At 46.6% G+C, this 115,343-nt stretch carries 103 protein-coding genes and 2 pseudogenes (2 of these 105 cut by a window edge); 84 read left to right on the top strand and 21 right to left on the bottom strand.

What is annotated here, in order from left to right:
* From BP95_RS0121110 to BP95_RS0121085, 6 genes are all read left to right on the top strand, one after another.
* Positions 1–631 carry the 3' portion of an ABC transporter permease gene (locus tag BP95_RS0121110; protein WP_028533158.1) on the top strand. It extends 344 nt beyond the left edge of the window, so only the last 631 of its 975 coding nucleotides appear in the window; the start codon falls outside the window, past its left edge; its stop codon occupies positions 629–631.
* Positions 632–662: 31 nt separating this feature from the next.
* On the top strand, positions 663–1,559 hold the full coding sequence (locus BP95_RS0121105) for a carbohydrate ABC transporter permease (protein WP_028533157.1): 897 nt from the start codon (positions 663–665) through the stop codon (positions 1,557–1,559).
* Positions 1,560–1,645: 86 nt separating this feature from the next.
* Positions 1,646–3,325, top strand: a complete 1,680-nt coding sequence (locus BP95_RS0121100) for an extracellular solute-binding protein (RefSeq protein WP_028533156.1) — start codon at positions 1,646–1,648, stop codon at positions 3,323–3,325.
* A 168-nt stretch (positions 3,326–3,493) separates the two neighbouring features.
* Positions 3,494–5,074, top strand: coding sequence for a response regulator (locus tag BP95_RS0121095; protein WP_028533155.1), 1,581 nt, complete (start codon positions 3,494–3,496; stop codon positions 5,072–5,074).
* Positions 5,075–5,088: 14 nt separating this feature from the next.
* Entirely contained in the window at positions 5,089–6,846 is a 1,758-nt protein-coding gene (locus tag BP95_RS0121090) for a sensor histidine kinase (protein ID WP_028533154.1), read from the top strand.
* Positions 6,847–6,908: 62 nt separating this feature from the next.
* A complete protein-coding gene (locus tag BP95_RS0121085) occupies positions 6,909–7,517 on the top strand; it encodes a hypothetical protein (protein ID WP_028533153.1) in 609 nt (202 codons plus the stop codon).
* Positions 7,518–7,588: 71 nt separating this feature from the next.
* On the opposite strand, the gene BP95_RS0121080 is transcribed toward BP95_RS0121085, so the two are convergent.
* Positions 7,589–8,437, bottom strand: coding sequence for a DegV family protein (locus BP95_RS0121080; RefSeq protein ID WP_028533152.1), 849 nt, complete (start codon positions 8,435–8,437; stop codon positions 7,589–7,591).
* A gap of 272 nt (positions 8,438–8,709) precedes the next feature.
* Here BP95_RS0121080 and BP95_RS0121075 point away from each other — a divergent pair, with 272 nt between their 5' ends.
* Positions 8,710–9,285: a hypothetical protein gene (locus tag BP95_RS0121075; RefSeq protein ID WP_231515153.1), complete on the top strand. Its 576-nt coding sequence runs from the start codon at positions 8,710–8,712 to the stop codon at positions 9,283–9,285.
* Positions 9,286–9,314: 29 nt separating this feature from the next.
* The gene (locus BP95_RS0121070; protein ID WP_028533150.1) at positions 9,315–10,187 is read left to right on the top strand and encodes a protein phosphatase 2C domain-containing protein; all 873 of its coding nucleotides are present in this window, start codon (positions 9,315–9,317) and stop codon (positions 10,185–10,187) included.
* 61 nt (positions 10,188–10,248) lie between these two features.
* Here BP95_RS0121070 and msrA read toward each other — a convergent pair whose 3' ends face one another.
* Positions 10,249–11,235: a peptide-methionine (S)-S-oxide reductase MsrA gene (msrA, locus tag BP95_RS0121065; RefSeq protein WP_028533149.1), complete on the bottom strand. Its 987-nt coding sequence runs from the start codon at positions 11,233–11,235 to the stop codon at positions 10,249–10,251.
* 111 nt (positions 11,236–11,346) lie between these two features.
* Here msrA and BP95_RS33275 point away from each other — a divergent pair, with 111 nt between their 5' ends.
* A complete protein-coding gene (locus BP95_RS33275) occupies positions 11,347–11,484 on the top strand; it encodes a hypothetical protein (RefSeq protein WP_155987322.1) in 138 nt (45 codons plus the stop codon).
* 140 nt (positions 11,485–11,624) lie between these two features.
* Positions 11,625–12,347 carry a TerC family protein gene (locus BP95_RS0121060; RefSeq protein ID WP_021253042.1) on the top strand — a complete coding sequence of 241 codons (723 nt, stop codon included), beginning with the start codon at positions 11,625–11,627 and terminating at the stop codon, positions 12,345–12,347.
* A gap of 79 nt (positions 12,348–12,426) precedes the next feature.
* Here BP95_RS0121060 and BP95_RS0121055 read toward each other — a convergent pair whose 3' ends face one another.
* Positions 12,427–13,725: an alpha-glucosidase/alpha-galactosidase gene (locus tag BP95_RS0121055; protein WP_021253041.1), complete on the bottom strand. Its 1,299-nt coding sequence runs from the start codon at positions 13,723–13,725 to the stop codon at positions 12,427–12,429.
* A 176-nt stretch (positions 13,726–13,901) separates the two neighbouring features.
* On the opposite strand from BP95_RS0121055, the gene BP95_RS0121050 reads away from it, so the two are divergent.
* Positions 13,902–14,774: an AraC family transcriptional regulator gene (locus BP95_RS0121050; protein WP_021253040.1), complete on the top strand. Its 873-nt coding sequence runs from the start codon at positions 13,902–13,904 to the stop codon at positions 14,772–14,774.
* A 76-nt stretch (positions 14,775–14,850) separates the two neighbouring features.
* Here the strand turns inward: BP95_RS0121050 and BP95_RS33270 are convergent, their stop codons facing one another.
* From BP95_RS33270 to BP95_RS31065, 6 genes are all read right to left on the bottom strand, one after another.
* Positions 14,851–15,024 carry a hypothetical protein gene (locus BP95_RS33270; protein ID WP_155987320.1) on the bottom strand — a complete coding sequence of 58 codons (174 nt, stop codon included), beginning with the start codon at positions 15,022–15,024 and terminating at the stop codon, positions 14,851–14,853.
* Between the two features lie 540 nt (positions 15,025–15,564).
* Positions 15,565–16,965 carry a Na+/H+ antiporter NhaC gene (nhaC, locus tag BP95_RS0121040; protein WP_028533147.1) on the bottom strand — a complete coding sequence of 467 codons (1,401 nt, stop codon included), beginning with the start codon at positions 16,963–16,965 and terminating at the stop codon, positions 15,565–15,567.
* A 291-nt stretch (positions 16,966–17,256) separates the two neighbouring features.
* Positions 17,257–18,264 carry a LacI family DNA-binding transcriptional regulator gene (locus tag BP95_RS0121035; protein WP_028533146.1) on the bottom strand — a complete coding sequence of 336 codons (1,008 nt, stop codon included), beginning with the start codon at positions 18,262–18,264 and terminating at the stop codon, positions 17,257–17,259.
* A 277-nt stretch (positions 18,265–18,541) separates the two neighbouring features.
* Entirely contained in the window at positions 18,542–19,666 is a 1,125-nt protein-coding gene (locus BP95_RS0121030; protein ID WP_028533145.1) for a GNAT family N-acetyltransferase, read from the bottom strand.
* A gap of 28 nt (positions 19,667–19,694) precedes the next feature.
* On the bottom strand, positions 19,695–20,615 hold the full coding sequence (rbsK, locus tag BP95_RS0121025; RefSeq protein ID WP_021253036.1) for a ribokinase: 921 nt from the start codon (positions 20,613–20,615) through the stop codon (positions 19,695–19,697).
* Between the two features lie 123 nt (positions 20,616–20,738).
* Positions 20,739–22,001 (bottom strand): CapA family protein, encoded by a 1,263-nt coding sequence (locus BP95_RS31065; RefSeq protein ID WP_051614151.1) that lies wholly within the window; start codon positions 21,999–22,001, stop codon positions 20,739–20,741.
* Positions 22,002–22,231: 230 nt separating this feature from the next.
* Between BP95_RS31065 and BP95_RS0121015 the strand changes: the two genes are divergently transcribed.
* The 8 genes from BP95_RS0121015 to BP95_RS0120980 all read left to right on the top strand — a co-directional run bounded on the left by BP95_RS0121015 (position 22,232) and on the right by BP95_RS0120980 (position 31,196).
* The gene (locus BP95_RS0121015) at positions 22,232–22,606 is read left to right on the top strand and encodes a winged helix-turn-helix transcriptional regulator (RefSeq protein WP_028533144.1); all 375 of its coding nucleotides are present in this window, start codon (positions 22,232–22,234) and stop codon (positions 22,604–22,606) included.
* 178 nt (positions 22,607–22,784) lie between these two features.
* The gene (locus BP95_RS0121010) at positions 22,785–23,645 is read left to right on the top strand and encodes a DegV family protein (protein WP_021253033.1); all 861 of its coding nucleotides are present in this window, start codon (positions 22,785–22,787) and stop codon (positions 23,643–23,645) included.
* Positions 23,646–23,877: 232 nt separating this feature from the next.
* Positions 23,878–24,582, top strand: coding sequence for a response regulator transcription factor (locus tag BP95_RS0121005; RefSeq protein WP_021253032.1), 705 nt, complete (start codon positions 23,878–23,880; stop codon positions 24,580–24,582).
* Entirely contained in the window at positions 24,579–25,664 is a 1,086-nt protein-coding gene (locus tag BP95_RS0121000) for a sensor histidine kinase (protein ID WP_197035308.1), read from the top strand. The genes BP95_RS0121005 and BP95_RS0121000 overlap by 4 nt, the downstream gene beginning before the upstream one ends.
* 210 nt (positions 25,665–25,874) lie before the next feature.
* Positions 25,875–26,654 (top strand): ABC transporter ATP-binding protein, encoded by a 780-nt coding sequence (locus BP95_RS0120995; protein WP_021253030.1) that lies wholly within the window; start codon positions 25,875–25,877, stop codon positions 26,652–26,654.
* On the top strand, positions 26,626–28,620 hold the full coding sequence (locus BP95_RS0120990; RefSeq protein ID WP_028533142.1) for an ABC transporter permease: 1,995 nt from the start codon (positions 26,626–26,628) through the stop codon (positions 28,618–28,620). The genes BP95_RS0120995 and BP95_RS0120990 overlap by 29 nt, the downstream gene beginning before the upstream one ends.
* A gap of 153 nt (positions 28,621–28,773) precedes the next feature.
* Positions 28,774–29,514, top strand: a complete 741-nt coding sequence (locus BP95_RS0120985) for a hypothetical protein (protein ID WP_028533141.1) — start codon at positions 28,774–28,776, stop codon at positions 29,512–29,514.
* A gap of 272 nt (positions 29,515–29,786) precedes the next feature.
* Entirely contained in the window at positions 29,787–31,196 is a 1,410-nt protein-coding gene (locus tag BP95_RS0120980) for an alpha-L-fucosidase (RefSeq protein ID WP_051614150.1), read from the top strand.
* A 159-nt stretch (positions 31,197–31,355) separates the two neighbouring features.
* Here the strand turns inward: BP95_RS0120980 and BP95_RS0120975 are convergent, their stop codons facing one another.
* A complete protein-coding gene (locus BP95_RS0120975) occupies positions 31,356–32,075 on the bottom strand; it encodes a Crp/Fnr family transcriptional regulator (RefSeq protein ID WP_021253026.1) in 720 nt (239 codons plus the stop codon).
* A gap of 412 nt (positions 32,076–32,487) precedes the next feature.
* Between BP95_RS0120975 and adhE the strand changes: the two genes are divergently transcribed.
* The 15 genes from adhE to metG all read left to right on the top strand — a co-directional run bounded on the left by adhE (position 32,488) and on the right by metG (position 55,532).
* Positions 32,488–35,115 carry a bifunctional acetaldehyde-CoA/alcohol dehydrogenase gene (gene adhE / locus BP95_RS0120970; RefSeq protein WP_021253025.1) on the top strand — a complete coding sequence of 876 codons (2,628 nt, stop codon included), beginning with the start codon at positions 32,488–32,490 and terminating at the stop codon, positions 35,113–35,115.
* A gap of 501 nt (positions 35,116–35,616) precedes the next feature.
* Positions 35,617–37,884: a formate C-acetyltransferase gene (gene pflB, locus BP95_RS0120965; protein WP_028533138.1), complete on the top strand. Its 2,268-nt coding sequence runs from the start codon at positions 35,617–35,619 to the stop codon at positions 37,882–37,884.
* A 181-nt stretch (positions 37,885–38,065) separates the two neighbouring features.
* The gene (pflA, locus tag BP95_RS0120960; protein WP_021253023.1) at positions 38,066–38,797 is read left to right on the top strand and encodes a pyruvate formate-lyase-activating protein; all 732 of its coding nucleotides are present in this window, start codon (positions 38,066–38,068) and stop codon (positions 38,795–38,797) included.
* A gap of 470 nt (positions 38,798–39,267) precedes the next feature.
* Entirely contained in the window at positions 39,268–40,905 is a 1,638-nt protein-coding gene (locus BP95_RS31060; protein ID WP_231515152.1) for a DUF4855 domain-containing protein, read from the top strand.
* 299 nt (positions 40,906–41,204) lie between these two features.
* On the top strand, positions 41,205–42,569 hold the full coding sequence (locus BP95_RS0120950) for an ABC transporter substrate-binding protein (RefSeq protein ID WP_021253021.1): 1,365 nt from the start codon (positions 41,205–41,207) through the stop codon (positions 42,567–42,569).
* 128 nt (positions 42,570–42,697) lie between these two features.
* Positions 42,698–43,582 (top strand): carbohydrate ABC transporter permease, encoded by an 885-nt coding sequence (locus BP95_RS0120945; protein ID WP_021253020.1) that lies wholly within the window; start codon positions 42,698–42,700, stop codon positions 43,580–43,582.
* Positions 43,583–43,584: 2 nt separating this feature from the next.
* The gene (locus BP95_RS0120940) at positions 43,585–44,412 is read left to right on the top strand and encodes a carbohydrate ABC transporter permease (RefSeq protein ID WP_036590578.1); all 828 of its coding nucleotides are present in this window, start codon (positions 43,585–43,587) and stop codon (positions 44,410–44,412) included.
* An 88-nt stretch (positions 44,413–44,500) separates the two neighbouring features.
* A complete protein-coding gene (locus tag BP95_RS0120935) occupies positions 44,501–46,429 on the top strand; it encodes a cache domain-containing sensor histidine kinase (RefSeq protein WP_021253018.1) in 1,929 nt (642 codons plus the stop codon).
* Positions 46,426–48,027, top strand: coding sequence for a response regulator (locus tag BP95_RS0120930; protein ID WP_021253017.1), 1,602 nt, complete (start codon positions 46,426–46,428; stop codon positions 48,025–48,027). The genes BP95_RS0120935 and BP95_RS0120930 overlap by 4 nt, the downstream gene beginning before the upstream one ends.
* A gap of 58 nt (positions 48,028–48,085) precedes the next feature.
* Entirely contained in the window at positions 48,086–49,726 is a 1,641-nt protein-coding gene (gene nagZ, locus BP95_RS0120925) for a beta-N-acetylhexosaminidase (protein ID WP_028533137.1), read from the top strand.
* A 245-nt stretch (positions 49,727–49,971) separates the two neighbouring features.
* Entirely contained in the window at positions 49,972–52,074 is a 2,103-nt protein-coding gene (locus tag BP95_RS0120920) for a stalk domain-containing protein (protein ID WP_021253015.1), read from the top strand.
* Between the two features lie 199 nt (positions 52,075–52,273).
* The gene (locus BP95_RS0120915; RefSeq protein ID WP_021253014.1) at positions 52,274–52,741 is read left to right on the top strand and encodes a Fur family transcriptional regulator; all 468 of its coding nucleotides are present in this window, start codon (positions 52,274–52,276) and stop codon (positions 52,739–52,741) included.
* A 71-nt stretch (positions 52,742–52,812) separates the two neighbouring features.
* Positions 52,813–53,049, top strand: coding sequence for a membrane protein insertion efficiency factor YidD (gene yidD, locus BP95_RS0120910; protein WP_028533136.1), 237 nt, complete (start codon positions 52,813–52,815; stop codon positions 53,047–53,049).
* Between the two features lie 93 nt (positions 53,050–53,142).
* Positions 53,143–53,370 carry a hypothetical protein gene (locus BP95_RS0120905; protein ID WP_021253012.1) on the top strand — a complete coding sequence of 76 codons (228 nt, stop codon included), beginning with the start codon at positions 53,143–53,145 and terminating at the stop codon, positions 53,368–53,370.
* Positions 53,371–53,519: 149 nt separating this feature from the next.
* Positions 53,520–55,532, top strand: a complete 2,013-nt coding sequence (gene metG, locus BP95_RS0120895; protein WP_021253011.1) for a methionine--tRNA ligase — start codon at positions 53,520–53,522, stop codon at positions 55,530–55,532.
* A gap of 114 nt (positions 55,533–55,646) precedes the next feature.
* Here the strand turns inward: metG and BP95_RS0120890 are convergent, their stop codons facing one another.
* Entirely contained in the window at positions 55,647–56,459 is an 813-nt protein-coding gene (locus BP95_RS0120890) for an undecaprenyl-diphosphate phosphatase (RefSeq protein WP_021253010.1), read from the bottom strand.
* A gap of 294 nt (positions 56,460–56,753) precedes the next feature.
* On the opposite strand from BP95_RS0120890, the gene BP95_RS0120885 reads away from it, so the two are divergent.
* The 7 genes from BP95_RS0120885 to BP95_RS0120855 all read left to right on the top strand — a co-directional run bounded on the left by BP95_RS0120885 (position 56,754) and on the right by BP95_RS0120855 (position 63,987).
* Positions 56,754–57,737: a metal ABC transporter substrate-binding protein gene (locus BP95_RS0120885; RefSeq protein ID WP_021253009.1), complete on the top strand. Its 984-nt coding sequence runs from the start codon at positions 56,754–56,756 to the stop codon at positions 57,735–57,737.
* Between the two features lie 83 nt (positions 57,738–57,820).
* Positions 57,821–58,567 (top strand): metal ABC transporter ATP-binding protein, encoded by a 747-nt coding sequence (locus BP95_RS0120880; RefSeq protein WP_051249872.1) that lies wholly within the window; start codon positions 57,821–57,823, stop codon positions 58,565–58,567.
* 310 nt (positions 58,568–58,877) lie between these two features.
* Positions 58,878–59,684, top strand: coding sequence for a metal ABC transporter permease (locus BP95_RS0120875; RefSeq protein WP_021253007.1), 807 nt, complete (start codon positions 58,878–58,880; stop codon positions 59,682–59,684).
* Between the two features lie 57 nt (positions 59,685–59,741).
* Positions 59,742–60,458: a cytochrome c biogenesis CcdA family protein gene (locus BP95_RS0120870; protein ID WP_021253006.1), complete on the top strand. Its 717-nt coding sequence runs from the start codon at positions 59,742–59,744 to the stop codon at positions 60,456–60,458.
* A gap of 311 nt (positions 60,459–60,769) precedes the next feature.
* Complete coding sequence (gene mntR, locus BP95_RS0120865; protein ID WP_021253005.1) at positions 60,770–61,195, top strand: transcriptional regulator MntR; 426 nt, start codon at positions 60,770–60,772, stop codon at positions 61,193–61,195.
* 111 nt (positions 61,196–61,306) lie between these two features.
* Positions 61,307–62,905 carry a family 10 glycosylhydrolase gene (locus tag BP95_RS0120860; RefSeq protein ID WP_021253004.1) on the top strand — a complete coding sequence of 533 codons (1,599 nt, stop codon included), beginning with the start codon at positions 61,307–61,309 and terminating at the stop codon, positions 62,903–62,905.
* 104 nt (positions 62,906–63,009) lie between these two features.
* Positions 63,010–63,987: a patatin-like phospholipase family protein gene (locus tag BP95_RS0120855; RefSeq protein WP_021253003.1), complete on the top strand. Its 978-nt coding sequence runs from the start codon at positions 63,010–63,012 to the stop codon at positions 63,985–63,987.
* A 49-nt stretch (positions 63,988–64,036) separates the two neighbouring features.
* Here the strand turns inward: BP95_RS0120855 and BP95_RS0120850 are convergent, their stop codons facing one another.
* Complete coding sequence (locus BP95_RS0120850; protein ID WP_028533133.1) at positions 64,037–64,345, bottom strand: hypothetical protein; 309 nt, start codon at positions 64,343–64,345, stop codon at positions 64,037–64,039.
* Between the two features lie 38 nt (positions 64,346–64,383).
* On the bottom strand, positions 64,384–65,274 hold the full coding sequence (locus tag BP95_RS0120845; RefSeq protein ID WP_051249871.1) for a DUF1385 domain-containing protein: 891 nt from the start codon (positions 65,272–65,274) through the stop codon (positions 64,384–64,386).
* A 255-nt stretch (positions 65,275–65,529) separates the two neighbouring features.
* On the opposite strand from BP95_RS0120845, the gene BP95_RS0120840 reads away from it, so the two are divergent.
* The 5 genes from BP95_RS0120840 to BP95_RS0120820 all read left to right on the top strand — a co-directional run bounded on the left by BP95_RS0120840 (position 65,530) and on the right by BP95_RS0120820 (position 69,963).
* Positions 65,530–66,210 carry a YqhR family membrane protein gene (locus BP95_RS0120840; protein WP_021253000.1) on the top strand — a complete coding sequence of 227 codons (681 nt, stop codon included), beginning with the start codon at positions 65,530–65,532 and terminating at the stop codon, positions 66,208–66,210.
* Positions 66,211–66,326: 116 nt separating this feature from the next.
* A complete protein-coding gene (aroQ, locus tag BP95_RS0120835) occupies positions 66,327–66,791 on the top strand; it encodes a type II 3-dehydroquinate dehydratase (RefSeq protein WP_021252999.1) in 465 nt (154 codons plus the stop codon).
* Between the two features lie 33 nt (positions 66,792–66,824).
* A complete protein-coding gene (locus tag BP95_RS0120830; RefSeq protein WP_021252998.1) occupies positions 66,825–67,901 on the top strand; it encodes a M24 family metallopeptidase in 1,077 nt (358 codons plus the stop codon).
* A 101-nt stretch (positions 67,902–68,002) separates the two neighbouring features.
* Positions 68,003–68,560, top strand: a complete 558-nt coding sequence (gene efp, locus BP95_RS0120825; RefSeq protein WP_021252997.1) for an elongation factor P — start codon at positions 68,003–68,005, stop codon at positions 68,558–68,560.
* 149 nt (positions 68,561–68,709) lie between these two features.
* On the top strand, positions 68,710–69,963 hold the full coding sequence (locus tag BP95_RS0120820; protein WP_021252996.1) for an aspartate kinase: 1,254 nt from the start codon (positions 68,710–68,712) through the stop codon (positions 69,961–69,963).
* A 17-nt stretch (positions 69,964–69,980) separates the two neighbouring features.
* On the opposite strand, the gene BP95_RS0120815 is transcribed toward BP95_RS0120820, so the two are convergent.
* The 3 genes from BP95_RS0120815 to BP95_RS0120805 all read right to left on the bottom strand — a co-directional run bounded on the left by BP95_RS0120815 (position 69,981) and on the right by BP95_RS0120805 (position 72,173).
* Positions 69,981–70,442, bottom strand: a complete 462-nt coding sequence (locus tag BP95_RS0120815) for a DUF441 domain-containing protein (protein ID WP_021252995.1) — start codon at positions 70,440–70,442, stop codon at positions 69,981–69,983.
* Positions 70,443–70,571: 129 nt separating this feature from the next.
* Entirely contained in the window at positions 70,572–71,300 is a 729-nt protein-coding gene (locus BP95_RS0120810) for a 2-phosphosulfolactate phosphatase (protein ID WP_021252994.1), read from the bottom strand.
* 51 nt (positions 71,301–71,351) lie between these two features.
* Positions 71,352–72,173 (bottom strand): phosphosulfolactate synthase, encoded by an 822-nt coding sequence (locus BP95_RS0120805; protein ID WP_021252993.1) that lies wholly within the window; start codon positions 72,171–72,173, stop codon positions 71,352–71,354.
* Between the two features lie 426 nt (positions 72,174–72,599).
* Between BP95_RS0120805 and BP95_RS0120800 the strand changes: the two genes are divergently transcribed.
* The 27 genes from BP95_RS0120800 to spo0A all read left to right on the top strand — a co-directional run bounded on the left by BP95_RS0120800 (position 72,600) and on the right by spo0A (position 96,373).
* Positions 72,600–72,869 (top strand): YqhV family protein, encoded by a 270-nt coding sequence (locus BP95_RS0120800; RefSeq protein WP_021252992.1) that lies wholly within the window; start codon positions 72,600–72,602, stop codon positions 72,867–72,869.
* 140 nt (positions 72,870–73,009) lie between these two features.
* Complete coding sequence (spoIIIAA, locus tag BP95_RS0120795) at positions 73,010–74,017, top strand: stage III sporulation protein AA (protein ID WP_021252991.1); 1,008 nt, start codon at positions 73,010–73,012, stop codon at positions 74,015–74,017.
* Complete coding sequence (spoIIIAB, locus tag BP95_RS0120790; protein ID WP_231515151.1) at positions 74,001–74,534, top strand: stage III sporulation protein SpoIIIAB; 534 nt, start codon at positions 74,001–74,003, stop codon at positions 74,532–74,534. Before spoIIIAA ends, spoIIIAB begins: the two co-directional genes overlap by 17 nt.
* An 11-nt stretch (positions 74,535–74,545) precedes the next feature.
* Complete coding sequence (spoIIIAC, locus tag BP95_RS0120785; RefSeq protein WP_005546700.1) at positions 74,546–74,749, top strand: stage III sporulation protein AC; 204 nt, start codon at positions 74,546–74,548, stop codon at positions 74,747–74,749.
* 32 nt (positions 74,750–74,781) lie between these two features.
* Positions 74,782–75,171, top strand: a complete 390-nt coding sequence (gene spoIIIAD / locus BP95_RS0120780; protein WP_021252989.1) for a stage III sporulation protein AD — start codon at positions 74,782–74,784, stop codon at positions 75,169–75,171.
* A gap of 22 nt (positions 75,172–75,193) precedes the next feature.
* Positions 75,194–76,471: a stage III sporulation protein AE gene (spoIIIAE, locus tag BP95_RS0120775; RefSeq protein ID WP_021252988.1), complete on the top strand. Its 1,278-nt coding sequence runs from the start codon at positions 75,194–75,196 to the stop codon at positions 76,469–76,471.
* Positions 76,472–76,499: 28 nt separating this feature from the next.
* Entirely contained in the window at positions 76,500–77,315 is an 816-nt protein-coding gene (spoIIIAF, locus tag BP95_RS0120770; RefSeq protein WP_021252987.1) for a stage III sporulation protein AF, read from the top strand.
* Positions 77,316–77,445: 130 nt separating this feature from the next.
* On the top strand, positions 77,446–78,114 hold the full coding sequence (spoIIIAG, locus tag BP95_RS0120765; protein ID WP_021252986.1) for a stage III sporulation protein AG: 669 nt from the start codon (positions 77,446–77,448) through the stop codon (positions 78,112–78,114).
* A 46-nt stretch (positions 78,115–78,160) separates the two neighbouring features.
* Entirely contained in the window at positions 78,161–78,913 is a 753-nt protein-coding gene (locus BP95_RS0120760) for a SpoIIIAH-like family protein (protein WP_021252985.1), read from the top strand.
* 418 nt (positions 78,914–79,331) lie between these two features.
* Positions 79,332–79,832, top strand: a complete 501-nt coding sequence (gene accB / locus BP95_RS0120750) for an acetyl-CoA carboxylase biotin carboxyl carrier protein (RefSeq protein ID WP_028533131.1) — start codon at positions 79,332–79,334, stop codon at positions 79,830–79,832.
* A 48-nt stretch (positions 79,833–79,880) separates the two neighbouring features.
* A complete protein-coding gene (accC, locus tag BP95_RS0120745; protein ID WP_021252983.1) occupies positions 79,881–81,224 on the top strand; it encodes an acetyl-CoA carboxylase biotin carboxylase subunit in 1,344 nt (447 codons plus the stop codon).
* 106 nt (positions 81,225–81,330) lie between these two features.
* Entirely contained in the window at positions 81,331–81,741 is a 411-nt protein-coding gene (locus BP95_RS0120740) for an Asp23/Gls24 family envelope stress response protein (RefSeq protein WP_021252982.1), read from the top strand.
* A 67-nt stretch (positions 81,742–81,808) separates the two neighbouring features.
* Positions 81,809–82,348 (top strand): alkaline shock response membrane anchor protein AmaP, encoded by a 540-nt coding sequence (gene amaP / locus BP95_RS0120735; protein ID WP_021252981.1) that lies wholly within the window; start codon positions 81,809–81,811, stop codon positions 82,346–82,348.
* A gap of 15 nt (positions 82,349–82,363) precedes the next feature.
* On the top strand, positions 82,364–82,594 hold the full coding sequence (locus tag BP95_RS0120730; RefSeq protein ID WP_021252980.1) for a DUF2273 domain-containing protein: 231 nt from the start codon (positions 82,364–82,366) through the stop codon (positions 82,592–82,594).
* Between the two features lie 230 nt (positions 82,595–82,824).
* Positions 82,825–83,301, top strand: a complete 477-nt coding sequence (nusB, locus tag BP95_RS0120725) for a transcription antitermination factor NusB (protein ID WP_021252979.1) — start codon at positions 82,825–82,827, stop codon at positions 83,299–83,301.
* A 53-nt stretch (positions 83,302–83,354) separates the two neighbouring features.
* The gene (folD, locus tag BP95_RS0120720; RefSeq protein WP_021252978.1) at positions 83,355–84,224 is read left to right on the top strand and encodes a bifunctional methylenetetrahydrofolate dehydrogenase/methenyltetrahydrofolate cyclohydrolase FolD; all 870 of its coding nucleotides are present in this window, start codon (positions 83,355–83,357) and stop codon (positions 84,222–84,224) included.
* Between the two features lie 42 nt (positions 84,225–84,266).
* Complete coding sequence (xseA, locus tag BP95_RS0120715) at positions 84,267–85,622, top strand: exodeoxyribonuclease VII large subunit (RefSeq protein WP_021252977.1); 1,356 nt, start codon at positions 84,267–84,269, stop codon at positions 85,620–85,622.
* Between the two features lie 5 nt (positions 85,623–85,627).
* Entirely contained in the window at positions 85,628–85,888 is a 261-nt protein-coding gene (gene xseB / locus BP95_RS0120710) for an exodeoxyribonuclease VII small subunit (RefSeq protein WP_021252976.1), read from the top strand.
* Positions 85,854–86,795, top strand: a complete 942-nt coding sequence (locus tag BP95_RS0120705; protein WP_051249861.1) for a polyprenyl synthetase family protein — start codon at positions 85,854–85,856, stop codon at positions 86,793–86,795. Before xseB ends, BP95_RS0120705 begins: the two co-directional genes overlap by 35 nt.
* 750 nt (positions 86,796–87,545) lie before the next feature.
* The gene (locus tag BP95_RS0120700; protein ID WP_021252974.1) at positions 87,546–88,172 is read left to right on the top strand and encodes a hypothetical protein; all 627 of its coding nucleotides are present in this window, start codon (positions 87,546–87,548) and stop codon (positions 88,170–88,172) included.
* On the top strand, positions 88,153–90,054 hold the full coding sequence (dxs, locus tag BP95_RS0120695) for a 1-deoxy-D-xylulose-5-phosphate synthase (protein ID WP_021252973.1): 1,902 nt from the start codon (positions 88,153–88,155) through the stop codon (positions 90,052–90,054). The genes BP95_RS0120700 and dxs overlap by 20 nt, the downstream gene beginning before the upstream one ends.
* Positions 90,055–90,099: 45 nt before the next feature.
* The gene (locus tag BP95_RS0120690; protein WP_021252972.1) at positions 90,100–90,927 is read left to right on the top strand and encodes a TlyA family RNA methyltransferase; all 828 of its coding nucleotides are present in this window, start codon (positions 90,100–90,102) and stop codon (positions 90,925–90,927) included.
* 130 nt (positions 90,928–91,057) lie between these two features.
* Positions 91,058–91,513, top strand: a complete 456-nt coding sequence (locus BP95_RS0120685) for a hypothetical protein (RefSeq protein ID WP_021252971.1) — start codon at positions 91,058–91,060, stop codon at positions 91,511–91,513.
* Between the two features lie 120 nt (positions 91,514–91,633).
* Positions 91,634–92,083, top strand: a complete 450-nt coding sequence (gene ahrC, locus BP95_RS0120680) for a transcriptional regulator AhrC/ArgR (protein ID WP_005546729.1) — start codon at positions 91,634–91,636, stop codon at positions 92,081–92,083.
* A gap of 24 nt (positions 92,084–92,107) precedes the next feature.
* Positions 92,108–93,832: a DNA repair protein RecN gene (gene recN, locus BP95_RS0120675; RefSeq protein WP_021252970.1), complete on the top strand. Its 1,725-nt coding sequence runs from the start codon at positions 92,108–92,110 to the stop codon at positions 93,830–93,832.
* Between the two features lie 122 nt (positions 93,833–93,954).
* Positions 93,955–95,421, top strand: a complete 1,467-nt coding sequence (gene spoIVB, locus BP95_RS31050) for a SpoIVB peptidase (RefSeq protein ID WP_021252969.1) — start codon at positions 93,955–93,957, stop codon at positions 95,419–95,421.
* A 127-nt stretch (positions 95,422–95,548) separates the two neighbouring features.
* Complete coding sequence (gene spo0A, locus BP95_RS0120665) at positions 95,549–96,373, top strand: sporulation transcription factor Spo0A (RefSeq protein ID WP_021252968.1); 825 nt, start codon at positions 95,549–95,551, stop codon at positions 96,371–96,373.
* Between the two features lie 650 nt (positions 96,374–97,023).
* Here spo0A and BP95_RS0120660 read toward each other — a convergent pair.
* Both BP95_RS0120660 and BP95_RS32695 read right to left on the bottom strand, forming a co-directional pair.
* On the bottom strand, positions 97,024–97,206 hold the full coding sequence (locus BP95_RS0120660) for a YhjD family protein (RefSeq protein WP_021252967.1): 183 nt from the start codon (positions 97,204–97,206) through the stop codon (positions 97,024–97,026).
* 142 nt (positions 97,207–97,348) lie between these two features.
* Positions 97,349–97,528: pseudogene (locus BP95_RS32695) on the bottom strand (hypothetical protein); the annotation flags it as partial.
* A 587-nt stretch (positions 97,529–98,115) separates the two neighbouring features.
* Between BP95_RS32695 and BP95_RS0120655 the strand changes: the two are divergent.
* The 5 genes from BP95_RS0120655 (at position 98,116) to BP95_RS0120635 (ending at position 106,620) form a co-directional block, all read left to right on the top strand.
* Positions 98,116–98,802, top strand: coding sequence for a response regulator transcription factor (locus BP95_RS0120655; protein WP_021252966.1), 687 nt, complete (start codon positions 98,116–98,118; stop codon positions 98,800–98,802).
* The gene (locus BP95_RS0120650; protein ID WP_021252965.1) at positions 98,795–100,162 is read left to right on the top strand and encodes a sensor histidine kinase; all 1,368 of its coding nucleotides are present in this window, start codon (positions 98,795–98,797) and stop codon (positions 100,160–100,162) included. Before BP95_RS0120655 ends, BP95_RS0120650 begins: the two co-directional genes overlap by 8 nt.
* A gap of 213 nt (positions 100,163–100,375) precedes the next feature.
* A complete protein-coding gene (locus BP95_RS0120645) occupies positions 100,376–103,489 on the top strand; it encodes an efflux RND transporter permease subunit (protein ID WP_028533128.1) in 3,114 nt (1,037 codons plus the stop codon).
* Positions 103,486–104,748: an efflux RND transporter periplasmic adaptor subunit gene (locus BP95_RS0120640; protein ID WP_028533127.1), complete on the top strand. Its 1,263-nt coding sequence runs from the start codon at positions 103,486–103,488 to the stop codon at positions 104,746–104,748. Before BP95_RS0120645 ends, BP95_RS0120640 begins: the two co-directional genes overlap by 4 nt.
* 15 nt (positions 104,749–104,763) lie before the next feature.
* Entirely contained in the window at positions 104,764–106,620 is a 1,857-nt protein-coding gene (locus BP95_RS0120635) for a DUF4352 domain-containing protein (RefSeq protein ID WP_021252962.1), read from the top strand.
* A gap of 149 nt (positions 106,621–106,769) precedes the next feature.
* Here the strand turns inward: BP95_RS0120635 and BP95_RS0120630 are convergent, their stop codons facing one another.
* Both BP95_RS0120630 and BP95_RS34325 read right to left on the bottom strand, forming a co-directional pair.
* Positions 106,770–107,069, bottom strand: coding sequence for a hypothetical protein (locus BP95_RS0120630; protein WP_021252961.1), 300 nt, complete (start codon positions 107,067–107,069; stop codon positions 106,770–106,772).
* Between the two features lie 22 nt (positions 107,070–107,091).
* Positions 107,092–107,217 (bottom strand): hypothetical protein, encoded by a 126-nt coding sequence (locus tag BP95_RS34325; RefSeq protein ID WP_260612150.1) that lies wholly within the window; start codon positions 107,215–107,217, stop codon positions 107,092–107,094.
* A gap of 213 nt (positions 107,218–107,430) precedes the next feature.
* On the opposite strand from BP95_RS34325, the pseudogene BP95_RS0120620 reads away from it, so the two are divergent.
* A pseudogene (locus BP95_RS0120620) lies at positions 107,431–108,585 on the top strand (VanZ family protein); the annotation flags it as partial.
* A 494-nt stretch (positions 108,586–109,079) separates the two neighbouring features.
* Here the strand turns inward: BP95_RS0120620 and BP95_RS0120615 are convergent.
* A complete protein-coding gene (locus BP95_RS0120615; protein ID WP_036667322.1) occupies positions 109,080–109,415 on the bottom strand; it encodes a DUF2627 domain-containing protein in 336 nt (111 codons plus the stop codon).
* Positions 109,416–109,593: 178 nt separating this feature from the next.
* Between BP95_RS0120615 and lpdA the strand changes: the two genes are divergently transcribed.
* From lpdA to lipB, 5 genes are all read left to right on the top strand, one after another.
* Positions 109,594–111,021 carry a dihydrolipoyl dehydrogenase gene (gene lpdA, locus BP95_RS0120610; RefSeq protein ID WP_021252958.1) on the top strand — a complete coding sequence of 476 codons (1,428 nt, stop codon included), beginning with the start codon at positions 109,594–109,596 and terminating at the stop codon, positions 111,019–111,021.
* Positions 111,022–111,208: 187 nt separating this feature from the next.
* Entirely contained in the window at positions 111,209–112,240 is a 1,032-nt protein-coding gene (locus tag BP95_RS0120605; protein WP_021252957.1) for a thiamine pyrophosphate-dependent dehydrogenase E1 component subunit alpha, read from the top strand.
* Positions 112,231–113,214 carry an alpha-ketoacid dehydrogenase subunit beta gene (locus BP95_RS0120600; RefSeq protein WP_021252956.1) on the top strand — a complete coding sequence of 328 codons (984 nt, stop codon included), beginning with the start codon at positions 112,231–112,233 and terminating at the stop codon, positions 113,212–113,214. Before BP95_RS0120605 ends, BP95_RS0120600 begins: the two co-directional genes overlap by 10 nt.
* Positions 113,215–113,307: 93 nt before the next feature.
* Entirely contained in the window at positions 113,308–114,690 is a 1,383-nt protein-coding gene (locus BP95_RS0120595; RefSeq protein WP_021252955.1) for a dihydrolipoamide acetyltransferase family protein, read from the top strand.
* 41 nt (positions 114,691–114,731) lie between these two features.
* Positions 114,732–115,343: the 5' portion of a lipoyl(octanoyl) transferase LipB gene (gene lipB, locus BP95_RS0120590; protein WP_036590568.1), read on the top strand. The gene runs 105 nt beyond the window's last position; 612 of the gene's 717 nt are visible here — the first part of the coding sequence; its start codon is at positions 114,732–114,734; its stop codon lies off the right edge, out of view.

The raw sequence follows: 115,343 nt of genomic DNA, 5'->3' as shown, positions 1-115,343 counted from the left end.
AGCGCTTATGCTTAATGAAGTGCGCAAGATGGCCTTTAAACGGGTCATTCAAACCGTTACGTACTTGCCTCACTTCTTATCATGGGTAGTTATCGGATCCATGGTTACATCCTTACTGTCCGTAGACAATGGCAGCATAAATATGCTGTTAGAGAAGCTCAGGATTATCGATGAGCCGATTAACTTCATGTCATTGGCAGAATATTTCTGGTCGATTCTCGTTGCAACCAATGTATGGAAGGAAATAGGGTTTGCCTCTATTGTATATTTGGCAGCGATTGCAGGGATCGATCCTCATTTGTATGAAGCAGCATCGATAGATGGTGCGAGTCGATTCAAGCAGATGACGCTCATTACACTGCCTTGCATTATGCCAGTTGTGATCATCTTTATGATTCTTGCAATCGGCAACCTGCTCAATGCAGGCTTCGAGGACATTCTCATTCTCGCTTCGAATCCAGCCTTGAGAGAAGTATCAGACTCGCTTGATGTATATGTAGTTCGTGTCGGTATTGATAATTACAGGTACTCCTATGCAACGGCAATCGGCCTGTTCAAGGCTGTTGTCAGCGTCACGTTGCTTACATTTGCGAACTTCATTGCCAGAAAGACGGGCAATAGCTTATGGTAATGAATCATTCCATAACTAGGAGGACTGAATAATGATACGTGATAGTATAGGAGATCGCATCTTTACGGTTTTTATCTATGTAGTGTTAACCTTATTGGCCTTTTCGACCTTTTATCCATTCTGGAATTCACTTGTCATATCTTTTAATGAAGGATTGGATACGTCTAAGGGCGGCATTACTTTCTGGCCGCGCGAGTTTACATTGGAGAACTATAAAATTGTATTCGAAGATTCGCGATTAATGAATGGGTTTGTGATTGCCCTCTTGCGAACGGTCATTGGAACGGTAGCATCCATCTTAGCGACGGCCATTTTTGCATACGGGATGTCGAAGCGAGGGCTTATGGGCCGCAAGTATTATATGATTATGTGTATCGTTACCATGTATTTTGGAGGCGGTCTCATTCCGAGCTATATGCTCATTCGTGGACTTGGTTTGTTCAACTCTTTCTGGGTGTTCATTATTCCGGCACTTATTAGTGTATGGAATATGATTATATTCCGAACCTTCTTCCAAGGTTTGCCGCAAGGCTTGGAAGAGTCAGCGAAGATTGACGGCTGCGGTAACTGGGGTACATTCTTCCGTATTGTCTTCCCGTTATCTGGCCCTGTTATTGCTACCTTGTCTCTGTTCACAGCGGTTGCGCACTGGAATGAATGGTTCGTAGCCAGTATCTATATTACGAACGAGAATCTGCTTCCTATTCAGACGATACTAAGACAGATACTATTCTCCAACATTGCATCTGAACAGTTGTCCAATGTAGATACGAGTGCGCTTGTGCACATCAATGCTGCGAAGAAAATAACCTCTAAGGCATTGACGATGGCGACGATTATGGTAGCAACGCTTCCAATTGTATGTGTGTACCCGTTCTTGCAGCGTTTCTTTGTAAAAGGTGTATTGATTGGCTCGTTGAAAGAGTAGCGATTGTTTAATCTGCTGGACATTTGGATGCGTTTAGAGCAACCTTGCTTTAAACATAGATTACAAAATTGAAAGGGGAAAAAGCCGTGAAGAACAAAAAAAATCTTCTGCTGAGTGTGTTGTCTGTTTTTATGGTATTCACTCTGTTAGTAGGATGCGGCAGTGGGAAGACAAGTGCTCCACCTGAGAATGAACCTGTGAAGCAAGGCGACACGGGCAAAGAATCAAGTGAAACTCCGAAGAGTGACCTGTACGAATTGGGCAAGGAACCACTTGAAGTATCGTTCTATGGCAACTATGGTTGGTACCAGCTGCCGAAATGGGGTAAGGACCCTGCTTCTAAGTGGATACAGGACAACTTGAAAATTACGGTCAATGGAATCAGTTCAGGTGGAAACAATGCACAGAAGCTGCAAACGATGATTGCGGGCAATGAGCTTCCTGATATTATCTGGACTGACAGAGGGGCCGATATAGAACGTCTTCGTGAGGCTGGTATGCTCGTACCATTGGATGAGTATATTGACAAGTACCCGAATTTCAAGAAGTATTTGACTGAAAATCACAAAGCATTGCTCCGTTCGCCTGACGGCAAGATCTATCAGGTACCGAACTATTATACACAGCAGCCAAACGGAAACGCGGGCTATGCAATCAACAAAAAAATCTATAAAGAGCTCGGCTCTCCAAAATTGGAGACGACTGACGACTTGTATGCATACTTGCAAGCTGTTCATAAGAAGTACCCTGACGTCACTCCATTTGAAACGGGATTGGCGAAAGACGGTCACGGTATTGACCAAATCTTCTCTTCCTTTAAAGAAAACAACTTGTCCCTTACTCGTTTCTTCGCTGTACCAGATGGTGATAAAATGGTCTCCATCTATAAGGATCCAGGCTTCCGTGAATCCGTTGTATATACAGCGAAGCTGATGCGTGAGAAGTTGATGACACAAGATGCGAATACGCAGACAGAAGATCAAGTAAGAGAAAAAGCGATGAACGGCAAGTTTGCTGTTATTGCAACTTTCGATCCGATGAAGATGCTAGCTGTAGCAGATGAGGAATTGAAGAAGAAGGATCCGGAAGACGGCTATATGTTTATTAAACCGATTGTAAAACAAGGTCTGGATGCTAGCAAAATCTATCCAGGAACATATAACCAACTTGGATGGAACGTAGCTGCCATTACGACAAACGCGAAAAATCCAGAGGCCATATTCGCGATGCTTGACTGGATGACAGGACCTGAAGGCAGTATGGTACTGAACTGGGGACCTCCAGGAGCGGATGGTTATTGGGATGGATTTGAAGCTGATGGTCTGACACCGAAATTTAATAAAGATAAATACATGAATGATCCGAAAACGCTTTCTGAAATAAATGGTAAAGCTGGCGACTTGGTATGGGTGGGCAATACAATGTTCATGGATAATACGAAAAAGCAAATGTTGTCTACTGTACCAGCAGATAAGATTGATTTCAGCAACCGCTGGCAAATGGAAGTAACATGGGCTTCGCAAGGTGACTTCACGGAGTTCCTCGGCTGGGAGCCGACTCCAGATAGTGAAGAGGGGATTGCTAGACAAAGTGTTAGAGATATTTGGTTGACAGCTAGAGCAAAATCCATGTACGCGAAATCCGATGAAGAAGCACTGCAAATTCTGGATAAAGCACATGATGATTCCATGAAGGTCGGTTATCAGAAGTTCCTTGACCATGTTACAAAAGTTTGGACGGAGAATAAGAAAGCAATGGGTAAATAATCTTCGGAACGAAGGCTCGCTGTCTGCCAGCGGGTCTTCGTTCTTTTGATCAAATCTTTTATTTTGAAATCATCTGACTGTTCAAATGATAGTTGAACTTGTTATACTTTGTTTAGGGAAATGCTGGAATGAGAATTGTATGACTGCATCGTTTGGGGGGCCTCATTCATGTATAACGTGTTGTTAGTTGATGACGAGATGCTTGATCTGGAAGGTATGAAGCAATTCATTCCTTGGGAAGAGCTTGGGTTAGAAGTTGCAGCAGCGGTAAATAACGCCTTTGAGGCTTGTCATATTATTGATAGTACGCCTATCGATATTATCGTCAGTGACGTTAATATGCCGAATATGTCCGGGTTGGAGCTGGCCCGCAGGGCGATTGAGGTAAATTCCAATATCCGAATTATTTTTGTAAGCGGTCACCAAGATTTCAGTTATGTGAAACAGGCATTATCTTTGAAGGCCTACAGTTATGTACTCAAGCCGATGAATGATGATGAGCTTATCGCTGCACTCGAGAAGGTGAAGCAGGATCTTGATGATGACCGGAAGCGTCGTGATGTGGAGGAAGCCTATCAGCATATGATTCCGATGGCGAAGAATGATTTGCTGTTGCGGTTGGTTGACGGGCAGTGGAGAAGTGAGCAGCAGGATGGAATGATGAAGCTAGTTGCCTCTTATGGGCTTGACAAACTGAATTGGCCTGTCCGAGTTGCTGTTATGGAACTTGACTATATGACCTGGACGCAAGAACATACGAGCTTGTCACATGAGGTTACAATGAAGGAATTCCTGTATGCGGTCAATGAGGTTGGATTGAAGCATCATATGCCACATTGCTGCAAGTTGACGCCTCATCGGATGATGGTGCTGATTCATGATCAGTATTTAGACCCTTTCATTGATGATTTATATAAGGTGATTGAGACTCAGTTCTCCGTTACGATGACAGTTGGGGTAGGGGAACCAGTAAACGGATTGGAACAGCTCTATCTCTCGTTCCAACAGGCAACCAAAGCGGTTGATGGCAAAATGTTTATTGGCAAAGGGAGGCTTATCCGCTACGAAGCGGTAAGTTTGAAGCCCGAAATGATGGATGCGCGTACATTGGAACAACGTATGGAGGCACTATTTCACGCCTTGATGGAATATGAGCTGGTTTGTATTTACGATGAGATAGAGAGGCTGTTCGAATCTGTGAGCATGCTCCGTTCTAAGTTTACCGTACATAATCTCGCGATGTTCATCATATGGAAGCTGGATGAGCAATTGAAGACAAAGGATGAGAATCTGTTCGATATATTGGGTATGGAGCTGCATAACTTGGATATTCTTCTGCAATTTGATACGGTGAGCGATATTCGCTCCTGGCTCGTCAGGAAGACATTTGAAATATCTGAATATTTGCGCAGCAAATCTACCTCCAAGAATAATCGGCTCATTCGAGAAATGATTCAAGTGATGAAGGATAAAATGAGCGAGAACATTACACTGAAGGACGTGGCGAATCAATTCTCATTCTCACCGAACTACTTGGGGTACATGTTCAGGGAGGAGACTGGGAAATCGTTCAGTGAAGTCCTTATACAGCTTCGTATGGAGCGGGCACGCGAGCTGCTCCATGAGAGCTCCATCAAAATTTATGAAATTGCGAATCAGGTAGGCTATCGATACCTTCCCTATTTTAGCAGACAATTCAAGGAAGCATACGGCATGACCCCGATGGAATATCGCAAGCGGGAAACATGATAGGGGAGAAGTCAATGAACGAACAGCGATCGAAGTTCCGCTATTTGCCGATTGGCTACAAACTCATGCTGACTTATATGGTTTTCATCATTGTTCCTGTATTAGTCATAGGACTTGTCTCTCATTCCATGTATGATCAATCGATTCGCAAGCATACACGGAACAATATACAAGGAACACTGCTGCAGATTCGCGATAATATTGAATATAAGATGCAGGATATAATTCGCATATCTTCTATATTGTACGGCGACTATGAGCTGTATCGATATTTGCGCAGCTACGAGGAAGGCTGGGAAAATTATGATCGCATTACGAAGTATGTTATTCCTAAGATAGAAGCGGCATCTTCGGCAACTGGAATGAAGCTGTGGATTTCTGTTTTTTTTCGTAATGAATCCATAAATGAGATCCATCACAGTACATTTGGGAAAGAGAATCCTACGGATTATAACTGGCCGTATGAAATTTATCATTTGAATCGAATTACAGATAAGGATTGGTATAAGAGCTTTCCACCCGAGAAGTACAGCATCACAATGAAGTGGAGCCAAATTGAGCGTGATGCGGAGAATAGTCGAATTTCCCTGCTGCGTCGGCTTGTGGACACCAATAATCCTCTGAAGCTGCAAGAAGTTGGATTTTTGCGCATTAATGTTGCGATCTCGGAGCTGTTCGATAGTATTAATTATTCGAAGATTGGAAATGACAGCGTAATCTACCTAGTGGATGAACAGGGGAGAAGCATCTATCAGTCTGGCAAGTTGCCTGCTAATGAAGCGGATACGCAGAGCAACTATTTGACGATCCAAGAGACGGTAGGGAAGCAATCTTGGAAGCTGGTCGCTCATGTGCCTCTCTCCATCATACAGGAAGATTCGATGAAGGTTCGGTTGTTTGTTATTTTTATTTGCTTGATTTGCTTTATTGTGTTGTCATTCGCAGGAGTGTTCATATCAAGATATTTCTCGATTCGGATTACGAAGTTCGTGTCCGTGCTCAATGCTTTTCGGGAAGGCGATCTGCACAAACGAATTTCCTATCGGGGCAAAGACGAATTTTCTCAAATTGCTACCGCATTGAATAATATGGGCGAAAATGTTGAGGCGCTAATTAAGGAAGTATATTTGACGCAGCTGCAGAAGAAGGAAGCGGAATTGGAGATGCTGCAGTCGCAAATCAATCCGCATTTCCTGTATAACACGTTGTCCTCCATTAATCGGCTAGCAAAGTTCGGGGAGAATGAGAAGCTGCAGCAGATGGTATTAGGGCTGGCTAAGTTCTACCGACTTGCGCTTAACAACGGCAAGCTGATGATACCGGTACATAATGAGTTGGAGCAGGCACAGGCTTACGTAGATATTCAGAAAATTAAATACGGCGATCGGATTAATGTTATGTTCGATATTGACCCATCTGTATGGCCATATCGTACGGTAAAGCTGATTGTACAGCCATTTATTGAAAATGTATTGGAACATGCTTGGTGTGGAGATCGAATCTTCATTCGAATTGTAGCAAAGAAGGATGGGGATGACCTGCTGTTCCGGATCATCGATGATGGGGTAGGTATGACCGCTCAGCGAATCCATGATATTTTTGATGGAAGAGACCATGTGAATACAGGCTATGGAATTCGTAATGTAGATCAACGTATTAAACTGCACTACGGTGCAGAGTATGGAGTAACGATTGTGAGCGGACTTGGCATTGGCACATCTGTATCCATACGTATACCAGCTGAGGCATCAGAGCAAATAACTTCCCAATAAGCGCCAGACATCCTGTATAATAGATGATTATGAATCCATGCTCAGAAATGGAGGAAAATCAATTGAATGCTCGATCATTGGCCTTCTTGGCTGTTCGGCTCGGCGCTCTCTATTGGATCGTGACCGCCTTCTTAGAGTTGGCGAAGATTGCAGCTGCGCTGGTAAATATGATCTCCTCGATGATTCATATGGAGGTTGGAAGTGAAAATATGGTAATCACCAATTTCGTCATACTGCTCCTTCCTGTCCTTGTTCCGCTTATAGGAGGAATCATCCTATGGTGCACGGCAGGATCATTATCGAAGGCGCTAGCACCGTCTAAACTACGTGATGTGACTCTAGTGAAGACACAAGATACAGACGTATCGAGTAGCGGCGAGAAAAGTGTCCTTCCGATGCGCAGCCAGACGCATTCTGCGAACCCGGTGCTTCGCACCACCCTTCATATCGGACTAGGTATTGCTGGTATTATGCTTCTCGTGAACAGCATCCCGGAATTTATCAAGCTATTGATTATGCTCTCGAATCAAGAAGTGGCTTTATTTGCAGAGCGGGCTTGGACGGATGACAGCGCCAAGTTCATAGAAGTGATTGTACAGATGCTTCTTGGGATCTGCCTTGCTGTTGGGGCGGGTGGGATTGCTCGTTTTTTTACTCGTTCAATGCAATAAAATACGATACGTTCTCTACATAAATACAGCGGCTGAACCTTGCTCTAGTGGCGAGGTCAGCCGCTGTATATTTATTTGCGCGCGTATACGATTCCAATTGTGTTTGGTCCACAGTGGCTGGAGATGACGCAACCACAATCCGACAGGATCACATGTTTTGCGCCCGTCTTCTCTTGCAATTCGGCCTGAATCATATTGGCATCTTCAGGCGATAAGGAATGAGTGACGAATACGATATCCTTGTCCATCTCATCCACATGATCCAGCGCATTTTGCTTCAACTGCTCAAGTGCTTTCTCGCGTTTGCCGCGAATTTTATTGGCCGCAATCATTTTTCCATCGACAACTTTAATGACAGGACGAATACGAAGCAGGCTGCCGATCAAGTTCTGCAGACTGTTGCAGCGTCCGCCCTTATATAGATAATCTAATGTATCTATAATGAACTCGGTTTCCATTTTGCCGCGAACGTCCTCAACAAGCTCTACAGTTTCCTCCAGAGATGAACCAGATTCCAGTGCCATCGCTGCCTTGAGAACTTGAATCCCGATACCGGTAGACAAATTTAAGGAGTCAATGACAGTTACAGTACCTTCACCGAGCATATCCCCGGCAATAATGGCATTCTGAATGGTGGACGATAAGTGGGAAGACAACCCGATATACAGAATTTTGCGGCCTTCGTTCACAAATGGCTCAAATGCCTTTACAAAATCAGCTGGAGATGGCGAAGATGTCTTCGGCAGCTTGCCGCATGCATCTACACGCTTGTACAATTCCGGAGGGGTCATATCCACTCCATCACGATAAGCGTCGTCACCGAAAGTAACATATAAAGGGATAATGCCAATGTCATAACGTTCAAGTAGTGATTTCGGCAAATCGCATGTGCTGTCCGAAAATATTTTAATGTGATTCATTATGCTTCCTCCTGAAAGGTATGTAGCTTCTATTAGGCTATAAGGAAATGTTACTCAACTAGACATTTAACCATTATACTGCAAAAGGAATGGACTTACATAATCCGAATTGAGTGAATAGGCTGAAAAAATATTCCAAATAGGACGCGAGATTGCGTTCGCTTAAGACGTCACGTTATACTGAAGCAAGATAACAGCATGCTGAACTGTTTCATGATTGCGTACAGCTTGCTTGTGGAAGTACATACGGAAAGGACATGCAGACAACAAAGATGAACATGATGAATATGGAAGCAAAGGCATTTAGACGAATTCAATGGGGTTTGTTATTTTTTATTGATTACGCGCCGAGGGGCGTTGATCTGCTGCCGGATATCGTAGGCTTTGCCTTGGTATTTAGTGGTGTAACACAATTGATATCCGTATCTGATCGCTTTCTGCATGCGAAGCGAGTATGTATCCCGCTGATCGTTCTAGCGGTGTATGAGCTGCTGCAGCCGATGCTGTTAGGCGGAGTCAGTGCGGAAGCGAGAGCATGGATTGGAGTGTTTCGCAGTATAGCAGAGACGGGGTTGAACATTACACTAGTAACCTTCATGTGCAGTGGTTTGCGCGAATATGCACTGCGCCGTGACTGGGGCTACATCGCACATATGGCCCGTAGACGATCCATCTATTTTACAGTTGCACTCGCTTGTTCATTAAGTATGCTCGGATTCGCGTTTGCATCACCGATGGTGTTCTCCGCAATGGCGGCGCCGATGTTCTTGCTATATATTATCGTTGTGTTCATGCTAATGGGTTTGTTCGGCCAAGCTGCGAAGATGGTGCAGAAGTCAGGTAGCTGAGCGTAAGAACAATTGAAGGGGGAACAGCAGTGATTCGAATTCATTGTGATGCAGCAACGAGACAGGGGCAGGGCAGACGAAATGAAGACCGGATGATTGCACTTCCCGAACAGCAGCTATATGCGGTCATCGATGGTGTATCTGGATTAGAGCCGATTACAGATGAGGAAGGACATACGGCAGGAGAGATGGCTGCCATAAGTATTGCTCGTGGTCTGGAATCTATCACTACTGCAATAGCAGCTATGGCTTCTCCGCTTGATGTGATGCGTGCTCGACTCTTGGAAGCAAATCGGATGTTGGATGATACGATGCGCCTATACGGCATCGCTCCATACGATACAGGACGAAGGTTCGGTGCGGTTCATGCCGCTGTGTGGCTTGATGAGTATTATGCGTATTGGACGCAGACGGGCGATTGCATGATATACGCGCTATATGAATCCGGGGAGGTTCGACCTGTAACTTATGATCGAGTTGCCCCCTTCGATGAGCGTGTCTTGTCAGCGTGGATGGAGCATGAGGAGGATTGGAGGGAGCATAGGCAGCCAGAAGAGATTCGGCAGCTGCTGAGGCAGAATCGTTCCCGTGCGAATACAGAGTTCGGTTACAGCGTCCTTAATGGAGATGAGGCCGTGCAGCATCGCCTGGAATATGGAGCTCTCCCACTCCAGGGAGTTACGCATATTCTGCTTGTATCTGATGGGATTTATCCTTGGCGTGTTGATGAGGAACAGAGCAGTATGGAGCGGTGGTTCCAATACATCATTACTACTGGGATGGAGCAATGTGCCGCCGCCTTGGAGGCACGTGAACGGATGGATGCCTACTGCAATCAAATACCCCGATTCAAAATGTGCGACGACAAGAGCGGTATTTTGTTAACAATTGATCGAATCTAAATATAGGCCCAAATGAGAACGGTTAGGTCGTTCCTCATTTGGGCCTTCGTACTAGAGAATCCTAGTTGTGCGAGAAAATGGATGCGAATTCCCCATATCCTTCTTGCTCCAGCTTCTCCTTCGGAATGAACCGCAGGGCTGCAGAGTTAATGCAATAACGAAGTCCAGTTGAGGTAGGGCCATCATCGAATACATGTCCTAAATGGGAGTCGGCCAGTTTGCTCCTTACTTCCACACGAACCATGCCGTGAGAAGTGTCCAGCTTATTCTCCACATGATTGGAACGAAGCGGCTTCGAGAAGCTTGGCCAGCCGCAGCCTGCATCGAACTTGTCCAACGAACTGAAGAGCGGCTCACCAGATACGATATCCACATAGATTCCTTCTGCTTCGTGGTTCCAGTATTCATTGGAAAAAGGGGGCTCTGTGCCATTCTGCTGGGTTACCCGATACTGGATTGGCGTCAGCTTCCCTTGAAGGGCTGTACGCTCTTCATCGGAGACTCCCCAATGGTTCACGATGAAGGCATCTCTGCCCGATGCGGAGCGATAGCGCTTGTAATGGGCTGGATTCTTCTGATGATAGTTTTGATGATGCTCTTCTGCTGGGTAGAACGTGCCAGCGGGAACGATCTCAGTAGCAATTGGTTTATCGAATCTACCGCTCTGCTCCAATTCTTGCTTGGATTGCAGTGCAAGCTGATGTTGTTCCTCATTGTGATAGAAGACAGCTGTTCGATAAGACGAACCGCGATCATGGAACTGTCCGCCTTCATCTGTAGGATCAATTTGCTGCCAGAATAGCTCGAGCAGCTTCTTATAAGGGAATAGGGCAGGGTCGAATGTAATTTGGACGGCTTCGGCATGCCCGGTTGTCTCTGAGCATACTTCTTCGTATGTAGGACTGTCAGTGTGTCCTCCTGTATAGCCAGACACAATCGAATGGATGCCAGGAAGCTCTTCGAACGGCGTGACCATACACCAGAAGCAGCCACCGGCAAAGGTTGCTTTTTCAAGTGAAGGATGATGATTGGATAGTTCTTTGCTCACGATGGGGAAGCCTCCTTATGATTAAATACGTATATCTTCATCATACCCAATTGTTATCATTCGAACAACGCCAGATCTGTAATAGAGCGAGAAAATAGAGAGAAATGATGGTTGAACAATTCGATTACCGGTGTTATGATTAGTTCACTGAAAAAACGAATACTCCAAAGGGGAGTAGCTAGCACAGTAACCGTCGTCATTACGGGATACGCCACAACGCGCATCCTCGGCGCTACTGGCAACGTATAACGTTGTTTGCGAGACCTTTGCCACGATGGTTGCGTTGGTGAAGGTCTCTTTCTGATCGGAACGCCGTTACCACGATCGTGGTAGCGGCGTTCATGTTTTTTACAGTATTTATACATACTAACGTCAAGGGGGAACTATCAATGGAGCTATTTTCATTAGAGTTCTGGACCACGCTGCTGTCCATTGTCGTCATTGACTTGGTGTTAGCAGGAGATAACGCGATTGTTATCGGTTTAGCGGCTCGCAACCTACCGAAGCAAGATCAGAAGAAAGTTATCATCTTCGGTACAATCGGAGCAGTAATCATTCGAGCGCTGGCCACTTTAGGGGTTGTATGGCTGCTCAAAATTCCGTTCTTGCTCGTGATTGGCGGAGCCGTGCTCATATGGATTGCGATCAAGCTCATGGTCGAAGAAAAAGAGCATAATGTGCAGGCGGGAGGCAGCTTCTGGGCGGCAGTTCGAACGATTATTATTGCGGATGCAGCGATGGGGCTCGATAATGTGCTAGCTGTAGCGGGTGCGGCGAATGGACATGGATTGCTAGTCGTACTGGGACTTGCAATTTCCGTCCCTATTGTCGTGTGGGGAAGCACAATTGTACTGAAATTCATCGAGCGCTACCCGATCATTATTATCATCGGATCAGCGGTGCTAGCGTGGACCGCAGCAAAAATGTTCGTCGGTGAGTTCATGAAGTTCGATTCGCTAGCCGGTCTCTTCTCGAATCCATTCATCAAGTATGGATTTGAGATCGCACTGGTGATCGTTGTCGTGGCAGCTGGATTGTCCATTAAACGAAGCCAGCAGGCCAAGAAAGCAGCGCAGGCATCACAAGTGCATAAACGCGCACAAGGGGAATAATGTACGGTCATCAAGATATAGCAGTAGAAAAAGCGGTACAGTTGTCGAACAACTGTACCGCTTTTGCATGAGTTCTTCCCTATACGAACTTCGGAAGCCAATCTCCGTGAGCCTCGATCAGATCATCGCATAAGGAGACGATATCATCCAGACTAAGCTCTGCTGCCGTATGCGGATCGAGCATGGCCGCGTGGTAGATGTGCTCCTTCTTCCCTGTAATTGCAGCTTCGATCGTAAGAAGCTGAGTATTGATATTCGTGAGGTTCAACGCTGCAAGCTGTGGCGGCAGATCGCCAACATAGGTAGGCGTAACTCCGTTGCGATCAACGAAGCATGGAACCTCAACACATGCATTGCGCGGCAAATTGGTGATAAGTCCCGTATTCATAACGTTACCACCTAGTTTGAATGGTGTTCCTGTTTCCATAGCATCGAAAATATATGAGGCATATTCATGGGTACGGTGGTGTTCGATATGCTGGTTATTGACGAGCTGTTCACGCATATTTTTCCAACCTTCAATTTGGTTGATGCAGCGTCGAGGGTATTCATCAAGAGGAATGTTATACTTCTCGATCAGTTCTGGATACTGTTTCTTAATGAAGTATGGATGGTATTCAGCGTTATGCTCGGAGGATTCCGTCACGTAATAGCCGAATTTGAACATAAGTTCGTAACGTACCATGTCGGTATGCTTTGTCTTTTGTTTCTCCAAGGCAAGGCGTTTAATTTCTGGATATAAGTCCTCGCCGTTGCGAGTTACCTCGAGCAGCCACGCCATGTGATTAATGCCTGCAATCTTCGCACTTACACCTTCACTGTCGATGCCAAGATCATGGAACAGCCAAGGTACGCATACTTGAACACTATGACAGAGTCCTACTGTTTTGATCCCGCCATATGTGTTCATCACATTGGTCAACACGGCCATTGGATTTGTATAGTTCAGGAACCAAGCATCTGGGCATACTTCCTGCATATCATTGGCGAAATCAAGCATGACAGGGATCGTTCTCAGATTGCGGAAGATACCCCCAATTCCGAGCGTATCTGCAATGGTTTGGCGAAGGCCATACTTCTTCGGAATTTCGAAGTCTGTAATTGTACATGGATCGTACCCGCCAACTTGAATCGCATTCACTACATATTTAGCGCCGCGCAGTGCCTCTTTGCGGTCTGTGTAGGCAACAACTCGGAAGGTGCTGCCAGTCGTTCCAAGCATGTTGGTCAACATGCTCTCGGAATCACGAAGACGCTCGTGGTCAATATCGAACAAGGCAAGCTCAAATCCTTGCAGTGATGGAGTGAGCATGCAGTCACCTAATACGTTTTTGGCAAATACGGTGCTTCCTGCTCCGAGAAATGTAATTTTACTCATACATCTTGTCTCCTTTCGTTCCGAGCTGCTGTCATGAAATGTAAGGGAACATCGGCATGGTGTGATGCAACTTGGAAATGATTGTTGTACAATTAATGTATCTGAATCGATTAAGGCTTGGTATGGGGAAAACGAATGTGAATATGGAGGATTGTTGTCAGTTAGGAGGGAACCGGATGGGTGAACGAGCAAATCTCGCAATTAATGAAGCACCTTCCAAGGGAGAACTGTCCGTATTGTTCTGCGGCCAATCAATCACGGAACCTCTGCACCACGTAGGTCCTAGCGTTCATGATTACGGGATCGTGCATTGTGTACAGTCTGGCAGAGGGAAATTTACGATTAGAGGGGTAACCTATGAAGTTGGGGCAGGAGAGAGCTTCTTCATCTTCCCGGGGGAGCTTCATCATTATGTAGCTGATGAAGCAGATCCTTGGCAGTACCGCTGGATAGGATATCGCGGCAGCGGTGTCGAACAGCTGTTGGCGATAATCGGCATTGGGCCGCATGCACCAATTGTTCAAGGCTATCGCATACATCGAGTAGAGGCGTTGTTCCGGAATGTATATAAAGCACTTCAAATAGGAGGCAGTGCTGGGGACATGGAAGCTGAGGGCTATATGCGTGTTGTTCTTGCTGAATATGCACGTACTACTGACAAGGGTTCTGATGCGAATAACGATGATAAACGCTCCGATATCGAACGTCAGGTAGAACAAGCAGCTCGCTGGCTGTCGCTGCAGTTTGATAAATCCATATCCATAGACGAACTTGCACATACGCTAGGCTATCACCGCACCTATTTATCGAAGATGTTTCGCAAACAAATGGGGGAATCGCCTATGCAGTTTTTGCTGCGCATCCGGATGGAGCGCGCCAAAACATTGCTGATGACGACAAGGTTAACAATCGAGCAAATTGCTGCGGCTGTCGGCTACGAAGATGCTCTTTATTTCTCGAAATTGTATAAAAAATGGTATTCACACTCTCCTTCCTCACATCGAACTGAGATGCAGAGTGGAAAGCCGTCAGGGTGTCTATATTTTTGAATGCGCTTTCGTGATGGGATCCATAAAAAAGCATCCCACACAGCCTCTGCTGAATGGGATGCTTGTAGTTCGTTCGTTACATGAGAAAATAAAGTGCGGTAATGACTACCGCTGACAGGATAATAAACCATATCATATGCTTCAAATCCCGATTAAGAACCTGTATATCTGTTTTCAATGCTTGCTCTTTGCCGGAAGGCCCGCTCTCTTGCTTCATTTGTTTCTCCGTGTTCGTGTTCGTTGTGGTCATTGTTATTCTCCTCGTCTGTAAGTGATTGTTGAGTTGTACAGGCGAGGGGACGAGCCACGAACCTAGAAGTGAATTTGAGAGGCCTCAAGAATTGACTGCGCAGTAAAATCATATACGGCGTATCAAATCTGTAACTGGGCAGCCGGCTCCTCAAGAGGGCGATCGCGATATAGAGAATGAATAAGATGAACCACAAAGGCATGGAAAAATGCTTAATAGACTGAACCTGATGAATGCCTACTACAGAGCTTACATGCTCGGGATACGTAAATGCGGATTCATCAGGATGCATGAACATCGTTTCATTCGAAGCAAGAGGGGTAAGTGCTGTACATACGATAGCAAGCACACTAAGTACAAGCAATATATACCTTGGCATGCGGGCATGTATAACGCGCATCTTATCCCCTCCTTCCACTCCATGATCCATGACTAGTTAAGAAGACAGTATCATAACTGGATTGGAAGAAGCAATAGGATCTTCTGTATCCTACCGCTTAGTCATCATCTCGTTGCGACTGATGACCTGCAATGAAGTTGCTATTGTGAATTACCGAGTGTCACACGTTTTAACCCGGGCAATAGTGCAAAAGCAAATGTAACCAGTGGGGATACCCACAGGAAGAAAGCATATGGCATGTAATCCAGTACGGTAAGACCAAGAGCGCTTGTCATCATTGCACCGCTGACCCCCCAAGGAATAAGCGGATTCACTAATGTTCCGCAATCCTCCAATGTACGAGATAAGGTGAGTCGTGGAATGCCGCGCTTATCATATTCGGATTCGAACAATTGGCCCGGAATCAGAATCGACATGTATTGTTCCCCTGTAATCATGTTCACCCCGATTGAACTAAGTCCGCTTGTGACAACAAGTCCTTCCTTGGTCTTCACAGGTGCAATCAGACGATTGAACATTGTTTCAATGATGCCTGCATGCTGCAGCAATCCTCCCAGAGCGAAGGCAATCGCAATGAGCGATATTGCCCAAGTCATAGACTGAAGGCCACCTCGGTTCACGATGCGGCTTACTTCCTCCATCTGGAATGACCCTTGGAATCCTCCCTGCATCACTTCCATCCATTGTGGAACATTTACGTCTCCTTGAATGAGCGCAGTAACTAGCAGACCCGATCCAATACCGAGCAGCATCGTAATGATGATTGGCAATCGCTTAAATGCAGCGATAAGCACGACAGCAAGCGGCAGTAAAGTTAGCGGATGAATATGAAATACACTGCGGATATCCTGCTGCATCGACAGCAATTGATCCATATTGGATTGAGCGGAAGAACCGAAAAATAAAAAGGCGATGCAGGTAATAAGAAATGCGGGTACGGTCGTCTTCGTCATGTTGCGAATATGATCAGGCATACTGACACGTGCAACGGCAGATGCGAAATTCGTCGTATCGGAGAGCGGAGACATCTTATCCCCGAAGCAGGCACCAGACACGACAGCCCCTGCTACGATTGCGGGATGGACGCCCATGGAATCCGACATGCCTATCAAGGCTACGCCGAAAGTTCCGACTGTCGTCACTGAGCTGCCGACAAACATCGAGACGATAACCGTAAGCAGCAGAGCGCTAATCGTGAACCATTGAGGCTGAAACCAGGAGGTTCCATATACGAGTAGCGTAGGAACTGTCCCGCTCATCATCCATACTGCAATCAGGATTCCGATAAGAGATAGGAGCAAGGCAGGCATAACAGAAGCTTGAAGTCCCTTAATCAATGCTCGTTCTACTAGATTCCACGATTGTCCGAACAGCAAGAGCAGACAGCCTGCGGCAACAGTTGCTGTTAGCAGTGGGATGTGCGGCTGTGCACCCCAGCCAAGTATTGTAAGCAGTAAAATGGCGATGATGACCGCAAAGATGGTAACACTCTGCACGAAGCGGAGTGGCTGCTTGACTGATTGTTCATCATTCGTATTCATAGTTATTCAACTCCTTGATGGTAACGTTTTTAGTATGTAAAGATCGGATAGATGCTTTTACACTTACACGCTTTTATGCATAAAAGCAAGAGAAGCGTCAATGTTTCTATTCTAGTACGCTTGATTTACTAGGTCTACAGGTAAGAAAATACATTAGAGTCGGAGAAAGAGGCAAGGAACACGATTGGGGCAGCTTCGTGGTATTCACTGGACAAAAAAGAACGGCCTGTTCTGAACAGGGATGAAATCCCGTTCGAACAGGCCGTGAACGTGCTCGAGGTTATTATGGTTCTATAGCTGTCGTACAGATTGCCGCATGTGGACTTGGCAGGGTAAAATAATTCGGCGGGAGGCTTGATCCCGATCCTTGATTCGTTCAAGCAGCAGCTGCATTCCGGTCTCTCCAAATTGATATGCAGGCTGTGAAGCAACAGAAAAGAAAGGATTCGCTTCTTCTACCCACCCAAAATCGTCAAAGCAAGCGATCGAGATATCATCCGGAACTCGCAGTCCGACACGATTCAGCGCCGTAAAGATAGAGAGCGCAAGCATGTTGTTGGCAGCAAAGATAGCCGTAGGGCGAGATTGCGGCTCCAATTCCGTCCAATGAGATAAATCGAGCGCATCCCGATCATGTAAATAGCCCATCTGCATGCATAGTTGTTCGTCAAATGGGATGCCGGCTTCCTGCAAGGCGGCGATATAGCCTGCTTTGCGCTCCCTGGCGGTCGATACTTCTTCAGACCCGTTCAATAGGGCAATCCGTCGATGTCCATACCGGATTAATTCACTGACCATCTGTTTGGCACCGCCACGACTATCCCCGAGTACTGCATCACAATCGATCCCTGGAACCTCACGATCAAGCAGCACGAACGGGACATTTTGTCTTGTCAGCCATTCCAGATGTTCTTTGGATTGGTCTCCACTGGGCGCAAATAGGACACCATCCACCCGCATGGACAGTATCATTTGAACATAGTCTTTTTCCTTCACTAAGCTCTCATCACTATTGCCGAACATAAGACGATATCCATGCTGCATGGCGGCATCTTCCGCTCCACGGGCCATTGTTGTGAAGAATGGGTTCGTGATATCTGTAATAAGCAGAGATAATATTTTGCTCTCTTGGGTGACGAGACAGCGAGCAACCGAATTTGGTATGTACTGCATCTCTTCCATCACTTGCTTAACTTTGGTTCGGGTCTTTTCGCTGACCCTGCCTGTATTATTAATGACGCGTGATACGGTCATTGCGGAGACGTTGGCTTGTCTCGCAATATCATAAATGGTAGCCATATGAAAATGCTCCTATTATACAAATTAAAAGAAGGCTGCATCGGGATGTGGATACTTGGAAGTATAAGGGGTAATCATTTCTAGGATTCACCTTCTGATTATATCCTACTACTTTTGTTCATTGTATGCGAAAATTCAGGTTCACATCAAGAGGAAAGCTTGGGGCAAGGCGAAACAGTGTGGAACTTTGTATACTTCAAAAGTAAAAGCGCACTAATTTTAGTGCGCTTTGAAGCAGTACAACTGCGATAGAAGGAATGATGATAAGAACATTAAGTTATACGTAAAAAAGTCCGATCGTATAAGGAAGTGGTATTGTGATCTTCAATTGCTCGGCAGAAGGCCATTCAGGAGGGAGAATGTCAGTTGCCTTCGGATCGAATAGCAGGGAGAACAATTGACTCTCAGTAAGTTCAACTGACGCTGCATCTGGATACTCAAGGCGAACAGTACCGCCTTCAAGCTCCGTAACTTGAATATGCACGGCCAGCGCACCTTGATCACTCCACCAGTTCTGCATATAGCGGAATAGTCGCTCCATGCTCGGAACATACAACGTCCCTTGGTTTGGCTCCTCTTCCGAAGAATAGCCATGCAGACAAGTGCTGACTTCCGTATCCTGCCATGGTACGTACAGTTGGGAAGCAGTGATTTGCTTCTGTTTCATTACAAGCTGCAGCAAGTATACAACCTCTTCAGCGGCGCCGCCATACTCATATACACGAGGTGCAGCATCCTGCTGGTTGGCAGAAGGGAACAGGATATAGATGTATGCAGTAATGTGACCGTTGCGTTCCAGTACGTATACCTTAGGCTTCATCATGACGCAGGAAGCGAATGCACCGCCATGCTCAAGTCCGTGCATATCCCATAAGCTTAAGTCAAAAGCAGTTTCTCGTTGCTGCGCAAGTTCATACCAAGCAAAACAGTCATTCTCAGTAAGAACGCGAGCTGTAACACCCGCTTCTTCAGCAACATTTGCATCTGCGGTAACCGTATAAATCTGTGTTTGACCGAAGGGATAACAACGATTGCGAGTATAGAGCGATCGTCCTCCGGACACGAACATCATCACTCCGCCTGTAGAAGCAACATGATCTTGAACCTTGTGCAGCAGATCCGTACCGAATCCTTTGCCGCGAGCAGCCTCGGATGTGCATACCGAGCCGAGTGAGAATACAGGTAGTCGAGATCGTCCGATACGGACAACCGATGGAAGCAATCCCATATGTGCGAGCAGTTCCCCGTCCTCAAACGCACCAAATGAGTGAGCGGTAATAGGGGAGAACAAGTACGAAAAACTATGTGCCATCGACATCTGCTTTTCATTGCGAAACACGTCATCAGACAATCTGGCTGCAGCATCATAATCAAGTGCCTGCAGCATGCGAATCGTTGCCATATATTGCTTCCTCCTTATAAATGGGCTATTACTCTTGGTGCTGCGCGATCCAATGCGTCAATTGCTCTCGAGTCGGCATTCCTCCCTGCGCGCCGAATACGGTCACAGACAATGCCCCTGCGGCTGTCGCGAACGGAATTGCTTCCTCCATAGAGCGGCCTTCCGCAAGCATTACGGCCAGAGCGCCGTTGAATGTGTCACCAGCTCCCGTAGTATCAACAACGTCGACCCGGTGGCTTGGACTATGGTGAAGTTGTCCCTTGGCGTCTGACCAATAGGCTCCATCAGCCCCTTTGGTTAACACGATTTTACCTGGCATCGCTTGCAGAGCAGATTGCCAATCGAAGGCGCCTGCCTGATCCGCTTGCCCGAGAAGCTCGGCAAGCTCATACTCATTCGGCGTGAGCACAGTGACTTGGCTGAGCAATTGATGATCCAGTTCCATTGCTGGCGCTGGATTAAGGATGACAGGGATTGCTGACTCAGCCGCGATCTCGATGGCAGCTCGTACCGAAGGAAGAGGAATTTCAAGCTGCAGAACGATGATGTCCGATTGGCGAATGACATCGGCGTGTTCGCGAACTCGTTCAGCTGTTACCTGTGCATTTGCACCCGGTACAACAATAATGCGATTATCTCCATCCTTCACAATAATGGAAGCGGTTCCTGAAGATACATCACGAAGTACTTCAACAGCTTCAGTATGTATGCCTTCACGATTCAAGTTATCTAACATCATTGTGCCGAATGTGTCATTACCGACACATCCGATGAAGCTGACATCAGCCCCTAGACGTGCGCAGGCTACCGCTTGGTTGGCGCCCTTCCCTCCGTACATGGTCGCGAACGATTGACCAGTTACCGTTTCACCTTGTGCTGGCACTGTGGAGGTGACAGTTACGAGATCCATGTTCAAGCTTCCGATGATTGTTATTTTTGGCTGTGTCACATTACATCTTCCTTCCTCTTGCTTGCTGTGTATGCTGCGGCATTATGCCTTACATACAATAAGACGCGAATCCTGCGTACAGGTTCGCGTCTTATGACCGAGATGTCGGCATATCTAGCATGGTTAGCGTGTTGGCGGAGCAGTTGCGCGCCCATTTGCCTTCACTGCATCCCGTACCTGTTTGCCGTCCATTTTAACATCAAACGAGATGGATTCCAAATACTTTAATTGCTTTCGATCATAAGCCTCATCTTTCTTAATTATTTGGTCTTTATAGATGAAGTAAGGGGTGAAGTGCATTGAGATATCTCCTTGATCCAGCGTTAGATTCAACAGCCCTGTATCCGCTTTGTCTCCTCGCACATAATCTGGAAATAAGAAGTTGCCGATCGAATAAGCAATTGGTTTGCCCTTATAAAATTCGAATCCCTGCAGAACATGGACATGACTGCCGATGATGGCATCTGCACCAGCATCAATGATTTCACGTGCATAGGTACGCTGCCAAGGTTCTGGACGATGACTTTTCTCAACCCCCCAATGGAGATACACAAGCAAGTAATCACAGTCTTTACGTTCTCTTTTGATAACAGGGAGAACACTTGATTTATTATATGCTTCCGCAATTCCTGGCCGCTTCTCTCCGGCGAACCAATACGTTTGAGGGATAAATCGGGAGAAGGCGAGGATCTTAATTGTTTGACCCTTAATCTTCACCGTATGCGCCCGATACGCTTCTTCTTTATTTCTTCCGCCGCCTACATAGGGGATGTCATATTGCTCCAAGTATGATAGTGTGTCGAGAAATCCCTTCTGTTTAAAATCGAGGGTGTGATTGTTAGCGATCGTAACCAGATCAAACCCGGTATTTTTAATTCCTTGCAAGGATTCCGGATCGGACTTGAAATTATACAGTTGATTCGTATCCTTCTCGGTATGGTGTGTGATAGCTGTCTCCAGATTTACAACTGCAAAATCAGCGCTGCTGACCTCGTCCTTGACGTATTCAAATGGATAATCAGGTCCTTTTTTGCGAATGGTTTCCTTGACGGACCAATCCATGAGTGCATCTCCTGCAAAGACAATTCGGATGGGATCATGCGAAGGAGGCAACACAAATTTACTTGATTCGTCCTTTGCTGCAATGTTCTTCTTTTTTTGCTCGTGATTTGGCTCCAGTGGGGACGTAGGAGTCACACTTTCATTAGGTGGAGAAACCAAATCAGGCTGGTTCTCTACAGTGCGCATGGCCACTGTCAGCGCGAGCATGCAGCCAAGGCCGATAATTACCAGCAATCCCACCCCGGCTAATTGCTTCAGTTTGCGCGCCTTCTGCTTCTTTATGCGGGCATGCCGCTCTTTCCTGCTCTCGCGATATGAATTCAATGGAAGCCTCCTCAGCTCTGCAAGTACCCGATATTTTCGGATTAAATAAATTATGGATTGTAAGTTTTCACCATACTATTATAATGATCGTACGTACCAAAAAAGTTGCAGATTCTTTGCAAGTCCATTAAATTTTGTAATAAATGATGTCAGTCGCGTTTTCTTTTCGAATCAGCTATGGTAAAATAAATATGCTTACATTTTGTAAGTATAGAAGGAGGGATGAACGGATGCAATCAGATCAGTTGGGAATGTGTCCCCGATTCGAAGCGGCATTCTGCATTTTGGGAAAGCGTTGGAACGGGCTGCTTATTCAGGTGCTATTGAGCGGGCCGAAGCGCTTTAAGGATATTTCCGCACTCATTCCTACCATGAGCGACAAAATGTTGAGTGAACGCATGAAAGACATGGAAGCGGCAGGGATTGTAGTTCGTAATGTATATCCAGAGACGCCTGTACGCATTGAATATACGCTTACGGACAAAGGATTGGCTTTGCAGCCAGTAATGGAAGCCATAGGGCAGTGGGCGGAGCAGTGGGTGAACGAATCAATCGGATGCTGCGATGAGACCAGCTCTGCCTTACAGCATTCGGATCAAGAATAATGCGCAGTGGACAGCTCATCGGATGCCGAGCCTAACTTGACAGCAGGTTAGTGCTCGGCATTTTTGCTGTGTCCACAAGATTGCCTACTTTTTGACGTTGTAAACGTATGGACAAGCTCGTATAATTAAGCGGAATGAGCGATACTAACTTACTTTTACTTTAGGACAGGAGAATGACATGACCATTCACATCATTACGGACGGAAGTTCAGACTTGACTCCAGAGATCGTCCAGCAGTTCGGCATCCATGTAGTACCTCTATATGTACGCTTCGGACAAGAGGTGCTGACCTCTGATATGGATACCGCTCAATTCTATGGGCGTATGCGAGAGGAGGAGGATCTGCCGAAGACATCCAGTCCGTCGCCAGCTGATTTCTACCATATGTATCAATCGCTTGGCACTGATAAAGATATATTGGTCCTTTCCTTGACCTCTAGCTTAAGCAGCACTTACAATCATGCATTAATGGCAAAGACGATGTACGAGGAAGAAGGTCATCCGAACCGGATTGAAGTTATAGATACGAAGACAGCATCTGCTGGACTGGGCTTGCTTGCCGTGCGTGCGGCACAGCTGGCTGGAGCGGGGAAGACACTTGATGAGGTTGCTTATACCGTGAGCCACCAAGTGAAGCACACTCGCACGTACTTCACCTTGGATACCCTCGATAATGTCATTCGTGGCGGACGCTTGGGCAAGTTCAAGGGCACGGTCGCTTCTATGTTGAACATCAAGCTGCTCATGGAGGCAAGCGAAGAGGGTTCCATAGAGGTGATGGAGAAGATACGAGGTACACAGAAAACGCTCCGCCGACTGATTGAGAAGGTTGGGGACGCATGGAACCACGTTGACAAAGAGTGGATTGCCTTTGCACATTCCAATTGTGAAGAGCGGGCCAAGGCCTTTATGAAGGAATTGCTCGACAAATATCACTTCGATCAAGTTCTGTTCGTGAATATGGGCCCAGTCATCGGCACCTATGCAGGTGAAGGCGGGGTACTCATCACGTATCAAGAACTGCCACAGACAACGTAAATATTTCCAACGTATGAATTATTGAAGGAACACATCGATAAGCTCCCGTCTTAAGAAGCGGGAGCTTTGTTCTGTTGTGTTCATTGTATGGAGAGATTCAGCTTTACTGAATCTGCGTACATAGGCATTCAGGTGGATAGTTCGTTTCTAGATGAAAGGAAGTTTATGTTATGATGGAAACAAGAAAGCAACAAAATAGATAGAAGTATGTTCGCGAACTGGGGGTATTGTTATGTATACAATTATGATCGTGGAAGATGATGATAAGATTGCATCGATCTTGCAGTCTTCTCTTGAAAAATACAATTACAATGTAGCTCGTGCGACAAAATTCAGCCAATTAAAGGATGAAATGCTGGAAATCAATCCAGATTTAATTTTGCTAGATATCCATTTGCCGGCCTTCGATGGTTTCTATTGGTGTCGACAATTCCGCAGTGAGACGAATGTACCCATCATATTCGTCTCAGCACGTACGGGAGAAATGGATCAAGTAATGGCGATTGAAAATGGCGGCGATGACTTTATTACGAAGCCATTCCATCTCGACGTCCTTCTAGCCAAAGTAAAAGGAGTTCTGCGCCGAACCTATGGGGAATACGCAGCTAATGGTGGGGGCAATGGTGAAGAGCTGATTGTCCAAGGCTTGACACTGCACCGGGCGAAGAACACCCTTGAATGGTCAGGCAAGCGTGTGGACTTGACGAAAAATGAGGCGCTTCTCGTTGCTTGCCTTATGGAACGGATTGGCTATATCGTATCTCGAGAGACATTGCTGGAGACGTTATGGGATGATGTGGACTTCGTCGATGATAATACGCTAACCGTGAATGTTACCCGCGTTCGCAAGAAGATGGAGGAGATCGGAATTGCGAAGGCAATAGAGACAGTGCGCGGCCAAGGGTATCGCATGTCAGCTACATGGGTGAATGAATGAAGCCGGGAATGACCTTTCTCCAATATGTAAGAGACCGAACTGTAATTATCTTAACGTGCTTCTTAGCGATAGCGATTGCTTTGCTTGTTGTGTGGCTAGATCTTAGCATTGGGCAGCGATTTGCTGCGAAGGAGAGTCTCATCTATATCTTCATACTTGCTGTGTTCATTCTTATGATTGGTTTAGTCTATGACTATACGAATCAACGGCGTTGGTACAAGGAAATGTACAATGCAGAGACGAATGCAAGTGATAGTGACTTCACGCTTTGTTTGCAGCATCCAAGCACATTAGAGCAGAGACGAATGCATGCGCTTCTATCACGTCAATATCGCTCATTTATGAACGAACTGCTTACGATGCGGAAAGACCGAGAGAAGCATGTTCACTTTACGAACCAATGGGTTCATCATATGAAGACTCCGGTGTCTGTTATTCATTTGCTTACACAGCAACCAGTATATGAGCTTGATCAGTCTCAGCTTGAGTCGCTGCTGCGGAGTGTGAGTGAAGAGGCTGATCGTCTTACGAGAGGTCTGGACATGATGCTGAGCACGGCACGACTGGACAAGTTCGAGCTGGATCTTCATGTTGGGGGATTGAATCTGAAGCAGGTCATCCGGCAGGTTGTGAATGAGAATAAAAAATCACTGATTAAGCATAAAATTTTCCCGAAGATTGAAGCCGATGATGTGATTGTCGATAGTGATGAGAAATGGTTGAACTTCGTCTTAACACAGCTTGTAACGAATTCGATTAAATATATGAGGGACAAAGAGGGCTCCAAATCGTTGACGTTTAAGGTGGAGCGGGAAGGTGATTCGATACTCCTGCATGTTCAAGACGAAGGAATTGGTATTGCCCCTGAGGATTTGCCACGTGTATTTGATGCATTCTTCACCGGTCAGAATGGCCGTAAGGAAGGGGATGCAACCGGTATGGGACTCTACTTAGTTAGACAAGTTTGCGCCAAGCTGGGACACACAATCAGTATTGCATCGAAGCTGAATGAAGGCACGACAGTAACGATAAAGTTCGAGACCAGAGCCATGCACCATCAGTTGCTGGAGCGATTGCACTAAGTACATGACCCGATGAACAAGCGCTTACCCTGAAGCCCTTTTCCATGAGGAAGAGGGCTATTGTTATAGGATCAGGCGAATGTGACAACTTTGTAAGGTGGTAGAGGGGATTGAAAGCCAATTCGATGTTGGCAGGAAGAAGGGAAAGGGTATACTGTGTGTATACATGAGGATTCTGGAGCGTAAGCAAGGAGGAAGGGGCGGACACCTATGCCTGTATTAGAAGCTAAGCAATTATCCAAAGTATATGGAACACGAGGAAACATGACCTATACGGCTCTTCAAGATATCAATCTAACGATCGATGAAGGGGAATTTGTTGGGATTATGGGGCCATCAGGCAGTGGCAAGACGACACTCTTGAACATATTAGCTACGATAGACAAGCAAACTTCTGGAGATGTGTTTATTAACGGGACGGATCCGGCGAAGCTGAGCAATCGGAAGTTGGCCTATTTTCGTAGAAGAGAGCTCGGTTATGTCTTCCAAGACTTCAATCTGCTGGATACGTTAAGTATTCGGGAGAATATTATATTGCCGCTTGCTCTTGACGGCATCTCGGCTAGAGAGATTGAGCGCAGACTGCTAGAAACGGCGAGCTGGCTTGGCATTGATCATATATTGGATAAGCGTACTTATGAAATTTCAGGTGGTCAGAAGCAGCGGACGGCGATTGCACGCGCAGTCATTCATCAGCCATCTCTGCTTCTCGCGGATGAGCTGACAGGCAACTTGGATTCCAAGGCTGCGAAGGATGTTATGACTGCGCTCGAAGATTTGAATGAGCGATCGAATCGTACTATATTGATGGTCACGCATGATGCTTTTGCGGCGAGTTATTGCAAACGAATCTTATTCATTAAGGACGGCAGATTGTTCTCCGAACTGCGACGTGGTGCCAATCGACAGATTTTCTTCCAACACATCTTAGATTCGCTAAGCTTGTTAGGGGGGAACTTCGATGACATTCCGACAGCTCGCTACAAGTAATATCAAGGGGAATTGGCATCGATACAGCGCTTATTTTTTGAGCAGTGTTTTCGCGGTAATGATTTTCTTTATGTATGCGGCATTTATTTACCATCCTGACGTAGTTAATGGACAAGTGCCTGGTGGACATCGAGTTCGAGAAGTGATGATGATGTGCGAGTATTTGATCATCATCTTCTCTTTTTTCTTTACGTTATATTCGAGTTCTGCATTTTTGAAATCCAGACAACAGGAATTCGGCTTACTTACTCTGTTCGGAATGACCAAGCTGCAGTTACGAAGACTCGTATTTTATGAGAACATGATTATTTCCATCCTAGCCATTGCAGTAGGAATGGGAATCGGCGCCTTTATGACGAAGCTGTTTTTGATGGCTTTATCCCACATACTGGCTGTCGATACCCCGATTACTTTTTATATTGTTCCGAAAGCAATCCTATTAACATCGGCAGGGTACTTGATTTTGTTTACGTGTATTACCGTATATTCATTGAGAAAAGTAGGGCGCAGCCAAATTGTTGAGCTCATACGGGCGCATAAAGAGCCGAAATCACCGCCTAAATTCTCATGGGTGCTCGTCATTCTCTCTGTATTTTCGCTAGCCCTCGGATATAGTCTGGCTTATGTTACAACTATACAGTTGTTCGGCCTAACCGCGTTGCCGATATTAGGATTCACGGTGCTGGGCACCTATTTCTTTTATACGCAGTTCAGTGTAGCCATTATCCGCATACTGCAGCGAAATAAGCGCGTCTATTATCGAAGAACCAATCTGCTGAATATCTCGCAAGCAGCATTCAAGCTGAAGGACAATGCACGTGTGCTGTTCAATGTATCCATCTTGTGCGCAGTAGTGTTGACAGCAACCGCAAGCTTTTATGCGTTCGATCAGACGATGAAGCGGCAGCAGTTGAATGATATGCCGCAAAGCTACGTCATCACCTGGACGAAGGACAGACAGCAGCCGATCAAACCGGATATGATAAAGGCTTGGGGGGACAGCACAAAGAACGAGATAGAACAAGATGCTGCCTTCAGATATGTTGAAGTGTATTACATGCAAGCTGAATTGTCAGAGAATTATGGAGCAATGGTTAGTGTGTCTGATTATAATCGGATCATTGCGATGGAGGGGGGACAACCCCTATCCCTTATGAACAATGAGATGGTTCTTGTTCTTCGTGAGCCCTTGAATGTGGATGAACCAAGTGATTCGAAACTATATTTGGGATATCCTGGGCCTGTAACGATCATGATTCGTGATACGTCTACAAAGGTATCGGGGCATATTCGTGATACGTCTACAAAGGTATCCGGGCATATTCGGGAAAAGACCACAAGAAATGTAATCAATTCAGGTATCGGCGTTTACAATGTGTTAGTCGTTAGCGATAAGTTGTTTGCCCCTTTTTTCGATAAGGCGCCGGCTGACCGAGCTCGATATGGACATGCATTCAATTGGTCGGATTGGGAGTATTCCTTGGCCTTAGACAAAAAGATCCGGGAGCACGTGTCGTTTAACGAAGAGGAAGATGACAGTATCAGAATCTCAAGCAGGGTGTATGATTGGAGCAGCACGAACCAAGTGTCCTCTCTAGGGATGTTCATCGGATTGTTTATTAGTTTGTTATTTTTTATCGCGAGCGGAAGTGTCATCTACTTCAAATTGTTCACCGAACTTCAGGATGATCAGGCATACTTCAAGGGGTTAACGCGAATTGGTTTGTCGATTGCGGAGATCCGTCGTGTTGTTACGTTCCAAGTAGGACTTATCTTCTTCGCACCATGCATGGTAGGGAGCGTTCATACATTGTTCGCCTTGAAGACACTGAGCAACCTGGTTAATTCGAACATGATGGGGTATGCATTGACAGTCGTGAGCATGTTCGTTGTGATGCAGGCGCTCTTCTTCTTCGCTGCACGAAAAACCTATATGAGGAAAATATTAGAGGAAGTAGTTGTATAAATAAGGGCTAACTCTCGTATTTATGTCGAACGAGTTGTAAATCCGACGGATTTTGTTACGGGATTGATACGATTTCTTGCTCATCTTATTGCATAATAGACTAAGAAACCTGTATGTTTATAGGTAGAGAAGGCAAGAAAGTGAGTTGACGTAATGAAAAGACGATGGCTACGCATTCGCAACTACGCCGAACACTCCAAAGTTCTTGTTGTACTGATGTTGTTGATATGCATAATCACTGCTTGCTCCAAGACAACTGAGCAGGAGCAGCAGGCAGAAGAGCAAGCTAGTCCGGCTTCGAAGGTGACTGTTACAATCGAGGGCGGTTCCTATATACCAAACTTGTCAGAACGCATTGAAATTGATTGGAAGTCAGGCATGACCGTTACCGATTCCTTGAAGCAGACAGGAATTGTGAAGATCTCTGAAGAGGATGGTGCGATCATGTCCGTCGGAGATGTTGCCCTGGATACGAAGATGGGATGGGGCATCGTGGTCAATGATGAAGAGCTTAGGCAACCTGCAGCGATGGAGAAGATCGTTGGCCCCGGTGATACGGTTGTTGTGTTTGTGAAGCGAATGGATGTCAAGACGAATTCCCTGCCTACTGCAGGACTGACATTGAGTATCGACGGAGGCACTACGATCCCAGAAATGACCAATACCTATGTGGTCAGCTGGAAAGAGAATATGAATGTTAACGATCTAATTGATGAGTTTGCACAAATCTCCTTGTCAGATGACGGCAAGCAAGTGCTGCACATTGGTCAGCGAAAAATGGAAAAAACGATAGACTTTGCATTAAAGGTAAATGGGAAGAAGATGACGGTGGTCGAGGGACGGAAGCTTGTTCTGCAGCCAGATGACCAGATTGAATTTATCATCACTCCATAAAGGATGCATATCCATACAGTCCTCAATGTGAGCGCGGGACGCGCGTCACATGTTGGGGGCTTTTTTGCGTTGAGATGCATGATGTGCACGATCCTTGACAAAGACACCATTTATAGAATTTTCCGCTCGTTTATTCATTTTCCCCGTAATTTTCTTGTGTCCTTGTTTTTGTATTGCAGATTGAGAGCGGTTTCTGGTTAACTAGAAATAGATATTTTTGTTAGTACAATGGTTCTATTTCATCAATGAACAGACAGAGGAGGATAAGCGAGATGAGTGAAACCATTCAGCAACAGGCAGAACAACGTGAGGATGAGCAGATCGTTCAGCAAGGGGTACATAACTTCAGTGGGGAAGACGAATGGGTGAAGCCAGATCGCCCTGAATTGCTCGAACAGCTGGAATGGTTCAAGGATCAGAAGCTGGGCTTAATGATGCATTGGGGAACCTATTCCCAGCTCGGTATCGTAGAGTCGTGGGCGCTTAGTGATGTCGATGAAGAGTGGTCGCGAGATAGTGTGGATTGGGATTATGATGCCGAAGAGCTGAAGCAGCAATACTTCGATCTAAATAAGACATTTAATCCGCTGCGCTTCCAGCCGGAATTATGGGCGGATCTTGCTGTTGAAGGCGGCTTCAAGTATTTGATTTTTACCACGAAGCATCATGATGGTTTTTGCATGTGGGACACCAAAACAACGGACTATCGGATAACAGGTGCACAGACGCCATTCCATACCCATAAGTACGCAGATGTATGCAGGCATCTTTTTGATGCTTTCCGTGACAGAGGATTGGCGATTGCAGCCTATTTCTCTAAGGCAGACTGGCATACACCTACCTATTGGGCACCAGGGATGGAGCGAAGCAACCCAACGTGGCGGGGCCCGTCCTATAATCCGCAGGAGTATCCTGAATTGTGGGAGCAGTTCGTTCAGTTTACTCATGAACAGATCATGGAGCTGTTAACAGACTACGGACGTATCGATGTATTGTGGTTGGATGCTGGCTGGGTATGCAAGGAGAGCCGTGTATCTCAGGATATCCGTCTCGGAGAAGTCGTGGAGAAAGCTAGAGAGAAGCAGCCATGGCTGCTATCTGCCGACCGTACGGTTGGAGGGCCATATGAGAACATTATTACGCCGGAACAGACGATTCCAAGTGATGCGATGAATGTACCATGGGAAAGCTGCATTACAATGGGAACATCCTTCTCCTTCCGTTTTGAGGACAAGTACAAGACAACCCGGCAGCTTGTTCATATTCTGATGGAGGTAGTCGCCAAGGGAGGAAATCTGGCTCTAAATGTTGGGCCACAGCCGGATGGCCGGATTCCTGAAGGGGCGATTGCTCGCATCAAGGAACTTGGCGCGTGGATGGGCACCTATGGGGAAGCTGTCTATGGAACGCGCATCTGCGCTCCTTACTTTACACAGCGCTGCGCCTTTACACGTAAGGACGATACGGTATATTGTACGTATTTATATCCTTCTGAAGATACTAATGTTAACGATAACATCATTCTTCCGTATACAGACAAGGTAACGGCTATTCATTTGGTAGGGGCGGATGAGAAGCTTCAATTCCACTCTGACGAAGCAGGATTGCATGTAAAGCTGCCCGCACATGAAGTAGGGGATAAGGCACCAATTGCACATGTGTTCCGTCTAACAGCCAATTAAGTGCATTAGAAGATCAGTGAGGAAAGTACAATGGGTAGGGAGTAGAATGGAATGGACATGTTCCTTATTCATATCGGGAAACCGTTAGCAGTACCCTATCTGTAGAGGTAAACAGAAGTAAGGCCCTCATGCCATGAGCTTGCATGAGGGCGTTTTGTATTAGATGCGGCAAATTTCATTCGGGCACATTTCACAATGACATACTTCCCGCAGGTGTTCTAATTCGCGAATGACAATCATACCATTCTCATATTCAATAACATCGCGTTTGCGAAGATCGCTTAACATACGATTGACGCTCTCACGAGTAGCGCCGATCATATTCGATAGATCGGTATGTGTAATTTTTTTGTTGATCAGGAGACCGCCGTCTTCTAATTCTTCACCGTAAGTATTGGACAATCTGATGAGAGTGGAGCATAGCGCGCCTGGTTTACCATACATCATTAGATCGCGGAACTTGGTCTGAGTCAGGCGGTGATGGATCCCCATCCACTTCATGAAATCGATCGAGAAGTCGCAGTGCTGGCATATGAGAATCTCAATATCCTTCTGCTCAATAAGCAATACCTCAGCTTCTTCAAGGACTTCCGCTGTGAATGTGTGCTTTGTACTATGGAATGGATCAACTTGGCCGACTAAATCCCCAGCTTGATACATGTACAGAATTAGCTCTTTGCCTTCATCTGTAGACTTTGTGATTTTTACACGTCCGCTCTTCAGGAGGAACAGCTTATCAGATAGATCTCCTTCCCAGAAGAGATGAGAGCTGTCAGGATAGGTACGTTCTTTACCGATATTGATTAATCGTTCTACATTCTGTTCTGAGAAACAAGAGGTATTGCAGGGCTCTCCAAATTTGTCGGTGATGTTAGTCACTCTGTTCCCCTCCAATTTACATATTTCAAATTTTAGTAATTTTGACCCAAAGAATTCCATGTGACAAGTTTCACTATATGAATACGTATTACTATCATGGATGTTCCGCACGCAGTTGTCAATTTATTTACGATTAAAATTATTTACAGTTTGGTTAAATCGAGTGATTAATATCACGCCAATCAAATAAAATCGGGGAGAAATAAAAAAATAAGCAAAATCAATCAGAGTTGTGAAATTAATCACATACTAACACGCGAAAGATGGATACAATGAAAGTGTGAAATGATTCACAAACAATTGTAACCAACACGAACCTCAGAAAAGGATCGTAACAGAACAGCAGACACACCGTATAGAGAAACCCTTTCTTAGGTTCATTGCAAGGTATCCATGAATGGAGGCGGAGAGAATGGCGACAAAACAAGAAACGAAACCAACTGTAGAGAAAAAAACGGAGCAAGTCGATGTTACGAAGCACATTCAGCAACTGATTGACCGCGCGAATAAGGCGCAGGAAGCATTTATGGACATGAACCAAGAGCAGATAGACAAGATCGTACAGCAAATGGCACTCGCTGGCTTGGATAAGCATATGATGCTTGCCAAGATGGCTGTTGAAGAAACGGGCCGCGGTGTGTATGAAGATAAAATTACGAAAAACATTTTCGCAACTGAATATATCCACAACTATATCAAGTATGACAAAACGGTAGGTGTCATCGAGGACAATCCGCAGGGTGCTTATATGAAGATTGCGGAACCGGTTGGAATTGTCATGGGGATTACGCCGGTAACGAACCCAACTTCAACAACCATGTTCAAGGCGCTCATCGCGATAAAGACACGCAACCCGATTATTTTCGGCTTCCATCCATCCGCTCAGAAATGCAGTGCGGAAGCAGCTCGCATCCTGCATGAGGCAGCAGTGAAATATGGTGCTCCTGAGCATTGTATCCAATGGATTGAGTATCCGTCGATGGATGCGACTAACGGCTTGATGAACCACCCTGATGTGGCGCTAATCCTGGCGACAGGCGGTGCTGGTATGGTTCGCTCCGCTTATAGCTGCGGCAAGCCTGCCTTAGGCGTTGGCCCAGGTAACGTGCCGTGCTTCATCGAGAAGACGGCAGATCTGAATCAAGCGGTAACGGATTTGATTCTGTCCAAGACGTTCGATAATGGCATGATCTGCGCATCCGAGCAAGCCGTCATCATTGAAGAGCCGATTTACGCACAAACGAAGAAAATGATGACCACACAGGGCTGCTACTTCTTGAATAAGGAAGAGACCGGCAAGCTCCAAGCGATGGCAATGAAGACAGACACCTGTGCGGTGAATCCGAACATCGTGGGCCAATCTGCAAAGAAAATTGCTGAGATGGCCGGACTTCAAGTACCAGATACAACGAAAATACTTGTAGCTGAGCTGGATGGTGTGGGGCCGAAGTTCCCACTGTCTGCAGAGAAGCTGAGCCCCGTGCTTGCTTGCTACAAGGTGAAGACCGCAGAAGAAGGCGTTGACCGCGCGGCTGAAATTGTGGCATTTGGCGGTATGGGTCACTCTTCGGTCATCCACTCGAATGATGACGAGGTAATTCGTAAGTTCGCCGACCGTCTGCAAACAGGCCGCATTCTGGTCAACTCTCCTTCTACTCATGGCGCGATTGGAGACTTGTACAACACCAATATTCCTTCGTTGACACTTGGCTGCGGATCGTATGGCCGCAACTCAACTTCTTCGAACGTAACAGCGGTCAATTTGCTGAATATTAAACGGGTGGCGAAGCGTACAGTGAATATGCAATGGTTCAAGGTGCCAAATAAGATTTACTTCGAGAAGGGTGCAACACAGTACTTGGCGAAGATGCCGGATATTAGCCGTGTCATGATTGTTACCGACCCAATGATGGTGAAGCTGGGCTACGTGGAGAAGCTGGAATACTATTTGCGTCAACGCCGCAACCCAGTCGTCATTGAAGTGTTCTCGGATGTCGAGCCAGATCCTTCGACGAAAACAGTGGAACGTGGTACAGAAATGATGCTCAGCTTCGAGCCAGACTGCATTATCGCCTTGGGCGGCGGCTCGCCGATGGATGCAGCGAAGGGCATGTGGCTATTCTACGAACATCCAGATGCTGAATTCGATAACCTGAAGCAGAAGTTCTTAGACATCCGCAAGCGTACATTCAAGTATCCACGTCTTGGCCAGAAGGCGAAGTTCGTCGCAATTCCAACGACTTCGGGTACTGGTTCGGAAGTAACCTCGTTCGCGGTTATTACGGATAAGGAAAAAGGCAATACGAAATATCCGCTAGCTGATTATGAGCTGACGCCGGACGTAGCGATTATTGACCCAGAGTTCGTGTACAGCTTGCCGAAGACGGCAGTTGCTGATACGGGAATGGACGTTTTGACGCACGCGATTGAAGCGTATGTATCGGTAATGGCAAGCGACTATACTGATGGTCTGGCAATAAAGGCCATTCAGCTCGTGTTCGAGAACTTGGTGAAATCCCATCATGAAGCATGTCCGAAAGCGCGCGAGAAAATGCACAACGCATCGACACTTGCTGGTATGGCATTCGCGAATGCGTTCCTAGGCATCAACCACAGCTTGGCGCATAAATGGGGAGCGCAATACCATACTGCACATGGTCGCACGAATGCGATTCTCATGCCGCATGTCATTCGCTACAATGCGAAGAAACCAACGAAGTACGCTTCGTTCCCGAAATATGACCACTTCGTAGCAGATGAGCGCTACGCGGAAATTGCACGCATCCTCGGTCTTCCATGCCGCACCACGGAAGAGGGCGTGAACAGCCTTATCAACGCAATTCGGGAATTGAACCGCGAACTGGGTATTCCAGAATCGTTCCAAGCAATTGGCTTCGATGCCAAGGACTTCGAATCCAATGTTGATTACTTGGCAGACCGCGCCTTTGAAGACCAATGTACAACAGCGAATCCGAAGCTTCCACTCGTAACAGAGTTGGCTGATGTATATCGGAACGCATTCTATGGACGATTTGAATAAGTTAGAATGATACGATAGCAGGGCAGTGGGCAGCGGGGAAGATCTTCCCCGCTGTCTTTGTTGTATAATCAACTTCTGAACCATTGCTTATAATGCGGTAAACGAGTGCTAATTAAGTGCTAACCACCTGCAAAAAGCAGGGCAGCAGTGGAGATTACAACATTTTGAATTATATTATGTGAAAAAAATCATTTGTCTAGCTTATATTGTGATAAATATCACATAATTGAAAGTGTGAAAAGAGGTACAATGAAGGCGTAGCAAGGGAGGAACGAAAAAGGTTCAGAATTCGCCTCTAAAAAACTTGCTGCATAGCCTCACTCGGCATTACGAAAAGGCAGCTATCGAACGAATGCGAAAGATAAGATAACCGCCTTGCAGCCTTTTTCGTGAAAATCATCACAAGCAATGTGAAATGGGAACGAGAACATCTTGCTGGGTGTGTGCTTTCAATTCGATTACAACACATACAGAAAAACAAACATGTATGGAGGGATTACGATGTCGGTGATGGAAAAGAACATGACAGAAACAAATGAAATGAATCCTTGGCGTGGATTCAAAGCAGGCAAATGGCAAACACACGTGGATGTCCCGAACTTCTTGGACGGACACATCAAGCCTTACTTGGGCGATGAAGCATTCTTGGCAGGTCCAACGCAAAATACGAAGGATCTGTGGGATATCGTGAGCCAGCTCTCCAAAGAAGAACGTGAACGCGGTGGTGTATGGGATGTTGATGTTAACACGCCTTCAACGATCGTATCGCACAAACCGGGATACTTAGATAAAGAAAAAGAAAAAGTAGTAGGTGTACAAACGGATGCTCCGTTCCGCCGCTCGATTCAACCATTTGGCGGTATTAAGATGATGATCGATGCTTGTAAAGCATACGGCTTCGAAATGCCGGAAGATGTTATCAAAATTTTCACAGACATTCGCAAAACACACAACCAAGGCGTATTCGATGCTTATACATCCGACATGCGCATGGCGCGTAAAGCTGGTATTATCACAGGCTTGCCAGATGCTTACGGCCGCGGCCGCATCATCGGTGACTACCGCCGTGTAGCGCTGTACGGTATAGACTTCTTGATTAAACAAAAGAAAAACGATCTGAATAATCTTGAGCTGGATGCAATGGATGAAGTTACTATCCGTGACCGTGAAGAAATTTCAGAACAAATTCGCGCACTCGCTGAATTGAAAGAAATGGCTGCAATGCACGGTATGGACATTTCGAAACCAGCTGTCAACGCACAAGAGGCGTTCCAATGGGTATACTTCGGTTACTTGGCAGCCATCAAAGAACAGAACGGTGCAGCAATGTCCCTTGGTCGTGTATCCTCGTTCCTCGATGTGTATGTGGAACGCGATATTCAAGAAGGTACTTTGACAGAGCAAGAAGCTCAAGAATTGGTTGACCATTTCATTATGAAATTGCGTATCGTTAAATTCTTGCGCACACCTGCTTACAACGACCTGTTCAGCGGTGACCCAACTTGGGTAACAGAATCGATCGGTGGTATGGCTTCTGACGGTACAACACGTGTAACGAAGAACAGCTTCCGTTTCTTGCATTCCTTGTACAACTTGGGACCTGCTCCAGAGCCTAACTTAACTGTACTCTGGTCGACGAAGCTTCCTGAAGCGTTCAAGAAGTATTGTGCGAAAGTATCGATTGAAACAAGCTCCATTCAATATGAAAATGACGACCTGATGCGCCCAATCTATGGTGACGACTACGGTATCGCATGTTGCGTATCCGCAATGCGTATCGGTAAGCAAATGCAGTTCTTCGGCGCTCGCGCCAACTTGGCGAAATGCTTGCTGTACGCAATCAACGGCGGTAAAGACGAGAAGCTTGGCTTGCAAGTAGGACCTGAGCTTCCTCCAATCACAAGCGACGTATTGGACTACGACGAAGTCGTGAAACGCTTCAAGCAGATGATGGAATGGCTCGCGAAGTTGTACATGAACACACTGAACGTGATTCACTTCATGCATGATAAATATTGCTATGAGCGCATTGAGATGGCGCTGCATGATAAAGAAATCTTGCGCACAATGGCTTGCGGTATTGCCGGCTTGTCGGTAGCAGCTGACTCCCTGAGTGCAATCAAATATGCTAAGGTAACACCGATTCGCAACGAAGAAGGCATTGCCGTTGACTTCCAAATCGAAGGTGAATATCCTTGCTACGGTAACAACGATGATCGCGTAGACAGCATCGCTGTTGAACTTGTTGAATCGTTCATGAACATGATTCGCAAGCACAAAGCTTATCGCAATGCATTGCCAACACAATCGGTACTGACGATTACGTCGAACGTTGTGTACGGTAAGAAGACAGGTACAACTCCTGACGGACGTAAAGCTGGCGAACCGTTCGCTCCAGGTGCGAACCCAATGCATGGCCGCGATAAGAAGGGTGCGCTCGCATCGCTTAGTTCGGTAGCGAAGCTTCCATATGAGCACAGCTTGGATGGAATCTCGAACACATTCTCCATCGTGCCTAAGGCGCTTGGTAAAGAACTTGATGTTCGCAAATCCAACCTCGTATCGATGATGGATGGATACTTCGGCAGCAATGCGCACCATCTGAACGTTAACGTGTTCGACCGTGAACAGCTGATGGACGCGATGGAACATCCAGAGAACTACCCGCAATTGACAATTCGCGTATCGGGTTATGCAGTTAACTTCATCAAACTGACTCGCGAGCAGCAATTGGATGTAATCAACCGCACATTCCATGGTTCGATGTAAGAACCTTCTGAACGGTTGAAATCGAAGTAAGTTGAGCAATGTAAAGGATATACTCGATATTTGATAAGTAAAGGGGCGCAACTACACCACATGCCTAGTACCTTTCGGTCAATGGCAGGGAGGGAGCGCCCCTCTTGTCATGTAAGCAGGTTGTAATGGGCTGGAGAGGAAAGTGATAGAGATGATCGGACGTATTCACTCGTTAGAAACATTCGGTACCGTTGATGGACCTGGCATACGATTTATTTTATTCATGCAGGGGTGCGCGCTCAAATGCCAATATTGCCATAACCGTGATACATGGAGCTTAGGTGACGGCAAAGAAATGACACTTGAGGAAGTACTTGCTGAAATTGAACCTTACTTGCCTTATTACCGCAGCTCTGGCGGCGGTTTGACCGTATCGGGCGGGGAGCCAACGCTGCAAGCTGCATTCGTTAGAGAGCTATTCCGTGAAGTGAAGCAGCGCTGGGATCTGCATACAACCCTGGATTCGAACGGTTTCAACGAAGTAGCGAAGCTCGAAGAATTGATGAATGTTACGGATCTAGTACTGCTGGATATTAAGCATATTAACAATGAGAAACATATTGCACTTACAGGTGTGCCGAATGCACGTACGCTGGATACGGCGCGTTGGTTATCTGAGCATGGCAAGAAAATGTGGATTCGCCACGTATTCGTACCGACGATTAACGACGATGAAGAGGATTTGCTTGAACTGGGTCGTTTTATCGGTACACTGCAAGGTGTTGAGAAATTCGAAATCCTGCCGTACCATCAAATGGGCGTATACAAGTGGGAACAGCTAGGTGAGAAGTATCCGCTTGAAGGGATTCCTTCCCCGACTGCAGAAGAGGTGGAGCGTGCTTATGCGCTTATTGAGAAGGGCCGCAGGCAGACGAGCGTATAGTGTATTTCATATCTATTTATATAGGAAGAGAGATGACTTGCCTAGCAGGGAAGAGGTCATCTCTTTTTTTGTTGCAATAGAGGAAAGAGTGTTCACTTAGAACGTGCATTCAATAGTATTGTGTGTAAAATGATCGAAAAGAACTATTTCTAAAATGGAAGGAAAAAACTATAATGCGCTGTAAGGATGAAAAAAAAGGAAATCCCCCTAATCTATAATGGAAGCGCTATCATATAAAATATTTTATCGCCAAACATATATGCTGTTGAAATGCATTCTATTGTCCTCATGACTAGTAGGTGAAGAGATGCTGTTAGCTACTGGTTCAACATAGAAAAGGCATCAGGCATCATGAGGGATCAGCTTTCTTGGATGAATTTATGAATAGAGGAGGTATGATTGCAGCTTAATCATTAGATGATCCGGGCCGTATTCTTCGAAAATGAACGTATAAAGGAGGGATATTGATTATGAAGAAAAAGATGACAGCACTTGTGCTTAGCATGATGCTGGTATTGTCAATCATTCCGAACATGCCGAATGCTCAAGCGGCACCACAGCTCAGCAATCTTGCACCGAGCTCAACCTACACTTGGTCGGAAGCGCCGGAATCGAATTATCCGGATCCAGGCAACAAGCTGACTAATGGCGTTAAGGGCGCTGCGAATGTGACGGATCCAGCGTGGGTAGGGCACATTAAGAAGAAGGCGCGGGAAGTCACGTTTGACTTGGGCCAACGGAAATCGATAGCAAGTGTTAAGGCGCACTTCCTTCAAGATTGGCCGGGTTCTGCGATATTGTTCCCGTTGAGCGTATCTATATATGTGTCAGATGATAGTATTAATTGGGGAATTGTCGGGCACAAAGCAACGGAACGAGGCTGGACGAATGGCCCTCCGATTGATCAAACCTATGTATGGAATGGCAGCAAAGATGGGGTTGCAGGCGGAGGGCAAGGTGCTACGATGGCCTATGCACGCTACGTGAAGGTTGTGTTCTCGATGCATCCACGGGCATGGACATTTATAGATGAGATTGAAATTATGGGAACAGACGGCAAGGCTGATGGAGCAGTTGTCGTGAATATGAAGCCGTTCGAATTCCAGTATCCAGGCGTCGATACTGCTGGAATTCGTAATTTATCGCTTGTCTATAATGGGTATTATCCTGACGTTCCTGCGTGGACAAAAGACAGCCTGATTCCGGAAATTGGTTACGTGAATCAAGCAGGTCAAGTTCAGGATTGGTTCTTTGATGGTGTGTTGATGCTGGGTCTCCAATCTCCGGCGGGTCGTGATTTCGGAAATAATTCACTCCTGACGGATTGGCAATGGTATCTGGATAAAACATTTGGCGCTCAAGGTGACTTAAAGCAGTTGAATGAGGCAACGAAGGAAGTAGGAATCCAACTAGGGCAGCCGAACCACAAAACGAAGGTTGTCATAATGCTCCCAAATCCGGGAGAAACAACGACGAATTTCGGTGATATTGACGGAGACGGCATTACCGAGAATTTTAGTGAAGCCAGCGTGGGCATAGAGAAAGCCTTGGCGACACGCCAGAAGGCAGTCAGATGGTGGCTGCAAGAGGTACAAAACCGCTGGAATGCCAACAACTACTCCAACCTTGAACTGGTTGGCATGTACTGGGTGGATGAAGAGATTAGCTGGTCCAAGTCAGCCCCAGACTTCCTGCGGATGATGAACTCGGATGTTCATGCAAGAGGGTTGAAATCGTTCTGGATCCCGCATTCCTTGACCTATAAGAGTTTTATATGGAAGGACGCAGGCTTCGATGCAGCGACGTACCAACCGAACTACTTTTTTGAAGATTTGTCAATCGATCGTCTTGTAGATGGTATTCAAACTGCCAAACGATATGGTATGGGCGTTGAGGTCGAGTTCGACAACCGTATGTTAACGGATAATATGTTCCGCAACCGATTCAATGATTATATGAACGCAGGCTATCAATATGGATTCGCGGGGAAAGGCTTTACTGCGTATTATAAAGGAAGCGGGCCGGTTCTGCGCGATGCAGCAAACAGTACGAATCCTAGCATACGTGCGCTGTATGATAGGCTGTACAATTTCACAAGAGGGAATTAAATTAGAGGATGCAAATGCAATAGCTTATATTCAATCACCTGCTCTATAAAATTGTAATGCGTAAGCTGAATTGGGAAATACTAGACAAGCAAATCTTATAGTTGTTTCACAAATTAGCGGTCAAATCCTCAAATCGAGGTTTTGACCGCTGTTTTATTTTATCCCTCATTTGTTAGAGGATTTTATCCCCCAATAGTTAAAATGTCGTCCTTACAGGAAGGACATTGTCGAATTATAATAAAAGCGTACCAAACAACAAGAAGATACTGGCAGACAAAAACATACGGGAGGGTCCTTACATGAAAAAAGGATTGGTAATGATTCTGACGCTTCTGTTCATCGCAACGACAGCGCTTACAGGATGCGGATCGAAGACAGAGAGTGGTTCTGAGAAGCCAGCGAACCAAACAGCTGGTGAAGATAAAAAGGTTGAACCATTTGAGCTTACACTTCGTCATACGCAGCTAGGCGATTCGAAGAAAAATCGCTTCGCTATCTTGCAAGATGTTGTGAAGAAGACAGAATCCGAAGTTCCAGGTCTAACAATTAAGCTTGACGGTGTTGACTCTGAGGTTAACCGTAAAGAGAAGCTTCGTGCAGAAATGGGAAGCGGATCTCCTCCAGATATCTTTGATGCCTTCGGTAACCCAGACGTGAAATTGTACGCGGAGAATGGACTTATACTTGATGTAGCTCCGATTCTGGATGAGCTTGGATTGAAGGACAAGTTCCAATCCCTTGCACAATGGACAGTAGAAGACAAGATCTACGGTTTGCCAATCGGTGCTTCAATTGAAGGTTACTTCTATAACAAAGACTATTTCGCTGAAAAAGGAATTCAAATTCCAAAAACATTGGCTGAGCTTGAAGCAATCGCTGAAAAAGTAAAGGCTGACGGCAAAATTCCATTCGCAATTGGTTCCAAGGATGCTTGGGTGCCATTGATGACAACAAACACGTTGTGGTCCTACTTCGGCGGTGCGGACATTACTTCCGGATTTGCGAAAGGAACAACGAAGTGGAACGATCCAAAAATGGTAGAAGCATTTGCGAAACACCAAGATTGGATCAAGAAAGGCTACTTCAAAAAAGGCGAGCTTGGTCTTGACTATGCAACACAACGTACACAGTTGGTAAATGGTGAAGCAGTTATGATGTTCGATGGATCTTGGGCATCTTCCGTATTCGCTGATGCAACACAATCCGGTAAATTGCATAACAAAGCTGGTTTCTTCATGATGCCTCCAGCTAAAGAAGGCGAAGGCTACAGCGTAATGTTCGACTCGAACAACGGTTATGCATTCTCTTCCAAGATTGCTGAAGATCCACGCAAGATGGAAGCGGTAAAAGCGTTCATCAAGAACTTGTATAACGAAGACATGCAAGTACGCGGCTTGAAGGAAGATGGCGTTATCCCTGCAATGAAGGTTGACCAAGCGAAGCTGGATGAAGCTTCCCAAGGAAACGACTTGCTGCAAGCGATTATGGCTCAAATGAAAGACGTGAAATTCACATGGCCTGCATTTGACGCTCTCGTACAAGCGGATGTGAATACGGCACTCGGTCAACAGCTCCAAAAAATGATTAGCGGCGAAGCTGAACCACAAGCGGCTCTGGATGCCGTACAAAAAGTACAAGAAGAAGCGAACGCAGCATCGAAATAAGATAAATAAAAAGCAAGCTTGACCACAAGGAGCACCACCTGTCCGTATCGGGGGGTGGTGCTCATTTATCATCCTGAGCAGCAGTCAACCAGTATGATTACGATGTGGGACGGACGGAGGGAAATCATATGAATAAAGCATTAAGAAACCCCTTAACATATGTGTTATTTTTGCTTCCTACGCTCGTTTTGTTCATCGCATTCTTTATATACCCGGTAATCAATGCGATTTACTACAGCTTTACGAGTTGGAACGGAATATCGAAGGACGTTACATTTATTGGCTTTGACAACTATCTCAATGTGATGAGTAAGCCAGACTTTTGGGAATCGGTGAAGAACAATGGATACTTTATTTTGTTCTCTTTGTTAGTCCAAGTCCCGTTAATCATTTTCTTCTCACTGCTCATCTCCAATGTCAAGCGTTTGAAAGGATTGTACAAGACAGCAGTATTCATGCCGTCTGTTATGTCCACGGCCGTCATCGGTATTTTGTGGGGCTTCATTTACGATCCGGACACAGGGCTTCTTAACAAGCTGTTAGGTTTGTTCGGTATCGATCCGCTTATGTGGCTGGCAGACAAGAAAACGGCAATGATTTCGATCTTGATTACGAACGCTTGGCAGTGGACCGGTTTCTACATTGTTATGGTGTTGGCTGCAATTCTAGCGATTCCGAAAGATCTTGACGAAGCAGCGATGATTGATGGCGCAACTGGCGTTCAACGTGCGATGCGCATTACGATTCCGCTTATTATGCCGATCATCTCCGTGGTTATTATGCTATCGATCGCAGGTGCAATGAAGGCGGCAGATATCGTCATCGTTATGACCAAGGGCGGCCCGGCAGGGGCAACCGATGTTATGGCAACTTATATGATCAAGCATTCGATTACAAGCTTCAAATATGGCTATGGGAACAGCATCGCAGTCCTTATCTTCGTGTTCACGCTCATCGTTACTGTGCTTTACCAAGTACTTATTGCGCGTAGAACGGAAAGGATTGAATACTAATGATGAAACAGCTGAAAAAGGGCACCCCTCATATTTTCCTACTGTTGTATTTGGCGGTTATTCTATTCCCATTCCTGTTCGTCTTGTTCTCATCGGTAAAGACAGACAACGGAGCCATTGCAGCGAATCCATTCGGTTTGCCGACAGAATTTGCTTGGGATAACTATGTGAAAGCTTGGGTCAATGCCAAAATTAGCACTTATTTCGTAAATAGCTTGTACATTTCTCTTGCAGCATCCGTGTCTACGATTCTCATCGCGTCTCTTGCATCTTTTGCGATTACACGTATGCGCTATAAGAAGATGAGTGCAGCAGTGTTCCAGTTTATTTTGCTAGGCTTGCTCATTCCGGGCAATGCATTGCTGCTTCCGATTTACGGCATCTTGAAGAACTTGAACATGCTCGATAAGCACTGGGCCCTATATGTTCCTTACACGGCAGGGGCAATACCATTTACGATTATTATCTTGGCGGCATTTATGCGAAGTCTCCCGTCTGAGATTGAGGAAGCAGCTGTAATTGACGGCTTGAAGGCACCAGGCATTTTCTTCAAAGTCATCTTGCCGTTGACGGTACCAGCGCTCGTGACCGTATTCATTGTCAACTTCCTCGGCAACTGGAATGAATTCTTGCTCGCAAACTTCTTTATCTCAACAGACAACTTGCGTACACTTCCGGTCGGTATGGTCGGCTTCCGTGATACGTATAACACGAACTACGCGCAGATGGCGGCTGGTATCGTATACAGTGTCGTACCTGTTATGGTCATCTACGCTATCCTGCAAGAGAAAATTATTGAGGGTCTCACAGCAGGCGGGGTTAAGGGCTAATCTTTTCATAGTTTCTGCATGAAATGTAAGCTCTTACGTGTTAATATATTCATAGATGACTAGAGAGAGTAAAGGGGTAATGTGCACAATGAATTTACGATTTAAGATGTTTAGTGGATTTATTTTGCTTATCATTATCCCTTTGCTTTTACTTGGAACGATTACATTTGTGATTACATTCAATTTGCTAGAGAAGAAATATAGTGAGCAAGCGCAATTCTCGATGCGGGCCATGAGCCACAGCATCGGCTACATATTCGATGAAATCAATAAAGTATCCGACACAGGCATTGCGAATAACGTCTTCCAGAAGGCGTTGGTATCGCCTAATCCTTACGAACACGATATGGTAAGCTCAAGCGTCGTCAGATATGACGATAATGGAAAGCTGTACTTCGTGGATGAACAGGGGCGGCCAGTCGGGAAGCAAGTTGATGATACGCTAAAAGGCACGGACTATATCCGGATGAACGAACGCCAGCAAAATTTCCGCAAGCTGCTGTTCAACCATCCTGCGATTAGTTATGCCTTTTTGTACAATTTCAGCCCATATGCACAAAGAGAAGGGATTATCCCTATATTTTCCAAAGACAACTTCAAGGAAATGCCTTTTCATGAATTCAAAAAGCATCCTGTGTTTAAGAAAGTCATGGACTTGAACGGGGTTCCGTTATGGGTCGGGCCAAATGAATTTCCAGAACTGACGGGCTCCGAGCAGGTCTTTACCCAGATTCGAGTTGTGAAGGATCTATCGACGATGAGGCCAATTGGAATATCGATCATCCAGATTAAGAACTGGGATCTCGACACGTTCTTTAACAAGTTTTATACGGCTGATCAGATGGAGAATACGAAGTTCTTTATCGTCAATCGTGATGGACAGATTCTATACGACAACTCGAAGCAGCTCGCTGGCCATATGATCGCTGATTATGCTTCGAAGCCGATCAAGTTCGAAAATACATATGTAAGCTACAAGGACAAATTCGGGGAACGCGAAAGTGTGATCACGTACCACCCCATGAGTGATTACGGCTGGTATTTGATTTCCGTGCGCGACTGGAGCTCTCTCTCGAAGGAGATGGTCGTATTTCTGAAATGGGTGTCTACCATCTTATTCCTCTGCATCCTTGGAGCGCTGCTGTTCAACCTGTTGTTTACGAACCGAATAACGCGCAACATTACGCGCATCGTTCGATTTATGCGCAGGGTTGAGGATGGAGATCTGAACGCCCGTGTTGATGAAGAGGGCAGAGATGAGTTAAGGATGCTCTCGCACGGATTCAATAGTCTCATGGAGCGTGTGTCTGGCCTTATTGATCAAGTGAAGAATGAGCAGCAGCAGAAGAATAAGGCGGAAATGAGAGTGCTGGAAGCTCAAATTAAGCCGCACTTTTTATTTAATACACTTGAATCGATTAATGTGCTGGCTATTCAAAATGAAGGGCGAAAAGTTAGCCAGATGGTTTATCGCCTCGGCAATATTTTACGCATTAGCATTCAGGATAAAGAGGAGATTACGCTTCGCGAAGAACTTGAATATTTGAAGAGCTATCTTGAAATTCAAAAGTTCCGATTCGAGGAGCTGTTCAACTTCGAAATTGACGTGCCGGAGCACATCATGCACTGCAAGGTGATGAAGCTGACCCTGCAGCCGCTTGTCGAGAACTCAATCCAACACGGATTTGATGGAATTGAGCACACAGGATGGATCCGCATTACCGCATTTGAGGATGAAGATCGCATTCTCATTCGGGTAGAGGATAATGGGATGGGCATGTCGAATGAACAATTAAGAAAGTTCCAATATATGCTCTCCGATGAGCAAAAATCGGTTCTGCCGCAGGAAGAAGAGTCGTACAATACGGAACGTAGGGGACTCGGAGTTCGCAGTGTAGCAGATCGCTTGCGCATTCGATATGGTCCTGGTTATGGATTGTTCATCTGTTCCGCTTCACAGATGGGAACGATGATTCAGTGTGTGATACCGAAATACGAACAGGGTGATACGTTATGAGTGTGAAGGCATTGCTCATTGATGATGAGGTACCGATTTTGAACAACTTGAAGCTGGTCATCCCGTGGGATGAGCTGAATGTTGAATTAGTAGGCACAGCTCGCAATGGTGTGGAAGGGCTGGAAATGGTGCGGCAGCACGAGCCAGACATCATTTTGTGTGATATTCGTATGCCCGTTATGGACGGTATGGACTTTCTGCGGGAAATTCGTAAAATTGGTTGTGAAGCCGAGGTTATGATGCTGACGGGCTATCAGGAATTCGAGTATGCTCGCATCGCAATGCAGCATGGTGTTCGTGATTATGTACTGAAGCCGATTAACTACGATGAGCTGGAATTGACCGTGAAGAAGCTTGCTGATCTTGTACGCACCCGTCAACTGGAGAAGAAGCTGTCGGAAAGGCGCTGGGGGCGCATGATTAGTCTCGCTTATGAGAAGATGATGTTCGATGTTCTTATGGGATTCTCCACTGGCGCACTTGCGGCCTTCATGGTCGATGAAGAGCAGCCGATTGACAAGTTGGCTTACTCGCTGCTGCTCGTTGACTTGGATGGCTATGCGCAGCAAAGCGCCTCTTGGAGTGACAATGAGCGCAAGCTGTGGAATTTCGCAGTTCGCAACGTGCTGCAGGATGCTATAGTGGATGATTGGAATAAATATGCCGTATTGCAAATGCGTGAAGGGGAGTGGTGCGTACTTCTTCAATGCTATCGTGACCAGCATGAGGTTACTTCGGTCGATATGGCGCGCTGGGCACAGGAAATTCAGCAGGCGGTTCGAGGCCATGTGAAGATGACCGTAAGCCTTGCATGGGATAATGGGCCGATCCCTCTCATGAGCTTGGCACATACGTACAAACGCCTGCAGCGTACTCTTATTTTGCATACCGATGATGAACAGCTCGTATCTGTCGATGAAGGCTCAGTAGCAAGACAGGCGGCCTCTGTCTCACAGTGGCAGTTAGTCGAAGATATCGTGGCGGGGATGAAGCAGAATGATCGCTCTAAGGTCGATGACGGAATGCATGCCTTGCAATCCAGCCTGATGTATATGTCTGAGCAGTCCATCGTTCGTGCGGAGACGTTCCTTCATTATGTCATCATTCACTTGATTCGTGAGATGAGAGAGTGGGAACTAGTTACACCACAAGAAGAAGAAGCGGTGTGGAATAAGCTTCAGCATATGATGGGCGTCAAGGACTTAATGTGTGCGATTATGGAGTTAGTCGATCATACGAAGGAACACGCGATGAACAAGAAGTCGAGCGAGCTCCTGATGATATCAGCCAAAGACTATATTCACCGCAATTTAGGCTCAGATATCGGCGTTGAGGAAATGGCTGATTACTTAGGAATCAGCTGCAGTTATTTCAGTTTGTTGTTTAAGAATCATTTCGGGGAAACGTTTGTTGAATACGTGACGCGTCAGCGAATGGAGCTGGCGATGTCATTGCTCCGCACAACAGACAAGAGCATTACACAGATTGGTGCGCTTGTTGGATATTCAGAAAGACGGTACTTCTCCAAGGTATTCCAGAAGTACACAGGCAAGAAGCCGACGGAATATCGCGAGGATGCCGTTCAGACGGGAAAATGATAACGCTTAAATGAATCACATCAAGAATTCACGATATGAAGAGGATGGGATGAGTGAGATGAGTAAACTTCAACTGACACTTGAGCAAAAAATTGGCCAAATGGTGATGTGTGGATTCGCAACGACAGAGGTAAACGATAATATCCGTTCCTTGATTAAGGAGCACCACGTTGGAGGCATTATTTATTTCAAGCGCAACGTAGTTAACAAAGAGCAAGTAAGTGCGTTATCTCATCATTTGCAAGAGATTTCCGGTGAACAGACGAATATTCCGCTCTTCATTAGTATTGACCAAGAAGGCGGTATGGTGGCACGGATCGACTGGGAGGATATTACGCTGATCCCAGGCAATATGACAATTGGAGCCACGCGCAGTGCTGAGCATGCTTATGAGGCTGCACGTATTTGCGGAGAAGAGATGCTCCGTCTTGGCATTAACATGAACTTCGCACCGAGCTTGGATGTGAACAACAATCCGGAGAATCCTGTAATCGGAGTTCGTTCATACAGTGAACGTCCTGATCTGGTAGCTGAACTTGGAACTGCACAAATTCGCGGCCTGCAAGAGGCAAATGTGGCTGCAACAGCGAAGCATTTCCCAGGACATGGCGACACGGCTGTCGACTCTCATCACGGCCTTGCTGCTGTAACGCATGATGAGGAACGTTTGGTTGCAGTTGAGCTTGCTCCATTTGCCCGTGCGATTCAAGAGGGTGTTGATTGCATTATGACGGCGCATGTCATTTTCCCTGCATTTGAGCCGGATTCCATCCCAGCTACGTTGTCCCATAATGTGCTTACGAAGCTGCTCCGCCACCGCATGGGCTATGATGGCTTGATCGTAACAGATTGCTTGGAGATGCATGCAATTTCGAAGGAAGTTGGTGTGGCTGAAGGCGCGGTGCGCGCAGTTGAAGCCGGTGCTGATATTTTGCTAGTCAGCCATACGTATGAAGAGCAAGTTGCATCGATTCAAGCGCTGTGCGAGGCCGTTCGTACCGGTCGCATCGCTGAATCGCGCATCGATGAATCCATCGATCGTATCATTACCTTGAAAAATAAGCGTCATATGGGCGAAGAGACAGAAGTTCCAGAGGATTTCGCTTCTTATTTCGCTACGCCTGAATCTAAGGCATTGGTTGATCGTATGTTCGAGGACAGTACGACACTTGTTAAGGATGAGGCGGGTGCACTGCCGCTTGATCGCATCGCGAAAACGCTTGTGATCTGGCCTCAAGTGCGGAATCGTTCAGAGGTCGATGATCTTATCGTACAGGAATATACGTTGGCATCTGCACTGCAACCACATATGAACGATGTGGAGCTGCTCCGGATTAACAATGATCCAGACTCCGTTGAAGTGGAAGAAATTTTGGCAAGCACAGAAGGATATAGTCAGATTGTGATCCTGACTTACAATCCAGTATCGAAGCTACATCAAGGACAGGTTGATGTGGTGAATGCATTGTTAGCACGCAGCAATACACGCGTCATTGTTGCATCGACTCGTAATCCATATGATCTGAATCAATTCCCTGATGTACCTACGTACTTGTGCTGCTATGAGAACCGCCCTGCTGCGATGAAGGCGCTGGGAAATGTACTGCTCGGCTTACAGGAGCCGAAGGGCAAACTGCCGGTTACGATTTCGGAGCAATACCCATTTGGGCACAGTGCTTCTTACGCGAAACAGCAATAGAACTCATCTCGAGACCTGTACCGATCGATCGGTGCAGGTCTTTTTTTCTGGATATGAAGACAATGTAAATCACAACGATTTCAGAAAATGAAATGAAAAAATTGACTTTCATTTAATATTCCTTAAAAAAAGAATGAAAAAATAGAAACTTTTTACCCAGCAATGCGTCTATAACTATGTTCAATCGTACACATTGTATTAACATTTCGAAATATAAATGATGGATGAGGAGTAGGACATTTACTATGAAATCTTGGAAAAAGCTTTTCGTTGCCTGTGTAGCCGCAGTGCAATTGCTCACAGTAGTACCTGTGTTCGCTGCAGAGGGGACGACGAATACTGAGGTAAGTGGTACAGTCGAAACGGATAAGTCTTCAAACACAGCGGAAGACAGCAGCAATCAGGAAGAGAATCAGCAAGACAACAAGCAAGTTTCGCAGGCACGTGTTCAATCCGTTCTACCTGGGGAATATGACAAGAATGTTGTTGTCCTAATTGCAGACAGCAATAAGATCTATCAAGATGGGATTGAATACACATCTCCACAGCCGATTACGGTCAAGAAGGGCGTTTCCTATATCGCAATTCGTTCACTGATAGATCGCTTTGGATTCAAGCTGGACTTTGATAACAAGACGAAGGAAACGATCATCAAGAACGGTGACAAAGAACTTCGTTACAAAATGGGAAGTGCAGACTATCGGGTAAACGGTGTCTCTACAAAAATGAAGGGCGCTTCTTATATTTCAAATAGCGTATTCATGGTTCCAGTTACATCCGCGATGGATGCAATGGCAATTCCATATAAGTGGGAACAAGCGTCGAAGCGCATCATCATTCAGCTTAGCGCTAAGCCAATTGCGAAGTTTAAAGTTGATCAGAAAGACATTATTGCAGGAGAGACTCGTGTTACATTCACAGATCAATCCACGCATCCACGTGGCCGGCAGATTGTTGAAGTAGATTGGGACGGGAATCAAGAAATCTATGACGAGCCAGGCACATATACGATTACACTGCGCGTACGTGATGAGGATGGGGAGTGGAGTGATCCGTATTCCCAGACAATTACGGTTACAAGACCGCATACACCGCCAGTAGCAAGCTTCCGTACGGATAAAACGACATATAAAATGGGTGAACCGATTAAATATGACGATTTGAGTACGGATGAAGAAGATACGGAATTGAAACGCGAGTGGGTGAACAAGCAACCGGCATTCTTCGAGCCGGGCGAAAAGACAATTACGCTGAAAGTAAAGAACAAGTACGGCCTTACGGCTGAAGTAAGCCAAACGATCTCCGTAACGGATGAAGTGCTGTACACGTTCGATGATTTTAACAAATTGTTCACACCACAAGGGGATAAATATCAAGTAGACGCTGGGTCTATTCTTGGTTATAAGGAAATCAAACCAAAAGTGACCGAAGAACGCCGTGCATTGTACCGCGCGAACAGTCCAGAAGAAGTATTGAAAGATGGAATCCTATATCAAGATCGCGTTGCAGGCGGAGCGCGGATTTTTGCTCACCATTTGAATTCGACCAATTATAATATGAAGTTTTACATTTTGGTCACGAACGTATCCGATGATCCGGCTACCTTGACGGTGCAGCACCAAGGCTTTGCAGGGCCTAGTCCCAGTCCGCAAGATACGGGGATGAAGGCGACAGTTCGTTATTTCCAATCATTTGAGGATGGCAAAACAACGGAAACAAAGTTGAAGCCGAATGAAACGAAAATTGTAGTACCGGAATTGAGTAATCCTACATTCAAGCCGAGAGATGTGTTTACGTTATATTCGGATTTCTACGGAGATAGTACGCTTGAATATACGATCGTAGCGCTGGATGCGAAGAAGGATGTATTAAAAGAATTCGAGAATTTGCCTCAGCTGCCGATTGACGGGAAGCATATCCGCGGAACATTCGAAAATGCCGATCGGGTGTTCACGGTGGACGAAACAGTTGGTACCAAGGAAGAACGCCTGTTAATCGCAGATAACAATAGCGATAAGTACATTACCGGATCCGACATGATGACGTTTGAAGATCGTCTAAATGCGGGCAATTATGGAGTGTTGTATCGTATCCACTTGAACAAGGTCGCGCCTAACACACTTATTGCCTTCAATTCGCGCGCAGGATCATATACGGGTGCCATATTAGTAAATGGTAAGGCGGTAAATACGCCGAATCAGGGATTGCTAAAAGGTTCGAATGAAGCAAGTGTCGTCTATCGTACAGGAGATTATGAAGAAAAGGTTGAGATTTTATTCTCTCCTGCAGCAGGCAGCAGCTTGCCGGTCAATTTCATATTCATGCCACTTCCGAAGGCGAAGTCTTAACCCAATAGGAATCTTTTTGTGCATTAGGAATAACCAGAGCACTCATTTTGTATAACATTGAGCCATTTTTTTGAGAAGGACTGTCTCCGATTTTTGTAGAATAGGGGCAGTCCTTTTTCTATACTTCGGGTTTGACTTTACCGCTAGTAATAGCGCATTATAGTAGTGACGGGTTCCACATCATAGAGGAGGGACTTCGATGCTGAAGACAGAACAAATTATAGAGAAAATGGCTGATTCAGGGATGAGGATTACGGATCAGCGTCGAACCTTAGCGAAGCTGTTCGCTGACACGAATGGATATTTAACACCTAAGGATGTATACGAATTTATGGGGAAACGCTATTCCGGCTTGAGCTTCGACACGGTATACCGCAATTTGCGAATCATGTTCGATCTAGGCGTTCTTGAGCAGGTAGTGTTCGAGGATGGAGTCAAGTTCCGCGTAACTTGTGCAGATGGGCATCATCACCATCACATGATATGTTTGCAGTGTGAGAAGACGTATCCTATCCATTTCTGCCCGATGTCGCAGACCGATGTACCTGATCAATTTCAGGTCGTTCAACATAAATTCGAAGTGTTTGGATATTGCTCTACATGCACTGATAAGGATAATTCATCATCTTCTGTACCTAACCATGATGCAGGTGGAACCGGAATATGACGGAGGATGAAGGCAAGCAATGCTGCTCCTTAAGTGAGGAACACGCTGAGTGCCAAGCTGACAAGCGTCAAATTCGACGAAGTCTAGGAACAAGGGTGGCACAGGCACCAGTTCGAGCCTACCGCAAATGGATATCACCGCTCAAACCGCCTACGTGCCGCTTCTATCCGACATGTTCCACTTATGCGATGGAAGCATTGGAAGTCCATGGGCCTGTGAAGGGCACATGGCTGACGATGAAGCGAATCGCCAAGTGCCATCCATTTCACCCTGGAGGAATAGACAAGGTTCCTCCGAAGCGTCCTTGACAGAGGGACAGTTCCTGATTTATATTTGAGGGTAGTTGTTGGATGCACATAATTGGAAATCGATATCTCCGAGGAACGGATAAGTAAGCAGAGATGCCATTTCAGAGAGCCGGTATTGCTGGGAACCGGTATGGACACTCTTCCGAACATGGTCCGGGAGGAACTGATGGTGAGCGAGTGATTGAGCTGCGAGAAGCAGGCTCTACCGTAAGCTGTTGGCGCATCATTCCCGTTAACGAATGCTTGATCGGCTACATACCGGTCACAATGAAGCCGCCTGTCGATATGTATGCAGGTGGGAAATTGGGTGGTACCACGTGAGATACAGCTCTCGTCCCAAATTGGGCGGGGGCTTTTTCTGTTTATTGAAGCTTTTGTCGAAGCTTTGATTGAAACTCTAGTGAAGTGCAAGAAAGACAACATCGGATTTGCTGCATGAAGAGGCATATGCTGAGGAGGATGAACGAACAATGAGTCAACAACGCAACACATTTTACATCACAACGCCGATCTACTATCCAAGCGACAAGCTGCATATCGGTCATGCGTACACAACTGTAGCAGGGGACGCAATGGCACGCTATAAGCGTTTGCGCGGTTTTGATGTTCGCTACTTGACGGGTACAGACGAGCATGGTCAGAAGATCGAACGCAAGGCGAAGGACGCAGGGGTAACTCCACAGCAGTTCGTTGACAACATTGTAAGTGGGATTAAGGAACTGTGGAACAAGCTGGATATCACTTATGATGACTTTATTCGCACAACTGAAGACCGTCATAAGAATGTGGTTCAGACGATTTTCGACCGCTTGGTTCAGCAAGGAGACATTTACAAGGGGACGTATGAAGGCTGGTATTGTACACCGTGCGAATCGTTCTTCACAGAACGTCAGCTCGAGAATGGCAACTGCCCGGATTGCGGCCGTTCTGTGGAACTGGTTAAGGAAGAGAGTTACTTCTTCCGCATGAGCAAATATGCGGATCGACTGTTGGAATTCTATGAAGCGAACCCAGAGTTCATTCAGCCAGAATCCCGTAAAAATGAAATGATTAACAACTTCATTAAGCCAGGCTTGGAAGACCTTGCTGTATCCCGTACGTCTTTCGATTGGGGCGTGAAGGTGAAAGACGATCCGAAGCATGTTGTTTATGTATGGATCGATGCACTGTCCAACTACATTTCCGCTCTAGGATATGGCTCGGACAATGATGAATTGTACAAGAAGTACTGGCCAGCGGATGTTCATTTGGTCGGGAAAGAGATCATTCGTTTCCATACGATTTACTGGCCGATTATGCTGATGGCGCTTGATCTTCCGCTTCCGAAGAAAGTGTTCGGACACGGCTGGCTACTGATGAAGGACGGCAAAATGTCGAAGTCCAAAGGCAATGTCGTCGATCCTGTTATGCTGATTGATCGTTACGGATTGGACGCGCTTCGTTACTACTTGCTGCGCGAGGTGCCGTTCGGATCAGATGGTACGTTTACGCCGGAAGGCTTCGTAGAACGCATTAACTTCGATTTGGCGAACGATCTTGGCAACCTGTTGAACCGCACCGTTGCAATGATCGAGAAGTACTTCGACGGCGAGATTCCTGCATATGCAGGCCAAGTTACGGCTTTCGATGGTGAAATTGCAGCCTTCGCTGCGCAGACAGTGGATAAAGTGGAAGCAGCTATGGAAGATATGGAATTCTCCGTAGCTCTGACTGCCATCTGGCAGTTCATTAGCCGTACGAACAAATACATTGATGAGACACAGCCTTGGGCACTTGCGAAGGATGAATCCAAGCGTGCAGAATTGGCTTCTGTTATGGCGCATTTGGCAGAGAGCCTGCGTATTTCCTCCATTCTGCTGCAGCCGTTCTTGACACAAGCCCCAGCGAAGGTGTGGGCTCAGCTTGGTATTGAAGCGGGAACGATTACGTCTTGGGAATCTGTTCGCACATTCGGAGCCATTCCGAACGGAACCAAGGTCGTGAAGGGTGACCCGATCTTCCCTCGTCTGGAAGTAGCTGAAGAGGTGCAAATCATCGCTGAAGCAATGAACGGAGGTAAGAAGGCAGAGCCAGCAGCTGAAGAAGCACCTGCCCAAGCTAAAGCAGACAACAGTGCTGCTGCGGCTGAGACAGGGTCGGCGAAGCCGGAGGATGCCAAAGAAGAAATCGCAATTGATGATTTTGCGAAGGTAGAGCTGCGCGTTGCACAAGTCACACATTGTGAACCTGTTCCTAAAGCAGATAAGCTGTTGCGATTGGAATTGGATATGGGCTATGAACAGCGTCAGGTTGTATCTGGAATCGCTCAATATTACAAGCCAGAAGAGCTTATCGGACGCAAAGTAATCTGTGTAGCGAATCTGAAGCCAGTGAAGCTGCGGGGTGTCTTGTCCCAAGGTATGATTTTGGCTGCTTCGAAGGACGGTCAATTGACGGTTGCGACAGTCCCAGACAGCATGCCGAATGGTGCAATTGTGAAGTAACAGAGGTTTGAACGAAATAAATAGGTGGCAGGCATACGTGGATGATTAGGGTATGAATTGCCATAGAAAAAGGCCGGGATCTAAACGATTCCGGCCTTTATTTGTTGAACGTCATTAATTCACGAAGAATAGGACGAACAGTCCTGCAAATACACAATAGAGCGAGAACCATTTTAGATTGCCGCGTGCCATAATGCCCATGAACCATTTCAAAGCGAAGTAGGATGCAACGAAGGAGCATACGAAGGCAAGCAGGTATGGAATCATCATTTGCCCCAGTGTCGGGTCTTTGATCATATCCTTCCCTTCGAGAATCATACTTCCAACGCTGACCGGAATGTACAAGAAGAAGGAGAAGCGAAGGGCAGTTTCCTGCTTCCATCCCAATGCCATCGCAGCAACGATTGTTGAGCCGGAACGGCTAATGCCGGGAATGAGTGCGACCGCTTGCGCCAGACCAACGATAAACGTTTCACCGAAGGACAGATCCTTGTCCCCCTTGCGGCCACGCAAGTTGCGTATCAGCCAGAGAGCTAATGCGGTCACGAGCAGCGTTGCGCCGATAATCTTAACACCTTTGAACACATCTGCAATCGTATCCTTAAACACGACTCCGATAATCCCTGCTGGAATCGTAGCGAGAATTAAATAAATAACGAACATGAAGTCGTCTTTCGCATCCTGAGCGCGTGTGAACAGGAAGCGGAACGTATTTACGGTAAGCCGTACGATATCTTTACGATAAATGAGCAAAATAGCTAGCAAGGAGGCAAAGTTGACGAGCACCTCAAAGCCGAGGCCTTCGATATGTAATCCGAATAATCGCTCAGCAATAACCAAATGCCCGCTTGACGATACCGGTATTGGTTCAGTGAAACCCTGCACCAATCCAAGCACGGCATATTTCAGCCATTCGATCCAATCCAAATCATTCACTCCTTAATTTATTCTTTTCGATATAGTTTTGAGCCTAACGGTAGGAATAGGCACTCTATCATATTAGTATCGTCTATCAATGATGTCAAAGAGTAACATGATAGAGAGTGCCTTACAATTTTGTCACATCTGCTTCCAATGAGTATGCAGGCAGGAAATTGGAATGGCAGAAAAGTTAGGATTGACAAGGGAGAGAAGCCTTTTTATAATCTTAATAGTAATCATTACGAATTACAGAAAATTAACATGCGTAACTACATAATTTGCGCAGAAGGAGTTATTCATATGAAGCTGAGAAGTAAATATAGAAGATTGCGTCATTCCTTGTTGACCCTGTGCTGCTTCGCATTGGTGTTGGCAGGATGTACACAAGGTTCTCAATCCGGTATTGTAGAAGGGAAACTTAATGTTGTTACGAGCTTTTATCCGATTGCCTTTCTGACAGAACAAATTGGCGGCGAACATGTAAATACCATCAATCTCATTCCAACTGGGATTGAGCCACACGATTGGACACCAAAAAGCCGTGACCTGCATAACGCATCGAATGCCCAGCTGTTGCTCGTCAATGGTGCAGGCTTCGAAACATGGCTGGACGATTTTTTGAAAGGCTTGGATTCCTCGTCTAATGTGAAGACACTTGAGGTAAGCAAGGGCATTCCTCTCATTGAGGCAGATGGAAGCGAGCACGAGCATCACGAAGGAGAAGGCGATGCTTCCGAACATGCGCATGAACACGAACATGGCAGCACAGATCCGCACACGTGGGTGAGTCCAAAATCCGCATTGACGATGGCAAGCAATGTTAAGGATGCACTCGTTCAAGCCGATGGTGCGCATAAGGGTGAATATGAAGCAAATTATAAGCAGCTAAAGTCGAAAATTGAATCCGTAGATAAGTTATATACGGAGAAGCTAAGCTCGCTGAAGCAGCGTGAGATAGTGGTATCCCATCATGCATTTGGATACTTGTGCCGGGATTATGGATTGACGCAGCATGCAATTATGGGCATTACGCCTGATGCTGAACCAAGAGCGCAAGATTTGGTGAAGCTCTCGAAGCTGGTGAAGGAGAAGGGGTTAAAGTACGTATTCTTTGAGGAGCTTGTATCGGATCAATTAGCGAATACACTGGCTGGTGAAGCGGGTGTGAGCACACTTGTATTGAACCCGCTTGAAGGCTTAACGAAGCAGCAAGCAGATCAAGGGGACAATTACGTAACGCTCATGGAACGCAATTTGCAAAATCTCCTTGTCGCGCTACAATAAATGAGGAACGGATCAAAGTCCGTTACCGAGAGTTGCACGGCTGGACGGTTCGTGCAAGGAAGAGAGAGGGCACAATGAGCACAATGATGAATATGACGGACACCTGCCATAACCAGGTGATTTCAATAGAGGATGTTGGCTTCAGCTATGAAGGACAGACGGTTCTGCGCAATGTCAACTTCACTGTATATGAGCGGGATTTTGTAGGTGTTATCGGCACGAATGGCGCTGGCAAGACGACGCTCCTGCGACTGATGGTCGGTTTGCTGAAGCCCACCTCAGGGCAAATTAAGCTGTTCGGAACGCCGATCAATCGGTTCAAGGAATGGGATCGGATTGGGTATGTGCCGCAGAAGAATTCCTTTAATCCATTATTTCCAGCGACTGTGATGGAGGTCGTACAATCCGGCATGTACAATCGCCGGCGAATGTTCCGACGGCTGAAGCAGGAGGAAATCAATCAATGCCGTGATGCGATGCGTGTGATGCGGGTTGAGGACTTGGCGGATAAGCGCATCGGGCAGTTATCGGGGGGGCAGCAGCAGCGGGTATTTCTAGCGCGAGCGATGGTGAATAAGCCTGAACTGCTCATATTGGATGAGCCTACAGTTGGGATCGACACGGAAACGCAAAACGATTTCTTCAACCTGCTGCAGCATTTACATGAACATCACCATATGACCTTCATTATGGTTTCTCATGATATGGATCTTGTGAATTCATGGCTTGGCTGTGATCCGAAGGGGACATGCGGCAAGCTGAACTTCTATGTGAGGCATTCGCACAATGTGCAATGTTCAGAGCCGGATCTATCGCACGGTATACTCTAAGAGGTTGTTCAAAAAGTCCGCTTTTGATCACGAAGTAAATCATGAGGTGGACTCAACATCGAAAGTTGAATTCAGCCGGGCCTAAGCAGATGCTTACGAAGTATGTTTCCTGCGGAAACATCTCAGGTGCTCATGTACCCAAAACGTACACTCCGCTCCTCAGGCCCTAGCTTCATCCAAATGAGGCGTTTTGAAAAAACGCACATCGGAAGCATAAGCTTCGGTGCTGAAAACCGACCTTTTTGAACACGCACAATAAGAAAGACTGCTCCTTGCTTAGCATGGAATTGAATTAAAGGGGACGTTGTCATTGCTGGACATCATACAATCTGATTTTTTTATACGCGCATTGATCGGGGGATTATTAATTGGCGCCATAGGCCCGCTTATGGGAATGTTTCTTGTGCTGCGTCGGTTGTCCATGATAGGGGATACCCTCGCGCATGTGACAATCGCTGGGGTAGCACTTGGGTTTCTGCTCGGCGTGTATCCGCTGGCCATGGGGCTTGTATTCGCGCTTGTGGGTGCGATTGCGATTGAGAAGCTTCGCAAAGCTTACAAAACGTACGCTGAGCTCTCCATTGCTGTCATCATGTCAGGCGGTGTTGCGCTGGCATCGCTCTTTTTTACGCTAGGAATGAACTTTAGCGCGAATGTGAACAATTATTTGTTCGGAAGTATTTATACTCTGAATGGCACTGACTTGATCGTAGTTGGGGTTGTAACCCTTATCGTTGTCGTATTTCTGCTCCTCTTCTTCAAGGAAATGTTTTTGCTTACCTTTGATGAAGATGCAGCTGCGGTAAATGGTCTTCCGGTACGAATGCTTAATATTGCCGTCACGGTGCTGACCGCGCTCGTAATTAGTGCAGCCATCAAAATTGTAGGCGCACTTCTCGTCTCGGCCTTATTAACGATCCCAGTAGCCATTAGTCTGTTTGTAGCCAAGGGATTCAAGCAGTCAGTTATCGTATCAGTGCTTGTAGCCGAAGCTGCTGTCGTTGGCGGGCTGCTGACCGCAGGGATTTGGAATTTAGCGCCAGGGGCTACGATTGTCCTATTGCTCATTGCCGTGTTAATATTGACATTGATAGCAAGAAGAGGAATTCGGGTGTGATACAGCGCCCATCTTCTTCCTGTTAGGGCAATCGACTAATACGGGGAGGCGAAGCGGTTGGGTCATATTACGGTGTGGATAGCTTTCTGGGCGGGATTTGTATCCTTTATATCTCCATGCTGTTTGCCGTTATATCCATCTTACATTTCGATCATTACGGGGATGTCGGTGAGTCAATTAAAGGATAAGCAGAATAAGCGCGAGGTTAGATGGCGCACAATGACTCACACGTTGTTTTTCATTTTAGGGATCAGTGTTGTGTTCTATACACTTGGTCTGGGCGCTACACTGCTCGGTTCTTACTTGGCTGAATATCGAGATTTGATTCGTCAGATTTCGGCTATTTTCATTCTCATTATGGGGCTTGTGCTCATCGGTGTATTCAAGCCTCAACTCTTAATGAAGGAACGGAAGCTGGATTTTGGACAGAAGAGCGGATACTTAGGCTCCTTTTTGTTCGGGATGGGCTTCTCCGCAGGCTGGTCGCCTTGCATTGGCCCAATTTTGACTGCCATCATTTCATTAAGTGCATCTGAGCCAAGCACAGGAATGTTAATGATTACCGCCTATTGTATTGGTTTTGGTTTACCATTCTTTATTCTATCCTTCTTCATTGGCTCAACTCGATGGCTTACGAAATATTCGGGCGTCATGATGAAGGTAGGCGGGGCAATTATGATCGTGATGGGGATACTCTTGTTCACCGATCATTTGAGTCAGCTAAATATTTGGCTGCAGCAGATTACCCCAGAGTGGATGAGAAGACTGACATAACTGACAGAACCTACATAATTAAATCATATCTACCGTGACCGCTGCCGTCTAATTTCATAGATGGAGCGGTCTTTCTATGAATTTCCACAGATCGCAGCTATGGTAAATGTCGAGCAAAACAGGTCTAAGGTTGAACTTGATCTCGAAACCATGTAAACTTAAAGATACACGATTATTTCCGTATATGAATATGCATGCTTCATTTCCCGCTAAGGGAAAGTAATCTTTATTGATGTGAAATGAGGAACATATTGAAGCAGGAAGCGCTTTTGGACAAGTCGTGTAACGTGGAAGGAAATGAGGGACGCTTGATGCCTACACCAAGCATGGAAGACTATTTGGAACGTATCTATAAACTGATTGACGAGAAAGGATATGCTCGCGTATCCGATATCGCAGAAGGATTGGAAGTGCACCCTTCTTCTGTGACGAAGATGATTCAGAAGCTCGATAAGGACGATTATCTTATTTATGAGAAATATCGCGGGCTCGTGCTGACTAGCAAGGGGAAGAAGATCGGCAAGCGATTGGTGGATCGCCATCAGCTGCTCGAAGACTTCTTAACCTTGATCGGTGTAGCCGACGAGCATATTTATACAGACGTAGAAGGAATCGAGCATCACCTGAGCTGGAACTCGATTACATGCATCGAAACACTTGTTGAATACTTCCGCAGAGACCCTCAGCGCCTGCAAGCGCTTCGTGATTTGCGCAGTGAATTGGATAATGAATCGTAAAACATCTGTTTTTTGCGAAACAGATGTTTTATTTTTTGCGTCTAATAGTTGAGGGGAAATGATATTGACTCATTTTCTCGTTCAACATGGACAAGGGAGATGGAAAAAAGAATGATGAATCACGCGAAAAAAGTACTTCTCGGCACATTTGCTGCTGTTATGCTAAGTACGCTTATGCCGCAAATGGGGAATGCGGCCAGCAATGACATTCGAATATTGATGAACAATAAGCAGCTTCAAACGGATGTAGCTCCTTATTTGGTGCCAGGCAAGAATGTGACGATGCTGCCATTCCGAGCAGTAGGGGAAGCTACTGGTGCAACTGTAGGTTGGGATCAGGCGAATCGCCAGGTTGAGTTCCGGAAGGATGGACATACCATACGCTTGACGATTGGCGACAGCAATGCGGAAGTGGATGGGCAACATGTGGAGCTCGACGTATCTGCCTCCATGCGTGGTGAACGAACGATGGTTCCGCTTCGCTTCATCAGTGAAAGTGTTGGATTGAAGGTGGATTGGAATCAGCGAGAACGTATTATTACAATTGTCTCTGAGGGTGGCGAAGCAGCCTCTGAAGATGGCGAAGCGATCCATGCGGAATCGATGAGAGGAACGTGGATATCGACTGTCTACAATATTGATTGGCCGCAGGATCCGAAGAAGTCAGGCTTCAATGCGGAACGTCAGAAGCAGCAGTATACAAGCATGCTGGACAAGCTCCAAAAGGCAGGAATCAACGCTGTATTCGTACAGGTGCGCCCAACTTCAGATGCCTTCTATCCTTCGAAGCTGCTTCCTTGGTCGGAATGGCTGACAGGAACGCAAGGCAAGGATCCAGGATATGACCCATTGAAATTCATGGTAGAAGAGACACATAAGCGCGGCATGCAGTTCCATGCATGGTTTAACCCTTACCGTGTAAGTGTACAAGGAGATGTATCCAAGCTGGTTAATGGTCATCCCGCGAAGGAGCATCCAGACTGGGTTGTAAAGCACCAGAACAAGCTTATCTATAATCCAGGCGTCCCAGAAGCTCGTCAGTTTGTGCTTGATTCCATCATGGAAGTTGTCAATAACTATGATATCGATGGCGTGCATCTGGACGATTACTTCTATCCATATGGCGAAGACAAGGAATCATTTAAGGATAATGATACATATGAACGCTACAACAAGATGTTCAATAACAAGGGAGATTGGCGTAGAAATAATGTGAATGAGTTCGTTGAATCCCTGTACAAGCAGATTAAGTCGGCGAAGCCGAATGTACAATTTGGTATAAGTCCGTTCGGAGTATGGCGCAACTCCAGCGCAGATCCAACCGGATCAGCAACGAAGGCGGGACTGAGCAGCTATGACAATCTGTATGCAGATACAAGAACATGGATCAAGAATCATTGGATCGATTATATTGCACCTCAAGTGTATTGGCACATCGGCCACAAGGCTGCGTCCTACGACACGTTAGTGAATTGGTGGGTCAAAGAAACGGCAGGCACTGGGGTGGACCTATTTATTGGACACGCTGCCTATAAGCTTGCGGATGCAAATGAAACGGACTGGAACAGTGCAGATGTACTTATTAAGCAGTTGGAGTTCAATTCGCGAATTGATGCGGTAGCGGGCAGTATATTCTTCAGCGCTGCTGATCTGGTAAGAAATACGAAGCAGGTATCCGATAAACTTCAACAGTATTACGAGGAAAAATAGAAGAAAGCCATAATTCAGAAATTATACCTTTCATACATTCATATCCCCTCCTGCATGAGCATACATACAAGAAGAAGCAGTATGTGTGCGAGGAGGGGTATCCCGTGCGTATCAATGCGGTATTCGAAGGCGGGGGAGTCAAGGGGATATCGTTAGTTGGTGCAGTCCATTCAGCCGAGCAGCACGGGATGACATTCAACCGTGTCGCGGGCACGTCATCGGGTTCGATTGTAGCCTCATTTCTTGCCGCTGGCTATACTGCCGAAGAGATGGAACGGCTCATATTAGAAATGCCTTTCTCATCCTTCTTACAGCGTGCTCCAATTTTCCAGATTAAATGGATAGGGTCAGCCATGCGGCTGCTGTGGAAAAAGGGGCTATATTCAGGTGAAGCACTGGAGAAATGGGTGCATGATTGCCTGTTGAAGAAAGGGATTCGTACGTTTGGGGATTTGAAGAAGGAACAGCTAAGAATCATCGCCTCGGACATTACGAATGGGAGGTTGATGGTTCTCCCTGACGATATTGCGAACTACGGGATAGACCCAGAATCATTCCTCGTAAGCAAGGCGATACGGATGAGCACAAGCATTCCTTACTTCTTCGATCCGGTGATTTTACGAGCTCCATTTGAGGTGAAGAATGGCCGAACGAAGAAGTTTGCTGATCAATTCTCTTATATCGTGGATGGTGGGATGCTCTCTAACTTCCCGCTATGGCTGTTCGATGACGATATTGACCCGCGTACAAGTCGTCTGATTCCAACGATCGGTTTTCAAATGGTAGGAATGCAGTCTGGCCAGCCCCATCAGATTACGGGTCTCATCACGATGCTTCAGGCCATGGTATCCACCATGATCTCGGCACATGACCAGCGCTATATCGATAAGCAGAACCGCTTCCGTACGATCAAGATCCCTACACTGGGTATCGGAACAACTGACTTTGATTTAACCGTTGAGCAGAGCATGGCATTATATGAGTCAGGCGAGAAAGCGGGTAACGCCTTCTTCGAACAGTGGACGAGGGACGCTTATGAGAAGATGTATAAGGTGCTTTGTTGCGGGAAGACGAAGATATAACCAAAAAACAGCGCTTGGATGAAGGAAACTCATCTACGCGCTGTTTTCTTTATTTAGTCTGTTGTCTGTTCTCATCCTTAGCCTTGTTGCCCTCAATGACCGTAAGTTTTGCTTGGGATCGAGGTCGTATGCGCTTCTTGGCTTGAGACGCACGTGCTGCTTTCAGCTTCGCCTCCGTACGAGGTGAGACCTTCACCTTGACGCTCTTCTTCGGCCCAAATCGATAGACGAGGAATACAACGGCAATGATGGCGACGGGAATTAGAATGGATATAGGATCTCGAGTGAAGCTGCTAACGATTCCGATTCCAACCAACACAGCCATGAGGAGCATAAACCATCGCGGCAGTCGAGCCATCGTCATCATTCCCTTCTTGTCATAGTGTTGATGTAGAATTAAGATACAGCCTGTTTAGGCTGTAATTCGCGATCAAGCTCACACATGCGATTGAAGGAAGCAATCGACACTTCCACCTGATCATCTGTAGGTTCCTTCGTTGTGAGCAGTTGCAGCCACAGTCCAGGATACCCAAGCCAGCGAAGCACAGGCACATTCCGCAGGGCATTCGTTAATCGCAGGAACTCGTAGGATACGCCCATGACGACAGGAATCAACAGGAGCCTTGGATAAATGCGTTCCCATAAATTATCATATGGGATAAAGGAGTAAATAACGACTCCAACGATGACGGACAAAATAATAAAACTACTGCCGCAGCGATAATGCAGCGTGCTGAACTTCTGTACGTTCTGTACCGTTAGATCTACACCGGCTTCATATGCGGTAATTACCTTATGCTCAGCGCCATGATATTGGAACAGACGCTTGACAATAGGAGTCTTGGAAATTAGCCACAAATACCCGAGAAGGAACGCAATTTTAATGACGCCTTCAACGACAGTATGGATCACGATATTATTGAAGGCCGACCCGAAAATGAGTTCTTCAATGACAACTGGAACGGTTGTGAAAATAATTTTACTAAAGATAAGCGATAAAATTCCGACTACTGCTACCCCGACGATCATCGCAAGGTTCCATTTGGAGTCTTTGCCTGCCTCAGCAGCTTCAATTCCTTCTTCATCCTCGGCGTATTTCTCTGCAGCGTAGTTTAAGTGCTGATATCCCTTAGCACTGGCATCGAATATGCCAACAATCCCTCGGAGCAGCGGGATTCTTTTTAGCTTGGCAACCCATGCTTTATCTTTCTTTGGTACTTCGTAGAACGTAATGGATTTATCTTTGCGACGGACAGCCGTCACATTGACGTGCTTGCCGCCGAACATTACGCCTTCAATTACGGCCTGTCCACCGTAAATGGATTTCTGATCTGACAATTACTTCACCATCCCCATCTTGATTGCATTCCGCTTTGCGTGTGTACCGAAGGTGCCTCAAGTAAGAGGCACTTCACGATTTTGAAATAATAATAATTTTATTGTAGCGAATTTTGCTGGCGTTTTCCACACCATGATTGTAATCCGCCTAGGTTGGAGCATACTACATACACGTTGAGATGATCACAATTGGGAGGAATGGCAATGAATGAAAGGCAAGCAAGGGCGGAACGTAAGAAGAATCCTACTGACCCATTATCGTTTTCTGTGCAAATCGGTTTTTTTGCCGGGCTGATATGGGGCGGGATACGTTGGCTCGCTTATACTTTCCACTTTACTTCGGTGATCCCTGGGATGATTGCGGAACCTTTTTACCCGCATAAATATTTGATCACTACCCAAGGCCAGCTAGTAGGATGGGGCGCATTCATTTTATTTTCAATCGCAGCTTCCATACTATATACACTTTTCCTACGGAAAGTACCTGGTCCGTACCCTGGGATTCTATATGGGATAGTATGGTGGGTTCTATTATATGTTGCACCCGGGCCTATGCTTGGTCTCGTGCATCCAGTATGGAGGACAACATGGAACACGATATGGACAGAATCCTGTATCATGCTTGTCTGGGGATTATTCATCGGCTATACGGTAGCAACGGAGTTCAATAATGAACAGGAGCGTGAACCCGATGAGGCAGAGCGTCTCAAAATGAAGGGGGGATCGGGCTATACCAGCGGTGGAGGACAGGGATCTGGGAAGTCAGGAAATAGAGGGCCTGACCGTGTACCCAGCGACGGAGTTGTTCATTCAGCAGCAAGAAGTGATTCTGGGGAAGAGGCGCATGAATACCCAGAGCGACGCAAGCCTAAACCGATCATGTAGCTAAATGCGCGATGTCATGCGGGTTTTGCTGTATTGACGCTTCTCATTTTCTGCATCGTATGTTAAAATACGTGAGGATTCGTCTGTTGACGGTACGCTTGAGAGGTGGAATCATCATGGCTTGTTACTTGTTATTGAACGGACCGAACTTGAATATGCTCGGCATTCGCGAGCCTGGTGTCTACGGGAGCGAATCGTTGGCTGCGATTGAAGCACGGCTTACAGAGATGGCTGCATCTTGGGCCGTTTCACTGGAATGCTACCAGAGCAATCATGAAGGAGCGCTCATAGACCGTATCCATGAGGCATATGGGACATGCGACGGTATTGTCATTAATCCGGGAGCACTTACGCATTACAGCTATGCATTGCGAGATGCATTAAGTGCAGTTCGCATTCCGACAGTGGAAGTTCATATGTCCAACATACATAAGCGGGAAGAGTTCCGGCATGTGTCTGTAACCGCTCCTGTAGTGGTAGGACAAATTGCGGGATTCGGAGCATTAAGCTATGAGTTGGGATTGTCTGCACTGCATCAGTATGTATCCTCACAACGGGCAGAAGGTCAATCTCAAGGGTGACGGAACAATGCAAAGTCGGGAGATGATGAGAAGATGAGCCAATCACGTTTGACTCGTTTAAGAGAAGCAATGGGGATGAAAGGCTTGGAAGCCATGTTCATCACAAGTGCGGTGAACCGTCGTTACATGACAGGATTTACAGGTTCATCCGGCTATGTGCTGATTACGCAAGACCGCGCAGTGCTGCTGACGGATTTCCGCTATATGACACAGGCGCCGCAGCAAGCTGTTGATTATGACGTTGTTGAACACGGCGCGAAGATGACAGATACGCTGAAGCAGCTTCTGTCTGATATGCATATTAGTCGTCTAGGGTTCGAACAGGATCACGTCGCATTCGCAACTTATACAGGATATCAAGGACAGCTCGAAGGCATCGAACTTGTACCTGTATCTGGGCTGATCGAAGATCTTCGCATGATTAAGGATGAGGGAGAATTGGCGATTATGCGCGATGCTGCTCAGCTCGCGGATCGTACATTCAGCCACATTCTGAACTTCCTCAAGCCAGGCGTATCCGAGAAGGATATTGCGCTTGAGATGGAATTCTTCATGCGTAAGAATGGAGCAACATCGAGCTCCTTCGATACGATTGTTGCATCTGGCGAACGATCCGCATTGCCGCATGGTGTTGCAAGTGATCGCATCATCCAAGGCAACGAGTTCATTAAGCTTGACTTCGGTGCTTTGTACAATGGGTATTGCTCAGACATTACACGTACGGTAGTACTGGGTAAGCCGACTGACAAGCATCATGAAATTTATAACATTGTTCTTGAAGCACAGATGAATGCAATTCAACATATTCGTCCGGGGATGACTGGACGCGAGGCAGATGCCTTAACTCGTGACATCATTAAGGGTTACGGATATGGTGACCATTTCGGACACAGCACCGGTCATGGCTTGGGTATGGAAGTTCATGAAAATCCAAGATTGGCATTCGGAAGCGATACGGTGTTAACTCCCGGTATGACCGTTACGGTGGAGCCTGGTATCTATATTCCGGGATTCGGCGGTGTACGTATCGAAGACGATATTGTGATTACGGAAGACGGGATTGAAATAATAACACAATCAACGAAACAACTGCTCGTATTAGACATGTAGTGACGGGCGCAGTTCAGTAGATATCTAACCGATACACTGAGCATCGAACGTATTTCATTACGGTTAATCGGGGTTGCCATGCATGTAGGAGGGAATTTAGAGTGATTTCAGTAAACGATTTTAAAACAGGTTTGACGGTAGAAGTAGATGGAGATATCTTTACAGTCTTGGATTTCCAACACGTTAAGCCAGGTAAAGGTGCTGCGTTCGTACGCTCCAAATTGAAAAACTTGCGTAACGGCAACGTTACGGAGAAGACGTTCCGTGCAGGTGAAACAATCGGCCGTGCGCAAATCGATAACCGCGAAGTACAATACCTGTACAACAGTGGTGAAGAGTATACATTCATGGACAATGAGTCCTACGACCAATTCTCCTTGGACAAGAGCCAATTGGAATGGGAATTGAACTTCTTGAAAGATAACATGATCGTTAACATCGTAAGCTATAAAGGTGAAATCCTTGGTATCAACATGCCGAACAACGTTGAGCTTAAGGTAGTTGAGACAGAGCCAGGAGTTAAAGGCAACACGGCTCAAGGTGCAACGAAGAACGCAACAGTGGAAACTGGCTTGAACGTTCAAGTGCCACTCTTCATCAACGAAGGCGATGTACTGCTTATCGATACACGCGAAGGCAAGTACATTTCTCGTGCCTAATTATTGAATAAGATTTTTAATAAGCCCTGAGTGCCCTGTGCATTCGGGGCTTTTATAATTTAACGTACCGCATTGGTAAAATTGTGCTATAATATGCTATTAAAAGAAAGTGCAAGCATTTCTAGTTCATAGGGTGGGAGTGAGTCAGTGTGGCACTATACGTCATGAAGTTCGGAGGCAGCTCAGTAGGAGATATTGAGAGAATGAAGAGGGTTGCCAAACGAATCGTAGAAAAAAAACAAGAAGGCCACAAGTGTGTTGTTGTTGTATCAGCAATGGGAGACACGACGGACGAATTAATCGATCAATCGAAAAGCTTGAATGAGAATCCTCCTGCGCGTGAAATGGATATGCTGCTCACGACAGGCGAGCAAATCTCGGTAGCGCTGTTATCCATGGCTATCCATCAGCTTGGTCACCAGGCGATGTCTATGACCGGATGGCAGGCTGGTTTCCGAACAGACGGTACATACGGCAGGGCACGTATTGTCGACATACAGTCTGAACGGGTGAAGAATGCACTGCAGGAAGGTCAGATTGTAATTGTGGCTGGATTCCAGGGGATGTCGGAAGTCGGAGAAATAACAACATTAGGCCGTGGAGGCTCGGATACGACAGCCGTTGCGCTGGCTGCTGCTATTCAGGCGGATGTATGTGAGATTTATACGGATGTTGACGGCATATACTCTACAGATCCTCGAATCGTAAACTGTGCCCGGAAGCTGAAGGAAATATCCTATGACGAAATGCTGGAGCTGGCTCATCTAGGGGCAGCCGTACTGCACCCGCGTGCAGTAGAATACGCCAAGCACAATTCAGTGTGTCTTGTTGTTCGATCCAGCTTTAACTACAATGAGGGGACAATCGTGAAGGAGGAAGCTACAATGGAACAGGGTGTAGTCGTTAGTGGCATCGCATATGATAAGAATGTAGCGCGTATTAGCATTTTGGGCGTCGCTGATTTGCCGGGAGTATTGGCGAAGGTATTCGGAGCGCTTGCAAATGAACATATAGATGTAGATATTATTGTACAGAGCGGTGTATTAAACGGTGAGGCAGACTTCTCCTTCACGACAGCACTTGCTGATTGTGAGCGAGCAGTATCCGTTATTGAGAACATTCGCGGTGAGGTTCCATACCGTGAAGTTACATCGGAGCGAGATTTGGTGAAAATTTCGATCGTAGGGGCTGGTATGGTTAGCCATCCGGGTGTTGCTGCTAAAATGTTCGACATCATCTCCCGGACGGGAGTCAGCATTAAAATGGTGAGCACCTCTGAAATTAAAGTATCCTGTGTTGTGGCAGCTGATAACCTGCATGATATTATCCGAGCTCTTCATACAGGCTATGGCTTGGACACAATGGAGACAGCATTCGTAGGCGGTCCTCAAGACCGTAGATAATGGATGGACTGCATATTTTAGAACTTATCAATAATCCATCTGCTTATCTGCAATAATAGTGCGGTTATACCGGCAGCCATTAATGGCCCTACCGGAATGCCGCGCAGTAGAACGATCCCGATGATTGACCCAGCCACTAGGCCGACAATCATTTGCGGATCGTTTTTTAATAGCTCCAGTCCCTTGCCATTCATCGAGGTGGCAATAGCACCGCCCGCAAGTGCCATCATACCCGGCCAGGAAGATAGGGCTGACCATAGATCGTGGGTAGTGATTCGCTCTGCCGCAAAGGGAACAAGCACGGCAATGGTAAGAAATAATAACCCGAACTCCAATCCCCGACGTTCAATGGTGGGAAGATAGCGCTCTAAATGGACAAGCTTAACGATTAGCAAAATACATGCGGCAGTCGTAATAATTGGAGATCGGCTAACGAGACCTATGAGTATGAGCGTAACGAGTACAAATTCACCATTCATGTATCATGCTCCTCAAGAGAGAGTTGTTCATACCATCGTGCTGATATGCTGTAGTCATTTTCAATGTATGAACAAGCCCCTCTGCTTTAGAACATAGACCGTCTGGCGCCTTGCTCGTAATTGTGACGTTTATGATGATATAAACGGCTTCATCGTGTGGTTGTCTGTAAGAATGGGGACGAGTGAATACGTATTGACCGTTGCACAGAACTCTACATCTTTTGCGAAGCCAAGCTTGCATAGTTTCTTGCCGCCCGAACATTGTTGAAGCGCTTCTGGAATGCAATTCGCATAATACTGATAGGAGCTGTGAACGGTATATCCGACATCATTCATGGTTAGTTCGTTTGCATTACCCATACAGCGTTGCAGCTCCGCAATTATAAGTCCGGCGCATAGGCCGTCCTCGAAGGCGAATTCATCTTGTGCGCCTGAACAGAGCAATGCCACATCCTTGCGCAGTTTGCATGCAGCATGTGCGGTAGCTTGCGCATTAATGATTGCTCCGGCTAATATATAGTCTGCTTTCAATGCTTTCTGGATGGCACGCGTACCATTTGAAGTTGTTAGCACGATTCGCTTGCCTTCTATGCTGTTCGACATGTATTCATAAGGGGAGTTCCCTGCGTCGAATCCTGATATTTTTTTGCAGTAGCGTTCCCCAGCTAATACATCCTCATCTTTGGCAATTTGTTTGGCTTGGGATACCGTCTCAACGGGAATGACGCCGGAAGCACCATAATGAAGGGCAGTGATGATCGTGCTTGTTGCACGAAGTACGTCGATGACAATCACCGTGCGATGTGTCAAATCTATTGCTCGTGCCTCGTTTACGCTAAGAATGACATCGATATGCATGTTGGTTTCCCCCCCTTTTTTTTTATATTTCTGGTTACGTGTATCGAACAATTAGATCATGTATTGAGATTGAACCATGGCGCTCATTGTATCTGAACGCAGTCCTCTGCGGAGTGCTTCGAAGGCAATAATGTCATGTGGGGATACGTTGCCGATATTCGCCTGCAAACCAACCGTTCGCAAGATTTCAACCTGCTGCTCCTTGTGTGGAGCTTCCCACATCAGTCGGCTAGGCGTATGCACTGCGGAGACAATACGATTGACCAATGAGGTATCACAACTGCCGCTGCAATCATACACGCCAACCCCCACACCAGATTCTCTTCCCTCAAGTGTCATCCATTCGGCTCCGTGAGCAAGGTCTTCTGTAAAGGTCTCTACGATATCGGAGAGAACAAATGGTGTTGAATTATCCTTCTTGCCATACTCTGTACAAACAAGCAGTCCTTCCTCGCTAGCGCGGCGGATGAGCTCATTCCGCTCCTTGCGGGTTAATGTGATTGTGCCGTCCGACACCTCAACTCCCGTAAAACCAGTCACTCTCATCATATGAAAAAAAGCATCCACCATGCCTTGCGCGACAGCAATTTCTAAAAACGTACCTCCAGGAATGACAATAACATCATGACGTGCTGCGGCTTCCAGCTTGGTGCTAAGCAGAGAAAGAGGCGTAACGGCAGAGGTTCCAAACCCCAGCTTAATGACGTCGATGTGCTCGTGAGCGAGCTCCAGCATATCCGTAAATTCGCTCATTCCCATTCCTTTGTCCATGACCATCGTCATTCCCGTGGTACGCGGCTTCGCAGTACGTATTCCGCTTGGATCAATTAATCGACTCGGCCAACAGCCAACTTGGTTGTCAGTGAAGCTCATGGTTTACAATCTCCCTCATCTCATGAAGATAGTCAAACTATGAAGTCAATATATGCATACCTCACCTGACAGGTGCCTAGTTGCCTGTATGTGCGTGTTCAAAAAGGCCGGTTTTCAGCACCGAGAAAGTTGGATGAAGCCAGGGCCTGAGGAGCGGAGCGTACGTTTTGGGTACATGAGCACCGGAAGGCCCGGCTGAATTCAAGATTCGATGCCGAGTCCACTTCATGATTTACTTCGTGATCAAAAGCGGACTTTTTGAACAACCTCAATATGAGCAGCGTCTATCTGCCAGATTCTCGCAATCTACTGCTCTAAACAAGTCTTGTCCTGCATACAATGTGTCAATATGCGTATTGTACAGGCTGCGTTCACTTGGATCGCTTGATGTTTCCAATTCATGATTGTGTACAGGAGGGGAGAACGGTGACGATTGATAAGTTCGTAGCGAGTATGGCGGGACTGCGCTTTCTGTCTGGATCTCTGGAGATTGCTGTAGCCCTCATTATGTTGAAAGTAAATGATACCGAGAAGGCGCTTGCCGTTAATTCATTGCTCGCTCTTGTAGGGCCGCTCGTGCTTATTACAACGACCACAATTGGGCTGATAGGCATAGCAGACAAGTTGAACTGGACGAAGATTGCCTGGATTGTTGCTGGTGTTACGTGCTTGCTTATCGGCATTTTGAAGAAGTAGTGGACGGGGGTATAGGGATCAATCGGTACTAGTCCCACCGAGGTGCATATTTGCCGGACAAGGGTCATACATATGGGATACACAAGGTAGCACCTTATTTCCCTTAAAATAATGAGGATGACCCAAGGAGGATGGGAGAGATGAATGTATACAGCTGGTCAGCGGTGCTGCCTCCCGCGCTTCGTTCTATCTTGCTGCACTTGCCTGAACGCATCTTAGGTGAATTGGAAGAAGTGAGAATCCGACAAGAGCGCCCGCTAGAAGTCAGTGCAGCGGGGGAATTTTATTTTGTGACTAGGGAAGGCACATTGACTGATAAGCCTGATACAGCCTATCGTCCCAACCGCGAAGATAGCCTTCAATTGCTTGACTATGTAACGAATCATTCTCTGTATACGATGGAGGAAGAGCTTCGGCGTGGATTCATTACGGTAGCTGGTGGACATCGAATTGGACTAGCGGGTCGGACTGTGCTGACGCAAGGAAGGGTTAGTCATCTTCGGGATATAACGGGCTTCAACTTGCGTATTGCCCGAGAAGTAATGGGCATAGCCGACGACATTATTCCACAACTGCTTGATTTCAAGCATCGGACAATCCATAGCACACTTGTCGTATCCCCTCCACAGCATGGGAAGACAACCCTGCTGCGAGATATGGCTCGGGCTATCTCCTCTGGCTGCTGGAATCATCCACAGGCGCTCTGGAAGGCGCTTAAGGTAGGCATTGTAGATGAGCGTTCTGAAATTGCCGGTTGTACGAAGGGAGTGCCTAGTTACCATCTTGGCTATCGAACAGATGTTATAGATGGGTGCCCGAAGGCGGAAGGATTAATGATGTTTATTCGTTCTATGTCTCCCGATGTGCTTGTTGTGGATGAATTCGGCAGAGAAGAAGATTACGAAGCGATGCGAGAGGCCATACATGCTGGCGTAAGGATGATCGCATCTGTTCATGGATCGGATGCAGAGGATGTGATTCGACGTCCTGGAATGGCATCCTTGCTTGATGGAGGGGGATTTACTCGGGTTGTTACGCTGCGGAGGACAGCTAGACAGTGGCAGCGGAAGGTGTACGACGGCAAGCTGCGAGCGCTTCAGCCCAGCATCGTAGCGAATGTGCAGGGAGGAGGTGGGTACCACGTATAAATTGCTAGGAGCAGCAATTCTCGTTGCGGCTGCAGCGGGGATAGGGTGGGTACAAGCAGCTGCATATGCGGCGAGACCGAAGCAGCTTCGGCTGCTGCACCATGCACTGGCTCGATTGGAAACCGCAATAATATACGGGCACACCCCGCTATCGGCAGCATTTCACGATATTGCACAGCAAATGCCCCCTATACTGCGTGATATATTCCTCAGCGCATCACAAGCAATGGAACATTCCGCAGCACAATCATTTACGGCAAGGGAAGCTTGGGAGCAAGCGTGGGAACGATATGGCAGCAATACCTCGCTAACGAAGGATGACCTCCGAATTATTAAGGAACTTGGGTTTACGCTTGGAATTAGTGATCGAGAGGATCAGAGCAAGCATATCAAGCTTGCGATTAAGCAGCTGGAGCAAGAGGAGTGGAGCGCTCGGGAAGATCATAGCCGCTATGGAAAAATGACTCGCAGTCTTGGTGTGCTAGCTGGTTTGCTCGTTGTAATTTTGATGTATTGAGGTGCCAGATGATGAATGTAGATGTCAGCGCCATTTTTCAAATTGCCGGAATCGGTATTATCATCGCGATGATTCACACCGTGCTGAAGCAAATGGGAAAGGAAGATATGGCTCATTGGGTGACGGTCATCGGCTTTGTTGTGGTCTTGTTCATGGTCGTTCGCTTGCTGGATCACTTATTCCAAGAGATTAAAACCATCTTCTTGTTTCAATAAAATAACGGTAGGTATACAGGTCAGGTGATTTCATGGAAATCATTCAAGTTGTAGGACTCGGACTTTTAGCGACCATTCTAGTATTGGTTGTCAAAGAGCAGAAGCCGATGTTTGCGTTTATCATTTCAACCTTTGCTGGAATCGCCATTTTTCTATTCTTGATTGGGAAGATCGAAGTCGTCATTCAAGTGCTGGAGGACTTGGCCGATCGCTCGGGAATTCAGCCCATTTATTTGAAGACGATATTGAAAATGATTGGAATCGCCTACATCGCGGAGTTCGGCGCTCAAATTGTTCGGGATGCAGGACAGGATGGGATTGCATCTAAGATTGAACTTGCCGGGAAGGTGCTGATTATGGTACTGGCTATCCCGATCATAAGCGTCATTATAGAGACTGTAATGAAGCTTCTTCCTGCTTGACGTGAGGTAAGGTGGAGTGCGAATGAACCGAATTCAATTGCAAGAACGGCATTGGAACATGGTCTATAGGAAGTGGGTGTGGCTCCTGTTGCTGCTGTGCGTGTTGTTCGCTAGTGTGGGTACGGCATTCGCTGCTCCTGCGATAGAAGACAAGCAGGTGACACAGCCGCAGCAGCTGCAAGAAGAAGCGCCCGCAAGACCCGCCGCAACAGAAGCATGGATCGAGCAGCAGACGAAGCGATTACAGACGAGCGAAGTGGAGCGGTACTGGAATGATCTGCTCGTCAAGTATGGGGGCTACTTTCCTAGAGATGCCATGCCAGATTTTGTTGATTTGCTGCTTCCTGGCGGTGAGAAGCTGACAGTCAGCAATGTGTTCAAGGCTATCGGGAAATTTATGCTGCAAGAAGTGTTTATGAACGGCAAGTTAATTGTCACGATTGTCATACTCGTCGTATTCAGCATGGTGCTGGAAACGCTGCAGACCGCCTTCGAGCGCAACACAGTCAGCAAAATTGCCTACACGATTTCTTACATGGTCATCATTATTCTGGCTATTAACAGCTTCCAGATCGCAATCGGCTTCGCCAAGGAAGCAATATCAAGCATGATTAACTTTATGATGGCGATGGTGCCCTTGCTTCTAACCCTGCTGGCTTCAATGGGGAATGTTGTGACCGTTACAGTCATGCATCCGCTCATCATCTTTATGGTTCATTTGGTCGGAACACTGATCTATGTCGGTGTATTTCCGCTTCTATTCTTCTCAGCAATTCTGCATATTGTCAGTTCCATATCTGACAAATACAAGGTGACTCAACTGGCGAACTTGATGCGGAGCATCAGTGTGGGATTGCTAGGTGTTCTGTTAACGATCTTTCTGGGCGTGATCTCCGTGCAAGGCGCTACGAGCTCAGTCACTGATGGGGTATCTATTCGAACAGCCAAGTATATAACCGGCAATTTCGTTCCTGTAATTGGACGCGCATTCTCAGATGCAACGGATACCGTCATTTCGGCATCGCTGCTCGTAAAAAATGCGGTTGGGTTGTCAGGTGTCATTATTTTGCTGTTTTTATGTGCCTTCCCGGCAATCAAAATATTGACGCTTGCATTAATCTATAACGCCTCGGCAGCCATTATGCAGCCGTTAGGAGATTCCCCTGTGCTTGGGTGCCTGAAGACGATCGGCAAGAGCATGATCTATGTGTTTGCGGCTCTAGCTGCGGTCGGTCTCATGTTCTTTCTAGCAATTACGATTCTCATTACGGCAGGCAATGTGACGGTTATGATGCGCTAGGCCGCGCGGATGAAATGGAGTGAACGAAATGAGCTGGTTAAGTCAATGGATGAAAGAGATCATCATGATAATTCTACTGGCAACGTTCATTGATCTGCTTCTGCCCAATCGCTCGATGCAGCGATACGTCAAGCTAATGCTTAGCTTAATTATTTTACTAACCTTATTATCACCTGTCCTTAAGCTGTTCGACGCAAGACTGGCAGATCAATTAGCAAGCGAATGGAGCTCTACGTTGTCATCCACGTTAACCGCAGAGCGAAAACAGTCAACGAGCGTAAACGAAATCCGAAGGCAAGGAGAGTTGCTAGCCCGTGAGCAGGAAGGCAGTGCGCTGCGGCTTGCAGAAGCGGAAATTGGCAGTCAGATGAAGGAACAGCTTGCACTTGCCTTACGTCACAGTGTTCAAAATGCCAACGGTACGAAGAGGAACATCTCGGAGGAACAGGTACAAGTGGAGCAGTTGCAAGTCAAGCTTACCCGTAATGCGAAGGGGGAACCAATCATTGAACGGATAGAGCTTGCTCTTTCTGCCGGACAGGCTGCTGTGAGCGAAACCGATTCCATAGATTTCGTTAAAACTGATGGCACAGTGGAGGCTGTGAAGCCGGTTCATCAAGTACAGATTCAATCAGGCTTGATTGGACAAGAGGGCCCGGAGACGGGACAGTCTCAGCAATTCAAGGAAATCCCAGCATCAGGATACTCTGAACAGCTGGGGGAAGAGGCCGAACAGTATCGCAGCAAGGTTACGAATCAAGCGATACGATCACTGATGACCTCTTGGATTGTGAATGCGGAGCAAATCAAGGTGGAGTGGAAACGAGCTGAACCAAAGCTGTAGGACAGCCATCCTTTGGTCATGCGTTCAAGCAGGTGAAAATCATGAAAAAACAAGCATATTTTCTATACGGTAGCATATAGGTGAAATAGGACAAGTAAGACAAGTCCATTCGATAACGAAGGAGTCGATCATGTTGGCGAAATGGTTGCAGCAGATTGAAACGTGGATCGGAAAAGGCAGCAACGGTTCCAAGCGCGTCCGTTCGTTCCGCTGGCTGCTCCTGCTCGGTCTTGTCGGCGCAGCGCTCATATTGTTCGGCTCGTTCCAGCCTCAGGGAAGCGGCGGAGGGTGGTTCGGGGGCAAAGGCAGCGCAGACAAAGAGCCGCCGGCTGTCGGGGCCTTTGACTCGATGGAAACCAAGAATTCATCTGATAAGGCTTCATCGAATGTATTCGAGTCCATTGAGCAGTCATTTGAAGCACGCGTCAAAGGCATTCTGGAGGGAATTGTCGGCGTCGGACAAGTTGATGTGCTTGTCACGATTGACTCCACAGAGGAACTGATTGTTCAGCGCAACTTCAAGGACAATCAGCAGCAGACCGAAGAGACAGATTCGAACGGCGGCAAGCGGCACACTACCCAATATACGCGCGATGGTCAAATCGTGACGCTGGAATCCTCGGGAAATCAAGCTCCAATCGTGACGAAGCGCATTAAGCCGAAGGTGCGGGGAGTCATAGTCGTTGCGAAAGGGGCAGAGAATGCGACGGTGAAGAAGATGGTCGTCGATGCTGTCGAGAAAGGCTTGAATGTACCGGCTTATCGGATATCGGTCGTTCCACGCAAGATTGCTCAATAGGTAAGCTTGAACGAGAAACTGAATGAACATTAGGAGGTAATGAAGAATGAATACGAAAAGACAGACGATATGGTTAGTGTCTATGCTGAGCTTGATGGTCGTATTGTCCGCATATTATTTATTCACGGAGGACACAACAGCTCCAGCGAAGCAAACGGTAGACAATGTACGTTCAGAACAGACATTGAAAGGTGATGCAACAGAAGTTGGGCAATTGCCAGAAATCAAAGTCACTGAGGTATCTACAGGGCATGGTGCTGATCCAAGCGTCAATGGCAAAGACGCTGCATCCGAAGCTAAGGAGAACAGCAGCAAGAGTGACGGGACCAATCCTTCTGCGACAAGCACTGGCAAGGACGATGAAGCCAAGAATGCTGGAAATGAGACTAGCGCTGCTGCGAAGGAAGACCAAGAGAAGGCGATGCTGGACAAAGTTGAAGCAGAAGGTGTTATGAAGCGGAGCTCTATTGAAGAACTGCAAATGCAGCGTGCAGAGAAGTATCAGCAAGAGATGGAGAAACTCATGAGTGACCTGAACTCAACCAGCAGTGAGAAGACTGCTGCAGTCCATGACGAAATGGGCAAGCTGGAAGAGCATGAGACGAAATTATCAAACCTGGAAACGGAGCTGCAGAAGCAGTATCAGAGTGCAGTCATCACACAGGATAATGATAAATATCAAGTGCTTGTGCAGAGCAATAAGCTTGAAGCCAAAGATGCTGTTGAAATAGTAGATAAAGTCATGAAGGACTTGAATGTGACACAAGATAAGATTGTTGTAGAATATGTCAGTGAATAGCGAATGTACTCGAATCTAGCCCAGTTGCAAACTGGGCTCTTTCCATTTGGAACGATTATGTTATAATACTAACGTCTGTAGATTGTCCTTTTTTGAAGGTTGTTCAAAAAGACAGCTTATTTTTGAGAAAGCAACGGAAGGTCTCTCAGCATGGAATCTAGCATTCAATCACAAGGATTGTCGCATCGAATATGTCATTTCTTCTGCGGCAACACGGCACTCTGCTATGCATGCAGCTTAACAGCTACTTGTGCGCACTGCTGAACAGATTCGGTATTATATTCTGCATAGACAGCATGCGCTGAGCGTCCTTGCGGATCTCTGTTGCGGAATACCGCTCCCTTTTTGGACATGTATTTGCAGTATGAAACTACCTTGCTATAAGAGACTTATCAATTGTCACGAGGAGTGAAACATGTTGTTCAAGATTGGCGAAATCAAAGAACTGATCAAGCTGTTGGACCAAACTTCCGTGCAGGAATTGGAAATCGAGAACGAAGGTTATCGTCTTTCCATTCGCAAGCCCGGCAAGACTGAAGTCATTAGTGTTCAGCCAGCACCTGCACAGCCTACATATACCCCGGTTCCAACTGTACCTGCACAGCCAGCAGCTGCAGTTGAGACAGCTCCTGCACAGCCAGCAGTAGATGTTGTTGCCGACACGAAGGAGCAGGCGGGATTGCATAAGATTGTGTCTCCGATGGTAGGTACATTCTATCGTGCTTCTTCACCAGACACGCCTCCATTTGTGAATACGGGAGATAAAATTAACGAGAAATCGGTCGTATGTATTTTGGAAGCGATGAAACTGATGAATGAACTCTTAGCTGAAGTCAAAGGCGAAATTGTTGAGATTCTTGTAGAAAATGGCCAGTTGGTTGAGTTCGGCCAGCCTTTATTCTTGGTGAAGCTGGATTAGTGGATGCTATCATCCCGAACAGATGTAAAGCCAAGGAGGTTTAAAACATTGAAATTTCAGAAGATTCTAATTGCTAACCGTGGTGAAATCGCTGTTCGTATCATTCGTGCTTGCCGAGAACTTGGAATTGCAACGGTTGCAGTCTACTCGGAAGCCGATCGTGATTCACTTCATGTACGTCTTGCAGATGAAGCGTACTGTATTGGCCCTACATCTTCCAAGGACAGTTACTTGAACTTTACGAATATAATGAGTGTTGCTACATTGACAGAATGTGATGCAGTACATCCTGGCTATGGTTTTTTGGCGGAGAATGCTGACTTTGCTGATATTTGCGAGTCATGCGGCATTACATTCATTGGTCCTTCTTCCGATGCGATTGAGCGTATGGGAGACAAGGCTGTAGCGAAGCAGACGATGAAGGATGCAGGAGTTCCTGTCATTCCTGGTTCCGACGGTCTCGTTGAGAATATCGAAGAAGCTCTTATGATCGCACGCGATATCGGTTATCCTGTCATCATTAAGGCAACTGCCGGCGGCGGTGGCAAAGGGATCCGAATTGCGGATGATGAAGAGATGCTGGTCAAGCAAATTACGACAGCACAACAGGAAGCGGAGAGAGCCTTCGGTAATGCCGGCGTTTATTTGGAGAAGTATTTGACGGGCATGAAGCATGTTGAAATCCAAATTATCGCAGACAAGCATGGTAATGCAGCTTATCTAGGCGAACGTGACTGCTCCGTGCAGCGCAGACGTCAGAAGCTGGTTGAGGAAGCTCCATGTCCAGTGCTGACGCCAGATATTCGTATGAAGATGGGCGAGGCAGCTGTACGCGCAGCACTCGCTGTTGACTACTCGGGTGCAGGTACTTTGGAGTTTCTGTTCGGTCCAGACGGCAATTTCTACTTCATGGAGATGAATACTCGTATTCAGGTTGAACATCCTGTTACCGAGATGATAACTGGAATTGATCTTATCCAAGAGATGATCCATGTAGCGGAAGGCAATCCATTATCGTTCCGACAAGAGGATGTTCAGCTTAATGGATGGGCGATTGAGTGCCGTGTTAACGCAGAAGACCCTGATCGCAACTTTATGCCTTCCGCAGGGCAAATTCAATTCTATTTGCCTCCGGGAGGAGCGGGTGTACGTGTGGATAGCGCAGCATATCCAGGTTGTGTGATTTCTCCACACTATGATTCCATGATTGCGAAGCTGATCGTGTGGGCTCCTACTCGCGAACAAGCGATTGAACGTATGAAGCGTGCACTTGCGGAGTTCGCGATAGAAGGTATTCATACAACAATTCCGTTCCATCAACGGTTGCTGCGGCATCCGAAGTTCGAGCAAGGGGATTTCGATATTAAATTCCTGGAAGAGCATGAAGTCTAGAACGTCATCATGAGTAATTTGTCATAAAAATAGACAAATGCTATAGTTATGATTATGACGGACAAGAACTGCCTCTTTTCAAAAAATAATGAGGAGTGTGTAACGGATGAATCAGACGATTATTCCGGAATTTGAGCGTACTGATCTTGGCAATATTCAGATTGCTCCTGACGTGATTGCAGTGATCGCTGGTCTAGCTACTATTGAAGTAGAAGGTGTAGCGGGTATGAGCGGTGGCTTTGCAGGCGGTATTGCTGAATTACTTGGCCGTAAGAACTTGTCCAAAGGCGTTAAGGTTGAAGTTGGACAACGTGAAGCTGCAGTAGATGTGAACATCATCGTAGAATATGGTCGTCGCATTCCTGTGATTGCTGATGAGATTCAGCAGAACGTAAAGCGCTCCATTGAGATGATGACAGGTCTTCATGTTGTTGAAGTGAACGTGCATGTGCATGACGTGCATTTTAAATCGCAAGAGAAACCGGAAGAAACGGAAGTATCTACGCGAGTGAAATAATGATGGCAGTAAACCCCCTCCTGGTGGCAGGGGGTTTACTGCCATTCCATGAGGAGGGTCGTCAAGCGTGAGCAGAATTGTAGACAGACTGTTGTTGTTTGTGTATAGTTTGGTCATTGGTTCGTTATCGGTAGCAGCCATTTTAGCTGCATTAGGCTTCATTCCCGAACGGCTTGATCCAACTCAGCCTCTATGGCTGCAAACAACAGTAATAGCGGTTGCGGCCGTTATTTTATTGCTTAGCATCCGCTTCGTTTACGTTTCAATGCGTCGTGAGCGGAAGTCAATGTCATCGATTGATCAACGCACCGATATTGGTGATATTAAGATATCGATAGAAACGATCGAGAACGTGGCGTTGAAGGCAGCGTCGCGCGTCCGTGGTGTTAAGGACTTAAAGGCACGAATCCGCACCAATGAATCAGGGCTCGATATCACGATTCGCACCGTTGTGGACGGGGAGACGGCGATACCAAGCATGACGGAGGATGTTCAACGCCAGGTTCGCGATTATGTGCAGGAAATTACCGGAATACCGGTTTCTTACGTTTCGGTATACGTCGCAAATATTGTGCAGACGCAAACCTTTAAAGCGCGCGTTGAATAGGTGGTGAGCTGTCCGATGTGGAAGGAAATATGGGAGAGTCACGGCGGACGTCTACTCGGCGTCACGGCGGGCATTTTTTTTGGCATCTTGTATCTAATTGTTGGTTTTTGGGATATGCTATTTTTTGCACTTCTTGTATTCATCGGATTTGCAATCGGCAGACAGCGGGATCTGAAATTAGGCCCCTTGTTCCCGTTTCAGCGAATTGGAATGTGGATGTCTGAACGTTGGAGAAGGTTGAAGTAGTCCTATGGACGCTCCGAACGACTGCTTGACCGCCGGTTCTGGCCGACGGAAGGGAATCGGGGAGCTTCATAGGATTTTTTTCACAAATAAATCGTAAGTAGATGCATCGAAGTGCTTAAAATCGTAGTAACGGTGGCAATTGCCTTGATGAACAGTAGAGTGCATGCGCTAGTGAATTGAAGGAATACGAATTCGACATGTCGGATGCTTTACATGCAGGAGGATAAATCATGAAAAGACGCATCGCCAGAGAAATGGCTATTCAAAGTTTGTATCAGCTTGAAATGACAGAGGTAACGCCACACCAGGCTGTTGCTATGATTGTGCAAGAATCTGCACAAGACAATGAAATAGGTGTTAAGCATGAGCATGCGGAAGCCATGCATGCTCATGTATTGGAATGGGTACGAGCTACATGGGAGCATCACGTTGAGATCGACGAGCTTCTGGCACGTTATTTGAAAGGGTGGCACGTTGAGCGTTTGTCCAGAGTGGATAGACAGATCCTTCGTCTGGCTACGTACGAAATGAAATATCGCGATGATGTCCCTCCTAAAGTAGCGATCAATGAGGCCATCAATTTGGCAAAGCACTTTGGTACGGACGAGTCCGGAAAATTCGTCAATGGAGTTCTAGGGCAGATGATGCGTGATATGGACGGAGCTTCTACTGCGGAAGCTGCAAAGGAAGAAACAACAGAAGAATAGAAGTAAGTTCAGCTTGGATGACAATGTCGAGTATTCGGATGGAGGCGCAGAGAATGATAACAGCAACTTTATTGGATGGTAAGGCATTATCTCGTACAATTCGTGAGGAGATTACGGCGGAGACCGCTGGGCTGAGGGACAAGGGGATACAGCCAGGGCTGGCTGTCGTTCTCGTTGGTGAAGACGCTGCTTCGCAAGTATATGTGAACAGCAAGCATAAGACATGCTTGGAGCTGGGTTTCAATTCGGAAGTACATCGTCTTCCGGCAAATACGTCTCAGGAAGAGCTGCTGGCTCTTGTTCATCGCTTGAATGAAGAACCTTCCATTCACGGAATTCTTGTGCAGCTTCCGCTGCCGAAGCATATTGATGAGAAGGCTGTCATCGATGCAATTGCCGTTGAGAAGGATGTGGATGGATTCCATCCTGTCAGTGTCGGTAATATGGTCATCGGGGATGACTCTTTATTGCCTTGTACGCCAGCAGGCATTATGGAAATGCTGAAACGCAACCAGATTGACGTTGCTGGCAAGCACGCTGTTGTTATTGGGCGAAGCAACATTGTAGGCAAACCGATATCTCTCCTTCTTCAACGTGAGAATGCAACAGTTACGATGTGCCATTCTCGGACTATCAATATGAAGGAGATTACCAAACAGGCAGACATTTTGGTTGTTGCGATTGGTCGCGCTAACTTCGTGGATCGTTCTTATATTAAGCCAGGTGCAGTCATTATCGATGTGGGCATGAACCGCCTTGAGAACGGTAAGCTGGCTGGAGATGTTGACTTTGAGGACGTGAAGGAAATTTGCGGCCCGATTACACCTGTACCAGGCGGTGTAGGACCAATGACAATTACAATGCTCATGTTCAATACACTCAAGGCCGCCAAACGAATACATCACATTGCGCACAACGAATAGTTGTGCGCTGTCTGTCATTGGGAACGAAAGGGGGCAGACAATGTGTCCGACGATGCACGAATATTATCAATTAAAGAAGTGAACCGCTACATCCGCATGAAGATGGAAGGCGATCCAAGGCTTCAGGATGTATGGCTTCGTGGAGAGATATCGAACTTCACACATCATTCAAGCGGGCATATGTATTTCACATTGAAGGATTCTGATAGCCGTATACGTACGATTATGTTTGCTTCGCACAATCAAAAGCTGGCTTTTCGTCCGAAGGAAGGAACGAAGGTCATTGCTCGCGGCAATATTACGGTGTATGAACGGGATGGTCAATACCAGTTCTATGCGATGCATATGCAGCCTGATGGAATTGGAAGTCTGTTCATGGCCTTCGAACAGTTGAAGGAGAGATTGAACGCGGAGGGATTGTTCGGGCAGGAACGCAAGCGAAGTATCCCGCGTTATCCTGCTGCAATCGGCGTCATTACTTCGCCGACAGGTGCTGCTGTACGGGATATCCTCATTACGCTGCGCCGCCGTCAGCCCGGTGTTGCGGTATTGCTCTACCCCGTATTAGTACAAGGAACACAAGCGGCAGGATCGATTGCTCAGGCGATCGAGGCGATGAACCGCAGCGGCGAGGTGGACGTGCTGATTGTGGGCCGCGGCGGAGGATCGCTAGAAGAACTATGGGCATTCAATGAAGAAGTGGTTGCGCGAGCAATCGCTGCATCGACGATCCCGATCATCTCAGCGGTTGGACATGAGACGGACTTTACGATTTCGGACTTCGTAGCCGATCTTCGAGCTCCTACACCTACGGCAGCGGCCGAATTAGCGGTAGCAAATCGTGAAGAGCTCAGGCAGCATCTTACACATGTAAATCGCAGGCTGCAATCGGCAATGAATCGCCTCTTGAATCAAAACCAGGAACGGTTGCTTCGGGCACAGCAATCTGCCGTGTTCCGCAAGCCTGAACAGTTGATGATGAAGCATGCGGATAAGGTTGCGCGCCTACAGGAGCAGTTAACGTACCGGTTGCAGTTGATCCAAGGCCAATCTTCACAGCGATGGAAGGAACTGCGTGGTCGATTGCGTGAACAGACGCCAGTACATCAAGCGCGTGCTGCACGCAAGCGGTTGGATGGCAATCAGCATCAACTCGTTCAGTCGATGGCTGCTATCACGAAGCAGAAGCGGATGGAGGCAGCTGGGATGATTAGACAGCTGGACGCGCTTAGCCCACTTAAGATTATGTCAAGAGGGTATAGTCTTGTGTATGATGAACAGGAGGCGAAGCTGATCCGCTCGATCGAAGAAGTGCAGCCTGGAGACGTAGTGCGGGTGAAATTATCGGATGGCCAATTGGATTGTCATGTATGGTCGATGAAAGGAGAGCGTGAATAACTCTCATGGAAAATAAAGAGACTATTGAACAATTAAGCTTCGAGGCGGCGATGGATAAGTTGGAAGAGATCGTTGCCAAACTAGAAAGCGGAGACGCTCCTCTTGAACAATCAATTGAGTTGTTCCAAGAAGGAATGATGCTCTCGAAGCTTTGTTCAGAGAAGCTGGAACAAGTTGAACGCAAGATAGAGATGGTAACCGAGCAGAACGGCGAATGGAAGCGTCAGCCGTATGCAACAGAGGAGACGGGTGATTCGATTGATTAATTATCAATCGGCCGGAGTATTTGCCGATTATGTGAAGCAGCAGGCAACTCGGATTGAATCGATACTGCCGAAGATGCTGGATAGCAAGCGCAATACTCCTGAGCCGCTAACACAATCGATGCATTATTCGTTAATGGCAGGCGGCAAGCGGCTGCGGCCAGTATGTGTGTTAATGGCTTGTGATAGCTTAGGGGGCAACACACGAGCAGCGGAGCCGGTTGCATGTGCCATTGAGATGATTCATACGTACTCATTGGTACATGATGATCTGCCTGCAATGGACAATGATGATCTACGCCGTGGCAAGCCGACCAATCATAAAATCTATGGTGAGGCCATGGCAATTCTCGCTGGAGACGGTCTGTTGACGCAGGCTTTCCACTGTATTGTGCAGAGCACACGCCAGCATGGTGTTGCAGCTGAGGTATCCTTGTCTATTGTAGAGGAATTGGCAGAGTATGCAGGGATGAACGGGATGGTCGGCGGGCAGGCTGCTGACATGCTCGGTGAGCAAGGGATTACGACGTTGGATCAGCTGGAATACATCCATCTGCATAAGACAAGTGATCTTATTGTATGCTCCCTCCGCGCAGGCGGGCGGATTGGTGGCGCATCGGAACAGCAGCTGCAAGCGCTGACGACCTATGGTTATAAGCTTGGGCTCGCCTTTCAAATTCAAGATGATATTTTGGATGTCATCGGAGATGAAGCCATGCTGGGTAAGCCGAAGGGAAGCGATGAGAAAAGCGGGAAGGTTACCTATCCGTACTTCATCGGCCTTGAAGAATCGAGACAGGAAGTGGAACGCTTGACTGAGGAAGCGAAAGCTGCAATTGCGAATGCAGGGTTCCAAAAACCTGAGCTATTGGTTGGCATGGCAGATTATTTGATGAAGCGAGACCATTAATTGGCGAGTATTTAGGCACTATTTATGATATAATAGGCCTTGCGTAGAGTGGTGCAGTATTCTAGTCGGCCTACCAACGCTGAAGGCGGGCCTAAAAATTCGCTAAAGGGCACATCGATGAAGTTCCTGGTGTTGGCTTTCGACGCCCAGTCGGGGGCTGATGCTGGGAGTTAAGGTTGTGGGGCGATCCACAATGGCATGTGGGCGTTGACCCCGCTTCCGCGGAGGCCCAAGTGCGTGGTTTGACGCCCTCGAGCGTCGCATTACGGCTTGGGGTATGAACCTACATTACGAGTCGCACATTGCAATTCTTCATTCTATTATGAAGCGTGATGTACGTACCCGGCTTGTTTGTAGCGTAGCCTGCCTTGAGTGAGCCTGCGGGGATTGCGGATGTGTAGATTCGGTGGACTTCGGCCAAAGTACGCATGAATCGTATGCCGTATGAAATCTGGCTTGCAAAAGAGGCTAGGGGTTGGTTCAGGGCTGCCCGAGGAAAACTCCTAGACTGTTCACTGGCGTGAAGCTTCTTAAGGATTATAGTGTGGACTAAGTGGTAATTCAGTCTGGCGATTGGCGACAACGTCAAGGCGCTCTTAATTGGAAACGGCCTGCTCGGCGACGAGGAGGCGAGCATCTGGGAAAACCTACTGGACCTAAGCCACAGCGTTTACTTGAGAAGTTGCCACTCTTAACTTTACGTAACTGATCAGCCAGTTCTAACACATAAAGGATGGAACATCACATACAATGAAATTCTCTTTCAAACATTCCGTTCGGTGGAGCGTATTTATTTTCATCGTCACATTTGCTCTAGCTGCTATTTTTTCCGTCGTATCGACTTCGATGCTGGAGGGAGTAGGCTGGGGCATCGGGATGGTGATCGTGCTCCTACTCGTGCTCATCGGAGTGTTTTTTGATATGATGGGGTTATCTGCAGCGGCAGCGAAGGAGACACCTTTTCACGCCATGGCTTCTGAGAAGGTTGCTGGCGCGAAGCAGGCGATCGCAATCGTTCGTAACGCAGACCGATTCTCCAACTTCTGTAATGACGTGATCGGCGATATGACTGGAGTAATCAGTGGGTCGGCCACAGCAATAGTCGTTACGAACTTGTTATATTCGATGGATGCTGACTCCGCAGTAATGAAGACGGTAACGAGCGTTGTCTTCACAGGACTCGTATCAGCATTGACGGTTGGCGGGAAGGCACTCGGAAAATCCTTTGCTATTTATTACGCCACTCCGATCGTCCTGCTAATTGGGAAGTGTTTCTACGTGTTGGAGACGAAGTTCAATATTTCATTCTTCACCGTGAAACGCAGCAAATCGAAACAACGAAAGCGAGGGAAATCCCGTGCTGCTCGAACAGATTAATCAACCTAGCGACTTGAAGCAGTTGCCTAAGGAGCAACTGGAGCCGCTAGCGGCCGAAATTCGTCAATTCTTAATTGAAAAGCTGGCAGTGACCGGAGGTCATCTAGCATCTAACTTGGGGATTGTTGAGCTAACGCTTGCCCTGCATTATTACTATGACAGCCCGAAGGACAAAATGTTATACGACGTTGGCCATCAAGCCTACGTTCACAAAATATTAACAGGACGCAAGGATCAGTTCGATACATTGCGCCAATATAAAGGTTTATGCGGCTTTGTGAAGCGTGCAGAGAGCGAACACGATGTATGGGAAGCCGGACACAGCAGTACGTCTTTGTCCGCCGCAATGGGGATGGCATTGTCCCGTGACCTGCAAGGTCAGGATAATCGGGTAGTCGCAATCATTGGAGACGGTGCGCTCACAGGCGGTATGGCGCTGGAAGCATTGAACCATATCGGGCATGAAAAGCGCAAGTTGATGGTTGTGCTGAATGACAACGAAATGTCCATTGCGCCAAATGTAGGAGCATTACATAATTATTTGTGTAAAATTCGCTCTGACCGCAACTATAAAAAAGCCAAAGAAGAAGTTGAACAGCTGCTCAAAAAAATTCCGGCTATTGGCGGTAAGCTGGCTAAAACGGCAGAACGCGTGAAGGACGGACTGAAATACCTAGTCGTCTCCGGCATGCTGTTCGAAGAATTCGGCTTGAAATATTTTGGCCCTGTAGACGGTCATGATATTGATAAGCTTCTGGACATTTTCCAGCAGGCAGACCGTATCGATGGACCGGTTCTAGTCCATGTTGTAACCCGCAAAGGGAAAGGATATTCACCAGCTGAAGCCGATTCCCATAAATGGCATGGAGCAACACCTTATAAGATTGAATCCGGCCAGCCCCTTAAATCAGTGGGCACGCCGAATTACACCGATATCTTCAGTGATGTGCTCATTGAGCTCGCTGAGGAAGACGAGCGAATCGTGGCAGTAACACCTGCAATGCCAGGCGGATCAGGACTCTTGAAGTTCGAGAAGCTGTATCCGAACCGGATGATTGATGTAGGTATCGCAGAGCAGCATGCAGCAACGATGTGCGCTGCTATGGCTATGGAAGGAATGAAGCCTGTATTTGCGGTGTATTCAACCTTCCTGCAGCGAGCGTACGATCAGGTTGTACATGATATTTGCCGTCAACAAGCTAATGTCATCTTTGCAATTGACCGAGCGGGCTTCGTAGGCCCAGATGGGGAGACGCATCAAGGGGTATATGATATACCATTCTTGCGTCATATCCCGAATATGGTCATTATGATGCCGAAGGACGAGAATGAGCTTCGTCATATGATGAAGACGGCTGTTGATTATGACGCAGGCCCGATTGCCGTTCGCTATCCGCGTAATGCGGTTGTAGGGGTGCCAATGGACACCGAATTGAGCCCGATTCCAATAGGAACGTGGGAAACCGTTCGGAATGGAGATTCAGCGGCTGTTCTGGCTATCGGTCCGATGGTGCAGGTTGCAGAGGAAGCAGCAGAGTTGTTGCGAAAAGAAGGCATTCGTATTCGAGTGATTAATGCGAGATTTGTTAAGCCGCTTGATGACGAGATGCTGCATCAGCTAGGGAAGGATCGCATTCCGGTAATCGTGTTGGAAGAAAGCTCGGCAATCGGAGGTTTAGGTAGTGCTGTACTGGAATGGTATGCTAACCATGGCGTTTACGATATGAGAGTGAAGCCAATTGGGGTTCCTGATTGCTTCGTCGAACATGGTAGCATTAAGGAACAGCGGAATGAAGTTGGCTTAACACCTGAACGGGTTGTGAAAGAAGTTCATTCGATGTTATTCGCAACAGGCGGCAATAATCGGTTGACTCGGGCTTAATTATGTTCGCATTGATGAATGAATGGAATGAGACGGGAGTACAGAATGTCTATACCGAAGGAACGAATTGATGTCCTGCTCGTCGAGCAGGGGTATTATACGAGTAGAGAGAAGGCCAAGGCTGCCATTATGGCAGGCCTTGTGCTTGCAAATGCGGAACGAATTGAAAAGGCTGGCATGAAAGTACCGCGTGATGCTGCAATTACCGTGAAGGGAGCGGTTCATCCTTATGTGAGCCGCGGCGGACTTAAGCTGGAGAAGGCGATCCAGCAATTCGGATTGAACATGCAGGACGCTGTAATGCTTGATATTGGAGCATCTACTGGGGGATTTACCGATTGCGCATTGCAAAATGGTGCACAGAAGGTGTATGCGGTAGATGTCGGCTACAACCAGCTTGACTGGTCTTTGCGCAATGATGATCGGGTAATCGTCATGGAGAGAACGAATTTCCGATATACGGAGCCAGGGGATTTAGTAGGACCGATACCGGATACAGCTTCTATTGATGTTTCTTTTATTTCCTTGAAACTGATCCTACCACCACTTTCGCGATTGCTGGCTAAGCCTGGACGGGTAGTTGCACTGATTAAGCCTCAATTCGAAGCAGGGCGTGAGAAGGTTGGCAAATCGGGAATTGTTCGTGAAGCAAGCACACATGAGCAGGTGTTGAGAGAGATTCTTGATTTTGCTGCCTCGATCGGTTTCCAATTGGAAGGGTTAACGTACTCTCCAATAACGGGCGGAGAGGGCAATATTGAATTTCTAGCGTACTGGAATGTGCCTGAACTTACGGAAGAAGAAGTGCCGCATGTATCACGCGATCTGATCGCTGACATCGTGAGGGAGGCACATACTACGTTCCGATCCTAGCTGGCAATGGAACATGCTGTAGAAGAAACTCATCCGGGACAAGCATCCGTCGGATGAGTTTCTTTTGCACCATAGCACGTATCTAATCAAATCTATATGCGCATAAGCTGCGAACCAGGGGTGAATTTCGATGGGTGATCGTTGGATCATGGGATTGATCGGAATTGGTTTGGCTGTATGGATTGGATATGCAATACGACATTATATGCGAACACCTGAAGCGATGGAGAATGTGTGCTTATCCGAGAGATATCCGCAGGATGATGAGATTGTCGCATTGCTTGAGTCAGCGGGTTACGAGATCATTGGCGGCAAGTATTTTGTGCCAATTCAGATTCAGATGAACGGAGAAGAGCTAGAGTCTACGAAATTGTGGATTGATATGGTCGTCAAACGGGGCGAACAATGGTATATTGTTCGTATCGTACGCGAACGGATGCAGCTCGATTGGAGCGCCAGTGCGATTCGCAGACATTGGGGAGCTTACTTCGCGGCATATCCTGAATGTGATGGGCTGCTTGTCGTTGATATGGCAGAGCGGCGAATTCGCATGCTTCATATGGAGTTTGGGGAAGCAGAAGCTTGACCCTTGCAAGATTAGGCGTAGGTATGAAAGAATGGCAAGCGAACAATGCAATATGAAAGTTATCGCAATAAGCAAATAATAAGTCATGGAATTATGGAGTAGACAGTATGGAGGGCATGCATGAAAGGACAACGACATATTAAAATCCGAGAAATCGTAATGAATAACGATATTGAGACGCAAGACGAGCTGGTGGATTCATTGCGCAATGCAGGGTTCCATGTTACTCAAGCAACTGTATCTCGGGATATGAAAGAATTGCATCTCATTAAGGTGCCAATGGACAATGGCCGATATAAGTATTCACTCCCAATCGATCAGCGCTTCAATCCTGCACAGAAGTTAAAGCGGTCACTTCTTGATAACTTCGTCAGTGTAGACAGCGCTGAGAACTTAGTAGTCATGAAGTGTCTACCAGGTACAGCAAATGCGATCGCTGTATTGATGGACTCGATTGAATGGCCTGAAATTATGGGCACGGTATGCGGTGATGATACAATCTTGATCATTTGCCGTACCAAAGAATTGAGTCAGAGTGTTGTTGATCAAGTGATGAGTTACATTTCATAAGTGTTCTTCCGGGAGGGGTTCTTCTTGCTAGTAGCTATATCTATCCGCAATTTGGCGGTTATTGAATCGGTACAGCTGCGGTTTCACCGTGGATTTCATGTCTTAACGGGGGAAACGGGCGCGGGCAAGTCGATCATTATTGATGCGTTAGGTCTTATCGGAGGAGCAAGGGGATCAGCAGATTTTGTTCGATATGGGTGTGAACGCGCGGAAGTCGAGGCTTCGTTCGATCTTGCCATTGATCATCCGGTATGGGAGGCGCTTTCCCGCTTAGGGATTCAGGGAAGCAGTGAAGAGCTCCTCATTATTCGCAGGGAATTGACCGCGCAGGGCAAGAGCATGTGCCGGATCAATGGTCAAATGGTTACGTTGACGATGCTGCGCGAAATCGGTGAGCTGCTCATAAATATTCATGGGCAGCATGAGCACCAATCCCTACTCAAGGTTGAGCGTCACTTGGACTGGCTCGATGCTTATGGCGGGGAAGAGGTTGCTGTACTTAAGCGGAAATATCGTGATGATTACGGATGCTTCATGGCGCTGCAGCATGAATTGAATCAATTGAAGGAAACGAGTCAGCAAGCCTACCAGATGCTTGATCTGTACCGGTTCCAGATTGAGGAGCTGCGCAATGCACAGTTAAAAATTGGCGAGGATGAATCATTAACGGAAGAAAAGCGCAAACTAGCCAATGCGGAGCAGCTTATGGATCATGTAAATGTATCTTATGAACGCTTGTATGGCCAAGGTGCAATGGATTCCGTTAGTGTCGCAATTTCCAAACTTGAAGATGTGCTCATGTACGACACAGTTAAGTTTCAGCCTATAATTGAGCAAATGCAAAATGCGTATTATCAACTGGAAGATGCGGCTTACCAGCTCCGCGATTACCGTGAGAATATCGAGTTCAATCCGGAACGCCTTGAACAAATTGAGGATCGACTGGATCAGCTGACTTCATTGAAGCGCAAGTATGGCTCAACTGTTGAGGAGATGCTTGAATATTTAGCCAAGATTGAAGATGAAGCTGACAAGCTGGAACATAAGGATGAACGCATATTGAAGCTCGAAGCAGAGACACAAGAACGTCTGGGTAAGCTCGCTAAGCGAGCGCAAGCCCTGAGTGATGCTCGCCGAGAGTTATCACTGGAATTGACGAAGCGAATTGAAGCGGAACTGCAGCATCTTCATATGGAACGTACTCGGCTCGATGTCCGTTTGGATCGATTGCAGGATGGACAAGGCGGGCATGAGGTCGACGGTGTATCTGTTCGCTTCACGAAGAATGGATGGGATGATGCAGAGTTCCTTATTTCACCGAACCCTGGAGAACCATTGCGTCCGCTCCATAAGATCGCATCTGGCGGTGAACTGTCACGTATCATGCTTGCCATGAAGACAATCTTTGCCGAAGTTGATCGAATCCCAGTGCTCGTATTTGACGAAGTGGATACTGGCGTAAGTGGCCGGGCCGCTCAAGCCATTGCTGAGAAGCTTGCTGAAGTGTCTCGGAGTGGACAAGTATTCGCTATTACTCATCTTCCACAGGTTGCTTGCATGGCTGACCACCAATACTACATCGAGAAGCAGGTTCGAGATGAACGGACTTCTACTCAGGTACATGAATTGGAGGATGAAGGTCGTATTATCGAGCTTGCTCGCATGCTAGGCGGGGTGGAAGTAACGGAAGCGACTATGCATCATGCACAAGAAATGCTTGAATTGGCTGAACGTCAAAAAGGTGCGTAATTCTAAGGGATTTAGGAATCATTTTCACTTATAAAACGTAGGGGCCGGGGATACCTTAAAGTTACGAAATGGGCACGTCTCTTTTCGTCAAGCTTCCGTCTAACAAAGGAGTGTGACCACCTTTGAACCCCAACGTCAAACGACTGCTTGGCCTAATGCTCGTCATTCTTGTATGCTTAAGCACTACAACAGCAACCTTTCGCACGTATGCGGCGCTGCCGAATCAACTGAGGTTATTTGAAGGACAGCAAACGAAGCTTGATCTCGTGATGCCTGTTCAGGCTTCAGCGACGGTAGATCGACCGGATATTTTGCGTGTGAACGGCGAGAATCGACCTACATTCCAATTATCACCGAATCGTCCAATTTCATTACAGTCAGCCCAATCTGGTCAAGCAGAGCTGAAATTGAAGCTGTTCGGAGGCATTCCACTCAAGACATTGAAAGTGAATGTAGTTCCGAATTTGCGTGTCATTCCCGGAGGTCAAACGATTGGCGTCAAAGTCAAATCAGCAGGCATCCTTGTTGTCGGCCATCATCTTGTGAAGGTTGAGGGAGAACGCAAAGTATCTCCAGGTGAAGAAGCAGGTGTTCGCCTTGGTGATCTCATTACGAGTATGAACGGAAATCGATTGAATGATGTAAGCAAGGTTGCGGATATCGTGAAGCAGGCTGGCGAGAACAAACGTCCACTTGATCTTGTAATTCGGCGCGGCGATACTGAAGTGAAAGCTCAGTTGACCCCCGCGTACGATCAGGAGGACAAAACGTGGCGGCTAGGCTTGTACATCCGAGATTCAGCAGCCGGAGTAGGAACTTTGACGTTCTATGCTCCAGACCAAGGAGTGTATGGGGCGCTTGGACATATCATTACGGATATGGACACGCAGACTCCGATCGTGGTGGGGCAAGGTGAAATTGTCCAGTCCCATGTAACTTCCATTTCGAAAAGTCAAAATGGAGAACCAGGTGAAAAACGTGCTCAATTTGTGAAGGAAAGCCGTGTTTTAGGCAATATCGAACGCAATACGCCATTTGGCATTTTTGGTAAGATGGTATCGAATCCAGAACATAGTGTATATAAAGAACCGATTCCTGTTGCATTCCGCGAAGAGGTTAAGGTGGGACCTGCCGAAATGTTGACCGTGGTGAATGGTCAACAAGTGGAACGATACAAGATTGAAGTCGTCCATGTTACGAAGCAATCAGCACCTGCAACCAAAGGGATGGTTATCCGCATAACAGATCCGCGGCTGCTGCAAAAAACCGGAGGCATTGTGCAAGGGATGAGCGGCAGTCCGATTATTCAAGATGGCAAATTGATTGGTGCAGTTACGCATGTGTTCGTCAATGATCCAAGCTCAGGCTATGGATGCTTTATCGAATGGATGCTGCAGGATGCTGGTGTTGTTCTGGCTTCACCTCAGTCAATGAATGAAAAAGGGAAGGTTCACGTTCAACGTGATCCTTCTTTTTCTTTTACATCACGACGATCGCATCAATCTTCAGGATATGTCGAATCGATACGAATGAATACGAAATCTGTTGGATCGTTGGACAAATCATTAATTATAATAGAAAAATTTTAAAAAATAAAGAAAAAAAGTTTTCGACAGAAGGAATTTCATCTTTGATGTCGAATAACATGATCTGGAAGCGATAAACACCAAACCGGTTACTATCGTGTGCGAAACTTTGACAAGGGAGGATCCCAAGTTGCAAAAGATCGAAATATTGTTAGCGGACGACAACAGAGAATTTACAAATTTGTTGGCTGATTTCTTATCCGAACAAGACGACATGGTCGTTACTGGTGTTGCCTATAATGGCGAAGAGGTGCTCCAATTCCTTGAGCAGACGAGAGCGGTGCCTGACGTGCTCATTCTCGATATTATTATGCCTCATTTGGATGGTTTGGGTGTACTTGAGCGCTTGCGCAATATGGACTTGTCCCCGCAACCGAAGATCATTATGCTCACAGCCTTCGGCCAAGAGAGCATTACGCAACGTGCGGTTCAACTTGGCGCATCCTATTACATATTGAAGCCTTTCGATATGGACATTTTGGCGAATCGTATTAGACAGCTGGCAGGTGTTGCATCCAATGCTTCGGTAACTGGAGGATCTGCTAGTAACTTAATGACATCATCTGTATCGAAGTCGAATGTCGTACCGCTTGGCAAATCCAAAAACTTAGACGCGAATATCACGTCTATCATACATGAAATCGGTGTTCCTGCGCATATTAAGGGGTACCAGTACTTGCGCGAAGCAATCACGATGGTGTACAACAATATCGAAATTTTGGGCTCCATCACGAAAACGCTGTATCCAGCGATCGCGGAGAAGTACAAAACGACACCAAGCCGCGTTGAGCGGGCGATCCGCCATGCGATTGAAGTTGCATGGACTCGCGGCAACATCGACAGCATCAGCCGTCTCTTTGGTTACACAATCAACATAAGCAAGTCGAAGCCTACGAACAGCGAATTCATCGCGATGGTCGCTGATAAGCTGAGAATTGAGCATAAGGTGTCGTAAATGGCTCAACGGTGAGGCTTTGCGGGATCACAACGCAAATATAAAAATATCGATAAACTATTCACTATTTATGCAATAAATCCGTTGATTTATTGGGTCTGTGAAATACGTGCAGACGGAGGAATGGAATCGTGAAAGTAACATTATCCTCATATGAACAGTCGCTTTGACTTTTTAGTACTTGAATAGAGAGCATAGGGTTGATAAATTGGCGGATGTGAAAAAGGGTCATATCCGTCAATACATCTCCTATGTTCAAGAAAGAGGTAAGTACACAGTAGTAACTCGATTGCGCTGCTTTCAAAATCGTCCTTTTAATGGCTCGTCTTCTTTTTCTGAGAGTGGTTTCGTCAATTCCTATCCGATAAGCCATATGACGATTGATAATCTCGTAATGTCCTGAATCATTATTCGACTAATCCTCGTGTTTACCTTCGATAGTTAGTGGGAAATTTCCGTCCGCCAACGCTCAGATCCGTCAGCAACTCCCGTTCATGTACACGCGCAACCTTTCGTTAGCTTGAGTGGTTATGAGCGACCACAACATCCGCATGTTACTCGTATATCCGCGACACTTAAAATCCGCGCGTTTTCCTTCCGTATCGCGAGTTATTTCGTATACTTTAATTCCACGATTTCTGAACTCTCGTCTAATCTCCGTCATTCGTTACGCGATCCATTGCGGCCGAAATCATATCCGTATATATTTCCGGATTTCTCACGGAATCCGCGATAATCTGTTTATCGCGCTCGTATGCGGACAATATCATCGGGAGCAGTACGTATGATTTAATCAATTCGAGTTCCTCTCCGGTTGCCATCGTAGGAGGCATCGTTAATCACCTCGTGTAATATTTCGGTTAGTTTACATTATGGGAACGTTTGTTCTTATTATACGCCGATTCAAACGATCGAGCAACGTTATTATCCTCGGAAATAAATTCGACTATTTATTATATATAAGTTGAACTAATGCTAGCGACTAGAATAACTAATACAAAGCCGATCAGCCACCGTAAAGACCAGTTTGAGTCTTCCTTTCATTTCGTTCAGAAACGGTTTCAGTAATTTTGCATGATGAATACGGGCATTATCCAGTATTAAAACGATTTTTCCTATAGGATAAGCATCGACGACTTTCCGGCGAAATTGAGAAAAATCCTTCGACGGCTTCTCGCAGCAGCATACAGTCTTGTTTGTACTCCTCGATTAACTTTTCCATCCAATCTCTCCTTCATCATATTTTGTGTAACAGGTCATATACGATAATATGATTCTTCGTTAGAGAACAATAAACTTCATGGTTTTAACCAATAAAATGAAACCCAAAGAGATATATTCATTAAGTCCTCACATGTTTGTTCCACTATCTAAATTCTATATAATTTGTTGCCTCGGGCGTGTATCTCAACGGCTGGAGCATCAGTTCTATCTAAATGAATCTTCTAATGAAGAATATTGAAATATTGTACATGGCGATACGATGAGGACTGGGAAATTCTTCATAGAGGCATCAAATCAGGGGTGAACAAAGTATACCAGCTCATCAATTAAGAAGCTAAGCATCTTCGATGAAGTAATACTCAGTCAGATACAAAAGTCGAGAGTAGATGAGCATTGATCACAACGAGGTCAGTGCTTTTTTCATGGAATGAGAATAATCCAGGATGTTATTCGGAGTTAACGTGTATTACAATAGGTTTATAGAAAAATGTTCCAAACCAAAGGAGAATTTCTTGTACATGAGAACGATATTGGTCGCAGACGACGATGAAAATATAGTGGAACTGATAGGATTATATCTCCGAGCAGAAGGATTTCACGTTATTGAAGCACGGGATGGGATGGAGGCGCTACGGTACATGGATGCGGAGCGAGTCGATCTCGTCATTTTAGATATTATGATGCCGAATATGGATGGGTGGGAACTGTGCGAGGAGCTGCGCCGTTCACATCCTGATTTGCCTATCCTTATGGCTACAGCCAAAGGGGAACCCGGGCAGAAGGTAAGAGGATTCCAATTGGGAACGGATGATTATATAACGAAGCCATTCGATCCAGTGGAGCTGGTGATGCGCGTCAAAGCACTGCTCCGGCGTTACCGAATTGCATTCTCGCAGGTTGTGCAGCTTGGCCCGCTGCGCTTGGATCGAAGCAGTTATAAAGTAATGATGGAGGATGACGACTCTGTCATTACACTGCCACTGAAGGAATTTGAACTCTTGTTTAAGCTTGCGAGTTGCCCTGGGCAGATCTTAACGAGGGAACAGCTCATACAGGATATATGGGGGATGGACTATAAAGGGGACGACCGAACCGTTGACGTACATATTAAGCGGCTCCGTGAACGATTTTCCAACTACTCGGAGATCTTTAATATTGTGACTGCTCGCAGCCTCGGATATCGAATTGAGGTATGTCATGATTAAGACCCTGTACGTTCAAGTGGTGCTTACGTTCATATTAGCAATTATTATCGGCATTATTGCCGCCTTTTCTGTGTCGGGGTTGTTGTTTCAGAAGGAAATGGAAGAAGTGTCGTACCGTCAATTGATGAATCTTGGTGATGACTTGGCTCGTCTGCGTACTTCGATGTCAGCATCTCAATTTAAGGATTATGTGATGTCGTTGAAGGCACTTACGATGTATGAGGTTCGGATATTGAATAGTGATGGAGACACTGTTATTCACCACAATGAGAAAGAACGGGCAGGTTACCCCATTAAGGCAGAACAGCTGAAGAAGGTGCTGGAAGGGGAGCGGATTCGTGCAATTGCGGACAATGATGAACAAGAGCCGATTATCGGGATCCCTATACAGATCGGTAACGAGCGTCAGGCTTTATTTTTGCAAATGTCGATTGGCGGGTTGGATGTAATCGGCCGATTTATTACAATGGTTCTCGTCGTCGTGCTTGTTGTTGGCAGCTTATGTTTCCTGATCGCTGCCCGATTTGTTGTATTGCCGGTTAAGCGAATGACTGCAGCTACGAGGAAGATGGCAAAAGGGGATTTCTCGGCAGAGCTGCGCATGAGGAGAAGAGATGAGATTGGCGAGCTGGCGAATAGTTTCAATCAAATGGCTAAAGAGCTGAACCAGCTTGAGCAGATGAGGCAGGATTTCGTCTCCAATGTATCGCATGAGATCCAGTCCCCTCTAACCTCAATCATAGGATTCACTAAAGCTCTAAAATCGAATGTCATTCCGGAACAGCAGCGGGAGAGATATCTGCACATTATTTTAACGGAAAGTGAGCGATTATCTCGGGTAAGCGATAACCTGCTCCAGCTGGCCTCTCTGGAGTCGGATCATCATCCGATGAACATGAGAGCTTACGCGCTCGATGAGCAGCTTCGGAGAATTGTAGTGGCCTGCGAGCCGCAATGGAAAGACAAGACGCTGCATATGGATTTGCAGTTGACTCCTATAACGATTGTCGCGGACGAAGATCTGCTTAGCCATGTTTGGATGAATATAATCGGCAACAGCATGAAGTTTACGCCGAACAATGGGACAATTACCATTTCGTTAACGAACCAGCCGACAGGGTGGACGCAAGTGACGATTACCGATACCGGGATAGGTATCCCTGATCAAGAGCTAAATCGAGTATTTGAGCGGTTTTATAAAGTTGATCGGTCAAGGCGTAGAGATGGAAATGGAAGTGGTTTGGGACTGGCAATTGTCAATAAAGTCATAGCGCTTCATCAAGGGACAGTCACAATTGCGAGCCGTACTGGGGGAGGAACGACGGTGACGATTAGACTGCGATCGCCTAATGCGATGTAAGGAATTGCAATCATGAAATTAATATATAAGAGAACGAATGGAACCATAGCCAAAGGAGAACCGCGGTTATGGTTTTTTTATCCACAAATTTGCAGAACATTATTGTAAAAATGTTCCTGAGTTCATACTCCGTTCATATTTCCTTGTTAGCGTATATCTCAAGCTATCGCAAGGGGACGCGGAGACGTTAAGGAGGAGGAAGAGACACACATTATGAATTCGTTGATTCGATTTTCAATGAAGAATGTGGCTGCGGTGTTCATTATCGTAGCAATGCTGTTCGGGGGAGGTATCTATGCGTCGACGGGCTTGAAAATTGACAACATGCCAGACGTTTCCATCCCGTATGTAATGGTGACTGCACAATATGCAGCACCCCCTCAGGACGTAGTGGAACAGGTTACGAAACCGATTGAGAAGAAGCTCTCCGGCATGGAAAGAATCAAGTCGATATCTTCCACATCCAGTGACCAAACAGCGTCCATTCTTATCAGGTTTGAAGAAGGGGTGGATACTGATCGGAAGAAGGCGGATATAGAAAGCTTGATCCAAGAAATAGCGTTCCCATCGGGTGTAGAACGACCGCGTGTATCCACATTTGGGGTAGCCTCCATCCCTTCCTACTATTTAGCGGTATATGGGAAAGAGGGGGTAACGCAATCTCAATTAGAGGAGCATTTCACCAAGACGATTAAGCCGGGATTTCAAGCATTACGAGGCTTGGATCATATGGACGTGATCGGTGATCGAAGTACACATCTGAGCATAGGACTCCTTCCAGATAGGCTTCGTTCCTATGGGTTAACGCCTGCTCAGGTATCAGAAGCCGTCCGCAACGCTTTGACATCAGGTCCGGCAGGAACAGTGGAATTGGAGGGGAATACGCTGCTTGCCCGCATGAATAACGGATTAACTAGTGTCAAGCAACTAGAGGAAATTGCTGTGCAATCCCCTCAGGGGGATACGATCCGATTGACGGAGCTCGGGAAGATCACTGAGATCTCGGAATCCAAGTTCATCGCGAGGCTGGATGATCAGCCGGCTATCGGTATTTTGCTATATAAGGCGAACGGAGCTAACGCGGTTGAATTCTCTACAGGTGCCGATCGTTTGATGAGCAAGTGGGAATCAGAACTTACAGGTGTAACCTTCAAGAAGGTCTACAATTATGCTGACGAAGTGAAGCAATCCATTGGCGGGCTTGTCCGGGAGGGATTAGTTGGTGCACTGCTTGCCTCTCTCATGATTCTAGTTTTTCTGAGAAATATGCGAATGACCTTAATCGTGCTCATATCCATTCCCCTCTCCGTGCTTATTGCCCTATTGCTGATGAAATGGATGGATATCTCCCTTAATATTATGACGCTCGGCGGCATGTTTATTGCGATAGGCCGTGTGGTCGACGACAGTATTGTCGTCATTGAGAATATATATGCCAAGCTGTATCGGGCTGAGGAACGGAATGAATCCGTTATCGCGCTGGCGACGAAGGAAGTAGCCAATGCAATTACGTCATCTACGTTAACAACAGTGGGCGTATTTGCACCGATCGGCATGATCAGTGGAGCAGCAGGGCAGCTGTTCCGTCCTTTCGCAATTACATTGGCCTGTGCTTTGATGGCATCACTGCTCGTGGCCCTGACTGTTATCCCGATGCTGGCGAAGCTGCTCGTACTGAAGCAGGCTAATGTGAAGGGACATGATGCTGGAGAGCACAAGCCATCCAGAATTACGACCGGCTATCGCAAGCTCTTAGTGTGGTCCCTCAATCATCGGATCAAGACATTGTTCATCTCAATTCTGTTGTTTATCGTCACAATGGTTGCGCTTGTCCCACAGCTTGCCTTTACCTTAATGCCAGAAGGGACACCGCCGCGTCAGTTCTTTTTCACCATTAAGCTTCCTTATGAGAATTCCTTAAAGGCGACAGATAATGTCATGAAGGAGATGGAAGCGGAGCTTCGCGCTGCTAAAGACGCACAGAATAAGCCGCTGTTCACGTTCATTGAGACGCTGGTCGGGTACGCAGGCGATCCGAATGCGATGCCATACATGGCCCAAATCTATACGGAAGTAAATGAAGAGGCTAATGTGGAGCAAGTAAGACGTGAATATAAAGCCAAGCTGGAAGCATATATTCCCGCTGGATCGGAGCTGGATACGCGGACATTGGTAGGGGACTCCAGTGCAGCGCCTGATTTTGTATATGTGTTGTCTGGTGAAGATGCAGTTCAGCTAAGAGAGGCTGCGGCAATCATCAAGCAGGAAATGATCAAATTCCCTGAGTTGTCGGAGATCAAAGATTCGTTAAGCGAAGCTTCCTCTGAAGTGGTGATCGATGTCGATCCGCGGAAAGCGAGACAATTCGGACTAACACCCGCTATCGTCCAGGGCACACTGCAGACGTGGCTGTTCCAAGATAAGATTGGCGAGTATCGGTACCAAGAAGGTCTGTTGTCCACGGTAGTAGAGACGGAGAAGGGGTTGAGTGGTGATCTGAGCGCGGTTGGGCAGATTCAACTGAGAACACCGACTCAGGAAACCATTTCAGTTGCGGATATCGCTACGATTAAACGAGTGAAGTCCCCAGCTTCCATTAAGCGAGACAATCAGAAACAGGTCATCAATGTTACGGCGAAATTAAATGGACAGAACAAAGGCGGTATTAGTGCACAAGTAGCAGCCTCCTTAGATCTGATCCAGCTGCCAGACGGGGTTGGACGATCCGTGTCGGGCATAAGTGCAGATATTGGAGACAGCTTTGGACAGTTATTCATAGCAATGGCTGCGGCAGTGTTTGTCGTGTACTTGATTATGGTACTTACGTTCGGCAATGCGACTGCTCCATTTGCGATTATGTTTTCCCTGCCGTTTGCAGCTATAGGCGGTGTGCTTGGTTTGATTGTTACGAATGAATCGATTAATATTACCTCCTTAATCGGTTTCATGATGTTGATCGGCATTGTAGTGACGAATGCCATTGTGTATATCGATAAGGCGCAGCAGCTGCGAGAAGCCGGACAGGATGTGAGGAGTGCGTTGATAGAAGCGGGTATATCCCGTTTGCGGCCTATCATCATGACGGCAGGAGCAACCATTATGGCGCTGCTTCCACTTGCATTTGGATTCGGCCACGGTACGCTTATATCCCGCGGATTGGCGGTTGTTGTAATTGGCGGCTTGACGGTATCCACATTATTAACGCTTGTGGTTGTTCCAATTATGTATGATATGATAGCTCGGCGTAAAAGAAAAAAGAACCAGTTTCTTGATCAACAAGGGAATGGAGCAGCGCCGCTAACAAAAGGGAAGGAGACCTCATCATGAATCAATCCCATTTACGAAGCATGAAAATACTGCTTATGTTGATGCTTGCGGGAGCGGCTGTGGGAGTGGCTGGGTGCTCTGCGTCGGATCAAGTGAATGGTCCCGAAGCGACAAGCGAACAACATTCGCAATCTACAGTTGCAGAGGTTAAGACGACCGTTGTGACCAAACAGATCATGGGGGCCGCACCTGAGATCGTCGCTGATATTGCGCCGTCAGTGACGATAGACATCGTAGCTAAGGGTAGCGGAGAAATTGTGGCAGTGGAGAAGAAGCGCGGAGATCGTGTGAAGCGCGGAGAAGTGATCGCTCGGATGGATGTGTCGCGTATTCTTTCTCAAAAGCAGCGAGCAGAGCAGGCGTTGCAGAATGCCAATAAACTGCTGGAAACTTCACATGAGACGAAACGTGTGAACAATTCGGAAACGCGAATGTCCATAACGAAGATGGAAGAGCAAATCGAAGAGCAAACAAAGGCGTTGAATAAGCTGAAAAACGGCTATGATGAAGGCACTGTAGAAAAAGCTTCTGTAGAACAGTCTGAGCTGCAACTTAAAAATACAAAGTTTGATTTGCAAGTGTTGAAAATGAAGCTGGATACAGCGGAAAGACTTGCAGAGGATGTAGGTACCGAGGATCAAATCTCGGCAGCAGAGTTTCAATTGAAAGAGGCGCAATTTGCGATTGCAGAAGCTGAAATCAAGGCTCCTACCGATGGCGTCTTGACAGAATGGACTGTGCTTGCTGGAATGAATGTGGCTCCAGGCACGAAGATCGGACGCGTTGCCAATGTCCACACCGTTCGCGTACAGGGGAAAGTGACCGAAGACATGCTTTCTCTGCTTCATGGTAAGAAGAAGTTGCCTTTCTATGTGTCTGGCAAGCCAGAAAAAAAGTATGAGGGCTCTATTACCTATTTATCCGCAGTTATGGATATGGACACACGTACGTATGCTGTGGAGCTGTTAGTGGATAATGCCAAGCTTGAATTAAAGGCGGGGATGAAGGTTCAGGTCATTCTTGCTGGGGAGAATGAACGCAAGGTTCCTGTCGTACCAGCAACTGCTGTCGTACGTGAACAAGGCTCTGCATTTGTGTTCATCTATCAAAATGGTACGGCGATTAAGCGCTCTGTCACACTTGGCACATTGGAGGATGCGATATATCCGGTAATTGAAGGATTGCAGGATGGAGAATCCATTATTATCTCAGGCCAGCACCAACTGAAGGACAAACAACAGGTGCGGCTTGCGAAGTAGAGGAGTTGACAAGATTTGAAACAGAAAACAATTCAGGTCGTGGCTTTTGCCGCTCTGTGCGGAATAATTATTGGGACTCTTCCGACAGAGGCGCTTGCTGCTGCCACAGATGGGAGCAAGTCAGCTAATACTGCTAATCAAACTACGCATCCTGCCAGCGCAGCGAAAGCGAAGCCAGTTCAGAAGCAGATACCGAAGGCTCAGGACTACTGGAAGAATAGGTTTGGATTACAGATTGACCTAACCAATGTGATTAATAGCGTAACGGACAAAGGGAAACAAGTTGCTGCCACCATGAAAATCAAAAATAATTCTGGCAAAAAGCTCCGTCTCCCTGATTATGAATTATATGTACTGATGGATAACAAAAAGGAATATGCGATGATATCTAGCGAGAACAGTGCTCGTGTTCTGTCTCAGGGCGAAGTGGTGGAGTGGAGGTTAATGAGTCATGTCGTCGAAGATGACATGGCGGCTCCTGTACGATTTATTTGGAAGGAAGTTAATCGGGAGGTATATCCGAAAAAGGAAACAGTCGTTGCGGTGATGGATGTCGTGCAGCCTGCATGGGAAAATGACTATACTCCAATTACCGATCCCGCCTTGATTAAGGAATGGGGGCAATCCTTCCAACTGCAAGCATTGTCGGATTCATCAATGCTTACGTATACGCCTGTAAGCATCATGAAGAGTTCAGGCAAGCCAGCGCAAGTGGCCGAGCGGTTCAAACAAAAGCTGGAGACGGTTCATGTGGTCACTTTCCGTGTCGTAAACAGGAACAGTATACGCGAGAATGTCCCAGACATCAAATTGACGGCATGGTCGAACAACGATCTGTATCAGTCTACAAAACTGGGCAAGGCTCCTGAATCGCTCATGCCGGGTGAGGGCGCAACGCTGCGATACGCTGTAGAGACAGGTGCGAATACGGTGCTGACAGGATTGAAGCTATTAACCTCGGAATCGTTCCTGCCTCCTGGGGCTGCCGATCCGACCAAGGCTGCAACCTATCAAGTAGGGCGATTATATATTAACATTCCGAATCGAGGAACGAGTCAGGTTGTACCGACCGACTATAAGCTGCGGGATAAGCTGAATTTCAGCGATAGTACGGATTTATTTCCAGAGGGCTTGAATGTCTCAATGGAAGAAGAGACGCTGTTAGAGAACAAGGAAGCAGGATTCAGAGCACTTCTTCTCCGTTTCAAATTCGAGAATAAGAGCAGCTCCTCAATCACGATCCCATCCTATCAATTTGAACTGGAAGATAAGGATGGATCTCGATTTGGAGGGGAACGACTTGGTGCCAAGACGGATAAGAAATCACTGCTTCCAAGCGCTGCTGTAGTTGAATCTCACATGTTCGTGATCCCTGATGGCTCAAAGGAACCGGAGTTACTGCTGCATGTTGTCGACAACCGAGAAGAACAAACCTATCCTTTCATTGTGGATACGTTCCGTTTCAAGACGAGTTACGATAATACTGGAGACTTGCTGTTTGATATGTATCCATTCCAATTGAAAATTAATGATTGGGGAGGAAGTTGGTTGCGGGGTGGAGCTGACATGGTTCAATCGTCCTCGTACGCCTTAAGACTGAAACTGAATATTATTCGGGCGAAGCAGGTAATGAGTGAGCCGAACTTATCGAAAATCAAACTGGAGCTAACCGATCATAGCGGACGGATGCTTGGATCCAAGCTGTTCTCACTTGTTGAGGAGCCACTCTTGAGGGAAGGAGAACAGAACATCATTTTTGAGAACATTGATATGCTTGGCTTGAGTTATCCTGTCACGGTCAGCTTCTATGAAATGTTTGATACGCCATATGGACCGGTAAAGCGGTTCCTGGGTAGAGTGATAAGAAGTTAATTTTGACCAGAGATTAACTACTATGATAGAAGAGGGTTAGAGAATTATTTTCTCTAACCCTCTTCTCTTATTGTTACAGATCGAGTAAAGGCAACATCCATTCCTTTAACCCCCGAACTTGTCCACGTTTACGAATGCGAAATACAGCCCTATTCACCAAATCGTTTTAAACTTTCTAGGAAATCACCAACAGACAGCTCGCTTATTTGATTAAGCAGGTTATCCATTTGGGTTTTCTTGCGAAGAGAGCCGACCAGCAATACCTCAACGGCTTGATCGCGGTCGACAAGAACAGATTGAACCTGCAGAGAATTGGTTAATAATGCAGCAATAACTGCAATTTGGTCAATGCTTAGTTTAGGGCAGTTGGCTTTTTTCTTATTATTATTTTTAGAGTTTCCGTTTCCATTTCCACTTGATTTTTTATTATTATTTTTTGAAAAGGACACAGCCACTCACCCTCTTATCAGATTACTCTCCAATTGTCTCTGCTGGTGCTGCCCCCGTTCCTTGAATGATCCCAAACGCATAGGCAACGAACAGAACTATGACCACAATGAGAAGTATCAGTCGTTTATTGTCATCTTCATCGGTCATGCTCATTCTCCTTGGTGACACGGTATTTTATCATGATTATTGTAATCAGGATGAGGGGGAAAGGTTCCAACAGTTCGGCCTAATCTGGCAGTAAATCATCCAGAATACTGGCTTACAAAAATGTAATGTGGCAAATACAGTGTATTTCGTTGACTTTTGATCGTCTAATCGATAAAGTTACGAATGCGACTATAGTGATAAAGAGGGTTACAGATGAACGCGTATCTATTTCCAATTAAATTTGCTTTTCTTACGTTCCCGATAGCGGCATTACTCTTGACGCTTCCTTTTTTAATCGTGCAATATCGCAAATACGGGTATGTCAATAAGGTTCGCGCTTTGGTGCTTTATTCCATGCTGCTCTATTTCATTTCTGCTTATTATTTGGTGATATTGCCGCTGCCGCAAAATGTGCACAATTGTGTGGATCGGGCAGGTGCAGTATTTGAGCAGCTGCGCCCATTCCAATTCGTTCGCGATATTATGAAGGAGTCTAATGTTGAATGGTCGCATCCAACGACCTATGTACAGCTGCTGAAGGAAAGGGCCTTTTTCCAGGCCGCATTCAATGTGGTATTGACGCTGCCGCTTGGCGTATATATGCGCTACTATTTCCAACGATCGTTCTTGCAGACGACGGTTATTGCATTTCTTGTCTCATTATTTTTTGAGATTACGCAACGAACAGGCTTGTATGGGTTCTATGATTGTCCATATCGGTTGTTTGATGTAGATGACTTGATTTTGAATACTGCAGGGGGCTGTATCGGATTTTTACTGGCACCAGTATTTACATACTTCCTGCCGCGTTCACACCAGCTGGATGATCATGTAGATCTGAGCAAGAAGCCTGTTGGATTCATTCGCAGAGGAATCGCGGTGTGGCTGGATATGACATTGCTATCGATTATCATGGGTTGCATATACATTGTATACCGTACGATTGCATATGGAGACAACTATAGCAATTTCGAGCTGAGTGAATTCAATTTCTTGTATTTGGCAGCAGGTGTTTTCGTTTATTTTATACTCATACCAACGTTTACGGATGGGAAAACCTTCGGCAAATGGGTAACACGTATCCACTTGGTTCAGGACGATACAGAGGGTTCCCTTTGCAGAATTACATTTGTCGGTTTGCTAAAGCGATACGGTATATTGTATTTCGGTGTGGGTGGCATCAATTACGTACTTGGATATGTATTGAAGTTCAACGAGGCTATGGATTCGCTGGTTATGATAATGGTAGTGATTGCGTGGCTTGGTTTCAACGGCTTACTCTTCCTGCACCTCATGCTGCATCTGTTCAAGAAAGATAAGCGTCTATTTTACGAAAAAATAAGCCGAACTCGTAATGTGATTACCATCCCAGAACGAATGAGGCGAGAGATGGAAGATGAACATTATGCTCCTTCTGCGCAGGATGAATCAGTTGGTAATGAGCCTGAATTCACATCTAAACCAAACTACGATGACATCCTGAACAAAGAGCTGGTTGTTGATGACATGACAACCTCAGTACCATCCAGCCATGAAGTGCATTTAGATGATACACCTGAAAATCAGGTTATGCAGGCTCCGCAGTTAACAGGGTCAGCACGTTCGAATAATGCTCGCGACTTGGTTGATCAAGAGCTGGCTCGTCTGAAGGAGAAGCTGGCGAAGAAAGAAGAATAATTACAAATAATAAGGGCCTCTAATCATCACAACATTTGTGATCATAGAGGCCCTTCTTCTTGGAATTTCGTTCATCTAAATCGAGATGCGGGCGTAAATTGGTAATAAATGCAGTATAGAACAATATCATTCGTTGTTTGACCAGAGGTTACTCCTAATGCGCCAGCAACAATTCTTATCGTGGCTTACTCTTTGCCTTCTACTGGGCCATCCGCACTTGGACGGAAGGATGGTGGCTTGGGGCTTTTTTTTGCACGGAAACGTGCCGCTACGTAGTTGCGCTTGCGGTCGCGATAAAATATCCATCCCCCTATGAAGCCCACGCCAATAATGAACAGAAGCAGACCAGCAGTGAAGGGCAGCCATTGGAATGCGGGGGCAGACAGCTTATCATTGCCATGGTCGACCACATAATCGAACACAGCATTTTTCATAAGCAGAAATCCGCTTGTCGCGGTTACGCCTGGAATAACCAGAAGCAGAACCGCAATAAATCGAGTGATAACATGTGTTTGCTTCATTATGATCTTCACCTGCTCACGTCATGTAAGTTAGCTTCATATTACCTTGATTGCGCATACTTGTCTAATGTTTCCTCTCTTTAAGAACCAATAGAATGACAGTTGTCATGTTTGCTGCGCAAAGAAAAGGGAGTACAATAGAACCATCGGAAATGAACACGAAAGGGGAGTTGCTTGCATGACGAAACAAGTAGATGTTGCGATTCTGGGTGGAGGAACTGGAGGTTATATCGCTGCAATTGCAGCAGCCCAGGCTGGCAAGTCAGTCGCTGTCATTGAGCGTGAGAAGCTAGGGGGAACATGCTTGCATCGAGGATGCATCCCAAGCAAGGCTCTGCTTCGGAGTGCTGAAATATACCGTCAGACAGGAGAAGCCGCATCCTTCGGCATCGAGATTGAGGGACGGAAGCTGCGCTTTGATCGGGTTCAGGCTCGCAAGCAGAAGATTGTAGACCAGCTTCATAAAGGTGTGCAATTTCTGATGAAGAAGCACAAAATTGAAGTCATTCATGGAGTGGGACGGATTATGGGTCCTTCCATCTTTTCACCAAGAAGCGGCTCAGTCGCCGTAGAATGTGATGAGGGAGAAGCGATTACAATCGTACCGAACCATGTCATCATTGCAACAGGATCACGCCCGCGCATTTTGCCGGGACTTCCAGTAGATCACCCTTCTGTTGTTACGACGGATGAGGCGCTAGAATGGACAGAGCTGCCGAAGAGAGTGGCGATTCTAGGGGGCGGAGTCATTGGGGTAGAATGGGCTTCCATGCTGACAGACTTCGGTGTTGAAGTGAATGTCATTGAGTCTGCTGCTCATCTTGTTCCGCAGGAAGATAAGGACGTCTCAACCGAACTTCAGCGTCAATTGGCGAAGCGTGGTGCGCGAATACATACACAAGCAATTGTTGAACCAGAGAAGGTTCAGATAGATCCGGACACAGGAGAAGTGAAGCTCGAGATTGTCTCGAACGGACAAGCGATAGACATAAATGCAGACAAGCTGCTCGTATGTATTGGAAGACAGGCCAATATCGAGAACATTGGGCTGGAAAATGCGGGCATTGAATTCGGCAATGGTCGAATTATCGTTAACGAATTTATGCAAACAAATGAGTCTCATATATACGCGATTGGCGATGTTGTTGGGGGATTACAGCTTGCTCATGCAGCATCTGCAGAAGGAATACTTGCAGTTCGCCACATATGTGGCGAGGCAGATTCGGGGATCGATTCCCGTCGTATACCTCGCTGCATCTATACAGCGCCAGAAACGGCATCCATCGGTTGGACGGAGAAGGAAGCAGTTGAAGCGGGATATTCGATTAAGACGAGCAAAGTTCCGTTTCAAGCAATAGGCAAGGCAATTGTGCAGGGTGATACGACAGGATTCGTGAAAATAATTGCAAATGCGGATACCAATGATTTACTTGGAGTTCACATTGTCGGGCCTCATGCTACAGAACTGATAGGCGAGGCAGCAGTTGCACAATGGCTTGATGCAACACCATGGGAAGTAGGCGAAGTTATTCATCCGCATCCTTCACTAAGCGAGATTATGGGCGAGGCAATGCTTGCTGTTGATGGTCATGCGTTGAATCTATAAGGGGATGAGAATAGTCTGACGTTTTCTTTTGGGAATGTTCAGAGTATAATAGTTTTTAGACTCTAGTCTTAGTACCTGGTATTAGATTACTGACCACTGTTCATTGACTTGTGTGCAGGATAGCTATGGAGCTGCTCTGTACAAGGGTCAAAGAACGGACTTTGCGATAATAAAGGAGGATGACTCCATGACACCAGATATGACGACTCGTCAGCAGACGAGACATGAAGAGCTTGGCCTAACCCATAAGCAGGCACAGGAAATGTACCGCATGATGCTTCTTGCACGCATGTACGATGAACGTGCGCTGCTGCTGCAGCGTGCCGGTAAAATCAACTTTCACGTATCAGGCATAGGCCAAGAAGCAGCGCAAATTGGCGCGGCTTTTGCGCTCGATCATCAGAAAGATTACTTCCTGCCTTATTACCGAGATTATGGATTTGTCATGTCGGTTGGTATGACCGTACGTGAACTAATGCTCGCCTTGTTCGGCAAAGCGGGCGATCCGAACAGCGGTGGGCGCCAAATGCCAGGTCATTTCGGCTGCAAGCGGCTGCGTATCGTAACCGGCTCTAGTCCGGTAACGACACAGGTTCCACATGCGGTAGGCATAGCTCTGGCAGCGAAGATGCGCAATGAAGATTCTGTATCATTTGTGACGCTTGGAGAAGGTTCCAGCAACCAGGGAGATTTCCATGAAGGCTGCAACTTCGCAGGAGTTCATAAGCTGCCAACCATCATTATGGTAGAGAACAATCAATATGCCATCTCTGTTCCGATTGCGAAGCAAATTGCAGGTCGCGTATGTGATCGGGCTTTGGGTTATGGCTTCCCAGGGGTTCAGGTTGATGGCTGTGATGTGTTAGAAGTGTACCGGGTTATGAAGGAAGCACGTGAACGTGCTGTCCGAGGTGAGGGGCCTACGTTGGTAGAAGCAGTCATGTATCGCTTGTCTCCCCATTCAACTGCGGATAATGACATGGTATATCGTACGAAGGAAGAAGTGGAGGAGCACCGGAATAAGGACGGTCTTCCTCGATTCAAGGCCTACCTGATTGAATGCGGCATCTGGTCTGAAGATGAAGATGCTGCTCTGCGCGCTGAACTGAAAGCTGTGCTCGATGACGCAACCGCATATGGCGAACAGGCGCCGTTCCCGCAAGGGGAAGAAGCACTGAAGCATGTCTACGCGGAGGAGGGTCAGGGAACATGGCAGTAATAGAGTATATTGACGCAATTCGACTTGCAATGAAGGAAGAGATGGAACGAGACAGCAATGTATTCGTGCTCGGTGAGGATGTCGGGGTCAAAGGTGGCGTCTTCACAACAACCAAGGGGCTGTATGAACAATTTGGCGAAGCTAGATCGTTAGATACACCGCTTGCAGAGTCGGCCATTGCCGGCGTTGCAATTGGAGCCGCTATGGTAGGAATGAAGCCAATTGCTGAGATGCAGTATTCGGACTTCATGTTCCCAGCAACGAACCAAATCATTAGTGAGGCCGCTAAGATTAGATATCGTTCAAACAATGACTGGACCTGTCCACTTGTGATACGTGCCCCAATTGGCGGCGGTGTTGCAGGGGGGTTGTACCATTCACAATGCCCGGAATCTGTATTTTTCGGGACACCAGGTCTAAAGATAGTTGCTCCTGCAACGGCATACGATGCCAAGGGTCTGCTGAAGGCGGCAGTTCGTGATCCTGATCCGGTTATCTTCTTCGAGAATAAGAAGTGCTACCGAATGATCTCGGGAGAGGTTCCAGTTGAGGACTACGTAGTACCGATTGGTGAAGCGAATGTAGTTCGTGAAGGAACGGATATAACAGTTATTGCTTACAGTTTGCCAGTCCATTATGCATTACAAGCTGCGGAAGAATTGGCGAAGGAAGGCATCAGCGCACATGTACTGGACTTGCGTACGATTCAACCGCTTGATCGAACAGCGATACTTGAAGCTGTCTCGAAGACCGGCAAAGTGCTGATTATTCATGAGGACAACAAGACTGGCGGCGTCGGGGCAGAGGTAGCGGCAATCATTGCAGAAGAGCTGCTCTATGATCTCGATGCGCCGATTCAACGTCTGTGCGGACCGGATGTGCCTGCAATGCCTTATAGTCCTCCGATGGAGAAATTCTTCATGCTGAATAAGGACAAAGTGAAGGAAGCGATGCGCCAATTGGCGATCTTCTAATCGAATGGCAGACGGTATGAAGGAGGAGAGAGACATGGCACAGCTTATGACGGAACTTCTCCTTCGACCGTACAGAACGGGAGTGTGAAAAAGATGTCTTCAAATCAGGGAACAGAAGTATTGATGCCGCAGTTGGCAGAATCCCTTGTACAGGCGACTATCGGCAAATGGCTGAAACGTCCAGGGGAGACCTTTGATGCGTATGAACCGATTTGTGAAGTGATTACAGATAAGGTCGTAGCTGAATTGCCAGCAACAGAAGCAGGCATTATGCAAGAAATTGTGGCGCATGAAGGCGAAACCGTTGCGGTAGGCGCGGTGATCTGCCGTGTTCAGTCACAAGCTGCTGCATCTGTGCCATCGTCAGCTGCAGGTGCCTCTGAGCAGAATCAGGGCCATTCAGCGGATGCTTCAGTAAATCAAACGGGGCAGGATATGCGCAATCGGTATTCACCCGCCGTGCAGCGACTTGCGCAGGAGCACGGAATTGATTTGCAGCGAGTGGCTGGTTCTGGATTGGGCGGCCGCATTACACGCAAAGATGTAATGGCTGCAATTGAAGCTGGTGGAGAAACCGTAGTAACACCATCAAGTGCTGCTACAGCTGGCAATGCACCAGCCTCATCGACTGGTATAGAAATAGCTGGTGGAGCAAGTGCAGCCCCGCAACCAAGTGCGGTGCAGCATGCAAGCGGGCATGTGCGTAACACCGGACTTCATCTTACAGAAACGCCGCGCATACCTTCGATTGAAGTAGAAGGAAGAACACAAGCTGGCAATGGAGAGACCTTCATTGACGTCACACCGATTCGGCATACAATCGCAACGCGTATGCGCCAGAGCGTCTCTGAAATTCCGCATGCTTGGACGACAATTGAAGTCGACGTTACGAATCTTGTACAGCTTCGCAACAAGATTAAGGATGAATTCAAGCGCAAGGAAGGCATTAACCTGACTTATTTGGCATTCGTCCTGAAGGCGATCGTCAATGCGATCAAGGATTATCCGATTATGAACTCGGTGTGGGCTGTCGATAAGATTATCGTGAAGCGCGACATTAACTTGTCTTTGGCTGTAGGTACAGAAGATTCTGTATTAACGCCTGTCATTAAGAAGGCTGATCAGAAGAACATTGCAGGGTTGGCACGAGAGATCGATGAGCTGGCACGGAAGACAAGAGAGGGAACTTTGTCTCCGAATGATATGCAAGGTGGGACATTTACCGTGAATAATACGGGGTCGTTCGGCTCCATCCTGTCTTATCCGATCATTAATTATCCGCAGGCTGCCATTCTTACCTTTGAATCGATTGTGAAGAAGCCTGTTGTGATTAATGACATGATTGCCGTCCGCTCGATGGCGAATATGTGTCTGTCGTTGGATCACCGGATATTAGATGGCGTAATTTGCGGTAGATTTTTACAACGCGTGAAAGAAAATCTCGAAAGCTTCTCATTGGACACGAAAGTGTATTAAAATAGAATCAGCACGAATCGACGGAAGAAAGCGTGATGACAATGAATAATGAATGGAACAAAGCGGATAAGGCTCTTCGTGTAACCCATATGGGGCGTGTCGATTATGGCGCAGCATGGGATATGCAGAAGGAACTCGTTCATGCCATTGATGGTGGTACGAGAGAAGATACGCTGCTGCTATTGGAGCACCCTCCTACGTATACAATCGGTTCACAGCGCCACCCGGAGCATTTGCTGCTAAGCAAGGAAGAACTGGAGCGACAAGGAATTGCACTGTACGAGATTGATCGTGGCGGGGATATTACATATCACGGTCCAGGACAGCTGGTCGGTTATCCGTTAGTGCTATTGGATGGGCCACAGCTTGATCTTCACGGGTATTTGCGATCATTGGAGGAAGCGATTATTCAATTTCTTGCGACATTCGGTGTAATCGGAAGCCGCAAGCCAGAGTATACCGGTGTGTGGGTTGGCAATGTTAAGATAGCTGCGATAGGTGTGAAATTCAATAAATGCAGACGCCGTCGTGGCTTCGTAACCAGCCATGGCTTTGCACTCAATGTGAAGAGCGGCATCCAGCATGAAGGGTTCTCAGGCATTATTCCGTGTGGAATTAGCGAGTATGGGGTAACATCACTGGAGGATTGCACA

It is taken from the genome of Paenibacillus sp. UNC217MF, assembly GCF_000686865.1.
In the GTDB taxonomy this organism is placed as follows: Bacteria; Bacillota; Bacilli; order Paenibacillales; family Paenibacillaceae; genus Paenibacillus_B; species Paenibacillus_B suaedae.
Note: the sequence above shows the minus strand (reverse complement) of the source record. Positions and strands in the feature narration are given on the sequence as shown.

Excerpts from the sequence above, each read along its gene's own strand:
- BP95_RS0121000 (WP_197035308.1), top strand. The coding sequence starts at position 24,579 with ATGAAGCCGGGAATGACCTTTCTCCAATATGTAAGAGACCGAACTGTA.
- BP95_RS0120805 (WP_021252993.1), bottom strand. The coding sequence starts at position 72,173 with ATGAGCTTCACTGACAACCAAGTTGGCTGTTGGCCGAGTCGATTAATT.
- BP95_RS0120595 (WP_021252955.1), top strand. The coding sequence starts at position 113,308 with ATGTCTTCAAATCAGGGAACAGAAGTATTGATGCCGCAGTTGGCAGAA.
- xseB (WP_021252976.1), top strand. The coding sequence starts at position 85,628 with ATGGAAAATAAAGAGACTATTGAACAATTAAGCTTCGAGGCGGCGATG.
- folD (WP_021252978.1), top strand. The coding sequence starts at position 83,355 with ATGATAACAGCAACTTTATTGGATGGTAAGGCATTATCTCGTACAATT.
- metG (WP_021253011.1), top strand. The coding sequence starts at position 53,520 with ATGAGTCAACAACGCAACACATTTTACATCACAACGCCGATCTACTAT.
- BP95_RS0120655 (WP_021252966.1), top strand. The coding sequence starts at position 98,116 with ATGAGAACGATATTGGTCGCAGACGACGATGAAAATATAGTGGAACTG.
- BP95_RS0120930 (WP_021253017.1), top strand. The coding sequence starts at position 46,426 with ATGAGTGTGAAGGCATTGCTCATTGATGATGAGGTACCGATTTTGAAC.
- BP95_RS0120740 (WP_021252982.1), top strand. The coding sequence starts at position 81,331 with ATGAATCAGACGATTATTCCGGAATTTGAGCGTACTGATCTTGGCAAT.
- spoIIIAF (WP_021252987.1), top strand. The coding sequence starts at position 76,500 with ATGAGCTGGTTAAGTCAATGGATGAAAGAGATCATCATGATAATTCTA.
- BP95_RS0120600 (WP_021252956.1), top strand. The coding sequence starts at position 112,231 with ATGGCAGTAATAGAGTATATTGACGCAATTCGACTTGCAATGAAGGAA.
- BP95_RS0120985 (WP_028533141.1), top strand. The coding sequence starts at position 28,774 with ATGAAAAGACGATGGCTACGCATTCGCAACTACGCCGAACACTCCAAA.
- spoIIIAD (WP_021252989.1), top strand. The coding sequence starts at position 74,782 with ATGGAAATCATTCAAGTTGTAGGACTCGGACTTTTAGCGACCATTCTA.
- BP95_RS0121055 (WP_021253041.1), bottom strand. The coding sequence starts at position 13,725 with ATGAGTAAAATTACATTTCTCGGAGCAGGAAGCACCGTATTTGCCAAA.
- BP95_RS0120760 (WP_021252985.1), top strand. The coding sequence starts at position 78,161 with ATGAATACGAAAAGACAGACGATATGGTTAGTGTCTATGCTGAGCTTG.
- BP95_RS0120915 (WP_021253014.1), top strand. The coding sequence starts at position 52,274 with ATGCTGAAGACAGAACAAATTATAGAGAAAATGGCTGATTCAGGGATG.
- BP95_RS0120830 (WP_021252998.1), top strand. The coding sequence starts at position 66,825 with ATGAGCCAATCACGTTTGACTCGTTTAAGAGAAGCAATGGGGATGAAA.
- BP95_RS0120935 (WP_021253018.1), top strand. The coding sequence starts at position 44,501 with ATGAATTTACGATTTAAGATGTTTAGTGGATTTATTTTGCTTATCATT.
- BP95_RS0121030 (WP_028533145.1), bottom strand. The coding sequence starts at position 19,666 with ATGGCAACGATTCGCATGCTGCAGGCACTTGATTATGATGCTGCAGCC.
- BP95_RS0120650 (WP_021252965.1), top strand. The coding sequence starts at position 98,795 with ATGATTAAGACCCTGTACGTTCAAGTGGTGCTTACGTTCATATTAGCA.
- BP95_RS0121090 (WP_028533154.1), top strand. The coding sequence starts at position 5,089 with ATGAACGAACAGCGATCGAAGTTCCGCTATTTGCCGATTGGCTACAAA.
- BP95_RS33270 (WP_155987320.1), bottom strand. The coding sequence starts at position 15,024 with ATGACCACAACGAACACGAACACGGAGAAACAAATGAAGCAAGAGAGC.
- BP95_RS0121095 (WP_028533155.1), top strand. The coding sequence starts at position 3,494 with ATGTATAACGTGTTGTTAGTTGATGACGAGATGCTTGATCTGGAAGGT.
- BP95_RS0120700 (WP_021252974.1), top strand. The coding sequence starts at position 87,546 with ATGAAATTCTCTTTCAAACATTCCGTTCGGTGGAGCGTATTTATTTTC.
- BP95_RS0121010 (WP_021253033.1), top strand. The coding sequence starts at position 22,785 with ATGACCATTCACATCATTACGGACGGAAGTTCAGACTTGACTCCAGAG.
- BP95_RS0121105 (WP_028533157.1), top strand. The coding sequence starts at position 663 with ATGATACGTGATAGTATAGGAGATCGCATCTTTACGGTTTTTATCTAT.
- pflB (WP_028533138.1), top strand. The coding sequence starts at position 35,617 with ATGTCGGTGATGGAAAAGAACATGACAGAAACAAATGAAATGAATCCT.
- BP95_RS0120940 (WP_036590578.1), top strand. The coding sequence starts at position 43,585 with ATGAAACAGCTGAAAAAGGGCACCCCTCATATTTTCCTACTGTTGTAT.
- BP95_RS0121005 (WP_021253032.1), top strand. The coding sequence starts at position 23,878 with ATGTATACAATTATGATCGTGGAAGATGATGATAAGATTGCATCGATC.
- BP95_RS31060 (WP_231515152.1), top strand. The coding sequence starts at position 39,268 with ATGAAGAAAAAGATGACAGCACTTGTGCTTAGCATGATGCTGGTATTG.
- spoIIIAG (WP_021252986.1), top strand. The coding sequence starts at position 77,446 with ATGTTGGCGAAATGGTTGCAGCAGATTGAAACGTGGATCGGAAAAGGC.
- adhE (WP_021253025.1), top strand. The coding sequence starts at position 32,488 with ATGGCGACAAAACAAGAAACGAAACCAACTGTAGAGAAAAAAACGGAG.
- BP95_RS0120705 (WP_051249861.1), top strand. The coding sequence starts at position 85,854 with ATGCAACAGAGGAGACGGGTGATTCGATTGATTAATTATCAATCGGCC.
- BP95_RS0120905 (WP_021253012.1), top strand. The coding sequence starts at position 53,143 with ATGCCATTTCAGAGAGCCGGTATTGCTGGGAACCGGTATGGACACTCT.
- pflA (WP_021253023.1), top strand. The coding sequence starts at position 38,066 with ATGATCGGACGTATTCACTCGTTAGAAACATTCGGTACCGTTGATGGA.
- spoIIIAA (WP_021252991.1), top strand. The coding sequence starts at position 73,010 with ATGAATGTATACAGCTGGTCAGCGGTGCTGCCTCCCGCGCTTCGTTCT.
- BP95_RS0121075 (WP_231515153.1), top strand. The coding sequence starts at position 8,710 with ATGAACATGATGAATATGGAAGCAAAGGCATTTAGACGAATTCAATGG.
- BP95_RS0120615 (WP_036667322.1), bottom strand. The coding sequence starts at position 109,415 with ATGAAGCAAACACATGTTATCACTCGATTTATTGCGGTTCTGCTTCTG.
- BP95_RS0120605 (WP_021252957.1), top strand. The coding sequence starts at position 111,209 with ATGACACCAGATATGACGACTCGTCAGCAGACGAGACATGAAGAGCTT.
- BP95_RS0120730 (WP_021252980.1), top strand. The coding sequence starts at position 82,364 with ATGTGGAAGGAAATATGGGAGAGTCACGGCGGACGTCTACTCGGCGTC.
- BP95_RS0120980 (WP_051614150.1), top strand. The coding sequence starts at position 29,787 with ATGAGTGAAACCATTCAGCAACAGGCAGAACAACGTGAGGATGAGCAG.
- mntR (WP_021253005.1), top strand. The coding sequence starts at position 60,770 with ATGCCTACACCAAGCATGGAAGACTATTTGGAACGTATCTATAAACTG.
- BP95_RS0120810 (WP_021252994.1), bottom strand. The coding sequence starts at position 71,300 with ATGCATATCGATGTCATTCTTAGCGTAAACGAGGCACGAGCAATAGAT.
- BP95_RS0120690 (WP_021252972.1), top strand. The coding sequence starts at position 90,100 with ATGTCTATACCGAAGGAACGAATTGATGTCCTGCTCGTCGAGCAGGGG.
- BP95_RS0120880 (WP_051249872.1), top strand. The coding sequence starts at position 57,821 with ATGATGAATATGACGGACACCTGCCATAACCAGGTGATTTCAATAGAG.
- BP95_RS34325 (WP_260612150.1), bottom strand. The coding sequence starts at position 107,217 with ATGACCGATGAAGATGACAATAAACGACTGATACTTCTCATTGTGGTC.
- nusB (WP_021252979.1), top strand. The coding sequence starts at position 82,825 with ATGAAAAGACGCATCGCCAGAGAAATGGCTATTCAAAGTTTGTATCAG.
- BP95_RS0121080 (WP_028533152.1), bottom strand. The coding sequence starts at position 8,437 with ATGAATCACATTAAAATATTTTCGGACAGCACATGCGATTTGCCGAAA.
- BP95_RS0120685 (WP_021252971.1), top strand. The coding sequence starts at position 91,058 with ATGGGTGATCGTTGGATCATGGGATTGATCGGAATTGGTTTGGCTGTA.
- BP95_RS0120860 (WP_021253004.1), top strand. The coding sequence starts at position 61,307 with ATGATGAATCACGCGAAAAAAGTACTTCTCGGCACATTTGCTGCTGTT.
- BP95_RS0120990 (WP_028533142.1), top strand. The coding sequence starts at position 26,626 with ATGACATTCCGACAGCTCGCTACAAGTAATATCAAGGGGAATTGGCAT.
- BP95_RS0120645 (WP_028533128.1), top strand. The coding sequence starts at position 100,376 with ATGAATTCGTTGATTCGATTTTCAATGAAGAATGTGGCTGCGGTGTTC.
- BP95_RS0120845 (WP_051249871.1), bottom strand. The coding sequence starts at position 65,274 with ATGTTCGGCGGCAAGCACGTCAATGTGACGGCTGTCCGTCGCAAAGAT.
- BP95_RS0120995 (WP_021253030.1), top strand. The coding sequence starts at position 25,875 with ATGCCTGTATTAGAAGCTAAGCAATTATCCAAAGTATATGGAACACGA.
- BP95_RS0121015 (WP_028533144.1), top strand. The coding sequence starts at position 22,232 with ATGCAATCAGATCAGTTGGGAATGTGTCCCCGATTCGAAGCGGCATTC.
- BP95_RS0120660 (WP_021252967.1), bottom strand. The coding sequence starts at position 97,206 with ATGCCTCCTACGATGGCAACCGGAGAGGAACTCGAATTGATTAAATCA.
- nhaC (WP_028533147.1), bottom strand. The coding sequence starts at position 16,965 with ATGAATACGAATGATGAACAATCAGTCAAGCAGCCACTCCGCTTCGTG.
- BP95_RS0120840 (WP_021253000.1), top strand. The coding sequence starts at position 65,530 with ATGAATGAAAGGCAAGCAAGGGCGGAACGTAAGAAGAATCCTACTGAC.
- BP95_RS0120640 (WP_028533127.1), top strand. The coding sequence starts at position 103,486 with ATGAATCAATCCCATTTACGAAGCATGAAAATACTGCTTATGTTGATG.
- BP95_RS0120850 (WP_028533133.1), bottom strand. The coding sequence starts at position 64,345 with ATGGCTCGACTGCCGCGATGGTTTATGCTCCTCATGGCTGTGTTGGTT.
- ahrC (WP_005546729.1), top strand. The coding sequence starts at position 91,634 with ATGAAAGGACAACGACATATTAAAATCCGAGAAATCGTAATGAATAAC.
- BP95_RS0121060 (WP_021253042.1), top strand. The coding sequence starts at position 11,625 with ATGGAGCTATTTTCATTAGAGTTCTGGACCACGCTGCTGTCCATTGTC.
- lpdA (WP_021252958.1), top strand. The coding sequence starts at position 109,594 with ATGACGAAACAAGTAGATGTTGCGATTCTGGGTGGAGGAACTGGAGGT.
- BP95_RS0120815 (WP_021252995.1), bottom strand. The coding sequence starts at position 70,442 with ATGAATGGTGAATTTGTACTCGTTACGCTCATACTCATAGGTCTCGTT.
- spoIIIAE (WP_021252988.1), top strand. The coding sequence starts at position 75,194 with ATGAACCGAATTCAATTGCAAGAACGGCATTGGAACATGGTCTATAGG.
- BP95_RS0120950 (WP_021253021.1), top strand. The coding sequence starts at position 41,205 with ATGAAAAAAGGATTGGTAATGATTCTGACGCTTCTGTTCATCGCAACG.
- aroQ (WP_021252999.1), top strand. The coding sequence starts at position 66,327 with ATGGCTTGTTACTTGTTATTGAACGGACCGAACTTGAATATGCTCGGC.
- BP95_RS0120945 (WP_021253020.1), top strand. The coding sequence starts at position 42,698 with ATGAATAAAGCATTAAGAAACCCCTTAACATATGTGTTATTTTTGCTT.
- BP95_RS0120920 (WP_021253015.1), top strand. The coding sequence starts at position 49,972 with ATGAAATCTTGGAAAAAGCTTTTCGTTGCCTGTGTAGCCGCAGTGCAA.
- spoIIIAC (WP_005546700.1), top strand. The coding sequence starts at position 74,546 with ATGAATGTAGATGTCAGCGCCATTTTTCAAATTGCCGGAATCGGTATT.
- nagZ (WP_028533137.1), top strand. The coding sequence starts at position 48,086 with ATGAGTAAACTTCAACTGACACTTGAGCAAAAAATTGGCCAAATGGTG.
- BP95_RS0120885 (WP_021253009.1), top strand. The coding sequence starts at position 56,754 with ATGAAGCTGAGAAGTAAATATAGAAGATTGCGTCATTCCTTGTTGACC.
- BP95_RS0121050 (WP_021253040.1), top strand. The coding sequence starts at position 13,902 with ATGGGTGAACGAGCAAATCTCGCAATTAATGAAGCACCTTCCAAGGGA.
- BP95_RS0121035 (WP_028533146.1), bottom strand. The coding sequence starts at position 18,264 with ATGGCTACCATTTATGATATTGCGAGACAAGCCAACGTCTCCGCAATG.